The following is a 115,343-nucleotide window of genomic DNA, read 5'->3' as shown; positions in this document are numbered from 1 at the left end:
AAGCCGCCATCGACCGGGCCGAGGCCTATGTCGAAGCGGGCGCCGACGTTTTGTTCATCGAAGCACCGCGCACCGGCGACGAACTGGCCCGTGTGGCCAATCATTTCCGGGGCCGCATCCCGCTGCTGGCCAACATGGTCGAAGGCGGTGCGACGCCAATCAAATCGGCCGCCGACCTTGAACAATTGGGCTTCGACATCGTGATCTTCCCCGGCGGCATCGTGCGGGCGCTGGCCCGTTGCGCCACCGATTACTATGCCTCGCTGCGCGCCAACGGGTCGAACACGCCGTTCAAGGACCGGATGTTCGATTTCGACGGTCTGAACGAGGTGATCGGCACCCCCGAAATGCTGGCCATCGGCGCCGAACTGGACGGTAAGGACAAGTGAGCAAGGTTTCGACCCCGCCCGATCGCTTCGACCTCGAGGTCGGCACGCTGATCATCGGTGCGGGCGCCGGTGGTCTGGTGGCCGCCCTGGCCGCAACGGAACGCGGCGAGGACGTGCTGGTGATCGAGGCCGATGCGCTGCCTTCGGGGTCGACCGCGCTCAGCGCCGGGTTGATCCCGGCGGCGGGCACCAAGACGCAGGCCACGGCGGGGATCGAGGACAGCCCGGCGATTTTCGCCCGCGACATCCAAGCCAAGGCGCATGGCGAAAACGATCCCCGGCTGGTGGGCGCGATGGCGCGGGTGTCGGCGCGGGTGATCGACTGGCTGACCGACACCCATCACCTGCCCCTTTCCGTGGTCACGGACTTCGACTACCCGGGCCATTCGCGGCGGCGTATGCACGGGCTGCCCAGCCGGTCGGGCCGCGATCTGGTCGATGCGCTGCGCGTTGCGGCGGAAAATGCCGGGATCGACATCATCTGCGAACGCCGCGCGGTGGGGCTTTACGCCGAGGGGCAGACGATCCAAGGCGTCCGGGCCGAACGGCCCGATGGCGGGTCGGAAACGATTGCCTGCCAGCGGCTGATCCTGGCCTGCAACGGGTTTGGCGGCAATCGCGACATGGTGGCCGACCTGATCCCGGATATCCGCGACGCGTTGTGGTTCGGCCATGACGGCAACCGTGGCGAGGCGGTGCAATGGGGCGAGGAGCTGGGCGCGCAGACCGGGCATCTGGCCTCGTATCAGGGGCACGGCAACGTGGCCCAACCGCACGGCATCCTGATCACCTGGGCGGTGATCATGGAAGGCGGTATTCAGGTGAACCTGAAAGGTGAGAGGTTCTGGAACGAATCCCAGGGCTATTCCGAAGCCGCCCGCATGGTTCTGGCCCAGCCCGAGGGCGTGGCCTTCGCGATCTTCGACGCCCGCATCGCCGCGATCGCCCGCCAATTCGAGGATTTCAAACAGGCCGAGGCGCAGGGCGCGATCCGCTGGGCCGCCTCCCTGTCGAAACTGGCCGAGACGACGGGCCTGCCGGAGGACGCGCTGAGCCGCAGCATCACGGACATCCCGGCATCGGGCGAGGACGCGTTCGGCCGGTCATGGGATGGCCCGGCGCTGCAACCGCCCTTTGCCGCGGTCAAGGTGACCGGGGCGCTGTTTCATACCCAGGGCGGTCTGGTCGTCGATCCCGACAACGCGCGGGTTCTGCAGCGTTCAGGCGCGGCGTTCGACAACCTCTTTGCCGTCGGCGGCGCCGCTTGCGGCGTGTCCGGGTCGGGCGACAGCGGCTATCTGTCCGGCAACGGGCTGCTTTCGGCGGTCACGCTGGGCTGGCTGGCCGGACAGGCGGGCGGATCAAACCAGCCCCGTTGAGGCGCCCTGCCTTTGTGGATCTGCCCCTGACCTGTCCGCATGCCGCGTTCTTCGGCCGATCGACTGGGCCCGCTTCGAGCTGCAACCGGTCGTTTGCTGCGGCATGAACACCGGCGGCTTTGCGCACCAAGCCTCGGCAAAGACACCGTTCCATGTAGCCTGGCGATGGCTCGGATAAATCCGGCTCAACCGACCAGTTCCCGCGCTTGTTCGCGCATCAGGAATTTCTGGATCTTGCCTGTCGAGGTCCGGGGTATCGGCATGAAGACGAACCGGCCGGGCACCTTGTAGGGCGCCAGGTGCTCCCGGCACCACGCGCGCAGAACGGCATCATCCACAGGTTGCCCCTCGGCCGGTTCGATAAAGGCGCAGGGGGTTTCGCCCCATTTCTCATGCGGCATGGCGACAACGGCTGCGACGGAAACGGCAGGATGACGATAAAGCACCTCTTCGACTTCGATGGAGGAGATGTTTTCCCCGCCCGAGATGATGATGTCCTTGGACCGATCCTTGAGCTGGATATACCCATCCGGATGCACCACCCCCAGATCGCCGGAGTGGAACCAGCCCCCGACAAAGGCCTTGTCGGTGGCCGCCTTGTTGCGGAAATACCCCTTCATCACGACATTGCCGCGAAACATCACCTCGCCCAAGGTTTTGCCATCTCGCAACACCGGAGACATCGTGTCGGGGTCGAGCACGTCCAGCCCTTCCAGCGGCAGGTAGCGCACACCCTGCCGGGATTTGAGGATCGCCTGTTCCTCGGGCGGCAGGTCGGACCACGCCTGATGCCAGTCATTGACCACCGCGGGCCCGTAGGTTTCGGTTAACCCGTAGAGATGCGTCACCTCAAACCCTGCGGTTTTCATGTCGGCCAGCAGTTTTTCGGGCGGAGGCGCGGCCGCGGTGAAGAATTGTACGGTCGGATCGAGATCGCGCTTCACCGCCTCGGGCGCCGAGATCATCAGCGACATGACGATCGGCGCACCGCACAGATGCGTTACACGCTCCTCGGCCAGGGCTTCCCAAATCGGTTCGGCCCGCACCTGCCGCAGGCAAACATGCGTGCCGGCGATGGCCGACAGGGTCCACGGGAAACACCAGCCATTGCAGTGAAACATCGGCAGGGTCCAGAGATAAACCGCGTGTTTCTGCATCGAGGTTGTCAGCGCGTTGCCCTGCGCCAGCAGGTAGGCGCCACGGTGATGGGACACGACGCCCTTGGGATCGCCTGTCGTGCCGGAGGTGTAGTTGATCGAAATCGCGTCCCACTCATCCTCGGGCATTAGCCATGCGAATTCGGGATCCCCGCCCGCCACGAAGGCGTTGTAGTCAAGCGCCTCAACGGGGGTTGCCGGCGCGCTGAATTCCGGGTCGTCGTACTGGATCAGCAGGGGTTTGACCGTGGCAAGCGCCAGCGCCTCCTGCATCAGCGGCATGAATTCGCGGTCGGCTATCACGACCCGCGACATCGCGTGATCGAGCTGAAACGCGATGATCGCCGCATCGAGCCGGGTGTTGATCGAATGCAGAACCGCCCCGCACATCGGCACGCCGTAATGGCATTCCAGCATCGCGGGCGTGTTCGCAAGCATCGCAGACACGGTATCGCCACGTCCGATCCCCTCTTTCGCCAGGGCCGAGGCCAGCTGCCGGGACCGCGCATAGAACGTGGCATAGCTATACCGCAGGGCCCCATGCACGATCGCAGTGTGGTTGGGGAAGACCGAGGCGGCGCGTTCCAGGAAAGTGAGCGGCGTCAGGGGCTGGTAATTCGCCGGGTTGCGGTCCAGCCCATCGTTGTAGGGATTCGAGTGCATGGTTTCAGGCGTCCTGCCATTGGGGTTGACGTTTCTCGATGAAGGCGCCGATGCCTTCCTCGGCGTCGCGCGCCAGCATGTTCTCCACCATCACGGCAGAGGCGTAGGCGTATGCATCCGGCAGTGTCATTTCGCGCTGCGCGTAGAAACCGCGCTTACCGACGGCCAGCGTCATGCTTGATTTTGAGGCGATCTTGCGGGCCAGTTCCATGCAGGTGTCGGTCAGCGTACTTGGGGCGGTGACGCGGTTGACCAACCCGATTTCCTCGGCCCGTGCAGCCTCGACCATGTCACCGGTCAGCAGCATCTCCATCGCGTGCTTGCCGGTCACGCTGCGCGACAGGGCGACCATCGGCGTGGAACAGAACAGGCCGATATGCACGCCGGGCGTGCTGAACCGCGCCGTGTCCGCCGCTATGGCAAGATCGCAACTGGCCACCAGCTGACATCCCGCGGCGGTTGCGACCCCGGCAACCTCGGCGATCACCGGTTTGGGGCAATGGACGACGGACATCATGACGCCGGAACAAAGCCCCATCACCTTGGTGAAATAGGCGCTGCCACCATCGGCCCCGGCGCGGCCCGCCGTCATTTCCTTCAGATCGTGTCCTGCACAGAAGGCCGGCCCGTTCGCGGCCAGAACGATCACGCGCACCGAGGCATTGTTCCCCGCCTCGGCAATGGCGTCGCCCAGTTCGGTCAGCATCGCCTCAGACAAGGCATTTCGCCGCGCCACGTCATTCAGCGTCAGCCGCAGGATGCCGTCTGCGTCGAGATCGCGCAGCAGGATGTCGTTTCTCGGCACGGAACGCACTCCTTTCGTCTATCAGAGGATGTTGATCTCGACACTGTCGGCAAGCGAATTGGCGATGAAGCAGTAGCGATGCGCGCGATGCTGCATCTCGTCCAGCTTGGCCTCTTCGACGTCGAAGCCCGTATCGAAGCGCACCACCGGGTGCAGGTCGATCCGCGTCACCGACATCTGGCCTTTGTGGTTCTTTCCGAGATGGGCCACGGCGTAATCGTGATAGCTCGCCACCGGCCAGCCCGCCTTGGCACAGAGCGCCAGGAAGGTCATCATGTGGCAACTCGACAGCGCCGAGGCGAGCGCCTGTTCGGGGTTGGTGTTCCCCGGATCGCCGCCCCAGTCCGGGGCGGCGTCCACCTGGACGTCGAAGCTGTTATTGTAAAGTACCGTATGCGCGTTCGAATACTGGCCCGTTTGCAATACGGGAGTGGCGCGCTGCCAGTGCAGTTCGATGGAAAGATCGGACATGGTCTGAATCCCGAGTAATGTCGACGCGCTCACGCGGCCGCGATTTTCTTTTTCGGATCGAAGAACGGACGTTCGACGATCGTTGCTTCGGTCGGCCCGGAGCCGGTGACAACCTCCACGTCCAGCCCGAGTTGCGCATAGTCCGCCGAAACCATCGCAAGGGCGATATTGCGTTCCAGCCGCGGGGAATAGACCGCCGAGGTGACCTTGCCGATGGTTTCGCCATCCCTGTTGATGGTCCAGAAGGTGGTGTTCGGCCCCTTCAGTGGCGGCCCGTCGATGATCAGGCCCACCTGTTTGCGGCTGACACCTTCCGCCTTGATCCGGCGCAGGGCCGCCTTGCCGATGAAATCGGCCTCCATCTCGAGGTCGACCAGGCGGTCGAAGCCGAGCTCGAACGGGTTGGTGTTGATATCTGCATCGGCGTGATAGGACAGCATACCGCCTTCGATCCGGCGGATCGAAGAGGTGTGACCCGGCTTGAGGCCAAACGGCATCCCGGCAGCCATGATCATTTCCCACAGCATGTCGCCTTTGGATCCGTCGCGCAGGTAGATCTCGTAGCCCAGTTCGCTGGACCAGCCGGTGCGCGACACGATCAGCGGGATCCCGTCCAGCTCCACCTCGCGCAGCCAGTAATAGCGCAGGTCCATGATGCTCTCGCCGAAGAGCGCCGTCATCACCTCGCCCGACCTGGGACCTTGCAACTGCAGGGGAGACACGTCGGGTTCCGTGATCGTGACATCGAGGCCCGAGTTTACCGCGAGGCCCTGCGCCCAGAGCAGGATGTCGCTGTCGGCCAGGGAGATCCAGAAATGGTTTTCCGCCAGCCGCAGCAGGATCGGGTCATTCAGAATGCCGCCCTCGGCATTGGTGATGAGGATATATTTGCACTGGCCGATCGCCATGTTCGACAGGTTGCGCGGCGTCAGCATCTGGACAAAGCGCGCGGCATCGGGGCCGGTGATTTCGACCTGTCTCTCGACGGCCACGTCGCACAGGATGGCATCGTTGACGAGGTTCCAGAAGTTCTGTTCCGGGTCACCGAAGTCCCGCGGAATATACATATGATTATAAACAGAAAATCCCTTAGCGCCCCAACGAACGGTGGCGTCGAAATAGGGGGATTTTCGGATCTGGGTGCCAAACCCGAAGTCTTCCGATTGCGTCATGTCATTCGCCCTTTCTGGCCAACGGCACCTGCTGCCGTGGAATACCCTGAACAAGGCCAGATATAGCGCCGGGAATTTCAGCACCCGGTCTAAAAAACAGGCATCGTGAGGACTGATCGGGCTAAAATTCGTGGCAAAGCCAGACCACCCGGTCGCCGCAGTTTATCACGCCTGCCGCGCCAGCAGCTTGGCGAGATTCGGATGGCCCGTCTTCACCTGCCGCACGGCGATATAGGTCATGTAGCGATCCACCTCGACCTCGGCCGAAAAGAGCTTGTTCAGCAGTTCCTGAAAGGTCGTCAGGGTCGGGCTGATGACCTTCATGACGTAATCCATGCCCCCGCCGGTTGCCATGCACTCCACGATCTCATCGAGCGTGCGGACGTGGGATTCAAACCGGTCGAAATCGGCTTTGCGATGATGGGCCAGCGAGACGGTGACGATGACCGTCGTGAAATCGCACAGCTTGTTCAGCGCGATATCGGCCCGATACCCGGTGATGAACCCCGCCGCCTTCAGCCGGTTGAGCCGTTCCCAGCAGGGTGTCGGCGACAGGTTGACGATCTCCGCCAGCCGCGACTTGCTGATCTGGCCATGGCTCTGCACTGCGCTGAGTATGCGGATATCAGTCGCGTCAAGACCGGTTTTTTTCATATGATCGGGCCTTATATAAAGTGCGAACTCGGGGCGGCTTGGGCCGCGTGGAACGGTCGGGGCCACTTTACATGACCAGATATTCCACCTTCGGCATAAAAAAGGCAGTTGGCCAGCGACCAATTTTGCAACAAAGGCGGCGATTGGCTTTGTTTTCAACCGGGCGCACAAGAACCCGGACCGGCTTGAGGCCAAGCGGCACAGCAGCTTTGCGCAAGAAATGGCGGTCTCCAGAACCACGCGCCCGCCGGCATCCACGCGCGTCACGCCCTGTCCGGCAAGTATCTCAAGCAACCCGTCATCATGCGGGGTGTTCTTGCTTGCACCCGGTCTGAAAACGGCTCGGAGGGCGTGGCGCTTCAATCACCGCCACCGTGATGATCAAACCGGTTGTCCGGTTTCCTTTCGGGCGGTTCAGCGGCCTGTTGTCCACGGCGGCGCCTCGTTCGCCGCGCGTTTTTCAGGCGCACCCGGATCGGCGCCCCTCACCGGCACTGGACAAATCGCCCCACCGGGGAATGGACACTTGTTCCAGCGGGTGCCGCTGTCTACCTAATCTGTCATGATGTTGAAGAAACTGCCAATCCTGCTGGGGGCGCTGTTCTGCGTCCTGACGTTCGCCCTGGCGACGTCGGGTTTTGGGCATCGTTTCTCCACCGCGTCCGAAGCCGGGGCCGAAATCTACGCCGCGGCCTATGGGTTGAGCGCCTCCGATCTCTGCGGCGGGTCCGGGGAGCACGGCGCCGGGAAAGACTGCGACGCTTGCCGTCTGCTGACGACGTTCCATTTCCCCGACCGTGAAACCGGCCACGTCCGGCTGATCCCGGCGCCGACCGCGGCGACAGCCGTTGCTTTCGGGGGCCGCCTGTCATCCCTCACCAGAAACACCGCGCGGCCCGCACGGGCGCCACCGGTGGCCTGACACTCTTCCTCCGCCCGAAAGATTGTCCCGGCCATGACCGGCCGGATGCCACCGATGGACACCAGAAATGACGCTTTATCCCCGCGTCGCGGATTGCCGCACCGCATTGCCTGACCGGCCTGCCGCCGATCATGGCGGACGAGGCTGACGCGACCATGCGTTTCGCCCTCCTCCTTTCCCGGACGCTGCTTGTTCTGGCGCTCGTGCTGCTTGGGACGATCCCCGACGGCATGATGCGCCAGGCGGGGGCCGACGGCGTGCGACTGGTGCTTTGCACCAGCCACGGCCCGAAGGAAGTCTGGCTGAGAGAGGACGGCAGCACGATCCCGGCGGCCGATGAGGCGGGGCGCGAAAACGGGCGCGACGCCCCCCATTGCGTGCAGGTGTCTCTCGGTTCGCAGAACGCGTTGCCGACGCTGGCCGCGCCGGGTGTGCGCGCGTCGCTGTCCGACCAGCAGACGCTGACCGGCCACCAGATCCGCCACCGGCAGATCGCCGGTGACGCAGGGGGCGCGCGCGCCCCGCCTGTTCCCGTCTGAGCCCGCCGCCCCCCCGTGTCCGGCTTTCCCGAACAGACGTCGGAACAGGGACTCGCGTCACCGGTCGCCCCGGTCATCCCATAAAGCGCAGTCTCTCTCTGGCCGCATTCTGCCGCGCACTGCGGCAGCCCCCTCATGCGAAGGAGACGCGAGATGAACGCGATACCTCTCCCGTGGCAGTTCCCGGGCCACGCTGAACCGATCCACGCCGGCACCGCATTCCAAAGGCTGTTTCATGGCCTGACGGCGCGGCAGAAATCCAAGGCCCTGCAAGCCTTCAGCAAGGACGTCTACGGGGATGGCGATACCATCCCATGCACCGGCACCGGATCAGCCCATGCCGAAATTGTCCTGCGCGGCACCCTGCGCAAGGAGGTGACCGATGCCGACGGGGCCAGCCGCCTTTTCGGCTTGGCCTTCGCTGGGGAAATGCTCACCCCGCCCGGCCTTCGAACTGCCGGGATCCGGCGCACCGCCATGGGCGAAACGGTACTGCTATCCTGCGAGCCCGAGGCTTTCGCCGCGCTCATGGACGAAATCCCGGCGTTGCGAATGAACTACCTCAGGGAACTTCAGCAGCGCGTTGACGAGACACGCAAATGGCAGGTTGTGCTTGGGCGCAAGACGGCGATGGAACGCGTGGCCGCGTTGCTCCTGTCGTTCTGGGAACGGCAGGGGCGACCGTCCAAGATGGACCTGCGCCTGAGCCGCGTCGAGCTTGGTCAGATCCTGTGCCTCTCCTTCGAAACCGTTTCGCGCCAGATCAAGGCGCTGGAAAAGGCCGGAGCGGTGGCGCTCCCGCAGCCGTCCTGCGTGGCGGTGCGCGACCCGCAGAGGCTCTTTATCGCCGCCGGCGAAGCGGTGTCGCTGCGTCGCGCCGCCTGATCCGACCCCGGTCCGGTGCCCCGCGCGCCGGACCACCCTGCCGGGGAAATACCGGCGACAACGGCAGCCGCTTCGCATACGTCACAGAACATCGGCAGCGCGGATATCCTCGAGCGCGAAATCGATCAATGCGCGGATCTTTCGGGGCAACACGCGCCCTTCGAGATAGGCGGCGCTGATCGGGGCGGTTTCGCCTTTGAAATTTCCCATCACGGGCACAAGGCGGCCTGCCCGCAATGCGTCGCAAATCGCGAAGCGCGGAGCGTATGCAATCCCCAGCCCGGCGGCGGCCAGTTCGACCGCGGCCCGGGCCGAGTTCACGTGGAACCGCCCCTGCACGTTGGCCGGATGCTCTGCCCCTCCCCGGTAAAAGACCCACCTTCGCGGGTTTCGCCGGTTAGTATCGACGATGCAGCTGTGATCCTGAAGCTCTTCGGGTGTGTCGGGCGCGCCATGCGCGGCGATGTAGCCGGGGCTTGCCACCACGATCGAGCGGAACTCGCCCAGCTTGCGCGCCTTGACGGACAGCATTTCCGACCGCCCCATGCGAAACGCCAGGTCGATCCCCTCGCTCGCCAGATCGACAAAGCCGTCACTGAGCCGAAGGTCGAAGGTCAGTCCCGGATTCTGTTGCGCAAACCGGCCCAGCATCGCACCGATATAGATTTCCCCGAAGGTGACGGGCGCGGAAATGCGGATGACGCCGGTAAACCTGCGCGATCCCTCAGCGACCCCGGCCAGCATATCGTCCAGTTCGTCGAGCAGCGCCGGCGCGCGCGCCAACAGGTCCTCCCCAGCGGGGGTCAGGCCGACCTTGCGGGTGGTACGCTGAAACAGCCGCACCCCGAGCCGCGCTTCCAACGCGCCCACGTATTTCGACGTCAGCCGGTTGGAAACGCCAAGCTGGTCCGCTGCGGCGGTGAAGGAACCGGTCTGGGCGGTGGCCACGAATGCCTTGAGTTCATCAACGATATCCATCGGCAGACATTCAGAACATTAAGGGGATAGTCATTCTACAAAATCGTCATTTTGTTGATTAATTGCAAGTTCTAATTTGGCCGCAGGATAGCTGCCGCCACGGCGCGGCGAGAAAAAGGAAAGAAAGATGACCACGAACTATTCCAATGCCGACTACGCCGCGACCGCTCTGCGCGTGTCCAGCGGCGCCCTGTTCCTTGCCCACGGGCTGCTGAAGGTGAATGTCTTCACCATCGCGGGCACCGTCGGTTACTTCGAAAGCCTCGGCCTGCCGGCCCTGTTCGCTTACCTGACCATCCTGGCCGAACTGGCGGGGGGCGCGGCCCTTATCCTCGGCGTGGCGACCCGGCTCGTTTCGCTGGCGCTGATCCCGGTGCTGCTTGGCGCGACATGGGCCCATGCCGGCAATGGCTGGACATTCTCGAGCGAAGGCGGCGGTTGGGAATTCCCGCTGTTCTGGGTCGTTGTTCAGGCCGCCGTCGCCCTGCTCGGAAGCGGCGCCTGTGCGCTGCGCATCCCGGTCCTGCAAAAAGCACTCGGCCAATTCGCCTGACAAAACGGGCCGCCTTCGGGCGGCCCGTCCCTGCCCCAAGGAGTTTTCCAATGAGCACTGCCCGAGCCCTGCATGCCCTACGCGACCGGTTTTCGCCGACCGACCGCATGCCGCTGGTGTTCCTCGGTCATGGCAGCCCGATGAACGCGATCGAAGACACCGGGTTCAGCCGCGCCTGGGCCGATCTGGGTCGCAGCCTGCCGCGCCCGAAGGCGATCCTCGTCGTGTCGGCCCATTGGATGACCCGCGACACGACCCTTGTCGACGTGTCGGCGATGCCGCGCACGATCCACGATTTCTACGGCTTCCCCGAGGCACTCTATCGCGAGGACTACCCGGCGCCGGGCAACCCGGAACTGGCGCGCGAGGTGGTTTCGCTGCTGGCCAGCCATCACGCCGAAGAAGACAGCACCTGGGGCCTCGATCACGGCGCCTGGACGGTTCTCAAGTTCCTCTATCCGGGGGCGAACGTGCCGGTGTTCCAGATCTCGATCGACATGTCGCGCGGGCTCGGCTACCAGCTTGAAATCGGCGCGGCGCTTTCCGAACTGCGCGACCGGGGCGTCCTGATCCTCGGGTCGGGCAACGTGGTGCACAACCTGCGCGCCATGCGCCCCGGCGGCAAACCTCTTGATTTTGCGGTCGAATTCGACACGCTTTTTGCCGACAAGCTGACCGACCGCGACTTTACCGCGCTGTCGGACCGGGAAAATCTCGGCGCGCTGCTTCGGATGGCGCATCCGTCGGTGGATCACTACCTGCCCACGCTCACCATTGCCGGCGCGTCGGATGGGCGCGACGACCTGACCTTCATGACCGACGATATCGACCTGGGATCGGTATCAATGCGGTCCTTCGTGTTCCACCCGGCCTGAGGAGAAAGCGCAGTGCTCGTTAACGGCAAATGGGTGGAAAACTGGCAACCGGTGCAGGAAGCCGACGGGAAAGGGCGCTTCGTGCGCCAAGTGTCGAGTTTTCGCAACTGGATCACCCCCGATGGTAGCCCCGGCCCCACCGGCGAAGGCGGCTTCAAGGCGGAAGCGGGGCGCTACCGGCTTTATGTCGCGCTGATCTGCCCCTGGGCATCGCGCACGCTGATCGCGCGCAAGCTCAAGGGTCTGGACGCGCTGATCCCGGTGACGGTGGTAAATCCGGAGCTGACCGATCAGGGCTGGCAGTTCAGCGGCTACCCCGGTGCCGAAGAGGACCCGCTTTTTGGGGCCCGCTACATGCACGAAATCTATACCCGCGCAGATCGTGGTTTCACCGGCCGCGCCACGGTGCCGGTCCTGTGGGACACGCAGCGCGGCGTGATGGTGAACAACGAAAGCGCCGATATCATCCGCATGTTCGACACCGCCTTCGAACATCTGACGCCCTCAGATCTTCGCCTCTACCCCGACGATATCGGGGCGGATATCGACGCGCTGAACGCCCGCATTTACGATCAGCTGAACAACGGCGTCTACAAGGCAGGCTTCGCACTATCGCAGCAGGCCTATGACGAGGCGGTGGCGGGCGTCTTCGCGATGCTCGACGAACTGGAACAGCGGCTGACCAGCCGATACCTTTTCGGCGACCGTCTGACCGAAACCGATCTGCGGCTGTTCGTGACGCTGATCCGGTTCGATGCCGCCTATCACGGGCTGTTCAAGACCAATCTCCGGCAAATCGCGGATTACCCCCGGCTGTCGGCCTATCTGGAACGGTTCCTGACCCTGCCCGGCGTCGCCGAAACGGTGAACATGGATCACATCACGCGCGGCTATTATTCGATCAAGGCGTTGAACCCCACCGGCATCCGCCCTGTCGGCCCTGCGCATGTCACCGACCTGTTGAAATCAGCCAGTTGACGAAAACGGGAGCACGTCGCCCCAGACCGACATCGAGGCGGTGCGCCCGCGTCGCATCAGCCCAGATCCGGGAACACCGCGGTTTTCTTCACGGTGCCGTAAACGAAACTGGTATCGATTGACGCGATGCAGCCGATCGGATGGATGCGGTTGCGAATGAAGGTTTCGTAATCGTTGAGGTCGGCAACCACGACGCGCAGCTGGTAATCGGTCTGCCCGGTCATCACGTGGCATTCCAGCACCTCGTCCATCGCCCTGACGCGGCTTTCGAAATGCTGGACGTCCTTTTCGTTGTGGCTCTCCAGCCGGATGCGGACAAATACCGTGACCGGCAATCCGTAGAGTTCGGGATCGGCATTGGCGGAATAGCCCTGGATCGCGCCGCAGGCTTCAAGGTTGCGCACCCGGCGCAGACAGGGCGACGGCGACAGGTTCACCCGCGCGGCAAGATCCTGATTGGTGATGCGCCCGTCCTGCTGGAGCATGCGGATGATCTGGCGATCTTTTCTATCCATAATCACTCTCATTGGCATTTTCTTCCAATTTGTAAACCAATATTGGCATTATTCGCAACCTTTCGCCCCTTCCCCCGTGACAGCATGACGTCATCACCGGAAAGGGAAATCCATGAACGACACCTCAAAGGGCTTTGCCACACGGGCCATTCACCACGCCTATGATCCACTGCAGAACGAAGGCGCGCTGACGCCGCCGCTGCACCTGACTTCGACCTTCGCTTTTGAAACAGCCGAGGCGGGCGGCGAAATGTTCGCGGGCGATCGTCCGGGGCATATCTATTCGCGCATTTCCAATCCGACGCTCGATCTGCTGGAACGCCGCATTGCCGATCTCGAAGGCGCCGAGGCCGGGCTGGCGCTGTCCTCGGGGATGGGGGGCATTACCGCGACGCTGTGGACCCTGCTCAGCCCCGGCGACGAGGCGATCGTGGACGAAACGCTTTATGGCTGCACTTTCGCCTTCATGCAGCATGGATTGGCGAAATGGGGCGTCACCATCACCCATGTCGACCTAACCGACCCGGACAACCTGAGCCGCGCCATCAGCGCCAAAACCCGCGTGGTCTATTTCGAAACCCCGGCCAATCCGAACATGCGGCTGGTCGATATCCGCGCCGTCGCCGATATCGCCCATGCAAACGGCGCGCAGGTGCTGGTCGACAACACCTATGCGACGCCCTACCTGACCCGCCCGATCGAACTGGGCACGGATATCGTGCTGCATTCGGCGACCAAGTACCTTGGCGGCCATGGCGACCTGGTGGCGGGGCTTGTTGTCGGGCGGCAGGATCAGATCACCGATATCCGGCTGGTCGGCATGAAGGACATGACCGGCGCGGTGATGGCGCCGTTCAACGCCATGCTGCTGTTGCGCGGACTGAAGACGCTGGCGCTGCGAATGGACCGGCACTGCGCCACGGCGCAGACTGTCGCCGAATGGCTTGACGCGCATCCCGCGATCGGCCCCGTCCATTTCCCGGGACTGGCCGGTTTCGCCCAGCGCGACCTCGCCCAGCGCCAGATGGCCAAGCCCGGCGCGATGATCGCCTTTGAGCTCAGCGGCGGGATCGAGGCCGGCAAGGACATGATGAATCGCTTGAATATGATCGGGCGTGCGGTTTCTCTGGGAGATGCGGAAACGCTGATCCAGCACCCGGCCTCGATGACGCATTCGACCTATACGCCCGAGGAACGCGCCGCGCACGGGATCAGCGACGGATTGATCCGCCTGTCGGTCGGATTGGAAGACGCCGCCGACATCATTGCCGACCTGCAACAGGCCTTGCCGCGCAACATGCGCCACGCCGCCGAATAGGGGAAATGCCATGACCGCCGATCTCGAACACCTCAAGACCATCGAACAGCGCCTGCTGTGGCTGTCGCACTGGATGATCCACCACGCCAACCATATCCGGCCGAAGGTGGACGGCATCAAGATCGGCGGCCATCAGGCCAGTTCGGCCTCGATGGTGTCGATAATGACGGCGCTCTATTTTTCGGCGCTGCGCCCCGAGGACCGGGTGGCAGTAAAACCGCATGCCAGCCCGGTCTTCCACGCGATGCAATACCTGATGGGCAACCAGACGCGCGAGAACATGGAAAATTTCCGCGGCTTCGGCGGGGTGCAATCCTATCCCAGCCGCACCAAGGACATCGACGACGTGGATTTTTCCACCGGCTCTGTCGGGCTTGGCGTGGCGATCACCTCGTTTGCGTCGCTGGTACAGGATTATATCGCGGCAAAACCGTGGGGCGCGGACGCCCCGATGGGCCGGATGGTGGCGCTCGTCGGCGATGCCGAACTGGACGAAGGCAATATTTATGAAACCCTGCAGGAGGGCTGGAAGAACGACCTGCGCAATTGCTGGTGGGTCATCGACTATAACCGCCAGTCGCTGGACGGGATCGTGCGCGAGGGCCTGTTCGAACGGATCGAGAAGATATTTGACGCCTTCGGCTGGGACGTGGTGCGGGTGAAACACGGCGCGTTGCAGCGCGCGGCCTTTGCCGAACCGGGCGGCGACAAGCTGCGCGACTGGATCGACACCTGCCCGAACCAGGAATATTCGGCGCTGACCTTCATGGGCGGCGCGGTCTGGCGCAAGCGGTTGCTGGACGATCTGGGCGATCAGGGTGAAGTGACGGCGCTGATCGAGCGGCGCAGCGATGACGAACTGGCGGCGCTGATGGAAAACCTTGGCGGCAATTGCGTGGCAACGATGGCCGAGGCCTTCGCCGCGATCGACCATGACCGCCCGACCTGTTTCCTGGCCTACACGATCAAGGGCTGGGGCACGCCGATTGCCGGGCACAAGGACAATCACGGCGGACTGATGAACACGACGCAATTCGCCTCATGGCAGGCGCATATGGGCGTGCCCGAAGGAAAGGAATGGGATCCGTTCGCAACCGTTCCCGACCCGGCGACGCTGCGCGATTTCCTGTCTAAGGTGCCGTTCTTCGCTAAAGGGATCCGTCGCTATCACGACGACCGGATCGCGGTGCCCGATATCGACTTCGACACCAACCGCGAAGTATCGACCCAAACCGTTTTCGGCAAGATACTGGACGATATTGCCAAGGGCGACAGCACACTTGCCGACCGTATCATGACAACATCGCCCGATGTCACCGGCACCACCAGCCTTGGCCCCTGGGTCAATCGCCGCAAGCTGTTCGCCCGCACCGAACAGGCCGACGCGTTCATCGAACACCGCATCCCGTCGACCGCGAAATGGGAATTCGCCCCCGAGGGCCAGCATATCGAACTGGGCATCGCCGAGATGAACCTGATGCTGCTCTTGGGCGCGGCGGGCCTGTCGCACAGCCTGTTCGGCAAGCGCCTGATCCCCATCGGTACCGTCTATGACCCGTTCGTAGCCCGCGGCCTCGATGCGCTGAACTATGCCTGTTACCAGGACGCGCGTTTCCTGCTTGTCGGAACACCTTCGGGGGTGACGCTGGCGCCCGAAGGCGGTGCACACCAATCGCTCGGCACGCCGCTGATCGGGATGAGTCAGGATGGGCTGGCCGCGTTCGAACCGGCCTTTGCCGACGAACTGGCGGCAATCATGCAATGGGCGTTCGATTACCTGGAACGCGACGGCGCAGGTGACCCTGACGAACGCACATGGCTGCGCGACGAAACCGGCGGATCCGTCTACCTACGGCTGACCACCAACCCGATCGAACAGCCGGGCAAGCGCGCCGACGACACGTTCCGCCAGGGTACCATCGACGGCGGTTACTGGCTGCGCAAACCGGGGCCGAATTGCGAGGTGTTGATCGCCTATCAGGGGGCCGTCGCGCCCGAAGCGATCAAGGCCGCCGGCCTGCTTGCCGAGGACCGCAAGGATATCGGCGTGCTGGCGGTGACATCGGCCGACCGGCTGAATGCGGGTTGGACCGCGGCGCAACGCGCCCGGTCGCGCGGCAATGCCGGGGCCCGGTCCCATGCCGAACGGTTGATGCAGGACCTGCCACCGCATTGCCGGATCATCACCGTGATCGACGGCCATCCGGCGACCCTGTCCTGGCTTGGCGCCGTGGCGGGACACCGGACGATTCCACTGGGCGTCGAACATTTCGGCCAGACCGGCACGATCGGCGATCTCTACCACCACCACGGCATCGACGCGGCATCGATCATGGAAAAGGTGCATGGACTGACCGAAGGCAGCGCGGCGCAGGGTGGAATCGCTGCACTTCTGAACTGATATTTCGGCCTTGGGCGGCGCGAAACCGGAACCGTTTTGATGTCGCCCATGCGCCTGTCAAGCGCGCGAACCGATCCCGCAGACCGAGGTGGTCATCAACATCGCGGTCCTGTCGCCAAGGGCCGCAAAATGCGCGCGCCCAGCAACATCATGGTAAAGTTTACCTGCCGTAACCCCATATTGTTACATAATTGACAAGCGAATCTGACATCGTAATAGTTTGACTGATTGGACAACTTTAATTCACAAGTCCTTGTGACGGCTTATGGATTTGCATCGCGCAGATCATGACCGAAACAGGGAAACCACCTGGAGGTAATCATGCAATCCATCTACCAGAAGGCCGCGCGCCTGCTGTCGACGGTCAGTGTTGCCGCACTCGGCCTTGCGGGCGCCGCCCAAGCCGACACGCTGCGTCTGTTGACCTGGGGCGGTTATGCGCCTGAAGACGTCGTCGCCATGTTCGAGAAAGAAACCGGCCACACCGTCGAAGTAACCCTTTCCAACAACGAGGAAATGATTGCCAAGCTGCGCGCCACCCGTGGCGGCGGTTTCGACCTCGCCCAGCCCAGCCAGGACCGCATCGCCGGCCCGCAGGCGGAATTCGGCATCTACAAGCCGATCGACCTGAGCAAGATCGACGCCGGCCAGTTCATCGGATCGATGCTGGAAGCGACCAAGACCAATACCACCGTCGATGGCGAAGTTTACGGCGTGCCGCATGTCTGGGGCACCTCGGGCCTGGTCGTCGACACCGCCAAGGCCGGCAGCGTGAAGGACTATACCGACCTGTGTAACGCCGACGTCGCGGGCAAGGTGTCCTATCGCCTGAAGCGCCCGACCCTGATCGGGTTCGGCTATGCCATGGGGCTGGACCCGTTCGCCGCCTATGGTGACGAAGCGGCCTACAAGGAAGTCATCGATCAGGTCGAAGCCAAGCTGATCGACTGCAAGGCCAACGTCAAAACCTACTGGGGCGGCGGCGACGAACTGATGGGGCTGCTGCGCTCGGGCGAAGTCGTTGCCTCGATGGCGTGGGATACCGGCGGCTGGAAACTGAATGCCGACAATCCCGACATCACCTTCGTTGCGCCCGCCTCCGGCGCCCTGGGCTGGATCGACACCTTCGTCCTGCCCGCCAAGGGCAAAGCCGACGATGCGGCCTACGACTGGATCAACTTCGTGATGCGCCCGGAAATCGCCGCCAAGATCACCGACGCGGCGGGCAACTTCACCGCCTCGAAAGGCGCCGACGAATACGTTTCGGCCGACCTGAAAGCCCGCTATCAGGCGAGCTTCCCGCCCGAGGCCGTGGACAACATCAAGTGGTACCCGCCGGTTCCCGCCGGGCTTGAAATGATCGAAGGCGCCGCGCTTGACCGCGTGAAAGCCGCCAACTGACCCGTCAGTTTCCACGATAACCACCAACGATCACCCCCGGACCGCTGGTTCGGGGGTGACGAATTTGATCGAGCTTTGCATGACGCCCCAAGATCTTGAAATCCAGAACCTGACCAAAAAATTCGATGCCTTCACCGCGGTGGACGATGTATCATTCTCGGTTCCGGCCGGGTCCTTCTTTTCCATTCTCGGCCCCTCGGGTTGCGGCAAGACCACCATCATGCGGATGGTTGCGGGCTTCATCGACCCGACCTCGGGGGACATCCGGATCAAGGGACGTTCGGTGCTCGACACTCCGCCGAACAAGCGCCCGGTGAACATGGTGTTCCAGCATCTGGCGCTGTTCCCGATGATGAATATCGCCGAAAACATCGGCTATGGGCTGCGCCGCAAGGGCGTCGCGAAGGACGAAATCACCCGCAAGGTCGGCGAAGTTCTGGAACGGATCGGCCTGCCCGATATCGGACAGCGCAAGGTCGATGAATTGTCCGGCGGCCAGAAACAGCGCGTCGCGATCGCCCGCTGCATGGTTCTGGAACCCGATGTTCTGCTGCTGGACGAACCGCTGGGGGCGCTCGACCTGAAGCTGCGCGAGCATATGAAGGTCGAACTGAAGACGCTGCAGGCCGCCTTCGACACGACCTTCGTCTATATCACCCACGACCAGTCCGAAGCGCTGGTCATGTCCGACCAGATCGCGGTGATGAACCACGGCCGTTTCGAACAGGTCGGCACCGGGCAGGAATTGTACTATCGACCGCAAAGCGCCTTCGTCGCGGGATTCGTCGGCGACAGCAACCGGTGGCGGGGCAAAGTGACCCGCGCCAAGGCCGGGCAGCTTCAGATCATCACCGAGGCCGGGCTGACGATGACCGGCAACAACCATCGCCGCGACCTGTCGGTCGGCGACGCCGCCGATATCTATGTCCGGCCCGAAGCGATCCGCATCAGCCGGTCCGCCGACGACCTGGCGCAGTTCGAAAACAAGATGAGCGGGACGGTGGCGTCGCTGCTGTTCAACGGTGCCGCAAGCCGCCTGATCCTCAAGACCGAAAGCGGCGAGGAAATCGAGGTGACGCTGCCGCAATCCGGCGAATTCGCCGGTGTCGGGCGTGGCGACACGCTGCATTTCGGATGGTCGGGCGAACAGGCGAACAGCTTCGCCGCCTCGGAAGATTTCACACAGGTGTATCAGTAATGCGGGCGGGATCGAAACTGGGCTTCATCCTGCTGTTCACGCCGCTTGTCCTGTGGCTAGGGCTGCTGATCATCATCCCGCATATCGACATGTTCCTGATCTCGATCCGCGAACGCATCGGCGTGGGCAAATACGATACCAGCCTTGCCAACTACCTGACGTTTTTCGGCGAACCGCTTTACATGCTGACCTTCGCGCGCACCGCGCTGATGTCGGTTCTGGCCACCGCCCTGACGCTGGTGATCGGGTTCCCGGTCGCCTTCTACATCGCCAAGATCGCCAAGGGGCGGCTGCAATCGGCGCTGTTCCTGCTGTGCCTGGTGCCGTTCTGGGTGTCCGAACTGGTGCGGACCTTCGGCTGGATGATCCTGCTGCGGGAAACCGGCGTGTTTTCCAACCTGCTGCAATGGGTCGGCCTGGCCGATCAGCCGGTCGAGATGCTGTATAACGACGTCGCCATGATGGTCGGGCTCGTCTACACCTCGATGCTGTTCATGGTGGTGCCGCTGATCACCACGATGGAAAGCCTCGACGACAGCGTGATCGAGGCCGGTTACGACCTTGGCGGCAACGGCATGTCGGTGATGCGCGAAATCGTCATCCCCCACGCCATGCCGGGCATCGTGTCCGGGTCGATCGTGGTGTTCATGCTGTCGCTGGGCAACTACCTGACCCCGACCATGCTGGGCGGCAAGGACAGCCTGTGGTTCACCGAACTGATCTATTCGCAGTTCATCGTGCGCTTCAACTGGGAACTCGGGGCGGCCTTCGGTTTCATGCTGCTGTTGCTGTCCTCGATCATTGTCTGGGGCACGCTGAAACTGTCCGGTCAGACGCTTGAAAAGACGATGGGGTAACAGATGATCCCGACTATCCGCCAACCCCGCCTTGTCCGCTACAGCTATCGTGCCTACGTGGCGCTGTTCTTCCTCTATCTGGCGCTGCCGCTCGTGGTGGTGTCGGTCTTCGCCTTCAACAACAGCCAGTTTCCTTCCCTGCCCTGGGAAGGTGGCACGCTGGCCTGGTTCTTCGGCAGCGAACGCCCGATGATCGGCGTGTTCCACGAACGCCCCATTCTGCGCGCGCTCGGTAACTCGGCCTTCATCGCGTTCTTCGTGTCGCTGATGTCGGTGGTGCTGGGCGCGACCAACGCGTTCCTGTTCAACCGCTACGAATTCCGGCTGAAAAGCTTCTTCTACATGCTGATGCTGCTGCCGCTGGTGATCCCGGGCATCGTGCTTGGCATTTCGATCCTGGTTTTCTCCTCGACCGCCGCCAACGGGATCGAGGAAACCATCGGCTGGGACATCGAAGCCCTGCGCCCCGGCCTGCCGCTGGTCATCCTGGGCCAGTTTTCCTTCATCACCACCATCGTGACCCTGGTGGTGTCCGCCCGCCTGCACAAATTCGACCGCTCTTTGGAAGAAGCCGCGCTGAACCTCGGGGCAAGCCACCTGACCGCGGTGCGCACCATCACCCTGCCCTTCCTGCTGCCGGCGCTGATCGGCGGCTTCGTGGTCGCTTTCCTGATGAGCTTCGAGAACTTCAACACGACCTTGATGCTGGTCGGATCGGACGCGCCGCTGACCATTGCGATGTTCGACCGGATGAAAGAAGGATCGACGCCCTTGCTCAACGCGGTGTCGCTGTTGCTGATGATCGGATCGTCCACCTTGGCGCTGATGATGATCGCGCTGCAAAGGAAGGACTGAACCGCGCCCCTAAAGGGCTCGGGCTTCGCGTTCGCGCGGCGCCGAAGCGATCGGGGCAGCGTCGCCGGTATCGCCTATTTCAGCGCGTAATCGATGGGGACGCGAATCCTGAGCTGGCCATTTGCCCCCAATGCCGGCGGGGTCGGAAAAGGACCGGCGGCGTTGACCAGGTCGAGCGCCGCCTGGTCCAGCAGTTCGAACTCGGAACTGGACAGAACCGACACGTTCACCACGTTGCCCTTGGCCCCCAAGGCCAGCCGCAGGATCACCCGCCCCTCGGCACGGTCGCGGCGGGCGCTTTCGGGGTATTGCTTGTGCCGCTGCAAGGCCAGTTCGAGCGCATGCATCCATGCCGACACCGCCTGCGGATCGGGCTTGCGGGGCGCGACGGCCTGACGTTTGGCGCGGTTCACGACGTCCTGCGTTGCGGCGACCATGTGCGTGGTGCGGCTTTCGGAGATCTCGGGCCGGGCCGGTTGCCGTGGCGGGGCCGGACGATCGGGGCGGCGGTCGGGGACCGGATCGGGGCGTGCGATGTCTTCGGGCACCGGGTCCGGTTCGGGCGGCGGCGCCATCTCGGGCATTTCGGTCGTGGCCGCGACGGCTTGTTGCGCCTGCATGTCTTCGCCCAGGGACAGGTCGGGGGCCGAATCCGGCCGGGCCGTTTCGATCTCGGCCAGTTCGACCACGAAACCGCCATCGGGTGCAGGCGGGGTCGCTGGCGGCGCCTTGGGGGTCAGCACCAGCACGGTCGCCCCGTGCAGCGAAACCGCCAGTACCGCGCCGGCAAGCCAGTACCCCAACCCCGCTGCCCGGATCACGGCGTGCCCCCGGATTTTTCCAGCGCGACCAGCGCCACCTTGCGATACCCCGCGCCGCGCAGATCATCCATCACCGCCATCAACGCGCCGTACGGCACCGCGCTGTCGGCCCGCAGATAGAGCCGTGTTTCCGCGTCGCCCCCCGTGGTTTGCTCCAGCGCAGCCGCCAACCCGGCGGCAGGCACCGGGGCGTCGCCGAGCATCAGCACGTTTTCCGCCGTCAGCGTCAGGAACACCGGGGCTTCTTCGCGCGGGGAGGCAGGCGCGGTCTGACCGGGCAGATCGATCGGAATGTCCACCGTCGCCAGCGGCGCCGCCACCATGAAAACGATCAGCAAAACCAGCGTCACGTCGATGAAGGGCGTGACGTTGATTTCGGCCATTTCCTCGAGGCCATGATCCTCGTGCATCGGAAAACCCATCGCTCAGCCCCCTGTCCCGGCACGGTCCAGATCGCGCCCGGCAATCGCCAGAACCAGAACCCCGGCATCTGCGATGCGCGCCCGGTGCGCGGCGATCACCCGGCCAAGCCCGTTATAGATCACCACTGCCGGGATCGCCGCGCCCAGCCCCATCGCCGTCGCCAGAAGCGCCTCGGCAATGCCGGGGGCGACGACGGCAAGGCTGGTCGTCTGGCTTTGCGCGATCGAGATGAAGGAATTCATGATCCCCCAGACGGTGCCGAACAGGCCGACAAACGGGGCGATCGACCCGATCGTGGCCAGAATGCCGATGCCCCTGGCGATGCGGCGGGCCTCCGCCGCCTCGATCCGCGACAACCGCAGGGCCAGCCGGTCCTTGATACCGACCGGGGGCAGGTCCCGCCCGGACTGGGCCAGTTCCGTTTCGGTTTCGGCCAGCATCCGCGCCACCGGGCCGCGTGCCTCCTGCACCGCCTTCAGCGTCTCGGCACGGCGCAGCAGGCGCAGCCCGCGCCCGATCCCGATCCGCGCGGCAAAAAGTTCCGCCATCTTGGCAAACAGCACCGTCCAGCTGAGAACCGAGGCCGCCAACAGCCCCAGCATGATCCACTGCACCACCCAATCGGCGTTGCGATACATCCCCAGAGGCGACAGGTCGTGAAGCGCCAAATCGGTCATTGTCCGCCCCCCTGCCCGGTTTGCGGAACATAGACCATCGACCCGTCCTCCAGCCGGTAAGCGATGCCCGCCTTGGTGCCGGTGCCCGATCCGATCTGGCCGGTGGCGGCAAAGGTCGTCATCTCGCGCCCGTCCTTGACGGTGATTTCCATGTCGGGCTGGCCGGGGTTCTTGATCACCGTCACGCTTTCGGCGCTGAACGGGTTGATCGGATTTTCCATCACCGTGATCAACAGCACCGCGATGATGACCAGGAACACGTCGATGATATTGACCACCGACAGGATCGGATCGTCGCCATCGTCGTCGTCGAGAACACTCAGCCCGTGATGCCGGTACGAGGATTGATCAGCCATGCGCCGCGCCCTCCGTGGGGGCGCTCAGCAGCGCGTCCAGTTCTTCCAGCAGCCAGCGGCGCCGGACCGACAGAACGGTATAGGTGATCGCCGCCGCCAGTAGCGCGATGATGACCGCGGCAAAGGCGATCACAAGGTTTTCGGCAATACCGGCCGTGTCTCCCTGGCTGACCGCGACCAGCGCCGGCCCCATCGGGATCATCGTCGCCACAAGCCCCAGCATCGGCGCCACCCGCGACACCACCCGCAGCGGTTCCAACCGCCGCAATAGGTGCAGTTCCAGCGCGTCGCGACTGGCCGCCGGATTGGCGGCGCGGAACCGGAACAGCGGTCGGCTGCCCGCCCGGCCCGTCATACGCGCGGCCAGTTCGGCCAGAAAGGCCCCGAGGTAGAGCAGAGCCACCGTGAACATGATCGCAAGGATCACCAGAACGGGCATCAGGAACAGTTTCGAGACTTCGAACATAAGGGTTTCAAGAAAGGTCATGCGACATCTCCGGCTTTGGTGGGATCGCGGCCAAGGGCCAGCGCAGCCCCCTGCCAAAGGAAGCCGAACCCGATCAGGAGGAAGGGGATCAGCGCACGATATTGCGGCGGCGCCGGGGGCGCGGGCGGTTCGGCCTTCTGCTCCAGCTTCTGGCCCGTCACCGTTTCGGTCGGGGCCTCGGTCTGTTCCGGTTTGACCTCGGGCAGCGGTTCGGATTGCGCCGGTTGCTGCGGCGCGGCGGCGGCCATGTCGGGTGCCAGTGCCGCCAGCGTCAGGCCGAAGCCCGCCGCCTGTTCGGCCACGTAATCCGTGAAAACCCGGTTGTCGGACACCACGTCGTGCCGGGTGGCGACGTCCTGATAGACCTCGACCAGCTTGCGCAGCGTGTCTTCGTCGGCATCCCAGTAACCCTTGCGGATCGCCTCGATCATCCTTTCGGTGATCTGCGCCATCGCCTGCGGGTTGCTGTCCTCGAACCATTCCCGCACGCCCAGCTCATAGCGGTCCTCGACATAGACGGCCATGAATTCGCGCCACTGGTCGTCGCGGACGATATTGCGGTCCATCGCCTGCCAGCCCCAGAAGTTGTTCACCGTCTTCAGCAGCGCCAGCGTGCCGGCAAAGCCTTCGTCCTTCATTTCCGCGACCCAGCGGGGATGCTGGTAAACCGCGCGCAGTTCCGAAGCCATGAAGCGTTCGGCCGCCTGCAGCTTGGTGCGGTTCGGGTCGCGCATGTTCGAGATGTAGAGCTGCGGGCTTTCCCCGTCGATCGCCCGGATCGCCATCGACAAACCCCCGAGATATTCGAACGGGTGATCGGTATCGAGCAGGCCGCGCAGGTTGGACGACCGCGAAAACACCGCCGCGTCGGTGCCCGACAGCTGCATCGCATAGGCGTTGACGCTGCCGGGTTTGCCATCGCCCAGACGCTGGCTCCACAGCGATTTGTCCGGGCCGTAACCCCACGACATCCGCATCATGTAACCGTCGGCAAGCTGACCGTCATTTTCCTCCCAGTCGCCGCTCATCATCACCGCATCGGGCAGGCCGGTGCCGTAATTGCCGCTTTCGTTGCCGTAGATCCGGGTCAGGGCGAAGGATTCGGCCAGGCCGCCTTCGATCCCCTTGGCGCGCAGCGCGTCGGCGATGCGGGCGGTGTTGGCCCGCAGCGGGTTCTGCACCGCGTCCTCGTCCAGGGCATTGACCAAGACGATGCCTTCGTTCAGCCGCTCGATGACGGCGGGGAACTGATCGCGGTAAAGCCCAGTCAGCGAAATCACCGGGTCGATCCGTGGCCGCCCCAGTTCGGCGGCGGGGATCACCTCCATGCCGGTGACGCGGCCGCCCTTGTCCCAGACCGGACGCACGCCCATCGCCACCATGATCTGCGCCTCGAGCAGGCCCAGATGACGCATCGTTTCGGTGCTCCACATGGTGAAGGCCAGCTTCTTCGGCGCGGCCCCGTGGGTTTCTGCGTGGGTCGCGATCAGTTCGGCCATCGCCTTTTCGGCGGCGGCATAGGCGTTGCGGGTCGGGATCCGTGTGGGATCGAAGCCGTAGACGTTGCGCCCGGTCCTGAGCGCATCCGGGTTGCGGATCGGGTCGCCGCCATAGGAGGGATCGATCCAGCGCCCCGAAAGACCGGCCAGAACCGCGTCGATCTCGTGATGGCCTTCCAGCATCGCGTGATAGCGGCGCCCGTTTTTGACCCATTCGGCCATTGCCGGGTCTGCGGCCGCATCACCCAGCACGTGATCTGTGACGAAGCGCATCGGCAGCGTGTCGCCAAGCGTTTCGAAACTAGCCTTGAAGATTTCTCCGGGATCGACGCCCAACGCGTCGTAGAACGGCGCGCCCATCATTTGCATGATATTCGACGCCATCGCCAGATCGGTGTCCGGCCCGGTGCCGAACGTATGCAGGCCCAAGGGTTGCATCTGGCTGCCCAGATCCTCGATCAGGGTTTCCAGATCGCGGGCATGGGTTTCGAAATCGGCGGTCAGTTCGCCCGGCGCGAGACCGATATCCTTGTCGAAGCCGGTTTCCTCGGCCTTGGCGGTGATCTGCCTGCGCAGGTTTTCGCGGGCCGGACCTTCGACCACCGTATGATATTCGAGGAACAGATCGTTCAGCGCGGTCAGATCGGGCGACAGCCCCGCCGGCGCGAAGGCCGGCGTCTGATGGCTGACGATCACCCCCCGGCCGCGCCTTTTGACGTGGATCGCCTCGCCGATGTTGTCGACGATATAGGGATAGAGGATTGGAATGTCGCCGGCCAGAAGCTGCGGATCGTCGAACGCCCACAGCCCGCGTTCCTTGCCCGGCGTCCATTCCTGCGACCCGTGGGTGCCGAAATGGATCAGCGCGTCCTGTGTCTGCCGCAGCCACAGGTAGGTGGCCAGATAGGGATGGTTCACCGGCACCTTGTCGTCGTGGAACAGGTCGTGTTCCATGTCCTCCATCCCGGCCATGGCGATCATGCCGCGCGGCGGTTGCGGCAGGATGGTCAGGTTGCCCAGCCGCACCCGCGGAATGGCAAAGCCCAGCCGCCCATCGCGCTTGACCAGCCACTGGCTTTCCTCGGCGATGCCCCAGAAGCGGTCGATGCGGTCCTGCACTTCGGCGTGCAGCGTGGCGAACCATTCGCGATACGTGTCCACCGGAAGGAAGGCCCAGTCCTCGCCCTGCACCAACGCGCCCATCGCCTCTTCGCGATAGCGCGGTGCCTGCATCGCATGGGCGCGGGCGATGATTTCGTCCTCGCTGAAAGCGCTGACATCATACCCTTCGCCCCGCATCGCCGCCGCCATGTCCAGCATCGAAAGCGGCAGGTTCAGGTTCGACCCGCCCATGTTGGCTTCGCCCGCCGGCGTGTTCCAGTACACCATCGCCACGCGCTTTTCGGCGTTGGGCTTGTGGCGCAGCACGGCCAGGCGCATCGCCTTGTCCAGCAGGTGATCAAGCTGTTCCGGCATCGGCACGACCTCGCCGTCCTCGACCAGCGACAGCATCACCGGATCCTGCATACCGATATATTCGGAATTGGTCAGCGTGAAGGACAGCGAAAAGGTGTTCACCCCGGCGGTGTCGGCCAGATAGGCGGCCCGGTCGCCACCGCGATAGCGCATCAGGTGGATCACCGGGCGGTCCATCGATTGCAGCCACGCCTTGCGCCCGTCCGGATTGCCACCGATGAAGGTGTTGACCAGCAACACATCCGGAAGAATCCGACCGTTGATCGTGACCAGCGGTTCGTTGATCACGTCGCGGCGATAGGGGCGCGGGTTGGGGAATTCGGTCCCGATATCGGTTTCCGCCGCGCGGTTCGGCCTGCCGGAAGTCCCGGCTGGTTTGCCTGCGGACCGGGCTTGCCGCCCCGGTCCTTGGCAGCGGCCCCGTTGGCCGATGTCCGGTTGGCGGCGGAACTGCGTGCGATCCGGGTCGAGCGGTAGAAGGCCAGCGGCACCGCATCACGCGCTTCCATCTCGGCGATGATGTCATCCAGCATCCGGGTCTGCCCGTCCGAGATGTAGGACGACGAAAACTCCATCCCCAGCACCGGGCGCGCGCCGCGCGGGCCGTTACGGGCCTGCCACCACTCCAGGTAGCTTGACAGATCGGCGAAAATCTCAGCCGCGGCAGGATGATAGATGCCGCCATTGGGCAGGTCGCGCGGCGGCGCGACGGATGCCAGATCGCCGCCCCGCACCCAGGTCGCGATATAGCGTGCGAGGTTGCGATGGTTCTCTGCCGTGCCCGCCACCCAATAGGCGAAAAGCGTTTCCGCCATATCGCCCGGCGGCAGGCCAAGCGCCTGCATGCGCGACCCGCGGTTCATCACCGACACCCGCAAGCTCGGCAGCCCCGAGGCCCGGACCGCTTCGCCGGCGGCGGCTTCGACCTGCGCGATATCGGTGCTGCGCGGGGCGTCGATCAGCACCAGGTCGGCACCTTCAAGCGCCGCCTCCAGCGCGCCGGGCGCGGCGGTGTCGACATGCAGCCATTGCACGTCGACACCTTCGGCGCGCGCCGCTTCGGCGATCATCCGGAACTTGTTTTCCAGCACGAAAGCGGTCGATATCACCGCCAGCTTCGGCTTGCCCGCATCGGCGCGCTCGGGTGTGCCCGCCGCTGCCATACCGAGGATCGTCAACAGCAACAGGCCAAGGACCAACGGCGCGCATGTCACTGCGCGCCGGATTGCGGGAATGTTCGGCATCGTCATCCCCTCAGAACCTGGCCGTCAGGCCAAAGCGGAACGTGCGTTCCGAATAGCCTTCTGCGTAGCCGCGCACGGGATCTGGATCGTTGGTCGCCGATACCCGCTTGGCGTATTTCACGTCGAACAGGTTTTCGACCGATCCGAACAGCATGACCCGATCATCCACGTCATAGCGCGCGCGCAGGTTCCAAAGCACCGGGCGCTTGTAGCGGTCGGTATTGCTTTCGTTGGTGTAGTAAGCCGAGATCCAGTCGGCCTCCAACTCGATATCCAAGGCCTCTGTCGGGGCATAGGTCGCGCGCAGGTTGGCGTGATGCAGCGGGCTTGCCGGGGCGGTTTTGCCGGAAAAATCGCCGCCGTCGGTGACGAAATCGACATAGGTGTTGCGGGCATAGGTATGCGCCAGGTCGAACCGCCACTGGTCGCTGGCGCGCCAGTGCAGCGTCGTTTCGATCCCCTGATAGCGCACCTTGCCGGCGGCCACCGGATAATCCCCGTCCGGATTCCCCGGGCACAGGGTCGCGTCACCGCCACAGGACAGCGAAACCGCCTGATCGCGGATGGTCGAATGATACAGCCCGAGGTCATAACCGAAATCGCCGCCCATCAGTTCTCCACGCAGGCCGACCGAATAGGTCATCGAATGTTCCGGCGGCAGCGGACGCGCGTTGATGTCGGTCACCGTATCCCGGGTGGAGGGCACGAAGTAACCTTCGGCGACCGAGGCCCACAGGATGCTGTCGGGCGCATATTCCCAGCTCAGCCCACCCTTGGTGACCAATTCGGAATAGTGTTCGGCGCCGTCATTGTCGGTGTAGGGCGACCGGTCGTCGACCTCGAGATCGTAATTCTCATAGCGCGCGCCCAGTATCAGGCGCAGATCCTCGAGCGGTGAGAATTCGTATTGCGCAAAGGGCGCGACCGAGGTTTCGTCAAGCGTATAGGCGCTGCCAAGCCTTGTCGGGGTGAAGCTGTTGGTGCTGCGCCAATAGGTGTCGTCCTTCTTGGTGGATTGGAACGCATCCACCCCAAGGCTGAGCTTGCCATCCATCGCGGCGAAGTCCTGCTCGTAAAGCGCGCGCAGGTTATGGGTGCTGTGATCCACTTCGACATGCAGCAAGGAGGCGATGCGCGACGAACATCCCGCCGGGCAGGCATCGATGCCGGAAGTGTTGGAAAAGCCGTAGCTCAGTTCCACCCTGCGGTTGGCATCGAATTCATGCTTCAGCGATGCGGACAAGGTGGTGCTTTGCTTGTCCTCGTAGAGGTTGAAATACTGTGCCTGCTGCCAATCCTCGTCGAACTGTTCCTGTGTCAGCCGCCCGGGATGTTCCTCGTACATGTCCTGATACTCGGCACGGAATGTCAGTTCTGTCCGGTCGCTCGGCGCCCAGACCAGCTTGCCCGATACACCCAGCTTTTCGATCGCGGAACGGTCGCGCCAGCCGTCTGAATCCAGCTTGTTCAGGCTGAACGAATAGCCCAGTTCCTCCGAACTTCCGAGAGGCCCTGCCAAGTTGACACCGGCGCGCGTGAACCCGTTCGATCCCATTTCGGCGAAGGCTTCGGTTTCCTGGGTTTCCGGCGGGGTTCGGCTGATCACGTTGACCGTACCGCCCACCGCCTTCGAGGAATACAGAACCGATGCCGGCCCGCGGGTGATTTCCACGGCCTCGACATCCCACAGGTTCACATCGTCCAGAAATCCAAAGCTGCCCAAGGTCTGCGAACGCACCGAAAATCCGTCGATCAGGTTGTTGGTATAGCCCTTGCCGCCGGTCGGAATGCGGATATTGCGGATCATCGAAATGCCCGGAACCCGCAGCAACAGATCGGTTTCCGCCGAGGACGAACGCACGGTTTCCAGATCCTCGCGGCCAAGGGCGGTGCCGTTCAACGGCGTATCGACGCTGAGCCGGCCGATCTTCGTCCGCTCCTGCACCCGCGCGGGGCGGGCGGCAAAGCGGCTTTCGGGGTTGGCCGCCGGTGCGACAACCGCCGGCGCGGGGGCGGCAATCACCGGGGCCGGTGCCCGGCGCGGTGCCGGCGACGGGGCCGGTTCGGGAACGGGCGCCGCGGCCTCGACCGCGACGGTCGGCAGCACCAGGTCGGTCGTGTCATCCGCAACCGGAAGGGGCGTTTCGGCGGCTTGCGGCCCCTGCTCTGCGGCAGGCGGGCACTCGGCACCTTCACAGGGGGTCGGGTTTTCCTGGGCGACGGCCTGGTGCAGCGGAAGCAGGCTGAGCGCAGTGCTGGTCAGGGCATAGGCAAGGGCACGGGTCGGGCGGGCGGCACGGGCCCCCGGGATTTTCACTGTCATTTATCTTGGTCCGTTCACTGTCAGAAATCGCGCAAGCGCCCCGCGTCTCGTTCTCAGGGGACGAGCTTCGGATCAGGCGTTGCAGGTGGGAAATTCAGACAGTGAACGGGGGCGCCCGTGCGGCATTCGACGCGACAATCGCGATTCGCGTGCGCTGGTCTTCGGCGGCCCAGGATGGCAGGTTCCGTCCGATGGGTTGGAAATCCGGCTGCGGCTGCTCGACCGCAAGCAGCGCGGTCGCGGCCAAGGCAAACGGGCATGTTTCGCCCGGTTCCTGATCATGCTGGTCGGATTCGACGGGATTTCCCGCTTCATCGACAAACAGGGTTGCCATTCCGCCATCGGTACAGATCACGATTTCGAAGCCGGTCTCGGCATTCTGAGCAACCATGTACCCGTCCGGAACTGTCGCGCGGACCATGACGGCCACAAGCAGCAGGAGGGACAGAACAAGGCGCATCGAGAGTTCTCTTCGACATTTCAGGGCGGTAAGCTGGCGTTTAGAAAGAGAAATCCGCGGCGCGCTGTCAATCGGTTTAGGCCCGTCGTGACAAGTTGCCACATCACGCGGACGTGAACGCGGGACGGGAAACACCCGGCGCGGAAGAAGCCGCCGAACATTACCCTTTGCGCATCATTATCAATGAATTGCGCCAAGAAATTAAAGTTCAAAGCGAACAAGCGTTCCGGGTCTGATGCCGGTTTTCAGCCCGCAATGGTGTGAAATCAATTCGGAATTCGTGCGCGCAGCGCCCGCAGCGTTTGCGGCCCGAATGCCCCATCCAATGCGCCGGTATAGAGCCCGTCATTGCGCAAGATCAGCTGCACCGCCTTACGGGTATGCGGGGACAGCTGATTGGGATTCCCAAGCAAGATGTCCCGCGCTCTATCCGATCCCATTGCCAGCCCTGCCATCAGGTTGGCGGCCGCTTCGTCGGAATCGTAGGCCACTCCCTGCCCGTTGTCATAGAGAACGCCCAGGTTGGCCATCGCCTCCCCGTTGCCGTGATCGGCGGCGGCCTGATACCATTCAGCGGCCGCGCGGGCGTTGTAGGGCACGCCCTCGGCGTTCAGATGCATCGAGGCCGCGAAATGCATGGCCACGATGTTCCCGGCGAACCCTGCCTTTTCCAGCCATCGCAGGGCTTCTGCGGGACTTTTGGCAACGTGCTGGCCGGAACGGTACAGGGCACCGACGATGGCCATGGCTTGCCCGCTTCCCATCTCCGCCCCGATCATGGCAGCGTTATACGCATCCGCATACCTACCGGCCTTGTGATATCCTCTGGCGATCTGGGCGTAGAACCGGGCCGTGTCCGGCCATTGCGCGATGTCCGCGTTGCATTCGGCAATCACCACCGGCGGGTTCAGCTGCGCATAGGGAACGCCCAGATCCGGGTCCGGGCGGTCGGGGTCAAGCGGGGTTGCCGCAATCCTGTCACAATCCTGAACCACGTAGGTGACCCGTACCGTTGGCGCGTTTGCTTCCCCGCGCGTCGTCCCTGCCGCGTCCGGCATGGGCTGGACATCCGCATGCGTATCTCGATCACCCGCCCGTTCCAGCGCCGGTAAATAGCATTCCCACCAGCTCAGACAGCGCGGATCGCTCAGATAGTCGGGGCGCGGGGCGGTATTGCGCGCCGCGCTGGACCATCGTTCCGCAGCCCCCGCATCCCTGCCCAGATAGAAATCGGCAAGCTGCTCCATCGCCCCGACATGACCGGCATTGGCCGCCGCGAGCCGATACCGTTCGGCCTTGCCGATATCCGCGGCGATAATGCCGTCTTCGCCGTCCTCGTAGATTTCGCCCAGGATGTACATCGCTTCAAGATGGCCCGCGCGTGTCGCTTGCTCCAGCCATCGAACCATCTCCGTCATGCTGGCCTCGACGCCGATACCGTCCTCGTGCAGAAGCGCCAGGATGTACATCGCCTGTGCGTTGCCACCGGCTGCGGCCAGCCGGAACCGGGCCGCTGCCTGGCGTTCATCCACGGCAACGCCGCGCCCGGTCAGATATATCAGCCCAAGCCGCAGCATGGCCTCCGCATCGCCCAGTTTGGCGGCACGCCGATGCCAGTCCAGCGCGACCCGGTCGTCCCTGTCCATGCCACGCCCGAACCCATAAAGCGCGCCGAGCGCCGTCATCGCGCCACCGTGCTGCATGTCCGCGGCCTGACGATACAAGATCGCGGCGCGGCCATGATCCGCCGAATTGTCCGACAAGGACAGTTGCCGGGCGCGAAGATAGATCGACGTCACGTCCTGATTTTCCCCCGGTTGCGCTCCTCCCGTTTCCGGATCCGGCGCCGGATCGGCGACGACAGCGCTGCCAGCGACCGCGTCGGTTTCGATCCGCGCGGTATATCCGACCTGCGGCGCGCCGGTCGGCGGGCTTTGCGGTGTGGCCACCGCAACGCCATTGGCAAAGCTGTCCACCGTCCAGGGGGTCGCGATCGCGGTCAGGCCGAGGCCCGGGATGTCGGCCAGAATGGTGACGGGATCGCCCGGCGCAACCACGGTGCCATCCGGCACTGTGATCGAAACACTCGCCCCCGCGCTGACCTTGGACACGCGGCCTTCGACCTGATCCGCCAGCGCCTGTGTCGCCGGAGCGAAGTTCAGGACCCCGGTCATCGCCAGGGCCGGGATCGCCAGCCGCCATGTTCGCAGTGCTTTCATGTTCATTCTCCCACCCCGTGAAAAGGGTTTTGAAAAAGGTGCCGGGCCGTCGCGTATCGCGGTCCCGATTTCGATGCCACGGACAGGTGCCGGCCTGTTCCGGAGATGGCGACGATCGCTTGCGTCATTGCGATGCGTCGCCTTCGCGGATGCAGGTGAAAGCCAACGTCATGGGCCCTTTCTTGGGATCCGAGACGCTGACCGCGCACTGGTTGGCCTGCCGCGAAATTTCGAGCGTCTTGAGGATTTCCTTGAACATGAGAGCGATCTTGTTCACCTCGTTGCCGATCACGCCGCCACTGCCGGACGCGCTTCCTTCGCTTTCCATTTTCTTCAGCGTATCGGGATGCACGCGAAGAACATTGTCGGGACCGACGGCCACCGGCAATTCCATCACCTTCTTGAGCTTGCCGTCCTTTTCCGTCGACCACTTCAGGGTCAGCATTCCCTGCCGCGGGGCGATCTCCATCATGCCTCGGATATCGGTCACCTTGCCGCTGTCGCTGGTATGCTTTCCGGCAACCCGCCAACGGCCAATCCAGCTGTCATCCTCGCCCGCAGGGGCCTCGGGTGCGACGTCTCCCTCCTCCGCCGCGCTTTCGTCCTGAACCGGCATCACGACCAGCATATTCACCACCGTCCCCTTGGGCTGCGGTGATCCGATCGCGGGGACGGTAGATTGCACCATGCCCGGTTTCTCACCTTCCTTGGCGGGATTGCCGGGGGTGACGGAGCCCGCAACGAAGAAGCTGCCCTTCTCGATGATCGAGGCCGCCACCTGCGGCGGCTTGCCGTTCACCGGCGGAACGGGACGTTCTTCGGCCTCTTCCTCGCCATCGTCGCTTTCTTCGCTGGCATCTTCTTCAGCGGAGTCCTGGGCACGTAACCCATAGACCAGCGGCTGAACGGTGGTGAACATTTCCTGTTCGGAACCGGTTTCGGGCAGGCTGCCGTAAATTTCGCCGGGTTCCTTGCCCTCCGGCGCCGGATTTCCCGCCGCGGGGTTGCCGGGGACGAAACCGGCAGCGGTCAGGATGCCGCGCGCCTTCGTGATATCCGATCCCGCGATTTTCGGAACTTTGACCTTGGGGCGCGGGCCATATTTGATCATGACCACCTCGGTCAGTCGCGCAAGCTTGTCCCCCTCTTCGTGATTGGCGTGGTAAATATGGTCCGGTTCATACTCGATCTTGTTGGCGGCAAGGCCCCTTTTGACCACCGGCGTCAGCCCCGCAGCCGCAACCGCGTCCCTGGCCGCGGTTGCGGTCAGGCCCAGAACCTTGGGCATCTCGACCAGGTCTTCTTCGGGAAACCGGTCGACGACCGTCAGTCGCACGCCGGTCCACACCCGGGCCGTGCTACCCGGCCTGGGATCGCTTTCGATGACCACGCCCGGGGTCTGGCCTTCTTTCGGCTCGACCTTTTCGGGCTTGCCGGCGATCACCAGCTCTGCGTCATTGAGCATGTCGGCCGCCGACGACAGCGTCTCGCCCTCGATTTCGGGCACCGTGGTCTTGCGGCAATGCGGCAGCGGGGCGAACTTGTTCAACGCGCCCAACAAAAACGGCTGTTCGACGGGTTTGCAGCTTCCCTCGGTCACGGTCACGATCGGGTTCGCCCGAATCCTGCCTTTCAGCGCCTCGATCCGGCCAAATCCTTCGCTCTCCCGGCAGGCGTTGAACAGGGACCGTATTTCGCTCACCTCAGCCCACCATGCGGCCGATTTCCGGCTGGCAACCTGAAAAAGCTCCTGCTCAACGACTTCGGGCTGGGCATTCATCCCGGCCAGCCGCCCGCGGAAGAACGACGCCCGGCAGGCCCCGGTCTTGTCGCTCAGCAGGTTACGCAATTCGCCGATGGCATAGCAGGCTGCGGGGCTGCCCAGAGCCGCCCGCGTGCGTTCGAGTTGATGGCTGTAATCCTCCTGTTCCTTCTCGAAATTCCAGACGAGCCTTTCGAGCGTTTTGTTCTTCTTTTCCAAATCGTCGAAGTGTTTCACATACGCGCGCAGATCGGCCTTTGCCTCTGCGAGATCGACCTTCATTTCACGCTGTTTGTTGCGCAGGATCACCAAGGCCGGGCTGTCCCCGATCAGGTCCTGTTCCATTGCCGTCCAGGTGCGGTAGATGCTTGAAACGAGCTCCTGTTCGATAAGGCGATAATTGTGCCCCAACGCCCGGCATTCCCTGTCCGCCAGCTTGATGGCGCGATTCAGCGAGGACCGCGCGAACCCATACTGGCATTCCTTCACATACTGATCGTATTCCTCCAGCACGACCGGGAGTTCGCCGTAAAAATAGATGCTGACATCCCGCCAGCTTTGCCGCCCCGCGGCCTTCACCGCATCGACGAAGGAAACCGCCTCGGCCCGGCGCTCGTAATAGGCCAAGGAGATATCGACGAACGCCTGGGTCACCTTTTCCGCATCCGGATCGGCAAGTTCCGGAATGGCGGATATGAAACCATGCCAATCCTTGACCGCGAAGCCTCCGTCAATCCTGCCGTTCCAGGCGTCTTTTTCATCCCGTGACGGGCCATCCGAGGCCTCGACATATGCTTTCATTAGGCATTTCACGCCATCGGATTTCAGCTCCGAAATCGTGTAGGGCGCGACATACGCACCGGCCGGGCTGAGCGACCCGGCCCCAAGCGCCATGTATTTGAGCAACTGGGCCTGTGTCAGGTTGTCATTGACGCAGGTATCGAAAGCCTTGGCCCCCATCCGGACCCAGAACGGGTGAAGCTGGATCGAATAGGATGAGGGGAGACAATCATGCCCCTCTTCCTTCAACTTCTCCATCTGGTCTTCAAAATTATAATCCGGTTGATAGCCCACATGCTCGCCGAAAGCGGGAACCGCGACGAGCCAGACCAAAGCGGCGATTAAGGCAACAAGAAAGTCTCTGATCAGCACGCGGGAGGGCGAAATCAATTTCTCAAACGGGGCCATTACATATGCCTCATGGCCGCACCTGACCGATCGGCGGAATTTTTCGTCCGTCTCCAAAGTCCAAGTTCGGCGTTTAAATTAAACCTGACATTGAACTTGCTTCAGCCCCGAACCACCAGCCATGATCTAAGTCAACAAGTCGGATTTCGGACCGTGAAGCGACCAATTCATGCGGATCCGTTCAGGGGATCGAACAGGCGCTGGCCCGAAAGCGCCGCGCCCGTTCCACCGGCACGGATGATCCTCCGGCCGGTGAAACGGGTGTTACGACGCATTTTCAGGACACGCCGGAAATGGCGGCGGAACGGGCTTGCGTCTTCGCGATACGGATCAACCCGAGATCATGGAGGATGGCAAATACCGCCGGTGTCACGAACAGCGCCAGCAGCGTCGCCCCGGTCAGCCCGAAGGCGAGGCTTGCCACGATCGGCCGCAACAATTGGGCCTGGGTGCTTTGTTCGAACAGAAGCGGCGCGAGGCCGGCCACCGTGGTCAGCGAGGTAATGAAAATCGCGCGGAACCGGTCGCCCGCCGCGTCGCGCGCGGCGTCAAGCATATCGGCGCCCCCCTGCAAGCGGTCCTTGATGAACACCACCAGCAGTATTGAATCGTTCACCACAATCCCCGCCAGCGTCGCCAGCCCGACAAGGCTCGGAAGCGAGATCTGCAGCCCCAGTGCCATGTGGCCCCAGACCACCCCGACAGCGCCAAGCGGGATCACCGCCAGCACAGCGATGGGTTGCACGAAGCTGCGGAACTGGAACGACAGGATCAGGTATACGCCGATCAGCCCGATCGCCAGGTTGCGCAGCAGCGACCCGCCAGTCGTCGCCGTATCCTTGGTTTCGCCGATGATGGACACCGACACGCCCGGCCGCTTCTGCGCCAGCCCCGGCAGGTAATCGGCCTTCAGCGCCGCCATCAATTCGCGCGCATTCGCGACCGCCGGATTGATCGTGCCCTGCACCGATACCGTGCGCTGCCCGTCGATGCGCTGAATGCTGGCATAGCCGCGCGACGCGGTGATGTCGGCCACCACCGACAACGGCACCAGCGCACCGTCCTGACCGCGCAGCCGCAGCGCCGCGATATCCGAGGCGGCGGCGCGGTCGTCCGCGTCCAGCCGCGCAACGATGTCGATCGTGCCCTGCGCGTCGCGCAGTTCCAGCCCGGTATCGCCACGGAAGGCCGCGCGCAACATCGTCGCCACGTCCCGCGCGGAAATGCCAAGCGCGCTGGCCGCCTCGGGGCGCAGGGTGACGATATATTCCGGCTTGCCGGGCTTCAGGTCATAGCTGACATCGCGCACCCCGGCGAAATCGAGGAAGAAGCGCCGCATTTCGCGCGCCGTGGCCTCCAGTTCGGCAAGGTCGGCCCCCTGCAGCCGGATATCGATGGGCTTGCCGCCGACGCCGCGTTCCTTGTCGGTGAAGCGCAGCGCCGCCATGTCGGGCAGCGGCCCGGTGGCCTTCTTCCAGGCGTCGAGGATCGCCGTCACCTCGGTCGTGCGCACCCCGGCGGGCAGCAGCCGCGCGCTGATCGTCGCCATATGCGGCCCGGTTTCCGGCGTGTCGGCATTGACGCCGTAAGACACCGTGTAGCTTTGCACCAACGCCTGCCCGCCGGGCTGTTCCGGCGTCAACTTTTCGTTGATCTTCTCGAGCGCGACGACGGCTTTCCTCACCCGCTGCTCGGTGCGTTCGAACGGCGAACCCTGCACCAGCAGAAACCGCGCCTCGACGGTGTCGCTTTCAAGCTGCGGGAAGCTCTGGAACTTGATGAACTTGCCGGTATAGGGCGTGAGCGAAAACAGCAGCAGGAACCCCGCAAGCCCCAGCGTCAGGTAGCGAAACCGCAGGCTGAGCGCCGAGAGCGGGACAACGATACGATCCCGGATCCAGTCGAAGCCGCGATTGACGGCGGCGCTGACCCGGCCCGGCCCGTCATCCTTCAGGCTGTGGCTCAGGTGGTTGGGCAGGATCAGGAAGGCTTCGATCAGGCTGACGATCAGCACGATCATCAGGGTGATTGGGATGTATTTCAGCACCGCGCCGATATTGCCGCTCATGTAGGCCAAAGGCCCCACGATCATCGCCGTCGTCAGGAACGACGCCAGAACCCCCGGCGCCACCTGCGCGGCACCGTTCACGGCGGCGTCCAGCGCGCTTTCCCCGGCGCGGCGGCGGCGTTCGATATTTTCCGAAATCACGATCGCGTCGTCCATCAGCAACCCGATCGCCACCAGCAGCGCCACCATCGTCATCATGTTGATGGTCAGCCCGAAAACCTGCATCGCGAAAACCGCACCAAGGAAGGACACCGGCAATCCCATCGACACCCAGAACGACAAGCGCAAGCCGAAGAACAGCCACATGGTAACCAGCACGAGCGCAAGGCCCTGAATGCCGTTGGTACTGATGATCCGAAGCCGTTCGGTGATGTTGGAGGTGGTGTCCTGCGAAATCTCCAGCGTGATGTTTCCGGACGCCGCGGCCCGCGCCTCGGTCAGGCGGGCCTGCAGCACGGCCATGACGCGCAGCGCGTCCTGGCTTTCTGTCTTGGTCACGTTGATCAGCGCCGCCCGTTGCCCCTTGAAATAGGCTGCCTGCCAAGGATCCGCAAAGCGCGTGGTGATCGTGGCGACGTCGCCCAGCCGCACCTCGGCGCCGCCCGGCGACCCGGTCAGCGGGATCGAGGCCAGTTCCCCCGCACTGCGCCGTTCGCCCAGGAAGCGGATCAGCGCGTCGCCCTGATCGCCCTCCAGGGTGCCGGCGGGCATGTCGAGGCTGCTGTGGGTCAGCGCCGCGCCCAGATCGGCGATCGTCAGGCCGAACCGTTGCAACGCCGCGGATGACAGTTCAACCGCGATTTCGCGATCCGAAAAGCCCGAAACCGTCGCCCGCGTGATCTGCGGGTCCGCGGTCAGGCTTTCGGCCAGTTGGTCGGCATAGGCCAGCAGCACATGCGGATCTTCCGGCCCGGTCACCGCCACCGTGGCGACGCTGGCGATGCGTTCGACGATGCGGCCGACGGGGCGCTCGGACTGGTCCGGCAATCCGCTGACGCCGTCAACGGCCGCGGTCACGTCATCGTAAAAACGCTGCATGTCGGCGCCTTCGACGATCTCGGCGGTCAAAACGGCCTGGTTGTCCCGCGACAGGCAGGACAGTTCGGCCAGGTTGTCGACCGCACGGACCGGGTCTTCCACCGCTTCGCATATGCCGCGCTCCACCTCCGCCGGGGACGCGCCGGGATAGGCGATGCGCACTTCGACCTCCGAGGGCGCTACGACCGGGAACGTGTCGCGCTGCAGGGTCGGCAGCGCCACAAGGCCCAGCACGATCAGCGCCAGCATCAGGATGTTGGCGGCGGTGGGATGCGTCGCGAAAAGGCGGATCATTTGGCAGGCTCCGCTCCTAGGGCCAACCGCGCGATTTCGGCCTTGAGCGCCTTGTCCTCCATCGGTTTCACCGCCATGCCCGGCACCGCGACCGCCGGGTCGGTAACGACCAGCTGTTCGCCCGCCCCGACCCCGCCGGTAATCACCGCGATCGATCCGACGCTATAGGCGGTCTCAACCGCGCGCGGTTCCAGCTTGCCCTCGGCGTTCACCACCAGAGCGCGCCCATCGCGCACCGCGTCCAGCGGCGCGGCCAGCACGTCGCGCGGCGGCGCGCTCAGCTCGACCGATACGAAGGTGTTGCGGCGCAGCGGCGGGCGCTGCCCGGCGGCGGCCTGCCCCAGCGGATCGTCGATCCGCACGACAATGCCGGTGCTTTGGGTACGGGCATCGATCGCCTCGGCAACCCGCATGACCTGCGCATCCCAGGATGCCACGTGGCCCGGCGCCGGCAACCGCACCTTCGCCTTCAAATCCATCACGGTCCCGCCCGGCCCGAGCGCGCGGACAACCGGCCCCATGCGTCCGAGCGGGAACTGCGCGGCGACCTCCACCGCGTCGATCCCCTCGGCGGTCAGCAACGCCTGACCGCGGTTGACGACCTGGCCTTGCTCTGCCGCGACCGAGGTGATGCGCAGGTCATAGGGCGCCGTGATCGTCGTGAAATCGAGTGACCGCGCCGCGCTGGCCCGCTGGGCGACCAGAACATCCCGTTCGGCAGCATTCAGCGCCAACTGGTTGTTGATTTCGGCCACCTTGCCGCGCGCGGCGAGTTCCTGGCGCCGGGCCTGATCCAGCGCCGCCGCGCTGGCGACGCCGCGTTCGGCAAGGTCTTCCTGCCGGGTGACGTCGTTGCGGCTAAGCTCGAGGTCCTTTTCGACAAGGTCGAGGCTGACCGCGAGCGTTTCGTTCTTCACCTCCAGCGCCCGCATCTGCGCGTCGATCTGGGCCAGCGTCAGCTTGATATCGGCATCGTCGATCCGCAGCAGAACCGTGCCGCCCGGCGCGATCTCGCCACCGGCAAGCAGGTCCGAGGTCTCGACCACCTCGCCTTCGACCCGGGCGACGGCGCGCCATTCGCGCGCCGGCTGTATCTGCCCGTACCCCACCGTGCGCGGCGTCAGCATCACCGGCTCAAGCGTGATGACCCGCACCGGCGTCGGCGGACGCTGGCGTTCCTTCCCGGCCGGCGGCTGCGCCAGTTGATCCGAATACGCAATGGAAAGCGCTCCAAGCGCCAAAGGCACAGCCACGGCGAGAACCCGCGACAGCCCTGCAAGCCAAATCGTCATCTCCAGAATTCCCTGATGAAATCAGGCATCAGGCTACATCCAACGTCGTCAAATGCACAATTGAGAATATTAAGATGAAGTCAAAAAAGATGGCCCACCATCGTCGTGAAAGACGGCCTTTGACCGGCAACCATGGCGTTTGTGATCTTTCGGTGTCAGCATGAATAGGCCGGTCACGCGATGGCCCCGGGCCCCCGTCATCCCGACGTGCTTTTCCGCCTCTCGGGCGCTATCAAACTCGCAAGGCGCGATGGATCACCTCTCAAGCCCGGAGCACGACATCATCACCGGCGGGGCTTCAAATAGGAAAGGCAAGGTAATGTATGTTTTTGACGAAGATCTGTTCCTGAAAGGACTCGAGCAGCGTAAATCCACCCTCGGCGCAGACTATGTCGAGAAATCACTCGATGCTGCCGATGATTTCAATCGCCCCTTTCAGGAAGCGATGACCGCATGGTGCTGGGGCTTCGGCTGGGGCGACGATGTGATCGACGCCAAGACCCGGTCGATGATGAACCTCGCCATGATCGGGGCCTTGGGCAAGATGCATGAATGGGAACTTCACCTGCGCGGCGCGATCAACAACGGTGTCAGCAAGGAAGAAATCCGCGCCATCATCCATGTCATCGCGATCTATTGCGGCGTGCCGCAGGGGATCGAATGTTTCCGGTCGGCCCGCAAGGTGCTGGAGCCGGAGACCTAAAGCACCAATGCCACGATCAGCGGGGCGATCAGGCTGGTGAGGATCGCGTTCAGCGCCATGCCGATCCCGGCGAAGGTTCCGGCCAGTTCGTTGACCTGAAACGCCCGCGCGGTGCCGATGCCATGCGCCGCCACGCCCACCGCGAACCCGCGCGCGCGCCAGTCGGTGACCCCCATCGCGTTCATCAGCGGCGTCACGGTGATTGCGCCGATGATGCCGGTCAAGATCACCAGAACGGCCGTCAGCGTCGGCAATCCGCCAAGCGCCTCGGAAATGCCAAGCGCGACCGGCGCGGTGGTGGATTTCGGGCTCAGCGATACGATCACCTGATCGGGCAGACCGAAGGCCTTGGCCAACAGTACCGCCGACAGTGCCGCGACCACCGATCCGACCAGCAGCGCGGCGAGGATCGGTCCCGCCGTCCGGGTCACCGTGCGCAGGTTGGCGTGCAGCGGCACGGCCAAAGCGACGGTCGCCGGGCCAAGCAGGAAATGGATGAACTGCGCACCCTCGAAATAGGTTTCATAGGGCGTGTCCGACAGCCACAGGATCGGCGCGATGATGATGACGGAAAACAGCACAGGGTTGGCCAGCGCCCGCCGCCCCAGCCGCATAGCGACCGCTTCGGCGGCGACATAGACAACGATGGTGCAGGTCAGCCAAAGCAGCGGTTCGGTGGACAGGTAGCTCCAGATCCGGGCGACGTCAGTCATTGCCGCCTCGGGTCAGGCGGTGCACGGCAAGGAAGGTCGCGACACTGGCGATCATCGCGATCACCGTGCTGACCACCAGAACGACGGCGATCGGCAGCCAGTTGCGCGACAACAGGTCCAGGTTGCCGACCACGCCGACACCGGCAGGCACGAACAGCAGCGACAAATGCGCAAGGATGCCCCGCGCAGTCCCTCCAATGCTTTCGGCCAGCGACGGACGCAGCCAGAGCAGTGTGAACAGCAGGACGAAGCCCAGAACCGGCCCCGGCACCGGCAGCGACAGCCCCCGCGCAGCCGCTTCGCCCGCAAGCTGGCAGGACAGGATGACGGCGATGGCGTTGATCATGTGTTGCTGCTCCCCCTGTTCAGACACCTAGGCCCCTGAAAATTCACGATAACCAAGAGGGTGTTTCGAGGCGAGGGTTTTATCGGTAACCCCTGCCCCGGCGCAAAAGAAAACGGCGCGCCACAAGGCGCGCCGTTGTCGGATCAGTTTGCGTTGCGGGTCAGTTGACCAGCGTCGCCGCCGCGGCCTCGGCAATGCCTTCGATGCCGAACATGTTGAAGATGCCCAGAACCATTACCGCCGCGGATGCCATCAGGAAGCCCCACAGGACCGGCGAACGGGTCTTGTCCAGCGGTTCGGCCTCGCTACCGAAATACATGTAGTAGACGATGCGCAGGTAGTAGAACGCACCGATCACCGAGGCGATCACGCCCAGCACCGCCAGCCATGCCAGACCGGCATCATAGGCGGCCTTGACCACGTAGAACTTGCCGAAGAAGCCCAGCATCGGCGGCACACCGGCCAGCGAGAACAGCAACACAAGCATCGCCAGCGCCTTGCCCGGCTCGGACTTGGAATACATGTTCAGCGCGTTGAGGTCGGTCACCGGCGCGCCGTCCTTTTCCATCGACAGGATGAAGGCGAAGGTGCCGACGTTCATCGTCACGTAGATCACCATGTAGATCAGCAGCGCCTGCACCCCGAAGGCGGTCCCTGCGGCCAGCCCCATCAGCGCATAACCCATGTGAGCAATCGACGAATAGGCCATCAGCCGCTTGATATCACGCTGCCCGATCGCCGCCACGGCGCCGACGAACATCGACAGCACCGACAATAGCGCGATCACCTGGCTCCAGTCCGCGGTCACGCCACCGAAGGCATCATGCAGCACCCGCGCGAACAGCCCCATCGCGGCCATTTTCGGCGCGGTGGCGAAGAAAGCGGTGACCGGGGTGGGAGACCCTTCGTAGACGTCCGGGGTCCACATGTGGAACGGCACGGCGGAAACCTTGAAGGCCAGGCCGGAGATCACGAAGACCAGGCCGAACAGCAGGCCCAGCGAGGCATGACCGCCCGAGGCCGCTTCGATGATACCGGAAAACAGCGTGGTGCCGGCATAGCCATAAACCAGCGACGCACCGTAGAGCAGCAGACCCGAGCTGAGCGCGCCCAGCACGAAGTATTTCAGCCCCGCCTCGGTCGACTTCACACTGTCGCGGCGGATCGCGGCGACCACGTAAAGCGCCAGCGACTGCAGTTCCAGCCCCATGTAAAGCGACATCAGGTCTCCGGCGGACACCATCATCATCATGCCGACGGCGGCCAGCGACAACAGTACCGGGTATTCGAAGCGCAGCATGTTCTTGCGCGACATGTAGTCCTGGCTCATCACCAGCACGGCGGCGGCGGAAAGCAGGATGGTCACCTTGGCGAACCGCGCGAAGGCGTCGTCATGGAACATGCCGCCGAAGGCCACGTTGGTGCCCTGCCCGCTGAGCCCGATCAGCGCGGCCAGCAGCACCATCACCACGGCGGTGGTCCAGGTCAGCAGCCCGGCCAGCTTGTCCTTGCCGGTATAGACGGCGGCAAGCAGACCCAGCATCGCGTAAACCGCAAGCAGGATTTCGGGAAGGATAATGTTCAGATCGGCCTGGATCATCTCTCAGGGCTCCCGTTAGTGCGATGCGGCGACTTGGGTCGCGCCGGGCGCGTCCGCAAGAGCCATGTCATAATTGTGGACCAGCGCCTCTACCGAGGGGCCGATGATGTCGGTGACCAGCGACGGGTAGACGCCCAGCAGCAGGGTCATCGCAACCAGCGGCGCGAAGATGCCCTTTTCACGCGGGGTCATGTCCCGGATCGTCTTCAGGCTTTCCTTGATCAGGTCGCCGAACACCACCCGGCGATAGAGCCAGAGCGCGTAGGACGCCGACAGGATCACGCCCGAGGTCGCCACCAGAGCCACCCAGGTATTGACCTGGAACACGCCCATCAGGGTCAGGAATTCACCGATGAAGCCCGACGTGCCCGGCAGGCCGACATTGGCCATGGTGAAGAACATGAAGATCAGCGCATAGGCCGGCATCCGGTTCACCAGACCGCCATAGGCGTCGATTTCGCGGGTATGCATCCGGTCATAGATCACCCCGACGCACAGGAACAGTGCGCCCGAGATGAAGCCGTGGCTCAGCATCTGGAAGATTGCGCCGTCGATCCCCTGCTGGTTGGCGGCGAAGATGCCCATCGTGACATAGCCCATATGGGCGACCGACGAATAGGCGATCAGCTTCTTCATGTCCTCCTGCACCAGCGCGACGAGCGAGGTGTAGACGATGGCGATGGCCGACATCCAGAACACCAGCGGCGTCAGGATATCCGCGCCCACCGGGAACATCGGCAGCGAGAAGCGCAGGAAGCCGTAGCCGCCCATTTTCAGCAGGATCGCGGCCAGAACCACCGACCCGGCGGTCGGCGCCTGCACGTGCGCATCGGGCAGCCAGGTATGGACCGGCCACATCGGCATCTTCACCGCGAAGGAGGCGAAGAAGGCCAGGAACAGCAGCGTCTGCATCCCGCCCACGACATGGATGCCGAGGATCGAGAAGCTTTCCGATCCGAACTGGTGGTTCAGCAGCGTCGGGATGTCGGTGGTACCGGCATCGGCATACATCGCGATCATCGCCACCAGCATCAGCACCGAGCCGAGGAAGGTGTAGAGGAAGAACTTGAACGAGGCGTAGATCCGGTTCTTGCCGCCCCAGATCCCGATGATCAGGAACATCGGAATGAGGCCCGCTTCGAAGAACAGGTAGAACAGCACCAGGTCCAGCGCCATGAACACGCCCAGCATCAGCGTTTCCAGCAGCAGGAAGGCGATCATGTATTCCTTGACCCGCTTTTCCACGCCCCAGCTGGCCCAGATGGTCAGCGGCATCATGAAGGTCGTTAGCAGCACGAAGAGAACCGAAATGCCGTCGACGCCCATCTTGTATTTCATGCCCAGCAGCCATTCGTGTTCTTCCACGAACTGGAACCCGGTATTGGAGGGATCGAATTCCGCCAGGATGAACAGCGACACCAGGAAGGTCACCACGGTGGCGATCATCGCAAGCCATTTGGCGTTGCGTTGCGCGGCCGCATCTTCGCCGCGCAGGAACAGGGCGAGGATCGCCGCCGCCAGCGCGGGAATGAATGTGACCAGAGAGAGCAGACTGTCGTTCATTAGTGCGCTCCTCCGCTGAGCGTCATCCAGGAGATCAGGACCACGATGCCGATCACCATGGCAAAGGCATAAGTGAAGATGTAACCGGATTGCGCCCGGCCAGCGAGGCGGGTGAAGAAGGGAATGATCCCCATCGCCACGCCGTTGATGGTGCCGTCGATGACGTTGCCGTCACCGCGTTTCCAGAAGAAGCGGCCGATCGCCTTGGCCGGCTGAACGAAGACGAAGTCGTAGATTTCGTCGAAATACCACTTGTTCAGCAGGAACAGGTAGAGCGGGCGATTGACCTCGGCCACCTTGGCCGGCAGCGCCGGATTCCAGATGTAGAACCAAAGCGCGACCACGAACCCCAGAGCCATCGCGATGAACGGGCTCAGCTTGACCCAGGTCGGCGCATGGTGCGCGTCATCCATCACGTGATTGTCGGGATGCATGAAGATCGCACCCTGCGGCGCCATGCCGTGATCTGCCGCGGCGTGCTCCTCCGACGCTGCCGGGGCAGCTTCGCCATGGCCGGTGTCGGCGGCGGCGAGGGTGTCGGCTGCGGCTTGTTCCTCGCCATGCCCCGCAGCTTCGCCTTCTGCCGCGGCTTCATGATGAACCGGGATGCCGAAGAAAGCGTTGACCTTGTTGTGATCGCCGAAGAACGATCCGTACCAGATCATACCGGCGAACACCGAACCAAGCGCCAGAACGCCCAGCGGAACCAGCATGACTTTCGGGCTTTCATGCGCGTGTTCATGGGTGTGCTTGTTGCCGCGTGCCTCGCCGTAGAAGGTCAGGAACATCAGCCGCCAGCTGTAGAAGCTGGTGAACAGGGCCGCGATGACCAGCATCCAGAAGGCATAGCCGCCGTTCGTGCCGGCCCAAGCGCTTTCGATGATCGCGTCCTTGGACACGAAGCCGGCAAAGCCGATCCAGCCGGACAGCGGAATGCCGACACCGGTGATAGCCAGCGTACCGATCATCATCGCCCAGAACGTATAGGGCAGTTTCTTGCGCAGGTTGCCGTAATTCCGCATGTCCTGTTCGTGATGCATGCCGTGGATCACCGAACCGGCGCCGAGGAACAGCATCGCCTTGAAGAAGGCGTGGGTCAGCAGGTGGAACATGGCGACCGAATACACCCCGACGCCCGCGGCCACGAACATGTAGCCGAGCTGCGACATCGTCGAATAGGCGATCACGCGTTTGATGTCGTTCTGCACCAACCCGATGGTCGCCGCGACAAAGGCCGTGGTGGCGCCAAGGAAGGTGATGAAGGCGGTCGCTTCCGGCGCGTATTCCATCAGCGGCGACATCCGGCAGACCAGGAACACACCGGCGGTCACCATGGTCGCGGCGTGGATCAGGGCTGACACCGGGGTCGGGCCTTCCATCGCGTCCGGCAGCCAGGTGTGCAGGAACAACTGCGCCGATTTGCCCATCGCGCCAACGAACAGCAGGAAGGCCAGCAGGTTCGCCGCATTCCAATCGGTCCACAGGAAGGTCAGCTGGGTTTCCGCCAGTTGCGGCGCCGAGGCGAAGATGTCGTCGAAGCGGATGCTGTCGGTCAGGAAGAACAGCCCGAGGATCCCCAGCAGGAAACCGAAATCGCCAACCCGGTTGACCACGAAGGCCTTGATCGCGGCGGCATTGGCCGAAGGTTTCTTGTAATAGAAGCCGATCAGCAGGTAGGACGCAACGCCCACGCCTTCCCAGCCGAAGAACATCTGCACCAGGTTGTCGGCGGTCACCAGCATCAGCATGGCGAAGGTGAAGAACGAAAGATAGGCGAAGAAGCGCGCCTTGTAGCTTTCGCCCTCTTTCCAGTTCTCGTCATGCGCCATGTAGCCGAGGCTGTAAAGGTGCACCAGCGCTGATACGGAGGTCACGACGATCAGCATGATCGAGGTCAGCCGGTCGAGCCGGATCGACCATTCCGCCGACAGCGTGCCGGACTGGATATAATCGAGGATATGGATGTGCTTCACATGCGACGGGTCATGGGTCAGGAACACGACCCAGGACAGCAGGCAGGCCAGGAACAACAGGCCCGTGGTAAGATATTGCGCGCCCTTCTCGGAGACGACGCGCCAGCCGAAACCGGCGATCAGCGAGCCGACGAGCGGTGCGAAAAGAATGATCGTTTCCATCGGGCTCAGCCTTTCATCACGTTGACGTCTTCGACGTCGATGGTGCCGCGGTTACGGAAGAAGCAGACCAGGATCGCGAGGCCGATGGCGGCCTCGGCGGCGGCCACGGTCAGCACGAACAGCGTGAAGACCTGGCCCACCAGATCACCGAGATAGCTGGAGAAGGCGACGAGGTTGATATTCACCGCCAGCAGCATCAGTTCGATCGACATCAAGAGGATGATGACGTTCTTCCGGTTCAGGAAGAGACCGAAAATGCCGATGACGAACAGCGCGCCGGCCACCGTCAGGTAATGTTCAAGTCCTATCATGTCTGTCCCTCCGGGCCCTGGCCCGTCTTCTGTCTGGAGCGCGAAGCCCCGTTTATTCCGTTTCACCCTGGCGGCGTCTCCGCCACCAGCGCAGCGCGACCCAACCGAGCCCCGCCTTTACAATCCAGATCGCGGCGATCCCCGCCGCCCCGACCGTCCCGATGACCACCTTGGCCTGGACGATCAGATCAATCATGCCGCGGCCCCGGGGGCCTTGGCTGGGACCGGGGTCAAAGCCCCTGCCCCGGTTTCACGTCCTTCAGTTCCATCGCCTTGGCCGGGTCGCGCCACATCTGGGCCAGCACGTTCTGGCGCTTAATGTTCTGGCGATGGCGCAGGGTCAGCACGATCGCGCCGATCATCGCGACCAGCAGGATCAGCCCGGCCAGCTGGAACAGCAGGAAATACTTGTCGTACAGCAGCATGCCGAGCGCGGCGGTGTTTTCCACGCCCTCGGGCATCACCGCGGCGCGCGCGTCCTGTGCGTGTTCGGCGTAATCCCAGACGCCATAGGCCAGGCCGAACTGCATCAGGATGACCACCCCGATCAGCAGCGCCAGCGGCATGTATTTCGCCATTTCCGCCTTCAGCTCGGCGAAATCGATATCCAGCATCATCACCACGAACAGGAACAGCACCGCGACCGCCCCCACATAGACGATGACCAGAAGCATCGCGACGAATTCCGCCCCCAGAAGAACGAACAGCCCCGCCGAGGACAGGAAGGCCAGGATCAGCCACAGCACCGAATGCACCGGGTTGCGGCTGATCACGGTGAACAGCCCCCCGGCGATGGCGCAGATCGCGAACAGATAGAATGCCAGCGCTGCAATCGTCATGTTTCTTTATCCTCTTTGTCGTCCATGACCTCACGGGCCAGTTCCATGCCCTTGGTCATGGCGGGAATGCCGGCAAACATCGACATCTGCGCGATGGTTTCGGCGATTTCATCCTTGCTGGCCCCGGCTTCGAGCGCATGTCGCACCGTCATCCGGAACCCGGTTTCGTTCTGCGCGCCCTGCATGGTCAGCCCGGCGAGCGTCAGCAAAAGCCGCGTCTTGGCGTCCAGCCCGTCCTTGCTGATGCCCTTGCCGAAGGCCATTTCCATCATGTCCTTGGGCATGGTGGGCCACAGCGCCTCGAACCCTTTCGGAGAAAAGGATTCCAGCGCCGGGTTGACGGCTTTCGCCATCGCCTGGGCCTGCTGCATCATCAGCTCGAAAGGGTTGGTGGGGTCGCTCATCGGTAGGGGGCGTCCAGTTCCAGGTTACGGGCAATTTCGGCTTCCCAGCGGTCGCCGTTCTCCAGCAGCTTTGCCTTGTCGTAGAACAGTTCTTCGCGGGTTTCCGTGGCGAATTCGAAATTCGGACCTTCTACGATGGCATCCACCGGGCAGGCTTCCTGGCAGAAGCCGCAATAGATGCACTTGGTCATGTCGATGTCATAGCGCGTGGTGCGGCGGGATCCGTCGTCGCGCGGTTCGGCGTCGATGGTGATCGCCTGCGCTGGGCAGATCGCTTCGCACAGCTTGCAGGCGATGCAGCGCTCTTCCCCGTTGGGATAGCGGCGCAGCGCGTGTTCGCCGCGGAAACGCGGGCTAAGCGGGCCCTTTTCATGCGGGTAGTTCAGGGTGGCCTTGGGGGCGAAGAAGTATTTCAGCCCCAGCTTGAACCCTTTCACGAAATCCGCGAGCAGGAAGTATTTGGCCGCGCGGCCGTAATCGATCTGAGTCATATCAGCCCCCAATCGCCCAGCGGGCATAAGCACCGCCGAAGGCTTCGAATTTTGCAAGGAAGGCCACGATCACCACCCAGCCAAGCGACAGCGGCAGGAACACTTTCCAACCGATCCGCATCAGCTGATCGTAGCGGTAACGCGGGGTGATCGCCTTGACCATCGAGAAGATGAAGAAGACGAAAAGCATCTTGCCCACCATCCACAGGATACCGTCGGGCAGGCCCGGGATCGGCGACAGCCAGCCGCCGAAGAACAGCAGCGAGGTCAGCGCGCACATCAGCACCACGGCCACCAGTTCGCCGATCATGAACAGCAGGAACGGGGTCGAGCTGTATTCGACCTGGTAGCCGGCCACCAGTTCCGATTCCGCTTCCGGCAGGTCGAACGGCGGACGGTTGGTTTCGGCCAGCGCCGAGATGAAGAACAGGAACAGCATCGGGAAATGCGGCACCCAGTACCAGCTGAACAGGCCGTAGTTGCCGTCCTGCGCCCGTACGATGTCACCGAAGTTCATCGAGCCCGAGGAAATGATAACGCCGACGATGATCAGCCCGATCGATACCTCGTAGGAAATCATCTGCGCGGCAGAGCGCAGCGAGCCCAGGAACGGGTATTTCGAGTTCGAGGCCCACCCGCCCATGATCACGCCGTAGACTTCCAGCGAGGAGACGGCGAAGACATACAGGATCGCGACGTTGATATCCGACAGCACCCAGTCGTCGTTGAACGGGATCACCGCCCAGGCGATCAATGCCATCACGAGGCTGATCATCGGGGCGAGAAGGAACACCACCTTGTCGGCCCCGGCGGGGAACACCACCTCTTTGACGATGTATTTCAGGAAGTCCGCAAAACTCTGCAGCAGGCCGAAGACGCCCACCACGTTGGGCCCGCGGCGCATCTGCACGGCGGCCCAGATTTTCCGGTCGGCATACATCAGGAAGGCCAGCGCCACCAGAAGCGGAATGACGATCAGGAAGACCTGCCCGATGATCACCAGCGCCATGCCTAGATATGTGTTCGCAAAGAAATCTGCCATTTGGTCCTCACACCATCGGTATTCCGTTTTCCGCGCAATGCGCGGCGACGACTTCGGCGTCGATCGTCCGCGATCCACGGGGCAGCGCCGGCGAGATGGTGTAAACCGCATCCGCCCGCCACAGGCCGCCTTGTTCATCGACATTCGTGCGCAGGTGGCGCGCGAAGCCATATCCCCGGATCAGCGTGTATTGCGCTGCCGCGCATTCCGCGTAATCCGCCACATCCTCGCCCGTGCGGGCACCGGTCATTTCCACGATGAAATTGACCAGATCGCCGTCCAGCAGCCGCGTCTCCACACCCCGATAGTCGGGACGGTATGCCATTTCCTCCGGCTGCGCCTCGACGCAACCGGCGATCGGCATCGCCGCCAGAAGGGATATGATCACGGCGCGCCGCATCACTCGGCCGCCACCGGCGCTTGTTGCCGTGCCTTGGCGTTGGCGGACAGTTCCGCCATCAGCTGGCTGGCCCGCGCGATCGGGTTGGTCAGGTAGAAATCCCTGACCGCGTATACGAAGCTGGCCTTGCCGAGCTTGTCCTGTTCCAGCGGCTGCCATTCGTTTTCGACGACTTCGTCGATCTTCGCCAGATGCGGGACCTCGGCCACCAGCGCCTGACGCAGCTGTGCAAGGTTGTCCCAAGCCTGTGCGTTACCGAGTTCCGCCGACAGTGCCCGCAGGATGGCCCAGTTTTCCTTTGCCTCGCCCGGGGCGAACCCGGCGCGGAGCGCCAGTTGCGGCCGGCCTTCGGTGTTCACGAACAGCCCGTTTTCTTCGGTGTAGGCGGCGCCCGGCAGGATCAGGTCGGCGCGGTGTGCGCCAAGATCGCCATGCGACCCCTGATAGATCACGAAAGCGCCTGCGCCGATTTCCACCTCGTCGGCGCCGAGGTTGTAGATCACCTCTGCCCCTTCGGTGGCCGCTTCGACACCGCCTTCGGTCACGGCGCCCACATCCATCGCACCGACGCGCGACGCGGCGGTGTGCAGAACCATCAGCTTGGAACCGGTGTCCTCGGCCAGTTTCTGAGCCGCGGCCAGAACGGCTAGGCCGTCGGCTTCGCGCAACGCGCCCTGCCCCACGATCACCACGCTCAGCGCGTCCTTGACGGCACCGTGGTCGCGGCCCAGCAGGCTTTCCAGCGCGGCGCGGTCGTTGCCGACATGGGCATAGTCATAGGTCAGATCAGCGGCTTCGCCGACTAGGCCGACCTCTGCGCCATTCAGCCAGGACTTGCGGATACGGGCATTCAGAACCGGCGCTTCATCGCGCGGGTTGGTGCCGATCAGCTGGATGAACTTGGCAGAGTCGATATCTTCGATGCTGGCGGTGCCGACATAGGCCGAACGGTTGCCGATCGGCAGACGCGCCTTGTCGGTCCGGCACTCGACCTTGCCACCCAGACCCTCGATAAGGTTCTTCAGGGCAAAGGCGGCCTCGACCGGGACCAGATCGCCGATCAGACCGGCGACCTTCTTGCCCTTCATCGCGGCGGCGGCGGCGGCAAGCGCCTCGCTCCAGCTGGCTTTGCGCAGCTTGCCGTTTTCACGGATGTAGGGCGTGTCCAGGCGCTGGCGGCGCAACCCGTCCCAGACGAAGCGGGTCTTGTCGGAAATCCATTCCTCGTTCACGCCGTCGTGGTTGCGCGGCAGGATCCGCATCACTTCGCGGCCCTTGGTATCGACCCGGATGTTCGATCCCAGGGCATCCATCACGTCGATGGTTTCGGTCTTGGTCAGTTCCCACGGACGGGCGGTGAAGGCATAGGGCTTCGACACCAAGGCGCCCACCGGACACAGGTCGATGATGTTGCCCTGCATGTTGCTGTCGAGCGTTTCGCCCAGATACGAGGTGATCTCGCTATCCTCGCCGCGGCCGGTCTGGCCCATCTGGGTAATGCCCGCGACCTCGGTGGTGAAGCGCACGCAGCGGGTGCAGCTGATGCAGCGGGTCATGTGGGTTTCGACCAGCGGACCGAGGTTCAGGTCGTCCGCCGCCCGCTTCGGTTCGCGGTAGCGCGAAAAATCGACGCCGTAGGCCATCGCCTGATCCTGCAGGTCGCATTCGCCGCCCTGGTCGCAGATCGGGCAATCCAGCGGGTGGTTGATCAGCAGGAATTCCATCACGCCTTCGCGCGCTTTCTTCACCATCGGCGAATTGGTCTTCACCACCGGCGGCTGGCCTTCCGGCCCCGGGCGCAGGTCGCGCACCTGCATCGCGCAGCTCGCTGCGGGCTTGGGCGGGCCACCGACCACTTCGACAAGACACATCCGGCAGTTGCCCGCGATCGACAGGCGTTCGTGATAACAAAAGCGCGGGATTTCCACCCCGGCCTGTTCACAGGCCTGAATCAGGGTCATTGCCCCTTCGACTTCGACCTCCTGGTCATCGATGACGATCTTGCGTAGGTCCGACATCTGGCCTCACTTTGCTTTCAACAGGACACCGATCTGGCTGTTGCGCGCGATCTCGGCATGGCCGAGAGTGCACAGATCGCCGGTATCGGCGGGGTTCAACCCCTTGGATTTCACATAGGCTTCGCCGCGCACGCGCATGCGGGCCTTTTCTTCATCGCTTTTGACGTAGGCGCGGATTTCCTCGTCGCTGTACCCCATCGACTTGGCTTCGTTCTTCAGAGAATTGAGAAACAAAAGCCCCTTCAGGGTGCGCGGCTTGATTTCGTCGCACTTGTCGCTGATCTCGATGGCGATCGCCACCCACAGCATGTTGTCGTCGATCTGCGGCACGTCGCGCAGCGCCGCCTTGGCGCTGACCGCATAGGTCAGGCCCAGCGTCAGGGCGGCGGCGGTCATCAGGGTCGAAATCATACGCATGTCACATCTCCTTGGTTCACAGCGGTACGCTGTGAAGAGATGCGGATACGATCGGCTGTTATGCAATAACATCCGGCGCAACGCGCTGATATGACAGGAATAATTCTCATCCGCGGCACCGTCCGGCCAAGCTGAGAGTGTCGTTTGCGAGGCTCAAGTTTTCCGCCGGCGCATCGGGGCCGGCGGTCCAGTCGACATCGGAATTGCCGAAATTGGTAACGCAGTACTTGGTCGCCTCGAAGCGGCCCGCCTCGCGCGCCGCCTCAAGGTTCTGCGAAGCCCCGGCAACAGCGATGGCGAAGGCCATCTTGTCATCCTTTTCGGCGGTCAGGCGGGATTTGAAATAGATCCCGTCAAAGGCCACGCGGTTATTGTCGCCCCGGATCTTGTCCCGAACGCCACAACCGGCCAGAAGCCCCGCCGCCAGAAGTAGGATGACCGCACCACGCATCATTCGTTACTCCGCCGCCATCGCGCCCATGCGGCCCGTTTTCTGAGCCTTGATGCGATCTTCGATTTCCTCGCGGAAATTGCGGATCAGGCCCTGGATCGGCCAGGCCGCCGCGTCGCCGAGGGCGCAGATGGTGTGACCTTCGACCTGCTTGGTCACGTCCCACAGCATGTCGATCTCTTCCGGTTCGGCCTCGCCCTTCACCAGGCGGTCCATCACGCGCATCATCCAGCCGGTGCCTTCGCGGCAAGGCGTGCACTGACCGCAGCTTTCGTGCTTGTAGAATTTCGACAGCCGCCAGATCGCTTTGACGATGTCGGTCGACTTGTCCATCACGATCACGGCTGCGGTGCCCAGGCCCGAGCCCAGTTCGCCGCGCAGGTAATCGAAATCCATGATCGCGTCGCGCATGTTTTCACCGCGCACGCAGGGAACCGACGACCCGCCGGGGATCACCGCCAGCAGGTTGTCCCAGCCGCCGCGAATGCCGCCGCAATGTTTCTCGATCAGTTCCTCGAAGGAGATCGACATCGCTTCCTCGACCACGCAGGGATTGTTGACGTGGCCGGAGATCGCGAACAGCTTGGTGCCCGCGTTGTTGGGGCGGCCGAAACCGGCGAACCATTCCGGGCCGCGGCGCAGGATGGTCGGCACGACGGCGATCGATTCCACGTTGTTCACCGTGGTCGGGCAACCGTAGAGGCCCGCACCCGCCGGGAACGGCGGCTTCATCCGGGGCATGCCCTTCTTGCCTTCGAGGCTTTCGATCAGCGCGGTTTCCTCGCCGCAGATATAGGCCCCTGCCCCGTGATGCAGGTAAAGGTCGAAATCCCAGCCCGATCCGGCGGCGTTCTTGCCCAGCAGACCGGCGTCGTAGGCTTCGTCAATCGCGCGCTGCAGCGCTTCGCGTTCGCGGATGTATTCGCCACGAATGTAGATGTAGCAGGCATGCGCGCCCATCGCGAAGCTGGCGATCAGGCAGCCTTCGATCAGCGTATGCGGATCGTGGCGCATGATTTCGCGGTCCTTGCAGGTGCCCGGTTCGGATTCGTCGGCGTTGACCACCAGATAGGCCGGGCGCCCGTCGCTTTCCTTCGGCATGAAGGACCATTTCAGACCGGTCGGAAACCCCGCGCCGCCGCGACCACGCAGACCGCTGGCCTTCATCTGCTCCACGATCCAGTCGCGGCCCTTTTCGATGATGCCGGCAGTGCCGTCCCAATGTCCCCGGGCCTTTGCCCCCGCCAGAGTGCGGTCATGCATGCCGTAGATATTGGTAAAGATACGGTCTTGGTCCTTCAGCATCCCGTTTTACCCTTTGCTATTCTGGCGCGCGCGCCAGATTTGAAAAATCATCACCAGGGCCAGGACGAACCCGGCCAAGGCGATCAGGTCGAAAAGCGCGCGCGTGCGCTGGCTCAGCTCAAGCTGAGCGCCGGCGAAAGTCGCCACGATCCAGAACACGGCTGTTCCGGCGATCACCAGGGCGGTGATACGTCCCTTGCGGGCCAGGGCGATATCGCGCTCTTCACTCACTCAGATCATCCTCAGTACACGTCGCCCTTGTCGACGCGCTTGGAAAATTCGGTATCTTCGCCGGCGGCCAGGGTCTTGGCCTGTTCGATCCAGCCGTCGCGGGTGATCCGACCCTTGAACTTCAACCGGTTGTCGACCCAAGCGATTTCCGCCTCGGTCCACGCCGCGATCTGGTCGAAATGGTAGAAGCCCAGCTCGTTCAGCGTCTGTTCCAGCTTCGGTCCGACGCCCTTGAGCTTCTTCAGATCGTCGGCGCCGCCTTCGCGGGGGGCGGTCAGGAGTGCCGGTTCGGCTTCGGCCACCTCGGCCGCTGGCTCCGGCTTGGCGGTTGCCTTGGCCGGCGCCGCCTGCTTGGACACGCCGGTTTCGTCCGCCGGGCGCCCCTTGGAGCGGTCAGCCGTATCGCTTGCCGAGCCCTTCTTTGCTTTCGGTGCGGACGGCTTGCCCTTGCCCAGCCACGGGGTCAGGATCGGCACTTCGGTGCCGTCGATCCGCTTCACCGTGTCGCCCAGATCCACAGCCAACTGGACGCTGGCGTTATACTGGGTCTTGCCGCTGTCGAATTCCTTCAACGAGGTCAGGCCCGACTTGGGTTCGGACGCGAAACGGCCGTTCTGCGGCCCCGGCACCGGCACCTTGCCGGCGCAGAGTTCGTCAAGGATCTCGGCGAAGCGTTCGGCGGTCAGGTCCTCAAAGTAATCCTTGCCGATCTGCACCATCGGCGCGTTGGCGCAGGCGCCCAGGCATTCCACCTCTTCCCAGGTGAACTTGCCGTCTTCCGACAGGGTGAAGGGCTTGTCCGCGATCTTGTCCTTGCAGACCTCGATCAGCTTCTCGGCGCCGCAGATCATGCACGACGTGGTGCCGCAGACCTGCACATGCGCCACCGACCCAGTCGGGGTCAGCTGGAACATGAAGTAGAACGAGGCAACCTCGAACGCGCGGATGTTGGCCATGCCCAGCATGTCGGCGACATATTCGATCGCCGGACGGGTCAGCCATCCTTCCTGTTCCTGCGCCCGCCACAGAAGCGGGATGACGGCCGATTGCGCCCGGCCTTCGGGATATTTGGTGATCTGCGCCTCGGCCCATTTCTGGTTCTCGGGCGTGAAAGCGAAGCTTTCGGGCTGATCGTGATAGAGACGGCGTAGCATCAGGCACAAGCTCCGATAGTCAGTTCAATTCCACACATCACCGGTCGATCTCCCCGAACACGACATCCATGGTGCCGATGATGGCGGCGACGTCGGCCAACTGGTGGCCGGTGGCGACGTGATCCATCGCCTGCAGGTGCAGGAAGCCCGGCGCGCGCAGCTTGGCTCGGTAGGGTTTGTTGGTCCCGTCCGATTTCATGTAGACGCCGAATTCGCCCTTGGGCGCCTCGACGGCGGCATAAACTTCGCCCTCGGGCACGTGGAAGCCTTCGGTGTAAAGCTTGAAGTGATGGATCAACGCTTCCATAGACTGCTTCATGTCCGACCGCTTAGGCGGGGTCAGCTTGCCACGGGCCAACACGTCGCCGGGGCAATCGCGCAGCTTGGCGACGGCCTGGCGGATGATGCTGGTCGACTGGCGCATCTCTTCCATCCGGACGAGGTAGCGGTCGTAGCAGTCGCCGTTCTTGCCGACGGGGATCTGGAAGTCGAATTCATCGTAGCATTCATAGGGCTGCGCGCGGCGCAGGTCCCAGGCCAGGCCCGACCCGCGCACCATCACGCCCGAGAAGCCCCAGTTCAGGATGTCTTCCTCGCTCACCACGCCGATATCGACGTTGCGCTGCTTGAAGATGCGGTTTTCGGTCAGCAGCCCGTCGATATCGTCCAGAACGACGGGGAATTCGACCGCCCATTCCTCGATATCGTCGATCAGTTCGTCGGTCAGGTCCTGGTGCACCCCACCCGGGCGGAAGTAGTTCGCGTGCAGACGCGCGCCACAGGCCCGTTCGTAGAAGATCATCAGCTTCTCGCGTTCCTCGAAGCCCCAGAGCGGCGGGGTCAGCGCGCCGACATCCATCGCCTGCGTGGTCACGTTCAGCAGGTGGTTCAGCACCCGGCCGATTTCGCTGAACAGCACCCGGATCAGCGACGCGCGGCGCGGCACTTCGGTGCCGGTCAGCTTTTCGATCGCCATGCACCATGCATGTTCCTGGTTCATCGGCGCCACGTAGTCGAGGCGGTCGAGATAGGGCAGGTTCTGCAGATAGGTGCGCGATTCCATCAGCTTCTCGGTGCCGCGATGCAGCAGGCCGATATGCGGATCGCAGCGTTCGACGATTTCGCCGTCCAGTTCCAGCACAAGGCGCAGCACGCCGTGCGCCGCCGGGTGCTGCGGGCCGAAGTTGATATTGAAATTGCGGATTTTCTGTTCGCCCTGCAGCGCGTCCACGCTGCCGTCGTCAAACTTGGAGCCGTCCATCATTTCGCCTCCCCTTTCTCATCGCCGGGCAGGATGTAATTGGCACCTTCCCAAGGGCTCATGAAATCGAACTGGCGGTATTCCTGAACCAGCTTCACCGGTTCATAGACCACGCGCTTGAGTTCCTCGTCGTAGCGCACCTCGGTGTAACCGGTGGTCGGGAAATCCTTGCGCAGCGGGTGGCCACGGAAGCCATAGTCGGTCAGCAGCCGGCGCAGGTCCGGATGGCCCGAGAAGATGATACCGAACATGTCGAAGACTTCGCGCTCGAACCAGTTGGCCGAAGGGTGCACATCAACGATCGAGGGCACCATTTCGTCTTCACGCACCGACACCCGCAGGCGGATGCGGTGGTTCTGGTACATCGACAGGAAGTGATAGACCACGTCGAACCGCTTGGCCCGCTCGGGGTAATCGACGGCGGTGATATCCACCAGCGAGGAAAACTTGCAGGTCTGGTCGGCTTTCAGGAAATCGACGAAATCAACGATATTGGCCGGGGCCACGTCGATGTTCAGTTCGTCATAGACGATGTCCCATCCGATCACGCAATCGGGCCGCTTGAGCTCGATATGGGTGGCCAGTTCGGTCAAGGCTTCGGTCATTGTCTGTCCCCTTCCGCGATCAGCGCACGATGGTGCCGGTGCGGCGGATTTTGCGTTGCAGCTGCATGATGCCATACATCAGCGCCTCGGCGGTCGGCGGGCAGCCGGGCACGTAGACGTCGACCGGTACGACGCGGTCACAGCCGCGCACCACCGAGTAGCTGTAATGGTAATAGCCGCCACCGTTGGCGCAGGATCCCATCGAGATCACGTAGCGCGGCTCCGGCATCTGGTCGTAGACCTTGCGCAGCGCCGGGGCCATCTTGTTGGTCAGGGTGCCGGCGACGATCATCAGGTCGGACTGGCGCGGCGAGGCGCGCGGCGCGGTGCCGTAGCGTTCCAGGTCGTAGCGCGGCATCGAGGTGTGCATCATCTCGACCGCGCAGCAGGCCAGACCGAAGGTCATCCAGTGCAGCGACCCGGTGCGGCCCCAGTTCACAATGTCTTCGACCGTGGTCAGCAGAAAACCCTTGTCCTGCAGTTCGCGGTTCAGTTCCTGCGTCGCGACTTCGCGGTCGAAGCCGGCGGTGTTAGACCCCGTCATCACTCCCATTCCAGGGCCCCTTTCTTCCACTCATAGGCAAAGCCTGCGGTCAGCACGCCGAGGAAAACCATCATCGACCAGAATCCAACCATGGAAAGGTCCTTGAAGGCCACCGCCCAGGGGAACAGCATCGCGATCTCCAGATCGAAGATGATGAACAGGATCGACACCAGATAGAACCGGACATCGAATTTCATTCGCGCGTCGTCGAAAGCGTTGAAACCGCATTCGTAGGCAGACACCTTTTCAGGGTCCGGATTACGAACGGCAAGAACGACGGCGGCGAGGATCAGAACAAGGCCAAGAACGATTGCAATGGCCAGAAAGACGAGGATGGGAAGGTATTCCCTCAGCATCTCTTCCACGGTGGCTCCTTTCATGCGCAAAAGGCGCAGTCAGTAGGCTGCTATAGCTAGGCAGGGTTTACTCTTGCCCCTTGTCAGGGTCAACCGAGCCAAAACATATTCACATTATTGAAGAAGTTCGGAAAAATCCATGTATACAAAAGCACACTGGAACCGCCTTTGCTGTGCCGCAGCACGGAGGTGAATTTTTTTTTCCGTGCGGGGCAGCTTTCCCGGGGGAACGGGCCGAAGACAGGGCCTCGGACAGGTCATGTTCGCATGGGCGATTCTGTTGAAAGACGCAAGCGACATACATCTATAGATGAACAAACGGCGCCCCCGGAGGGAGCGCCGCCAAGTGTCTGATCAACCTGCAATCGGGATCGGGCCGCCGTCACCCCTGCCAAGCGGGTTGGCGCTTTTCGAAAAAGGCGCCGATGCCCTCGGGCGCCTCGTCGCCTTCCCAACAGGCGGCAAGCTCGGCCGCGGTGTGCTGAATCACTTCTTCGTCGATGCGCGGCCCCAACGTGCGCAGCAGCGCCTTGGCCCGTGCCACCGCCCCCGGCGCGCAGTCCAGATAGGGGTCGATTTCGGCCTCGACAGCAGCATCCAGATCCTCGGCGGGAACGGATTTGGCCAACAGCCCCAGTTCCACCGCTTCCGGCCCCTTGAAACGTCGCCCCGACATGAATACCCGGCGCGCCCGCGCCTCGCCCATGCGGGCACAGACGTAAGGCCCGATGGTGGCCGGGATCAGCCCGAGCCGGGTTTCGGTCAGCGCCATCGTCACCTGATCGCTGCCGATTGCGATATCGCAGACGCTGGCCATTCCGACGCCGCCGCCAAACGCATTGCCATGCACCTTGCCGATCAGCGGCTTCGGCAGGGTGTTGAGCGCCTGCAGCATGCGGGCGAGTTTCGTCGCCTCGGCCATGCGGGTATCACGGTCGGCTTCGAATTGGCTCCGCATCCAGCCCAGGTCGCCGCCTGCGCAGAAGGTTTTGCCCTTCGCGGCCAGCACAACGACGCGCACCGTATCATCCGCCGCCAGCGCATCGGCTGCGTCGTGAATGTCGGTGATCATCTGCGCCGACATCGCGTTATGCTTTTCCGCCCGGTCCAGCCACAAGGTGGCAACGCCGCGCCCGTCCCGTTCTATGCTGACTGTTTCGCTCATCCCGCTTCTCCTCCGCTTGGCGGATGCCCCGCCCTCTTCCTGCCTTATCCGATGCGCATCGCGCGCGCCATTTCCGCCGCCTGATCCAGCACGACGGGATCGAGCCCGGTTTCGTAGCCAAGCTCGGTCAGCCGCGCCTGCACCGCCTCGGTCGCCACGTTGCCCGCAGCCCCGGGCGCATAAGGGCAACCGCCCAGACCACCCACGGCAGCATCGAATACGCGCACGCCCCTTTCCAGCGACGCTTCGATATTGGCCAACGCCCGCCCGGCGGTGTCGTGGTAATGCCCGGCCAGTCGTTCTGCCGGGGTCACCTGCAAAACGGCATCGAGCATCGCCGCGATGGTTTCCGGTTTGCCCTGCCCGATCGTGTCGCCAAGGCTGATTTCATAACATCCCATCTCATTCAACGCCTCGGCCACCCGTGCAACCTGCGCCGGGTCGGTCGCACCGTCATACGGGCAATCGGTGACGCAGGAAATATAGCCGCGCACCCGGATCCCGGCCTCTTGCGCCGCCCGGGCAACCGGTGCGAACTGATCCAGGCTTTCGGCGATGGTGGCGTTGATGTTGGCCTTGGAAAACCCTTCCGAGGCCGATCCGAAAATCGCCACCTCGTCGGCCTTCGCTGCCAAGGCCCGCTCCAGCCCCTTCATGTTCGGGGTCAGCGCGGCGTAGGACACGCCCGGCTTGCGGGTGATGCCGGCCAGAACCTCGGCGCTGTCGGCCATTTGCGGCACCCATTTGGGGCTGACGAAACTGGCCACTTCGATGCGCTTGAACCCGGCCTCGGACAGGCAATCGACCAGCGCGATCTTTTCCGTCGTCGGGATCAGCCGCTTTTCGTTCTGCAGCCCGTCACGCGGCCCCATTTCGAAGATTTCGACGTATTCGGTCATCGGTCACACCTCGGGCAGATCATAGAAATCACGGTCATAGAATTGCTGCGCGCCCTCGGCCGCGAGCGCGGAGCGGTAGGCCGGCCGCGCCGCGATCCGGTCGCGATAGGCCGCGACAGCGGGGAAACGGTCGAAGCGGACGTAGCGCGACGCGCTTTCCAGTGTGAACCCCATCATGATGTCGGCGGCGGAAAATCCGGACGGCAGCAGGTAATCGCCGTCTTGCAGCGCCCGTTCGATCCCCTTCAGCGCGATCGCCAGACGCTTGGTTTCAAGTTCCATCACGGTAGCGGACCGCGTCGCCGGATCGGGCAGGAACAGGTGCTGCATGTTCAAGTTCTGAATATGGCAGGCCAGCGTTTCGGCGTAGTGCAGCCACATCAGCCAATCGGCCCGTTCCGGATCTTCCGGGGCGGGCATCAACCCGTGACCGGACCGGGTTTCGCACAGGTATTGGACGATCGCGCCGCTTTCGAACAGCACCCGACCGTCGATTTCAAGCGCCGGCACCCGGCGCGCCGGCGAAATCGCCTTGAAATCCTCGGTATGCAGCGACCCGTCGGTGATCGCGTAGCGGACCACCTCGACCTCTTCGTTCAGTTCGAACAATAGCCACAAGACCCTGAAGGAACGGCTGCCCGCGATGGAATGCAGCCGGGCGGTCATCCCTCTTCCTCCTCCAGCCGGATCAGCGCAGCGCCCGCTTCGACCTGGGCGCCGGGTTCGGCCAGAACCTCGGCCACCACCCCGTCGCGCGCCGCTAGCAGCGAATGTTCCATCTTCATCGCCTCGAGGATCGCCAGCCGGTCGCCTTCCTGCACCGCCTGCCCGGCCTCGGCGAAAACCGCCTTGACCAGCCCCGGCATCGGCGCCTCGATCACGTTGCCCGCAGCACCACCGCTAGCGGCGACGTCGAGCGGATCGATGCGGGTGAAGCCCAGCCCGGAATCGGCGAAGACGGTGATCAGGTCGCCGGCCACCGCAAGTTCGGGCGCCGGGGTGCCGTCGAGCGCCCAGCGGGTGCCGGTGCGGATCGCCTCCACGACCTCCTCGCCGATGGTGACGCTGTGGCGATCCGGGCCATGGCTGCGGACATCCGCGTCGAACGCCTCGCCGTCGAAGTCCAGCGCCACGTGATGGGCCAGCGGTTCCCACAGGGCAAAGCCGGTTTCATCACCGCCATCGAGCAGGCCAAGCGCCGCCAGCGCCGCCAGCGCACGGTGCTGCACGGTGGGAACCGGCGCGCCGGTCAGATCGTCGATGTCGCGGCCGATCAGCCCGGTATCGACCTCGCCCGCCGCGAAGCCCGGATGGGCACAAAGCGCAGAGAGGAAGCGCAGGTTGGTCACCGTCCCCGCCACCTGACAGCCGTCCAGCGCCGATTTCATCCGGCTGAGCGCGATGTCGCGGGTAGGGCCGAAGGTGATGATCTTGGCGATCATCGGGTCGTAGAACGGGCTGATCGTGTCGCCCGTGCGCACGCCGCTATCGGCGCGGGCGCTTGCGGGGAATTGCAGGTGCGCCAACGTGCCGGTGGCGGGGAGGAAGCCCTTGGGCACGTCCTCGGCATAAAGCCGTGATTCGAAGCTGTGACCGGTCAGGGTCAGTTCGTCCTGTCCGAGCGGCAGATCCTCGCCCGCGGCGACCCGCAACTGCCATTCGACAAGGTCGATGCCGGTAACGGCCTCGGTGACGGGATGTTCCACCTGCAGGCGGGTGTTCATTTCCATGAACCAGAACCCGTCGGGCCGCAGCCCCTTGGAGCCGTCGACGATAAACTCGATGGTGCCTGCGCCCTTGTAACCGATCGCCTCGGCCGCGCGCACCGCCGCCTGCCCCATCGCTGCGCGCATTTCCTCGGTCATGCCGGGCGCCGGGGCTTCCTCGATCACCTTCTGGTGGCGGCGCTGCAGCGAACAGTCGCGTTCATAAAGATGCACCGCCGTTTCGCCGTCGCCGAAAACCTGCACCTCGATATGGCGCGGTTTCTGGATGTATTTCTCGATCAGGACATCGGGGTTGCCGAAGGCGGTCTGCGCCTCGCTGCGCGCGCTGTCCAGCGCCGCCATGAAATCCGCGGGCGCCTCGACCAGCCGCATCCCCTTGCCGCCACCGCCCGCGACCGCCTTGATCAGCACCGGATAGCCGATGGTGTCGGCAGCACCCGACAGGTGTTCGGGGGCCTGATTGGCGCCGTGATAGCCGGGAACGACCGGCACACCGGCTTCCTCCATCAGCGCCTTGGCGGCGTCCTTCAGCCCCATCTTGCGGATCGCATCGGCCGAGGGGCCGATGAAGGTCAGGCCTGCCGCCTCTACCGCGTCGACGAAATCGGGGTTTTCCGACAGGAAGCCATAGCCGGGATGGATCGCCTGCGCGCCGGTCTTGAGCGCAGCCTCGATGATCCGCTCGCCCTTGAGGTAGCTTTCCGCCGGGGCCGAGCCGCCGATATGGACGGCTTCGTCGGCGGCGGCGACATGGGCGGCGGAGGCATCGGCGTCGGAATAGACGGCAACCACCTTGACGCCCATGGCACGGGCGGTGCGCGCCACCCGGCAGGCGATTTCCCCGCGATTGGCGATCAGAATCTTATCAAACATCAGAAGCCTCCAAATCCTTCTACGCACCAACTCTGGCGCTGCCCTCCGTCATACCTGCGCGCTAGCCCCGTACCGATCATACGTTCGGAGACGTCCGAGCCATCCACGCTTAGCTTCGTCAATACGCGGCCGTATCGGTCCTTACCCACGGTCTGGGTTGAAATCTTAGAACTTTTCCAGAGCATCCAACGCAGATGTTGCGTGGCGCGTAATGCATCGATGAATTCGCTCAGACATCGCGCCTTTTTCTCAGGAGTATCATAACCGAGCACGCGTCCTGATATGACGCCACTACGCGAGCAAAGGAGCCGTACAGTATCCCCGTCTATGATACCGACGACGCGACAGCCGTCCGTAGGTTTCACCATTCCATTTACGGCATCGCCGACCGGGGGCAACACCACGGCACCCAATGTCAGAACGGCAACGCCAAGACCAAACCTACTGCGCCAGTTATGAAGAGGATGCCTTGGTCGACCAGGCGGCCTGCCCAAAGCCCATTTCGGGTGGCGCCGTGCGCCACGCCGAAATGGCAGTACTTTGCCCCGCTGACTATTCCTAGGCCTGGTCATTTATCATCACATCCTAAACACGCCAAATCGGGTGTCTTCGATCGGCGCATTGAGCGAGGCGCTGAGGCTCAGGGCCAGCACGTCGCGGGTCTTGCGCGGGTCGATGATACCGTCGTCCCACAGACGCGCGGAGGCGTAGAGCGGGTGGGATTGTTCCTCGAACATCTCGATGGTAGGGCGCTTGAAGTCTGCCTCTTCCTCGGCCGACCATGTGCCGCCCTGCCGTTCGATGCCGTCGCGCTTGACGGTGGCCAGAACCCCCGCCGCCTGTTCGCCGCCCATCACCGAGATGCGCGAGTTGGGCCAGGTCCACAGGAAGCGGGGCGAATAGGCCCGTCCCGCCATGCCGTAATTGCCCGCCCCGAAGGAGCCGCCCACCAGCATGGTGATCTTCGGCACCTTGGTGGAAGCCACTGCCGTGACCATCTTGGCGCCATGGCGCGCGATGCCTTCGTTTTCGTATTTGCGCCCGACCATGAAGCCGGTGATGTTCTGTAGGAACACCAGCGGGATCTTGCGCTGGCTGCACAGCTCGACGAAATGCGCGCCCTTCTGGGCGGCCTCGCTGAAAAGCACGCCGTTATTGGCGACGATGCCGACGGGGCAGCCTTTGACATGGGCGAAGCCCGTCACCAGGGTTTCGCCGAACCGCGGCTTGAATTCGTCGAAGCGCGATCCGTCGACGGTGCGCGCAATCACCTCGCGGATGTCGTAGGGGGTGCGCAGGTCGGCGGGCACCACGCCGAGGATTTCGTCGGGGTCGTAGGCCGGGTCCTCGGGGCTTTGCCATTGTACCGTCTGCGGCTTGGCGCGGTTCAGGTGGCTGACGGCGCGGCGCGCCAGCGCCAGCGCGTGGGCGTCGTCCTCGGCCAGATAATCCGCCACGCCCGAGAGCCGCGTATGCACATCGCCGCCGCCCAAGTCCTCGGCGCTGACCACCTCGCCCGTCGCGGCCTTCACCAGCGGCGGACCGGCGAGGAAAATGGTGCCCTGTTCCTTGACGATGATGGTGACGTCGGACATCGCCGGCACGTAAGCGCCGCCGGCGGTACAGGATCCCATGACGACGGCGATCTGCGGGATGCCCTTGGCCGACATGTTGGCCTGATTGTAGAAGATGCGGCCGAAATGATCGCGGTCCGGGAACACCTCGTCCTGCTGCGGCAGGTTGGCGCCGCCACTGTCGACCAGGTAGATGCAGGGCAGATGGTTCTGTTCCGCGATCTCCTGCGCGCGCAGGTGTTTCTTGACGGTCATCGGGTAATAGGTGCCGCCCTTCACCGTGGCGTCGTTGCACACCACCATGACCTCCTGCCCGTGCACCCGGCCGATCCCGGCGATGACACCGGCAGCGGGGGCGGCATTGCCGTACATGTCGTGTGCCGCGGTGGCGCCGATTTCGAGGAAGGGCGAACCGGGGTCGAGCAGGTTCGCCACCCGGCGGCGCGGCAGCATCTTGCCGCGCGCTTCATGGCGCTGACGGGACCGTTCACCGCCGCCCAGACGGGCGGCCTCGGCGGCCTTGCTCACGGTTTCGAGTGCCTCGAGATGGCCCTTCAGATTGGCCTGGAAGGCCTCCGAGGAGGGAAGAGCGTTGGATTTCAGTTTCATCTCTCATCCTTCTTGGCGTCTAGATTAAATTTGAATTTCTGGCGCTTCACTTTGTTACCTATCTCAATGTTTATAGGTACTTGTATGTCGTCCAGTTGTTTGCCGTCCAAATACGCCAAACGTACTTGGCATATGGAATCCATTAACAAAGACGTCGCAAATATTCGCTTTTTATCACTTTCAGGATCTAGTTCCTCAGTGCCGAAAGCGATTGAAAGGTGTTCTGCTGGCTTCTCGTACCAATCGATCCAATTCAAACCTAACAATGGTAAGCTGACCGGTACATACTCCCCATCCTCACCTTTCATTTGAAGTCTAATACCTTCTCCATAGCTTACAGGCTTCCCGTGCTTATAGGCGTTGATTGCACCACGTTCAGACAGTAGCTCGGCCTCTTCTCTGACAAGGTCAATAATTTCTCCCGAACCCTGTTCAGTGGACAGCAAATCCACGTTGCTAAACAGCTTGAACGAAACCCATTCATTAAATCCAATCGGGACCCCCTTCCTTGAAAGCGAAAAACTGTCGGGGACATTACCGGACGCAATAGATCGTATTGGTTCTAGCAACCTGTCCCCCCGAAGCACTGACGCCGTGCGCGGGAATGGATTTGACTTAGGAGCACTGAGAAGCAATAGCATCAGCGTTTCCGAAGAGAAGTATCTCAATGCCCTGACGGTGTAAGACGCATACTTGTCATAGTTCGCAATCGCCCTTTCAAGGCGATCATTGAGAGGATGATCCGAAATTACTTCCCGGTTTTCATCATGAACCTGCAGCTTCGCAGGGGAAGCGGTATGTACACGATCAGCCATGATCCAAAAATAGAAGGGATCGAAATCGGCGTAGAAATTTCGTTCGATCTTTTCGATCATTTCGAAGAAGGCAGCGTTCGGATGCTGATCGTCAATCATGGGCAATCTCCTCAGCCGCCCGCCGCTTCAGCTCCTTGCGGATCACCTTGCCCGTCACCGTCATCGGCAGAGCGTCGAGAAAGGCGATTTCCCTTGGATAGGAATGCTTCGCCACCCGTGCCTTGGCGAAATCCTGCAATTCCTTCGCCAGCGCCTCGCTGGGCTCATATCCCGGCTTCAGAACCACGTAGGCCTTGACGATCTCGGTGCGCAGCGGGTCGGGCTTGCCCACCACGCCGACGGTGGCGACGGCGGGGTGTTTCAGCAGACCGTCCTCAATCTCGCTCGGCCCGATGCGGTATCCGGCCGAGGTGATCACGTCGTCCTCGCGCCCGACGAAGCGCAGGAAATCACCGTCCCAGGTGCCCCGGTCGCCGGTCAGCATCCAGTCGCCGACGAATTTCTCCGCCGTCGCTTCGGGCCGGTTCCAGTATTCCAGCATCATGCTGGCGGCACCCTTGCGGATGGCGATATCGCCCTCGCCGTCGAAGGGGTTTCCGTCGCCGTCCAGCACCGCGATCTCGAACCCCGGCGCGGGTTTGCCGAGGCAACCCGGTTTCGGGCTGAACAGCGCGCCGCAGGAAGACGCCACCATGTTGCATTCGGTCTGGCCGTAGAATTCGTTGATCCGCAAACCGAAGGCGCGACGCCCCCAGTCGAGCATTTCCGCCCCCAGAGGTTCGCCGCCCGAGGCGACCGAGCGCAGGCCCGAAATGGCGGCATCCTCGGCCTTCAGCATCCGCAAAGCCGTGGGCGGGAAGAACACGTTGCGCACCCCCGCCACGTCGACGATGCGCCGGCATTCGGCGACGGTGAACTTGTCCATCCTTGCGGCCACCACCGGCACACCCAGCGCCAGACCGGGCATCAGCACGTCAAAGAGCCCGCCGATCCAGGCCCAGTCGGCCGGCGTCCACAGGCAATCACCCTGCTGGCCGAGGAAATCGTGGCTGACCTCGACCCCCGGCAGGTGGCCGGTCAGCACCCGGTGGCCGTGCAGCGCGCCCTTGGGCGCCCCGGTCGTTCCGCTGGTATAGATCAGAACGGCAGGGTCCTCAGAGCCGGTATCGGCGGTCTCGAACCGGGCATCGGAAAGATCGCAGGTTTCCGGAACCAGCGCCTGCCGCCCTGCCCCCTTCAGCCATTCGGTCAACCCTTCGGTCCCGTCCGGATCGGCGACGACCAATTCGACGCCGGCATCTTCCAGCCGCGTGATCAGAGCCTCGACCCCGAACAGCTTGAACAGCGGGATCGAAATCGCGCCGAGCTTCCAGCATGCGATATGCGCCGCCGCCGTCCAGGGCGATTGCGACCGCAACACGCCGACCCGGTCACCACGCTTCACCCCGCTTGCCACCAGCTCATGCGCCAGCCCGTCGGCCATCTGCCGCGACCGGCCATAGCTGACGGTGCGGCGCTCGGCCCCGGTCATGTCGATGATCGCCACCCGGTCGGGCGCGCGCGCGGCCCAGTCGTCGCAAACCTGCGCCGCCATGTTCAGCCGCGCCGGGATGTCCCAGCGGAAATCCCGGATCAATTCGCCATAGGTTTCAGCACGCGGCAGCATGGCTCAGCGCATCGCCGCCATCAATTCGCGGCCCACCAGCATGCGGCGGATCTCGGAAGTGCCTGCGCCGATTTCCATCAGCTTGGCATCGCGGAAAATCCGGCTGACCGGCGCTTCCGACAGGAAGCCTGCCCCGCCCATCGCCTGCACCGCCTGATGCGACACTTTCATCGCTTCTTCGCTGGCGTAAAGCACGCAGGCGGCTGCGTCCTGGCGGGTCACCTCGCCCCGGTCGCAGGACTTGGCGACTTCGTAGACATAGGCGCGGGTGGAATTCATCGCCGTGTACATGTCGGCGATCTTGCCCTGCATCAGCTGGAAATCCCCGATCGACTGACCGAACTGCTTGCGCTCGACCATGTAGGGCATGACCTCGTCCATGCAGGCGGCCATGATACCGGTGCCGATCCCGGACAGAACCACGCGTTCGTAATCCAGCCCCGACATCAGCACGCGAACGCCCTTGCCCTCCTCACCAAGGACGTTTTCGAACGGCACCTCGACGTTTTCGAAAACCAGCTCGGCGGTGTTCGATCCGCGCATGCCGAGCTTGTCGAAATGGTTCGAGGTGGAAAACCCGGTCATCGACTTTTCGATGATGAAGGCGGTGATGCCCTTCGACCCGGCGTCCGGGTCGGTCTTGGCGTAGACCACCAGCGTGTCGGCATCCGGGCCGTTGGTGATCCAGTACTTGTTGCCGTTCAGAACATAATAGCCGTTGCGCTTTTCCGCCTTGAGCTTCATCGACACCACGTCGGACCCGGCTGAGGGCTCCGACATCGCCAGCGCGCCGACATGTTCGCCGGAAATCAGCTTGGGCAGGTATTTCCGCTTCTGTTCCTCGTTGCCGTTCAGCTTGATCTGGTTGACGCAAAGGTTCGAATGCGCGCCATAGCTCAGCGAAACGCTGGCCGAGGCGCGGGCGATTTCCTCGACCGCGATCACATGCGCCAGGTAGGACATGCCGGCACCGCCGTATTCCTCCGGCGTGGTGATGCCCAGAAGGCCCAGCTCGCCCATTTCCTGCCACAGCTCGTTGGGGAAGGCGTTTGAGCGGTCGATCTCGGCCGCCATCGGCTTCACCCGTTCCTGCGCCCAGCGATGCACCATCTCGCGCAGCGCATTCACATCTTCGCCCAGGTCGAAATTCATCACGGCGTTGAACATGGTCCGGCTCCTCCTTCCGGGTTAATGAACACTTGTTCAATAAATGTCACAGCGCCCGAGTCGCGTCAAGCGTGCTGTTCACCAAAGCGCCAAACGCCCACGCGCCCCGCCCGGACAGGGTACGGCGATCCTCTTCTTCTTTTCGGAAATATCCCGGGGTGAATTGGCCGTCGGCCAAGAGGGGCAGCGCCCCTTATCCCGCCTGCCAGACCGCGCCGACTTCGGCCTTGATGATCCGAGCCAGCAGCGCGCAATCCTCCAGGCTGAAGGTCAGCGGTAGCCGCATGTCGACGATCCCCTTGAGCACCCAATCGGTGCGCGGCATCGCCTCGCTCGGCACGTACCGCCAACTGTCGTAGCGGCTGGTAAAGCCGGAAGGCTCGGCGCCGCCGAACCACTTCAATTCAACCCCGCGCTCAAGACACCGCCGCAGAACCTCGGCGATCCTGTCCTCGGACCAGTCCAGCAGCAGGAACTGGATCGACGATCCGACATAGTCTTCCTGTTCGGGACGCTCGATCACCGTCAGGCCCGGCGTGCCGCGCAACCCATCCTCGACCACCCGGTAACGCTCGTTCCAGCGGTCGCATTGCCGGTCGAGATCGCGCAACTGGACCCGCAGGATCGCGGCGCGCAGATGATCCATCCGGCCCGACACGTTGGGCGTGTAGTATTTGACCGCCTCGAACACCTCCGGATCAGGCGCCGCCAGGTGACGGTCATACAGCATGTAGGATCCCGACAACATCACCGCGCGGGCCATGACCTCGTCATCGTCGCAGATCAGGAAACCGCCCTCGCCCGAATTCAGATGCTTGTAGGTCTGGGTCGAATAGCAGCCGATGATCCCGTCGGTTCCCGACAGCCGGCCGCGCCAGCGCGCGCCCATGGTATGGGCGCAATCCTCGATCACCCGAATGCCCGCCGCGTTGCAGATACCCATCAACCGGTCCATGTCGCACAGATGCCCGCGCATGTGCGACAGCATCAGCACTTCGCCCTGCCCCGCCTTGGCGGCCAGATCATCAAGGTCGATCACCAGTTCCTCGGTCACGCCGACGAAGACCGGCACCGCGCCGACGCTGGCGATTGCACCGGGCACCGGAGCCAGCGTGAAGGCGTTGGTCAGAACCCTGTCGCCGGGCCCCACCCCGACGGCGCGCAGGGCACAGGCCAGCGCGTAGCCCCCCGAAGCCACGGCCAGCGCGTATTTCGCCCCCATCGCCGCGGCGAATTCTCGTTCCAGCAGCGCGACCTCGCCTGCCTCGCCCGGCGCCACGTTGTAGCGGTGCAGACGGCCGGTTTTCATCACCGCGACGGCGGCCTCGATCGCTTCGTCCGGGATCGGTTCCTGCTGGGTGAAATTGCCGGTAAATTTCTCGCTCATGGGGTATTTCTGAGCCTTTGCGCCTAGTCCGTCAACGCGGGCACGCCGATCAGCCGCCGCACCTCGCCCGGCAGGGCGTCGAAGTGATCGATCATCCCCTCGGGGTCGAGATCCGCAACCGCCCGGCCGTCCGGCCCGAACGTGACCAGGATGCAGGGCACGCCGAGGGCCTTGGCGGTCTGCCGGTCAGTGATCGTGTCGCCGACGATCAGGGATCGCGCCGGATCGCCGCCCGCGCGCAGCGCCGCTTCGCGCAACGGCGCCGGATCGGGCTTGCGCGTGGGCAAGGTATCGGCCCCGATCAGCGAGGCGAACGCATTGCGTATGCCGAGCCGCGCCAGCAGGGTCTCGGCCAGCTTTTCGGGCTTGTTGGTGCAGATGCCGACCTTGTAGCCGGTTGCGCTCAGTACGCCCACCGCCTCCATCGCGCCGGGATAAATCTTGGTGTAGCGGTCGATATCGGCCTCGTAGGCACTCAGCAGATGCGGATACCACTGCTCCACCTGCGCTGCCACATCGCCATGCGCGATCCGTTCCAGCCCCAGCGTCAGCATCGCCCGCCCACCATGGAACGCGGTCGCGGCATCCACCAAAGGATCCAGAACGTCGCCGCGCCCCATCGCCCGGAAACAGGCATTCGCCGCCGCGATCAGATCGCCGCTGGTATCTGCAAGAGTTCCGTCCAGATCGAAGATCACAGTTTGCATGCCTGCCCATCCTACTTGCTTGGCGCTTTTTCGCCAGTCACTGTTGCACCCCGCAATCACAAGTGATGCAACGCGGCCTTGCGCCCTTGTGCCAAGCAGATAAAACGGGCGCAACGCAAATACGAAGAGAAGCAGCATGAGCACGGCACTTGTCATCCTCGCCGCAGGCATGGGGACGCGGATGAATTCGGACCTGCCGAAGGTCCTCCACAAAATCGCGGGCGCCCCCTTGCTGGTCCATGCGATGAAGTCTGGCGCGGCGATCGATCCGGAAAAGTTGGTGATCGTGGCCGGCCACGGCGCCGACGAGGTGGCCAGCGCTGCGCGCGACTGGGATGACCGGGCCGAGACGGCGCTGCAAGAAGAACAGCTGGGCACCGGTCACGCCGTGCTGCAGGCGCGCGAGGCGCTGGCTGATTTCGACGGCGACGTGATCGTGCTCTATGGCGACACACCTTTCATCCAGCCCGAAACCATCGAAAAGATCGTCGCGGCACGGGCGTTGAACGACGTTGTCGTGCTGGGATTTGATGCCGCCGACCCGGGCCGGTACGGCCGGTTGGTGATGGCGGGAGACACGCTGGAACGGATCGTCGAATTCAAGGATGCATCCGATGAGGAACGCGCGATAACTCTTTGCAATTCCGGCATTGTCGCAGCAAACGCCGCCACCCTGTTCCGGCTTCTGGACAAGGTCGGCAACGACAATGCGGCGGCGGAATATTACCTGACCGACATCGTCGCGCTGGCCCGCGCCGAAGGCCTGTCGGCCACCGCCGTCACCTGTGACGAAAGCGAAACGCTGGGCGTCAATTCCCGCGCCGAACTGGCCGCGGCCGAAGCCGCCTTTCAGGCCCGCGCCCGTGCCGAGGCGATGGAAAACGGTGTCACGCTGACCGCGCCCGACACCGTGCATTTCGCCCATGACACCGTCATCGGACGCGATGCGGTCGTCGAACCCAACGTGGTGTTCGGCCCCGGCGTCACGGTGGAATCCGGCGCCCTGATCCGCGCCTTTTCGCACCTGGAAGGCTGCCACGTGTCGCGCGGTGCCACCGTCGGCCCCTATGCCCGTCTGCGCCCCGGTGCGGAACTGGCCGAGGACGTGCACGTGGGCAACTTTGTTGAAATCAAGAACGCGGTGCTGGACGAAGGCGCCAAGGCCAACCACCTGAGCTATATCGGCGACGCCCATGTCGGCGAGAAAGCCAATATCGGCGCCGGCACCATCACCTGCAATTACGACGGGGTGATGAAGCACAAGACCGAAATCGGTGCGAATGCCTTCATCGGGTCGAACACCATGCTGGTCGCCCCCGTCCGGGTCGGCAACCGCGCCATGACCGGCAGCGGATCGGTGATCACCCAGGACATCGAAGACGACGCGCTGGCGATTGCGCGCGCGACGCAGGTCAACAAACCGGGGCTGGCGACGAAGCTGCGCGAAATATTGCAAGCCAAAAAGGCGAAACGGGACAAAGGGGCAGGATAATGTGCGGAATTGTCGGGGTCCTGGGCGAACACGAAGCAGCGCCGATCCTTGTGGACGCGCTGAAACGGCTGGAATATCGCGGTTATGACAGCGCCGGGATCGCCACCGTGAACAATGGCCACCTGTCCCGCCGCCGCGCGGTGGGCAAGCTGGTCAATCTCAGCGACCTTCTGGTTCACGACCCGTTGCCGGGCAAGGCCGGGATCGGTCATACCCGCTGGGCCACCCATGGCGCGCCCAGCGTGATCAACGCCCATCCGCACCAGGCTGGTCAGGTGGCGGTGGTGCATAACGGGATCATCGAAAATTTCCGTGAACTGCGTGCCGAACTGGCGGCGAAAGGCATCCATTTCGCCACAGAAACCGATACGGAAACCGTCGCCCTGATGGCCCAGTTCTATATGGAACAGGGCGACGATCCCGTCGCGGCCGCCTACAAAACCCTGGCACGGCTGAACGGCGCCTTCGCGCTGGCCTTCCTGTTCGAGGGCCAAGACGACCTGCTGGTCGCCGCGCGCAAGGGCAGCCCGCTGGCCGTGGGCCACGGCGAGGGCGAGATGTACGTAGGCTCCGACGCCATCGCGCTGGCGCCGATGACCGACAGGATCACCTATCTGGAAGAAGGCGATTTCGCGGTGATCACCCGCAACAGCCTTGAAATCCGGGATGCCAATGGCGAACTGGCCAATCGCGAAATGCGCACCATCCACATGGACGATGCCCGCATCGACAAGGGCGGGCACAAGCATTTCATGGCCAAGGAAATCGCCGAGCAGCCGATGGTGATCGGCGAAGCGGTGCGCCATTACCTGTCCGCCGACGGCAATTCGGTTGAACTGCCCGAGGATTTCGATTTCGCCGGGATCGACCGTCTGACCATGGTTGCCTGCGGCACCGCCTTCTATGCCTGTCTGACCGCGAAGTACTGGTTCGAACAGTTGGCGCAATTGCCGGTCGAGGTCGATATCGCCAGCGAATTCCGCTATCGCGAACCGCCCATCGCGCCCCGCACCGTGGCCCTGTTCGTCAGCCAGTCGGGCGAAACCGCCGATACGCTGGCGGCGCTGCGCTATTGCGACGGCAAGGCCGACAAGATCCTGTCGGTGGTCAACGTGCCTGAAAGCTCGATCGCGCGGGAAAGCGACCTGGCGCTGCCGATCCTTGCCGGGGTCGAAGTCGGCGTCGCCTCGACCAAGGCCTTCACCTGCCAGCTGACGGTTCTCCTGATGCTGGCGCTGAAAGCCGCCGAACAGCGGGGCACGCTGACGGCCGATGAAATCGCCGACAAGCTCAGCGCGCTGCGCGCGGTCCCCGCCACGCTGAACACCGCGCTGGAACAGGAAGGCGCCATCGCCGCCGCCGCGCGGAAGCTTTCCGAGGCCTCCGACGTGCTGTTCCTGGGCCGGGGACTGATGTATCCCCTGGCCCTTGAAGGCGCGTTGAAGCTGAAAGAAATCAGCTACATACATGCCGAAGCCTATGCATCCGGGGAATTGAAGCACGGCCCCATCGCGTTGATCGACAAGACAATGCCGGTGGTGGTGATGGCACCCTATGACGCGCTTTACGGCAAGACCGTTTCGAACATGCAGGAAGTGCTGGCGCGCGGCGGCAAGGTGGTTCTGATCACCGATGCGGCCGGGGCGGCCGAGACCGAAGACAGCGCGTGGCAGACCATCGTCATGCCCGAAATCGATCCGGTCCTGACCCCGGTGCTTTACGCGGTGCCGGCGCAGCTTCTGGCCTATCACACGGCGGTTGCCAAGGGCACGGACGTCGACCAACCCCGCAACCTTGCCAAATCGGTGACAGTAGAATGACCCTGAATGATGCACTCGAAGCGCTGAAGGCGCATGCCGAACCGGGCCGGGCCGAGGGATCCGCCGACTATCACAAGGTTCCGCGCGCCTATCTGGGGGTGCCCAATCCGGCGATCAACGACCTGACCAAGGCGTGGCGGCAGCAGTTGACGGTAGAGGACCGCGTCACGCTGGCGCGGGATCTTTGGAACACGGACATTTTCGAGGCGCGACTGGCGGCGGCGAAATTGCTGACCCAGGCGCGGATCAAACCCGATCAGGCGGCTTGGGACCTGATCAAGAGCTGGGTGCCGGATTTCGACAGCTGGGCGATTGCCGACCACGCGATGATGGCGGGGCAGAAACGGCTGCAAGCCGACCCGTCCCGCATCGACGAGGTCGAGGAATGGACTCGCTCGGACAGTCACTGGACCCGGCGCGCGGCGATGGTGATCACCCTGCCCTGGACCAAGCAGAACCACCCCAAGCCGCAGGATGTCGAGATCCGCGAGCGGGTGCTCGGCTGGGCCGGGGCCTACGTGAACGATCCCGAATGGTTCATCCAGAAATCGGTGGCCTGGTGGCTGCGCGATCTGTCGAAACACGATCCCGACCGGGTGATCCAGTTCCTGCGTGAACATGGCAAGGCGATGAAACCCTTCTCCCGCAAGGAAGCGTCGAAATACCTGCCGCCAAGGGTTTAGCGCGTTATTTCACGGCACGGGGGCTGCGGCGAAACCCGCATCGGATTCGCCGCCCCCAATCAGTCAAGATAGACCTCGACCTCGGGCAATCCCTTCACCGGCGCATCAAGCAGGCGCATCGCGCCGAGCGACAGGCGGCTACCGGCAGTGACCGGACCCGCGATCGGAATCAGGTCGACCTTGACCACGCGCCCGTTCGCCGGGTAGCGCACCCGCCCCCGGCCCGGCGCCGACACGAGCGGCGTCTCGATCCAGAACCCATCGCGGGACGGATCGCCCAGCGACGCGACGGTCGTCCCCAATATCCCCGATGTAGCGGGCTGCGCCGCCGACGCAGTGTCCTCCAGCGGCGTGACCTCGACCGCCTCGGGGGCGGGCATGGTGTCAGCATCGGCCGGTCGCGCCACCCCTGCGGGCGCGCGTTGCCAAGGCGGAGTGCCGAGAAGCGGAACGTCGGTACACGCCGACAGGGCGAAAGCGGGGAGAAGGATCAGGGCAACGTGTTTCATGGGCTCAGGCTACGACCTTTCGCCACGGCGATCAATCATATCCACCCTTGCCGCGGCGGGTTTCCGCCCCTAGTTTCACCCCTATGAAAACGCCCCTGATAGATCCGTTCCAGCGCGCCATCACGTATTTGCGCATCTCCGTCACCGACCGGTGTGATTTCCGCTGCGTTTACTGCATGTCGGAAAACATGACCTTCTTGCCGAAGAAGGAACTGCTGACGTTGGAAGAACTGGACCGGATGTGTTCCACCTTCATCGGACTCGGCGTCGAAAAACTGCGCATCACCGGCGGCGAACCGCTGGTGCGGCGCGGGATCATGACCTTTTTCGACGCCATGTCGCGGCACCTGGACAGCGGCGCGTTGAAGGAACTGACGCTGACCACCAACGGATCGCAGCTCGAAAAATACGCCGGTGACCTATGGGCGGCGGGCGTGCGGCGGGTCAACATCTCGCTCGACACGTTGGACGATCAGAAATTCGCCGACATCACCCGCTGGGGACGGCTGCCGCAGGTCATCCGCGGCATTGACGCCGCCCAGAAGGCCGGGATGCGGGTCAAGATCAACACCGTGGCGCTGAAGGGCTTCAACGACGTGGAACTGTTCGACCTCGTCGAGTGGTGCAAATCGCGCGACATGGACCTGACCTTCATCGAGGTGATGCCGATGGGCGACATCGGCAACGAGGACCGCTTGGATCAATACTGGCCGCTCAGCGACCTGCGGGCGCAACTGGCCGAACGCTTCACCCTGACCGATCTGGCCGAACGTTCGGGCGGACCGGCGCGTTACGTGCGGCTGGAAGAAACCGGTCAGAAAATCGGCTTCATCACGCCGCTGACCCACAATTTCTGCGAAAGCTGCAACCGGGTCCGGCTGACCTGCACCGGCGAGATCTACACCTGCCTGGGTCAGGAAGGCATGCAGGACCTGCGCCCTGCCCTGCGCGATCACCCGGATGACGACGCGCCGCTGGAAGCGGCGATCCGCGCCGCCATCGGGATGAAACCCAAGGGCCATGATTTCGACTATTCGCGGCAGGAAGTGACGGGCAAGATGTCCCGCCACATGAGCCACACCGGCGGATGACCCAACCGACAGCAAAGCGCTGGCCGCTTTCTTATCACCTGTATCGTTTCGTGACTTTCTGCGCGGCGCCGCTGCTGCACCGTTTCGCAGGCAAGCGGCATCGCGCAATGGGCTGCGCGGCGGACCGGCTGGGCGAACGCTTCGGCCATGCCAGCTTGCCGCGTCCGCAAGGTTCGCTGGTCTGGATCAATGCAGCGTCGATGGGGGAACTGCGCGCAACGATTGCGGTGGCGACCGCGATGCCCGATGCACAACTTCTGATTACCACCACGTCGCAGAGCGGTGCCGAAATGGTATCGCGGCAATTTCCGCCAAACTGCATGCACCAGTTCGCACCGCTGGACACCGGCGCGGCGGCGGCGCGCTTCCTCGACTATTGGCGTCCAGATCTGGCGTTGTTCGTGGAAAGCGACCTGCCGCTGCGGGTCATTGACAGACTGGCGCGCGCGGGCGTGCGCATGGGGATCCTGAACGCGCGACCGTCGCGCACCCGCAACCGCTTTCCCGGGCTTTCCGCAGCAGTCCTGTCGCGCATGGCGCTGGCGACCTCGCAGGATCAGGACACCGCGGCGCAGTTGATCGGGCTGGGCCTGCCGGAACAGCGGCATGTCATGGTCACGGACCTCAAAACCCTCGCCCCTCCGCCCAGGCCGGATCCGCAGGCCGTGGCGGCGCTGCGAAACCAGATTTCCGGTCGCCCCGTCTGGCTGGCGATGTCCGCCCACCCCGAAGAGGCCGAACAGCTGCTTGCAGCCCATCGCCGGCTGCTGCGTGACCGGCCGGACCTGTTGTTGTTGCTGGCACCGCGCCATCCCGATGCAATGCCGCGTTTCGAGGGCGTTCTGAACGGGCTCACCGCCCGCAGGCGCAGCCGGGGCGAAGAAATCGGCGACGCGCAGGTCTATTTCGCCGACACTCTGGGCGAGGCGGGCACGCTTTTCGCGGTCGCGCCCTTTGCGGTGATCTGCGGCACCTTCGCCGATCTCGGCGGCCATTCCCCCGCAGAGGCGCTGGCCGCCGGCCTGCCAGTGCTGCGCGGCCCCCATGTGGGCAACCACGCCGCCGCATTCGAGAGGGCAGAAAAATGCGGTGCAGCGCGCGTAGCGTCCGATACGCAGGCCCTTGCCAGCGCCGTGGCCGATTGGCTAAGTGGCGACGCTCTCGAAACGGCGGCCAGCGCGGCGCGAACAGCCGGAGCACGGAACGACACCCAGATCACCGCACTGGTGAGCAGAATTGAACAGCTGATGCCATGACCCGAAACGCTGTGATCCTCAACGACACCTCGACGCGGTATCACCACGGCTGCGCAAGGGTGGTTCGGCTGTTGCTGGACGGGCTGCGGCGCGAGGACGTGACTGTGCTGGCCCGCAGCGCGGCGCGAAACGACTGGGAACGGGACGCGGATTTCCTTTCCGCCCTGGAACGTGCCGACCTCGTTGTCATCAATGGCGAAGGGACTTTGCATCACGGCGCGGCGGCGGGCGAAAGGTTGTTGAAGATCGCGGACTTTGTCCCGGCGCAGGGCAAAAAGCTCGCCCTGATCAACGCGATGTATGATCAGAACCCGCCGCAATGGGCAGAACTTCTCAACCGTTTCGACATCCTTTCGGCGCGCGACAGCGACAGTGCGGCCCAGATGAGCGCCGCCGTCGGGCGACCGGTGGACTGGCTACCGGACCTGTCGCTGTCGGCACCGGCCGAAATCTCCGCCCAGCCCCGCAGCGGCGTCATCATCGGGGATTCCGTGCGCATTGAACGACGCCGGGCGCTCGCCCGGGCTGCGCACCGATTTTCCGGAGCGACCTATATCCCGACCAAGACCCTGCGCCACCCCGTCTGGCATCTTCCCGTGCTTGGCAGCGTACTGAAATCGGCGCTCTACGCGCTTTACAATGGCTATCCGACGCTACGGCGGCCGCGCTTCGAGATGCCACGCGACGAAGCGGAATACCTCAGGCTGATCGCGGGGGCTGAGCTGCATATCACCGGCCGTTTTCACGCCGTCTGCCTGTCCTTGCTGACCAGAACTCCGTTTCTCGCCGTCACCTCGACCTCGGGCAAGATCGAGAAGTTGCTGACCGATCTGGGCCTCGGCACCCAGCGGGTCATATCCGACACGGATCTCCTGCGGATGGATTCCGACCCCGCCGCCCACGCCTTTTCGCCGCAGGAACTGGCGCAGATCGACAGCGCACTGGCGGATGCGACGCAGCGGGCCGCGGCACTGATACGGGAACTGGCCTCGTGAATTGGCTGCGTTTCCATATCGCCCGCCTGCGCCGCGACGAAACCGCGTTGCAGAAACTTTCGACCCCGGTCGCTCCGCTTCTTGCCGGAAAATCGGTGGCGCTGGTCGGCAATGCCCGGTCTCTCAGCCAATCGACATACGGGGCGCAGATCGACGATGCCGATCTGGTGATCCGCATCAATTCGGCGCCGATCCCCGATCCGCACTCCCACGGCAATCGCACCGACTGGATCGCGATGTCGACGCCCCCCGCGCGCGATCTGATTGCCGGACGAGCGCCGTCGCGGCTGTTGTGGATGACCCGCAAGCGCAAGCGCCTGCCCTATTGGCTGGCGCATGACAGCCGGTTTTTCCTCAATCCGGCAGAGGCCGTGGCACGGCTGCGCGAGGATATGGGGTCGGCCCCCACCACCGGCGCGATGATGATCGACCTGTTGCTGCGATCCGAGGCCGCGTCGATCGACCTTTACGGTTTCGACTTTTTTAGTTCCTTGTCGCTGTCGGGCCGCCGCACCGCCGAACAGGTGCCGCATGACTTCAACGCCGAACAGCAATGGGTCGAGCGACAGATGTCACTCGACCCGCGTTTGATCCTGCACCGCGTTTAAGCCGCCGGCATCCGCTTCTCGACGACTTCCGCCCACCAGCTGCAACCGGCCGGGATCGCGTCGTCGTTGAAGTTGTATTCGGGGTGGTGCACCATCGCAGTGTCGCCGTTGCCGACAAGGATATAGGCACCGGGGCGTTCTTCCAGCATGAAGGCGAAATCCTCGCCGCCCATCACCAATGGTGCCTCGTCGCACTGACCGCTGATCGACTGTGCTACCTCGGCGGCGAAGTCGGTCTGCTCCTCTGTATTCACCATCACCGGATAATTGCGGTGATAATCCAGCTTCGCGGTGCCGCCGAAGGTCGCCGCCACGCCGTTGCAGATCTCGCCGATCCGCTTTTCCGCCAGATCGCGCATCTCGGCGCTCATCGTGCGTACGGTGCCCTTGAGCGTCACCCGCTGCGGGATCACGTTGAAGGCTTTCGACGAGGTCTCAAAAGAGGTCACCGACACCACCACCTGATCGACCGGGTCGGCGTTGCGGCTGGCGATGGTCTGCAGCGACAGAACCGCCTGCGACGCCATCACAGTAGTATCGACGGTTTCATGCGGTTTCGCGGCGTGACCGCCGAGGCCTTCGAATTCGATGTCGAACACATCCGTTGCAGCGAAGAACGCGCCGGGACGGATGGCGAAGCTGCCCACCGGGCGACCTGGCCAGTTGTGCATGCCGTAAACTTCCTGAATGCCCCAGCGGTCCATCAGCCCGTCGTCGCACATCGCCTTGCCGCCAGCGCCACCTTCTTCGGCGGGCTGGAAGATGACCACCACGGTGCCGTCGAAATTGCGCGTTTCGGACAGGTACTTGGCCGCGCCCAGCAGCATCGCGGTATGGCCGTCATGGCCGCAGGCATGCATCGCGTTGGGGGTTTTCGAGGCATATTCCAACCCGGTCTGTTCGTGGATCGGCAGCGCGTCCATGTCGGCACGCAGCCCGATCACCTTGCCCGATCCGGTCGCCTTGCCTTTGATCACGCCCACGACACCGGTCTGGCCGATGCCCTCGACCACCTCGTCGCAGCCGAATTCCTTCAGCTTCTCGGCCACGATGGCGCTGGTCCGGTGGGTGTCATAGAGGATTTCCGGATGTTCGTGCAGATCACGGCGCCAGACGGTGATTTCATCCTGCAATTCTGCAAATCGGTTCTTAACGGGCATATTTCTGGTCCTTCTTTCTTCAGGCGCGCGGCAGGCGGCGTTCGATCAGTTCGGCGAAGAAGCTGCATCCGAGCGGGATCGCGGCATCGTCGAAATCATAAGCGGGGTGGTGGCACATCGGCGTGTCACCATTGCCAAGGAAGATATAGGCGCCGGGGCGTGCTTCCAGCATGTAGGAAAAATCCTCGGCCGGCATGATCGGCGGGGTGTTTGCATCGACCTTGCCGCTGACCGCCTCGGCCGCCTCGATCGCGTAGCGGGTCTGCTCGTCGGTATTAACCGTCGGCGGGTAGCCGCGGTGGTAGTTGACCTCGGCCGTCGCGCCATAGGCTTCGGCGGTGATCTTGGCGACGGCGGTCAGACGTTCCTCGATCAGATCGCGCATGTCGGCATCGAAACAGCGCACCGTACCGCGCAGCTTGGCGGTCTGCGGGATCACGTTCTGGGTGTCGCTTTCGGTCAGGAAGGTCGCCACGGTCAGCACCGCGTGTTTCACCGGGTCGACATTGCGCGACACGATGGAATTCAGCGCCACCACCACGTGGCTGGCCGCCAGCGTGGTGTCCACCGCTTCATGCGGCATGGCGGCATGGCCGCCCTTGCCGGTCACCTTGATTTCGAATTCATCGGCCGAGGCCATCATCGGCCCGGGCCGGATGGCGAATTCGCCCACCGGCACGCCCGGCATGTTGTGCAGACCGTAGACTTCCTGCACGTTCCAGCGGTCCATCGCGCCGTCTTCGACCATCTTCAGCCCGCCACCTCCGCCTTCTTCGGCAGGCTGGAACAGCAGCACCACGGTGCCGTCGAAATTGCGCGTCTCGGCCAGGTATTTGGCCGCGCCCAACAGCATCGCGGTATGGCCGTCATGGCCGCAGGCATGCATCGCCCCCGGCGTCTTGGAGGCATAGTCGAGCCCGGTGATTTCATCCATCGGCAGCGCGTCCATGTCGGCGCGCAGCCCGATCACCCGGTCTGAATTCCCCGCCTTGATGACCCCGACGACGCCGGTGATGCCGATGCCCTCGACCACCTCGTCGCAGCCGAATTCGCGCAGCTTGTCGGCCACCACGCCGGCAGTGCGGTGCACGTCGAATAGGATTTCGGGGTGTTCATGGAAATCATGCCGCCAGGCGGTGATTTCACCATGCATTTCGGCGAAGCGGTTCTTGATCGGCATAGCGTCCCCCTAGAGCCTGTCGAGCAGGCGCTTCATGAAATCGTGCCCGGCGTTGAACTGGGCCACAGTGATGTATTCGTCGGGCTGGTGCGCCTGTTCGATATTGCCCGGCCCGCAGACCACGGCGGAATAGCCCGCGGTCTGGAAATGCCCCGCCTCGGTGCCATAGCTGACCACGTGGTTGCCGTTGTCGCCGGTGATCGCGCGGGCAATCGCCTCGGCCTCGCCCTGCTGTTCCGGGGCAAGACCCGGCAGGCCGAATTTCTCGATGATCTCGATCCGGGTTTCGGGCACCACCGCCTGCATCTCGGCCTCGACCTCGGCAACCTTGGCGAGGAACAATTCGCGCCACATCTCCGGATCTTCATCCGGCAGGATGCGGAAATCGACGCCGAATTCGCAATCTTTTGCGGTGATGTTATGGGCGGTGCCGCCGGAAATCTGGCCGACATGCACCGTGGTCCAGGGCGGTTCGAACAGGGCGGCGACATCCGATGGCGTCCGCGCCATGTTTTCGGCGTTTATCGTGTTGGCCCATTCGATCAGCTTGGCGCCATACATGATCGCGTTGACGCCGGTATGCATGAGCGAACTGTGCACCTCGAATCCATGCATATGCACCCAGAAGGCGCGCCCGCCCTTGTGGGCAGTTACCGCCGTCATCATCGAAGGCTCTCCGACGAGTACCGTCTTGGCCTTGGGCAGAACCTCCTGCATCCGTTCGATCATCGGCGGCGCGCCGGTGCAGCCGATTTCCTCGTCATAGCTCAGCGCCAGCTGCAGTGGGCGGGTTACACCGCGATACTGAGCTTCGACCAGGGCCCATATCGACAGCGCGTCGAAGCCTTTCATGTCGCAGCAGCCGCGACCGTAATATTTGCCATCCCGTTCCACCACGGTGAACGGGTCCGAGGCCCAGGGCTGCCCGTCCACGGGCACCACGTCGGTATGGCCGGACAGGACGATGCCCCCCTCTTCCTCGGGTCCGACATGGGCGAAGATCGCGGCCTTTTCGTTGTCTTCGTTGTAATGGCGGTGGGCGGTGATACCGTGGCTTTTCAGGTAATCCTCGACCCAGTCCACCAGGGGCAGGTTGGTGTCGCGGCTGACGGTTGGAAAAGCGACAAGCCGTTCCATGATCTCATAGGGCGATAATCGCGCGGGCATATTTGGGCCTCAGTATTCACTATCCGTGGTCAGAACGAAGTGACCAGGGCTGACTTCATTATATTCCGAGGCAGTGGCCTCGTATCCGATGGGATGGATCGGCGACGGAATTGGTTTGAAATTCAGGTCGCGTTCGGATTTCCGGTTGCGCGGATCGGCGATCGGCACCGCCTTCATCAGCGCCTGCGTATAGGGGTGCTGCGGATCCTCGAACACCGCCTGGCGCGGCCCCAATTCGACGATCCGGCCCAGATACATCACGCCGACATCGTGACTGACCCGTTCGACCACCGCCATGTCATGGCTGATGAACAGGAAGCTGAGCCCCAGTTCCGCCTGCAATTCCATCATCAGGTTCAGCACCTGCGCCTGCACCGACACGTCGAGCGCCGAAACCGCTTCGTCCGCGATGATCAGTTTCGGGTTCAGCGCCAGGGCGCGCGCAATCGCCACCCGCTGACGCTGCCCGCCCGACAATTCATGCGGATAACGGCGCATGAAGCTGCGTGGCAGTTCCACCCGGTCGAATAGCATCGCGACGCGGTCTTCGCGTTCGCTGCCCGAATGGGTGCCGAAGTTCTTCATCGGTTCGGCCACCGCCGCGCCCAACTGCATCTGCGGATTGAGAGATGCGAAGGGATCCTGAAAAATCATCTGCATGTCGCGCCGCGCATCGCGCAGCCCGGCATGATCCAGCGCCATGATATCGGTGCCGTCCAGATCGATCTGCCCCGACAAAGGTTCGACCAGCCGCAGGATCGAGCGGCCGGCGGTGGATTTCCCGCAGCCGGATTCGCCGACCAGCGACAGGGTGCGGCCCTTGTTGAGGGTAAACGACACATCCTCGACCGCGTGCACATTGGCGATGGTGCGGCGGAAAAACCCGCCCTTGACCGGGAAACGGGTGATCAGGTTCTTGACCGTCAGCAGCGGCTCGTCGGTGCCGGCGATCGGCTTGATTTCGCCCTGTTCACGGCCCAGCAGCTTCATCGGCTCGGGCAGCGGCTTGCCGGTCATTTCGCCCAGCTTGGGCACGGCCGCCAGCAGCGCCTTGGTATAGTCGTGCTGCGGATTTTCGAAGATCTGTTCGACCGGGCCTTCCTCGACCTTGTTGCCGCGGAACATGACCACGACGCGGTCGGCCATCTGCGCCACCACCGCCATGTCATGGGTGATGAACATCACCGCGGTACCGGTTTCACGCTTCAGCCGGTCCATCAGTGCCAGGATTTCCGCCTGGATCGTCACATCCAGCGCCGTGGTCGGTTCATCGGCGATCAGCAGCCGCGGTTCACAGGCCAGCGCCATCGCGATCACCACCCGCTGGCGCATGCCGCCCGACAATTCGTGCGGATATTGCTTCAGCCGCCGTTCCGGTTCCGGGATACGCACCTGTTTCAGAAGCTCCAGCGCGCGCGCCTCGGCCTCGTCCCGGGTCATGCCCATGTGCAGGCGCAGCCCTTCGGTCAATTGCCGGCCGACGGTGAAGACCGGGTTCAGCGCGGTCATCGGTTCCTGGAAGATCATGCCGATTTCGTTGCCGCGGATGGTGCGCATCAGGTTCTGGTCGGTTTTCGCCAGATCGAGTTCTTCACCATCTTTTCGGTCAAAAATCAGCCGACCGCCCGCAATTTCACCACCGCCGAATTCCACCAGCCGCATCAGCGACAGGCTCGATACCGATTTTCCGGAACCGGATTCACCCACGATGCACACGGTTTCACCGGGATTCACGTCGAACGAGACATCCTCCACCCCGACAACCGGGCCGTCCTTGGTCTGAAATTCGACCCGCAAATTCTCGATCCTGGCGATCGGTTGGTCCAGCATCGCGCCCATCCCGTCAATTTTTGATCATTACTCAAGTGACGCTACAGACAGGTCAGTCCCGCTGTCAAACCGGTAGCATCGCTGCCCTAGGGTCAGCGGCCCTCCCCCTTGCATTTTTTGACCAATAAGTTTGAACTGCATCCAGTCGTGGAACAGACGGGCGCGATGCCACTTTAAATTTTGGCGCAAATCGCATTCCCGTCCTTAAGCCGCAGACAGAATCAAAACTAACGCCGGGCAGTCAAAGCGGCCGTACCGGTGAAAAAAGCGGGGAATAACCCCGTGTCCAACAAGGAGAAGACGATGAAAATTAAATCCCTATTGCTAGGCGCCGTCGCTGCGACAGCCCTGGCCCCTGCCGCATTCGCCGAGCGCGGAGCGGACGGCCATGTCAACATCATCTATTGGCAGGCCCCCTCGATCCTGAACCCCTATCTGTCGAGCGGCACCAAGGATATCGAATCCTCGTCGCTGGTGATCGAACCACTGGGCCGCTACGACCCCACCGGCGCGCTGGTGCCCTATCTGGCCGAAGAAATCCCGACCGTTGAAAACGGCGGCGTGTCGGAGGACCTGACCTCGATCACCTGGAAACTGAAGGAAGGCCTGAAGTGGTCGGACGGGTCCGCCGTGACCGCGGCCGACGTGAAATTCACCGCCGACTACTGCATGCATCCCGAAGGCGGCTGTGCCCAGCTGGCCAAGTTCGAAGGCATCAGCAGCGTCGACGTGATCGACGACCTGACCGTCAAGGTTTCCTTCGCGGAACCGAAACCGAATCCCTATGGGCCGTTCATGGGCGGCCAGTCGCCGATCCTGCAAAAAGCGCAGTTCGAAAACTGCATGGGCGCGAAGGCCCCGGAATGCACCGAGGCCAACTTCGGCCCGATCGGCACCGGTCCGTTCGTGGTCACCGATTTCCGTCCCAATGACGTGATTTCGATGGAAGCCAACCCGAATTACCGCGATCCGGCCAAGCCGGCCTTCGCCACCCTGACCTTCAAGGGCGGCGGCGATGCCACCGCGGCGGCGCGTTCGGTGCTGGAAACCGGTGAATTCGACTATGCCTGGAACCTGCAGCTGGCCCCCGACGTCATCGCCAAGATGGAAGAAGGCGGCAAGGGCAAGGTCGTTGCGGCCTTCGGTTCGCTGGTGGAACGGATCGAAATGAACATGACCGATCCGTCGCCGTCGTTGCCCGAGGGTGAACGGTCGACCGCCAAGCATCCGCATCCGGCGCTGTCCGAACTGGCCGTCCGCAAGGCGCTGTCGATGGCGATCGACCGCGAACTGCTGGTGGAAATCGGCTACGGCAAGGCCGGTCGCGCGACCTGTAATCTGGTCCCCGCTCCGGCGATGTATGCTTCGGATAACACCGACTGCCTGACCCAGGATATCGAAGGCGCCAAGGCGCTGCTGGAGGAAGCGGGCTGGAAAGTCGGCGCCGGCGGCATCCGTGAAAAGAACGGCGTCAAGCTGAGCCTGCTGTACCAGACCTCGACCAATGCCGTGCGCCAGGACTTCCAAGCGCTGATCAAGCAGTGGTGGAGCGAAATCGGCGTCGAAACCGAGCTGCGCAACATCTCGGCATCGGTGTTCTTCGGCGGCGACCCGGGATCGCCCGACACCTTCCAGCGCTTTTATGCCGACGTGGAAATGTACGCCAACAACTTCGACGGCACCGATCCGGAAAGCTATCTGGCACAGCATACCTGCGAAAAGGCCCCGCGTCCGGAAACCCAGTGGCAGGGCGAGAACATCAACCGTTTCTGCGATCCGGAGTATGACAAGCTGGTCGCCGAACTGGGCAAGACGGGCATCCTGTCCGAACGTGGCGCAATCGCCAAGAAGCTGAACGAAATGCTGACCAAGGACAGCTATGTCGTGGTGCCGCTGGTCGACCGTGGCCGGGTGTCGGGACATTCCAACACCCTGGGCGGCGTTCAGCTGAATACCTGGGACTCCGAGCTGTGGAATGCAGCTGACTGGTACCGGATCAAGTAATTCGGTCCTTTTTTCCCCGGCCTTTCCAAGGCCGGGGTTTTTCTGGCCCGATTTTCGGTGTTAACCTCGGGCAGACAACGAGACCAAGCCGCAAAGGCCTCCGTATATGCTGACCTTTACCGTCCGACGACTGGTGCTGGCCGTCCCGGCCCTGCTGTTCATCAGCCTGGTCATCTTCCTGCTTCTCGAACTCGCCCCTGGCGACCCGATGGCACAGGTTCCCCTCACCGTTCCCCCTGAAGTCAAAGAAAAAATGCGCGAAGCGCTTGGACTCGGCCAGCCCGTGCATATCCGTTTCGTGAAATGGCTGGTGCAGTTCTTCTGGATCGAACCGCAGGTCCTGATTGACAACCTCTTCGGCACCGGATTTGCCGAAGGCAAGCTGCGCGTGCTCAGCTGGCAGACCCGCAGCCCGGTGATGGATATCGTGGTCCAGCGTATGCCTCAAACCCTGTGGGTGGTGGGCATGTCCTATATCGTCGGGGTGCTGATCGCGCTGCCGATCGGGATCTATTCCGCCTATCGGCAATATTCGATCTTCGACCAGGTCGGCACCTTCATTTCGATGATCGGGTTCTCGGTGCCGACCTTCTTCACCGGGGTTCTGCTGATCGTAATATTCTCGGTCAACCTGGGTTGGTTCCCGTCGATCTACGACACCACGCACAAGGTGACCGACTGGGCCAGCCTCGTGCAGCAGCTCCGGCAGATGGCGATGCCGGTCTTCGTTCTGGCGCTCTATAACGCGGCGCAGATCAGCCGGTTCATGCGCGCCTCGATGCTGGACAACCTGAACCAGGACTACGTCCGCACCGCCCGCGCCAAGGGGCTGGGCGAAAAGGCCGTGGTGCTGGTGCACGTGCTACGCAATTCGATGATCCCGGTCGTCACTGTGATCGCGCTCGGCGCGCCGCAGGTGTTCGGCGGCGCGATCATCACCGAACAGGTGTTCAAGGTGAACGGCCTGGGTCAGCTGCTGATCGGCGCGATCGAAGCCAACGACCTGCCGATGGTGCAGACGCTGACCTTCATCTTTGCGCTGCTGATCGTGCTGTTCAACATTATCGCGGATGTCCTTTACGGCATCCTGGACCCGAGGATCCGCTATGACTGAGGCTCCTGAAAAAGTCACCCCGGCCGCAGGCGGCGCCACCCCGGCCGGTGCGCTGATCGATCCGATCCCCGTCGCCCCGCCGCGCAGCCAGTGGCGCGCGGTCTGGCAGCAGTTCAAGACCCATCGCGGCGCGCTGCTGGGCGGGATCATATTTCTGCTGATCGTGCTGGCGGTCTTCGTCGGCCCGATGGTCTGGCCTTATGACGCCACCTATATCGACATCCGCGCCCGCAACCAGGGCCCCAGCTTCAGCCACCCGCTGGGCACCGATCAGCTGGGGCGCGACACACTGGCCCGGATGATGGCGGGCGGCCAGACCTCGGTTGCGGTCGGCATCACGGCGATGCTGCTGGCGCTGTTTCTGGGCAGCCTCGTCGGCGTCGTCGCTGGGTATTTCAAACGGCTGGACGGGCCGCTGATGCGGTTGACCGACCTGTTCCTTGCCCTGCCGCTGCTGCCGCTGCTGCTGGTGATGGTGCTGCTGTTCCGCGATACGCTGAACGCTGCCTTCGGGCCGGAAACCGGCATCTTCATCCTGATCGTCTGCGCCATCGGCGTGACCAGCTGGATGCCCACCGCGCGCATCGTGCGCGGCGACGTGTTGGCGCTGAAGGAACGCGAATTCGTGCTGGCGGCGCGCTCGATCGGCACCCGCAACACGATGATGATCCTGCGCCATGTGCTGCCCAACGTTCTGAGCCCGATCATGGTCTCGGCCACGCTGGGCATCGCCAACGCGATCATCACCGAAAGCGCCTTATCTTTTCTCGGGCTCGGTTTCCCGCCGGATTTCCCGACTTGGGGGCGGCTGCTGTTCGACGCCACCGATTACCTGCAGCAATACCCCGAGCGGGTGTTCTGGCCCGGCCTGGCGATTTCGCTGACGGTGCTGAGCGTGAACTACCTCGGTGACGGTTTGCGCGATGCGCTTGACCCGCGAATTCGGGGACGGTGATCCGACCGACGATCAAGCCGAAATAAGAACAACAACAAGGCCCGCAGGACAACCTGCGGGCCTTTGTCATGCCAGTGACCGCATCTGGAGACACTGTTCCGCCGCGCTCACTCCAAGAAGAACAAAGTCCTTCTGAGATGCCTCATTATCGCCGGTTGAAAGATTGATTTCCCAAAACCATTCCGACAACAGTGCCTTCGTTCCAAATTCATGGGGGGCACCATGTTCGAATCTCTCGGTTTTGAAAACCTGACCGCGCCCGAGGCCGCCGCTTACGCTGGCCTGATCCTGGGCGCGCTGTTCGGCGCACTGGCACAGATCACCCGTTTCTGTTTCCGGCGCGCCATCGTCGGCGATGACCGCCGTCAGGCCGCCGGCGTCTGGCTGGCGGCGCTGGCGCTGGCGATCCTCGGCACCCAGTTCATGGTGATCAACGGGCTGATCGGGTTTGACGATCACCGCTTCATGGTCACCGAACTGCCGGTCGCGGCGATTGCCGCTGGCGGGCTGCTGTTCGGGGCTGGCATGGTCCTGACCCGGGGTTGCGTATCGCGACTGAGCGTTCTGACCGGATCCGGCAACCTGAGGGCGCTTCTGGTGCTGGCGGTCTTTGCCACCACCGCACATGCTACGCTGAAGGGGGTTCTTGCACCGCTGCGCACCGCGCTTGGCAGCTACACCGTGGCATTGGAAAGCGCCGCCCTGCCCGGCGCCGGTCCGATTCTGGCCGTGGTTCTGGCAACCGTTCTGCTGGCCTATGCCACCCGGTCGGGTGCCCGCGCCACGCATCTGGTGCTGGCCGGGCTGATCGGCCTGATCGCGGCATCGGGATGGGCCGTCACCGGTTACGTGCTCTACGACGATTTCGATCCGATCGCGCTGGAAAGCCTCAGCTTCACCTCCCCCGCCGCCGAAACCCTGTTCTGGGGTATCGCGTCAAGCTCGATCGCGCCCACGTTCGGGGCGGGATTGCTGGGCGGCGTGATCGCCGGGGCGGCGGTGTCGGCCCTGATCCGTGGCGAATTCCAATGGCAGAGCTTCGAAACCCCGCGCCAGACCGGCCGTTACATGACCGGCGCTGTCCTGATGGGCGTCGGCGGCGTTCTGGCCGGCGGCTGCACCGTGGGGGCCGGGTTGTCGGGCGTGCCGACCTTGTCCATCGCCGCCGTGCTGGCGCTCCTGTCGATCGCGGCGGGCGGCTGGATCACCGGGCGGCTGCTCAGTGCATCTGCTTCTGAAGCCGGCGGATCAACCACCACACCACCGCTACAACCGGCAGAGTGAGCGCCGCGGTCAATTCCCCCTTGCTGAGGCCGATGACCGAAGCAAGGGGATAGGCCGCATAGGCCACCAGAGACACCGCGTAGTAACTGATCGCCACCACCGACAGCCCCTCGACCGTCTTCTGCAGCTTCAGCTGCAGGTCGGCGCGGCGGTTCATGCTTTCCAGCAGCTTCTGGTTCTGCGCCGAGCGTTCCACGTCGACGCTGGTCCGCAGCAGTTCCCCGGCCCGGATCGCCCGGTCGGCCAGCGACGCCAGCCGCCCTTGCGTCGATTTCACCGTGCGCATCGCCGGATCATAGCGGCGCATCATGAATTCCTTGAAGGTCTGGCGCCCGTCGAAGCGCTGTTCGCGCATCACCGCGATCCGCTGATGCACAATCGCCTCGTAGGCCTCGGTGGCCCCGAAACGGAACGCGTTGCGCGCCACCATGTGTTCCAGTTCGGCCGAGGTCGACAACAGCCCGGCCAGCGTGTGATCGGCCTTGGAACTTTCCTCGCCCATTTCATCCATCAACCCGGTCAGCTGATTGTCGAGCTCGCCCATCCGGCCCGACATCTGCTTGACCCGGGCAAAGCCCAGCATCGACAGGCTCTTGTAGGTTTCGATCTCGCACAGCCGTTGCACCACCCGGCCGACCCGGCGGCTGCCGGTGCCTGGATTGACGAAGACGGCGAAACGCATATGCCCCGCCGGATCGATCCGGAAGTCACCGGCGATCACCGCCGCGTCGTCCAGCACCCGCGACGCGGCAAGACTTTCGGGCACGAACCACTGGCCGATCATGTCGCGCATGTCATCCACGTCCGGCCGCTCTAGTACCCGGATCAGCGCCGAACTGACCCGCGCGCCCGGTGCGGTATCCAGCCACTCGGCCGGGAACACCTCGAAATCGGTCGGATCATAGGCCCGGTCGCTCAGCGTGTTGGAAAACGCCGTATAGGTCACGAATTCGGTGTGGCTTTCCCACTTCAACAAGTGCCGCCCGATCTGGCCCGAATAATGCGTCGCGCCCGGCTTGGGATGCGGCGCGCCGTAGCGGTCGAGCAGCGCCAGCAGGTGGTCAAAATCGGCCTGCCGATCGCGCCCGACGGCATCGTCGGTGCGCTTGATCGCCAGATAAACGGCGGTGCAAGGAACGTTGAGCGACGGGAAAGGCCGGGCATGAAGCTCGTTGGCCAGTTCGTAACGAAGCGGATGATCTTCAAGCATTGCACGGCCTTCTTAACACGTATTGTCATGTTTCTGACACAGGACGCGCAAAAAACCAATCATTTTCAATGTGTTGACCGCATACCTTCGCATACCCACTCTGCCCCGCCCGGCGCCGGTTTAATTTTAAGCTGCCCTGCCCTGCCAGGTTGTGCTTTGGTGAGGCAGGAACGGGGGTTTAGACATGTTGGCATTCTTCCTTGGCGCAATCGCCCTGCTGCTGATCGGATTGATCCTGATAAGCTGGTTCATGCCGCGCTGGCTGGGGGTTGAGGGCAAAACCCTTTGGGACTGGGTATCGCTGCTGCTGGTGCCGAGCATGGTGGGTTTCGGCACCGCGCTAATCAGCTTCACCCAATACCAGAGCGAACAGGAACGCGCCCGCGAAGTCGCGGTGCAGCAGTTCATCGACCGGGTCAGTCAATGGACGATCGCCCCCCCGGCAGATGCCCCGGCGGAAAAGGTCGGCACCGTTCTCAGGGCGCAGACGATGACGATCCTGCGGATGGTGGAGGGCAAGCGCGCCGGGCAGGTCGTCGGTTTCCTGGCCGAACTGAACCTGCTGCAGCAACTGGATCTCGAATTCGAAGCACTGGAACTTGCCGGGGCGGACCTGAAGGCACTGGACCTGCGCGGAATCGATTTCGAGGAAAGCTCCCTGCGCGGTGCCGAATTAGAACGAAGCGACCTCGGCGGTGCCGACCTGTCGCGCTCGGATCTGTCCGGGGCAGACCTGAAAGCTGCCAATCTGAACGGCGCCAGCCTGGAGGCTGCGGAACTCAAGGACGCCGAGCTGGACCACGCCGATCTGCGTGGCGCCGACCTGCGCGGGGCACGGGGGCTGACGGACAAGCAGCTCAGCCTTGCCTGCCTTGACCAGTCAAGCCGCCTGCCAAATGGTTTCGACCTCGCATCGCTCGCCCCGACGGGATGCCACGGCGAACCGCTGGACGATTAGGCCGAAGCCGGAACAGCCACTCCAACCTGAACGGGCGAGCGGCCAACAGCCCCCCTATTGTCGCCATTTCCCGAAACGAAAAAGGGCGCCCCGGAGGGCGCCCTTTCCAATCCGCTTGGACCGGGATCAGTCGATCTTGGTCAGCAGTTCGTCCAGCGACTTCTTCGCGTCGCCATAGAACATGCGGGTGTTTTCCTTGTAGAATAGCGGGTTCTCGATGCCCGAATAGCCGGTACCCTGACCACGCTTGGACACGATGACCTGCTTGGCCTTCCAGCATTCCAGAACCGGCATGCCGGCGATGGGCGAGTTCGGATCTTCCTGTGCCGCCGGGTTCACGATGTCGTTCGAGCCGATCACGATCGCCACGTCGGTTTCCGGGAAGTCGTCGTTGATCTCGTCCATTTCCAGCACGATGTCATAAGGCACCTTGGCTTCGGCCAGCAGCACGTTCATGTGCCCCGGCAGACGGCCCGCCACGGGGTGGATCGCAAAACGCACTTCCTTGCCCTTGGCGCGCAGGCGCTTGGTCAGTTCCGACACCGACTGCTGAGCCTGAGCCACCGCCATACCGTAACCCGGAATGATGATGACGCTGTCGGCTTCGTCCAGGGCCTGCGCAACGCCGTCGGAATCGATCGCGACCTGTTCGCCCTCGACTTCCATCGCCGGACCGGTTGTGCCGCCGAAGCCGCCCAGGATCACGCTGATGAAGGACCGGTTCATCGCCTTACACATGATGTAGGACAGGATCGCACCCGAAGACCCGACCAGCGCGCCGGTCACGATCAGCAGGTCGTTGCCCAGCGAGAAGCCGATCGCCGACGCGGCCCAGCCCGAATAGGAGTTCAGCATCGACACAACCACCGGCATGTCGGCACCGCCGATGCCCATGATCAGGTGATAGCCGATGAAGAAGGCCAGAAGGGTCATCACCAGCAGCGGCCACAGCGCGCCGGTGCTGAAGTAGATCACCAGCAGCACGAACGATGCCAGTGCCGCGCCAGCGTTCAGCATATGACCGCCGGGCAGCTTCTTGGCCTTGCCGTCCACCTTTCCGGCCAGCTTGCCGAACGCGATGACCGACCCGGTGAAGGTCACGGCACCGATGAACACGCCAAGGAAAACCTCGACCTTCAGGATGTTCAACTCGACCGCGGTCTTGTGTGCCACCTTGCCTGCGAAACCGTCGATACCCTGGTCATGCAGCCACGACAGCAGCCCGGTTTCGTTCAGCGAGGTCGGGGCGCTTGCCATGATCTCGGCCACGCGGGTCATTTCGAACTGCGCGTTGAAGCCGATGAACACGGCGGCCAGACCGACGAAGCTGTGCAGCGCCGCCACCAGCTGGGGCATTTCGGTCATTTCGACCTTCTTCGCCACCAGTTGACCGGCGAAGGCACCGGCCGCGACCATGACCAGCACGATCAGGTAGTTGCCCATGCCGGGACCGAACACGGTCGCGATGACCGCCAGGGCCATGCCGAAAATGCCGTACCAGACAGCGCGCTTGGCGCTTTCCTGACCGGACAGACCGCCCAGCGACAGGATGAAGAGAACAGTTGCCGCGATGTAAGCGGCGGAGACGATACCAATGCTCATTTATCCGCTCCCTTCCCTTAAGATTTCTGGAACATCGCCAACATGCGGCGGGTGACCATGAAGCCACCGACGATGTTGATCGTCGCGATGAGGATCGAGATGGCCGACAGGACCACCACCAGCCAGTTACCGGATCCGACCTGCAACAGCGCACCGAGGATCACGATGCCCGAAATTGCGTTGGTCACGGCCATCAGCGGCGTGTGCAGCGAATGCGAAACGCCCCAGATCACCTGGAATCCCACGAAGCAGGCCAGCGCGAACACGATGAAGTGCGACATGAAGCTGGCAGGTGCGAAGGCACCGACAATCAGCATCAGAACCGCGCCGACGGTCAGAAGGGTGACCTGGAATTTGGTCTGTGCCTTGAACGCGGCAACTTCCTGGGCGCGCTTTTCTTCGGCGGTCAGTTCCTTCGGCGCTTCCTTCTTCTGGGCCGCGATGGCCTGAACTTTCGGCGGCGGCGGCGGGAAGGTGATGTCGCCCTCGAAGGTCACGGTGGCGCCGCGGATCACGTCGTCTTCCATGTTGTGATTGATCTTACCGTCCTTTTCAGGGGTCAGGTCAGCCATCATGTGACGAATGTTGGTGGCGTAAAGCGTCGAAGACTGTGCCGCCATCCGCGAGGGGAAGTCGGTGTAGCCGATGATGGTCACGCCGTTGTCGGTGACGATCTTTTCATCCGCGACGGTCAGCTTGCAGTTGCCGCCTTTTTCCGCCGCGAGGTCGACGATCACGGAGCCGGGTTTCATGGATTTCACCATGTCTTCGGTCCACAGTTCCGGCGCTTCGCGGTTCGGGATCAGCGCGGTGGTGATCACGATATCCATCTCGGGCGCCAGTTCGCGGAACTTGGCCAGCTGCGCTTCGCGGAATTCGGGGCTGGAAACAGAGGCATACCCGCCGGTGGCAGCACCGTCCTGCTGTTCTTCCTCGAAGTCCAGATAGACAAATTCGGCGCCCATCGATTCAACCTGCTCGGCCACTTCGGGCCGCACGTCGAACGCATAGGTGATCGCGCCGAGCGAGGTGGAGGTCCCGATGGCAGCCAGACCGGCCACACCCGCGCCCACCACCAGAACCTTGGCCGGGGGCACCTTGCCCGCCGCCGTGATCTGGCCGGTGAAGAAGCGGCCGAAGTTGTTGCCGGCCTCGATCACCGCGCGATAGCCGGCGATATTGGCCATCGAGCTCAGCGCGTCCATCTTCTGCGCGCGGCTGATCCGCGGCACCATTTCCATGGCGATGACATTGGCTTTCTTCGACTTAGCCAACTCCATCCCCTCTTCATTCCCGGCGGGATTGAAGAAGCTGATCAGTGTCTTGTCCTTGGTCAGGCGCTTCAGCTCGGTTTCGTTGGGCTGGCGGACCTTTGCGATAATGTCCGCGCTTTTCCACAGTTGGGCGGCGGTCTTAATGACCTCTACGCCCGCTGCTTCATAAGCCTCGTCCGAGAAACCGGCATTGGAACCTGCCCCGCTCTCGATTGCGCATTCGTAACCCAGCTTCTGCAGCTGCAGAGCCGAGTCGGGAGTCATCGCAACGCGATTTTCCCCTTCGAACACTTCTTTTGGCGTTCCGATTTTCAACTTACACGTCCCCCTTCAGAACATTGTTGAACCCGCTCCGACATAACGGAGCTATATAGCTTCGATTGGCGCAATAATATTGCGCAGAATAACGCACCCCAGATGCACGTTAAGTGCGCTACTGTCAAATCCAACGGCGCGTCCTTTCACAGTATCTGGCAAAATCCGCACGATATTTTAACCTTAAACTATTTTCTTCGGGTATGACGAAACGTTTTTCGATCACCCAAAGAAATATCGGAATCAGTGGCAGCGCCAACACAGCATCGAAGCGCAGAATCAGTCCGGCAAGGACCAGCAGGTCGCCCAGATAGATCGGATTTCGCGACCGGCTGTAGATACCGCTTTGCACCATTGCGCTGGCTTCCTTGTGCGGGATGATGGTGGTGCGGTGCTTGCGCATCTCGACAACGGCCAGCGCCATCAGCACCAACCCGCCGCCGACAAGGATGCCGCCGAGGAAATCCGCGACCGCCCCGCCGAAGCTCAGCCCCATCGGATAGTAAGCCGACTGAAACCAGGCCAGGACGACGGCGCCAAGCAACCATACCGGCGGGATATCAAGCCATTTCAACATAGCTGCTTCGCCTCCTTTTTCGCAGTCTTCGCCGCGCCGCGGGAATCCTATCACGAAACCATCCGGTATCGTGGCCAATCATTTCCCTATCTCGTGGCTACCCCCGGAACATCATTCCGGTTTCCAGGCGGCCTCCTCCTGCCATCCGGTGAAACCGGTTTGCAGCACCAGCACGTTCTCGCGCCCCATCAGCCGCGCCGCGAAGGTCGCCTGCGCCGACAGGCTGCCGGTATTGCAATACAGGATCACCATGCCGTCTTCGGGCAGTTCGTCGATCCGGCCCGGGATTTCGCGCCATTCGATATGCGTCGCGCCGGGAATATGACCGGCCTCGTACTGGTCGGCATCGCGGGTGTCGACGAACGTCGCCGCCTCGAACACCGCCCTGTCGATCTGCTGCGGCAGGATGATCCCGGATTCATAGGTGGCGAAATCCATGTAGTCGACGATGGCTTCGGCCACGGCATCATCCTGCGCCAGCGCCGGACCGGTGAACCCGATCAGCGCGGCGGCAACAATCGTTGTCAGCTTTGTCATTCCCACTCCATTTCCTCGAAGACCCGGCCCGCGTTCTTGGTGGCCAGTTCATCGAACGTGTCGAGATTGCGCCAACGCTCCTGATCGACGTAATAGGCTTCGGCCAGGTCGCCGCCATTGTCGATATGTTCCCCGATCTTGGTCCGCAGGTCGACAAGATAATCGTGAGTATAGCGCCGCACCTGCGCCAGGTTGGTCATGTGACCATGGCCCGGGATCACATAGGTCGGGTTCAGCGGTTCCAGCTTGGTTTCCCAGGTTTCGATCCAGCAGCTGGTGCAGGTGCCTTCGAAGATCGGCAGCATCCGTTCGTGGAACGCGATATCACCGGCGATCAGCATGCCCCATTGCGGCAGCCAGACCTGAGTGTCGCCCGGATCATGCGCCGGTCCCAAGTGCATCACATGGATATCGACCCCGCCGAGGGTCAGGTTGTATTCGTCCTCGAAACTCAGGTTCGGGGTGACGATCCGGGTGCCTTCGGCCTTGTCCTTGTTATAGCCTTCCATCCCCTGCAGGATGAAATCGGCCTCTTCGGTGAAGGCTTCGATCGCGTCGACATGGGCCAGGATATCGACCCCTTGGTCGACCCAATAGGCATTGCCCAGCATCGCGTGCCCTTGACCGTTTTCGTTGATCACCAGCTTGACCGGTTGATCGGTGACGGCCTTGATTTCGTCATGCAGCGCCTTGGCCAGCCGGACCGAAGCCCCGCCATTGATCACCACGACGCCTTCGTCGGTGACGATGAAGCTGAGGTTGTTGTTGTGGCCGCTGTTTTCATAGCTCGGCGGCGCGGTGGCGCCGGTGGCGGTGAAAACATGCGGGATCACCTCGACAGGCTTCGAGTAGAGTTCGGATTGCGGGTACTGATCCGCGATATCTTCGCTCGCCTGTGCGGCAACGGCAGCGAGAGCCAGCGCACCGGCAACAACAAACGTTTTCATGGAAATCCTCCAAGTGCATTTTCGACAATGAAATTCACAGATACGAATTTGATTGTAAAGGGCCGACACTGCCGTGACGCTACGCTGGGCTTGCGGCACCGTGGCTGACGGATACGCTGCAGAAAACATTCAGGGAGGAACATGACATGGATTTGACGGGCAAACACGCATTGGTCACCGGCGGCGGCACCGGGATCGGTCTGGCCATCGCCAAGGCGCTGGCCGAGGCCGGGGCGCTGGTGACGATCACCGGGCGGCGGCTCAACGTGTTGGAGGAAGTGGCCGAGGCCAACATGTTTCCCGCCGCGATGGATGTGACCGACGAGGCGCAGGTGGTGAAAGTGATTGAAGATGCGGTTGCCGCACGCGGCCCGATCCAGATCTGCGTCGCCAACGCAGGCATCGCCGTCGGGAAGAAACTGCACAAGACCGACACCGCCTTCTGGCGCCAGGTAATGGCCACCAATCTCGATGGCGTTTTCTTCACCATCCGCGAATCGATGCGTTCGATGCTGACCACGGATTGGGGCCGGGTGATCGCGGTGTCCTCGATCGCCGGTGTGCGCGGGCTGCCGGGCGGCGGCGCCTATTCGGCCTCAAAACACGGGGTAATCGGCATGATCCGCTCGATTTCCGAAGATTTCATGGGCCAGCCCTATACCTTCAATTCGCTCTGCCCGGGCTATGTCGACACCGACGTCATCACCCGCAACATCGAATCGATCAGCCAGCGCTCGGGAATGAACGAAGACGAGGCCCGTGACGTTATGGTCCAGGCCAACCGCCACAAGCGCCTGATCGCCGCCGAAGAGGTCGCGGCGGCCGCGATGTGGCTCTGCGATCCCAATTCCGGCAGCGTCAACGGCCAGGAAATCCAGATCGCCGGCGGCAAGGTCTGATCGTCCCGACCGCCTTTTCGAACCAAACGGCTTGCCCGGGCTCTCCGGGCCAGCCGCTCCCCGCGATTGTGACGACATCCGGGCAGCGCGCCACATCCCTGCCCAGTTTCCACGTATCCGTCCAATAGTTTCCCCAATTCCCGCCTATTTCAGTCTCGCCACGATTGTACTGATTTCGGAAACGGTCGGTCGGCTGCCCCGCTTTGCATCGCCTTTGCGGAAACAGCCAACCCGGCGCACGATCTGGAATTGGTAGCTGGTAAATGGCAAATATGAAGTCAGGGCTGGGCGGACCGGCCGGTTACGGTGAAAACGTTTTCTCCCTCGCTCCGAAGACGGTCGGCGACAGCGATGACGGATCGGTCGAAATCGATGCAAGCGCGCTCTTCGGCACGGAGGGGATCGATTTCTTCGGCACCAACTACAACTCGGTGTTCTTGAATTCGAACGGCACCATCAGCTTCGGCGCGGCCCAGACCGCCTACGCGCCCGACCTTGCCGGGACCGGCACCCCCACCATCGCCGCATTCTGGAGCGACATCGACATCACCGAGGGCGGCGAAATCTACTGGGATATCGATCCCGATGCCGGCACGATGACCTTCACGTGGGCCGATGTCGCGCCCTATTCCGGCCCGGGCGACAATTCCTTCCAACTGGTCCTGACCGCGACCGGCGACGGCGACTTCACCACCGAGTTCATCTATGGCGACATCCGCTGGACCAATGGCGGCAGCGGCACGGCGCAGACGGGTTTCACCGATGGCGGCGACAACGTGCTGCCACTGGAGGGATCGGGCAGCCGCTGGGCGCTGCGCGGGTATGAAAACAACGATTTCGGTTCGGGCGATCCGTCAGGCCACTACGTCCAGGGTTTCATCGACGGCGCCCCCGCCGACCCCGACGGGGTTGTCGATGGCAGCACCGGGGCGGATGCGATCGACAACACCTATTCCGATGCGGATGGCGACCAGATCGACCACGGCACCGACACCGCCGATTCCGTGGTGGCGGGTGCAGGCGACGACACGGTGCTTTCCGGCGCGGGCAACGACACCGTGTCGGGTGGCGCCGGCGCCGATACCGTCGATGGCGGCGATGGCGACGACGTGATCTACGGTGACGACCAAACCGATCCCTCCCCGACCGCCCAGGTCCTGGACTGGACGGCGCAGGGCAGCGACGGCACCGACCTCGGCGCCGGCTTCACTCAGGATACCGGCGACATAACGGTAAGCGTCGGCTTCGGCGATGATGGCAACAACAATCCGACCTACGAAATCGACACCACCGGGCAATATGTCGGCACCGGCGAAGACTTCGACCCCAATTCCGGGCTGCGGCTTTACGGCAAAGGCGATGGCGCGACCTCGACCACGACGCTGAGCTTCACCGGCAATCCCGGCAGCAGCGTCGAGGACACGGTTCAGAACGTTTCCTTCCGGCTCTACGATATCGACTGGGGTTCGGGCAACCATACCGACATCGTCAGCATCAACGCCTATGATGCCGACGGCAATCCGGTCGCCGTGACGATCACGCTGGGGGGCGGCGACACGGTGAGTGGCAACACGATCAACGCCGAAACGGTGGCGGAAAGCGCCAGCGATCAGGGCGGTTCGGCGCTGATCGAAATCGCCGGGCCGGTCGGCAGAGTCGAGATCATCTATGGCAATGGCCAGAGCGGCACCCAGGCGATCTGGATGAGCGACATGCATTTCGACACCATCCCGGCGATCGCGGATGGCAATGACGTCTTGTCTGGCGGCACCGGCAATGATGCGATCTACGGCCAGGGCGGCGACGACAGCCTCGGCGGCGGCGACGGCAACGACACGCTGAGCGGCGGCACCGGAAACGACACGCTGCAGGGCGGCGCGGGCGGCGACAGCCTGTCGGGCGGCGCCGGGATGGATTTCATCGATTACTCCGGCTCCGACGCGGGGGTTGCCATCGATCTCGGGGCGAACACCGCTGCGGGCGGCCATGCGGCGGGCGACACGCTGGCTGGCGGGCTCGACGGGATCATCGGGTCCGACTGGGACGACACGCTCACCGGCTATGACGCCGAAGGGCCGGACTGGACAAACGCCTTTTATGGCGGGGCCGGCAACGACCTGATCGATGGCGCGGGCGGCAATGACAGGCTTTACGGCGAAGACGGGGCCGACACCATCCTGGGCGGCGCCGGTGCCGACCTGATCGACGGTGGCGCGGGTGACGACGTGATCCATGCCGGTTCGGGCGACAGCGCCACCGGCGGCGCGGGCGACGACCTGTTCGTGATCGACGAAACCGCGCTTGGCGGCGGCACGATCAGAATCGATGGCGGTGAAGGCGACGAACCGGTTGGCGACACGCTCGATTTCGGCGGCCTGATCGATTGGGATGACATCTCCTATACCAGCACCGATCCCGACGCGCTGGCCGGCTCCGCCACGCTGTCGGACGGAACGCTGGTGGAGTTTTCCAATATCGAGGACGTGATCATCTGCTTCACCGGCGGCACCCTGATCCAAACCGCGCAGGGCGCCCGCCCGGTCGAAGACCTGCGCCCCGGTGACCTGATCCTGACCCGCGATCACGGCATGCAGCCGCTGCGCTGGACCGGATCGCGCAGCGTCACCGGCACCGACAGTTTCGCCCCGATCCGCATCGCTCCCGGAACGCTGGGAAACGACCGGGCGCTGCTGGTTTCGCCACAGCACCGGATGCTGCACAAATCATGTTCGGCAACACTCTATTTCAACGCTCCCGAGGTCCTCATCCCGGCCAAACACATGATCGACGGCAGCTCGATCCAGCAGATCGACCAGCTGAAGGTGGACTACTATCACCTCATGTTCGACCAGCATGAAATCGTCTTCGCCGAAGGCGTCGCTTCGGAAAGCTTCCACCCCGGCCAGATGGGGCTGAGCGCACTGTCGCAGCCTTCGCGCGAAGAGTTGTTTGCGCTGTTCCCGGAACTGCGCAGTGATCCCAACGGCTTCGGCGACACCGCCCGGCTGTGCCTGAAAGCGAATGAAGCCCGGGTGCTGATGGCCGCCTGAGGCGGAAGAAGGGGCTCTGCCCCTCTTGGCCCAAGGGCCAATTCACCCCGGGATATTTTCAAAAAGAAGAAGCCCCGGAGCCCCAATCCTTCTTCTTTTCCCAAATATCCCCGCCGGAGGCAGATCCGAAAGAAAAAGCCGGAGGCATTTTCTTGAGATATCAAGCGCGCCCGGAACGGGCGCACAATCCGGTCACGCCATCTGTTTCAGCGCGACCCGATTCTTGCCCTCGACCCAGTCATACGCGGCGCGCCCGAACGCCTCGAACAGGGGGCGCGACACCGGGTCATTGGCGGCATCGAATTCCGGGTGCCATTGGACCGACAAGGTGAAGCCCGGCGCATCCTTGACATAGATCGCCTCGGGCGTGCCGTCGGGCGCGTAGCCGTCGATGACGATACGGGCCCCGGGCTGCTTGATCCCCTGCCCGTGCAGCGTGTTGGTCATCACCTCCGGCGCGCCCATCAAACGGTGAAACGGGCCGTTTTCGGTAAATTTGACCGTGTGACGAAGGGCGAATTTCTCCTCGAGCGTGCCATCGGGCGGCATCCGGTGGTTCATCCTTCCCGGCAGGTCGCGAATTTCGGGGTAGAGCGATCCGCCCATCGCCACGTTCACTTCCTGGAAACCGCGGCAGATGCCCAGGAACGGTTGCCCGCGCTCGACGCATGCCCGCACCAACGGCAGGGTGATCGCGTCGCGGCAGCGGTCGAAATCGCCATGCGCCTCGGTCGGGTCTTCGCCGTATTCTTCGGGATGCACGTTTGGGCGCCCGCCGGTCAGCACGAAACCGTCGCATGTTTCCAACAGTTCATCGACGCTCACGAAACGCGGGTCGGAGGGGATCAGGACGGGCAAGCAATCCGAAACGCCGGACACCGCTTCGGTATTCATCAGCCCCCCGGCATGAACCGGGTATGAATCATTGAGAAGATATTGATTGCCGATGATACCGACGACCGGACGTGCCATCCTGAACCTCTGATAACCTTGCATGTCCTGAATAATATGATCAGACAGCGAATGGAATAGCATATAGCCGAGACTTCACCCTGCACCAGTGCACATGCCGCATCAATGATCATTCCGATGCGTGCGGCGCATCACCGCCATCGCGCTGCGGGGATCATCGCCCGCGTTGCGATAGCTGTGTTCGAAACTCGGATCGCGCTGGACCGAACCCCCGGTCACCAGCAGTCCGGCACAACCGATGCGGCCTTTGCCGCGCTGCCCGCCGACACGGTCGGAGACCCGACCATCAGGCTCGGCGGTGCGGTGATGATCGACAAGGCTCTGTTGCCCTGAAATCGTGGCTTCGCCTGCTCATCGAACCAACCGGTTGCCAGCCTGATAGCAGGCCCGGTGGCGGGTTGGATGACCCGCCGCCGCACCCCTTTCATCCGCTATTGCAGCCCCCTGCCCCTGCGCCTAACGTCGGCGGCAACGCAAGAACAGGAGATCCCCCGGATGAAAGACGCTGCCCCTCAGACCATTTACCTGAAGGATTACACCCCGCCGGCCTACCTGGTGGACAGCGTGCATCTGACCTTCCGGCTCAGCCCGGAACATACCCGCGTGATCAGCCGGATCGAATTCCGCCCCAACCCGGAAGCCGCCGATAAGGAATTCTTCCTGCACGGCGAAAACCTGCGGCTGTTCTGGGCCAGGATCGACGGCCAGGAGGTGATGCCGGAACTGACGCTGGAGGGCCTGACCTGCGACGTGCTCGACGCGCCATTCACCTGGGAAGCCGAGGTGGAAATCAGCCCCATAAGCAACACCGCGCTGGAGGGGCTTTACATCTCCAACGGCATGTACTCCACCCAGTGCGAGGCCGAGGGCTTCCGCAAGATCACCTATTATCCCGACCGGCCCGACGTGATGGGCGTGTTCACGGTGCGGATCGAAAACGACCTGCCGGTGCTGCTGTCCAACGGCAACCCGGTGGCGCGGGGCGAAGGGTTTGCCGAATGGCACGATCCCTGGCCGAAACCGGCCTACCTGTTCGCGCTGGTGGCGGGCGACCTGGTCAACCACCCCGACAGGTTCACCACCAGGTCGGGCAAGGATGTCGAACTGAACATCTGGGTCCGCCCCGGCGACGAGGATAAATGCGCCTTCGGGATGGAGGCGCTGAAGAAATCGATGAAATGGGACGAGGATGTCTACGGGCGCGAATACGACCTCGATATCTTCAACATCGTCGCGGTCGACGATTTCAACATGGGGGCGATGGAAAACAAGGGGTTGAACATCTTCAACAGCTCCTGCGTCCTGGCCTCCCCGGAAACCAGCACGGACGCCAATTTCGAACGGATCGAGGCGATCATCGCGCATGAGTATTTCCACAACTGGACCGGCAACCGGATCACCTGCCGCGACTGGTTCCAGCTGTGCCTGAAGGAGGGTCTGACGGTTTACCGCGATTCACAGTTCACTTCCGACATGCGGTCCGCCCCGGTCAAGCGGATCGAGGACGTGATCGCCTTGCGTGGCCGCCAATTCCGCGAAGACAACGGTCCGCTGGCCCACCCGGTGCGGCCCGAAAGCTTTGTCGAGATCAACAACTTCTACACCTCCACCGTCTATGAAAAGGGCGCCGAACTGATCGGGATGCTGAAGACGCTGGTCGGCGACGATTCCTATGCCAAGGCGCTGGACCTGTATTTCGAACGGCACGACGGCGATGCGGCGACGATCGAGGACTGGCTGCAGGTGTTCGAGGACGCCACCGGCCGCGACCTTTCACAGTTTAAGCGCTGGTACGAACAGGCCGGCACGCCGCGCCTGTCGGTTTCCGACACGTTCGAGGACGGCACCTACACGCTGAACTTCAAGCAGGACACGCCGCCGACCCCGGGACAGGATCACAAGGACCCGCGGGTGATCCCGATCGCGGTGGGGCTTCTCAATCCCAACGGCGACGAGGTGGTGCCGACTACCGTTCTGGAAATGACCGAAGGAGAACAGAGCTTCCGCTTCGAGGGACTGGCGGCCAAACCGGTGCCGTCGATCCTGCGCGGATTTTCCGCGCCGGTGATCCTGCAACGCGAAACCAGCGACAGCGAACGCGCCTTCCTGCTGGCCCACGACACCGACCCGTTCAACAAGTGGGAAGCGGGCCGCGCGCTGGCGCGCTCGGGGCTGATCGCGATGATCCGCGACGGCGCTTCGCCCGATACCGGGTATCTCAATGCGCTGCAGGCGGTGGTGCGCGACGACACGCTGGACCCGGCCTTCCGGGCGCTGGCGATGAGCCTGCCCAGCCAGGACGACCTGGCGCAGACGCTGGTTGACCTGGGCGAGGTCCCCGATCCCAAGGCGATCTGGCAGGCCGTCGAGGTGCTGAAATTGGCGATGGCGCAGCACATGCAGGACCTTTTGCCGCGGATTTACGCGCAATATCAGGTCGATGGCGCCTATCGCCCCGATGCCGACCAGTCCGGATCGCGGGCGTTGGCCAATGCCGCGCTGGCGCTGATTTCGCGGCTGGATGGCGGCGCGCAGGCGCAGGCGCAGTATGACAGCGCCGACAACATGACCCAGCAACTGGCCGCCCTTGGCTGCCTGATCGCCGCCGGCGAGGGCGACAGGGCAGTGCAGGCCTTCTACGAACAATGGAAACACGATCGGCTGGTGATCGACAAATGGTTCAGCCTGCAGATCATTCAGGCCGATCCCGACCGCGCCGTGGGCACCGCCCGTGCGCTGACCCAACACGCAGATTTCACCATGAAGAACCCCAACCGGTTCCGCGCCACGCTGGGGGCGCTGGCCGGGCATCCGGCCGGGTTCCACCATGCAAGCGGCGCCGGCTACGCATTGCTGACCGACTGGCTGCTGAAGCTCGACCCAGTCAATCCGCAGACCACCGCGCGCATGTGTTCGGCGTTCGAAACATGGAAACGCTACGACAAGGACCGGCAAGGCAAGATCCTGGCCCAACTGGACCGGATTCTGGCCCAGGACGGGCTGAGCCGCGACACCACGGAAATGGTCACCCGCATCCGGAACGCGTGATCCACACGCAACCCGAAGACCGCTACCCGTTGGGATAGATTCCCAACGGGATACTAAACTTTGCCCCATTTTCGGCGTAATATTCGAATAGGGTATAAGCATGTTGCGTATTGAAGAATATCATTTTGACGGGCTGGATCCGTTGCAATGGGCCAAGATGGCGGCGCTGAGCCTGCTGTGGATCCTGCTGTTCGTCACCGCGCGATATCTGTCGGTTCCGGAAGGCATCGCCATGGTGTCCTGCACGTCTTTCTTCACCGCGCTGGTCTGGCGCGGAATCGTCAGCAGCACCCGGTCGGGATGCTGGCTGACCAGCAGCCATTTCCAAGTCTATTACGGTGACAAGCACTGGGCGTTCCCGCTGTCGGGAATCGTATCGATCAGTGGCCGCGGCGGACCGTTTTCGGTCGCCTCGCCCAGCCTTGAACTGACCGGTGGCCGCAAGGTGCGCTTGCCGGTCACTGCCCTGCCCCCGGCGCGGCAGTTGCGACTCTGGTTCGCCCACAGTGCGATCCGGGTTGACGCCCTGCGCAACGCCACCTGATACTTCCGCCCGACAACAAGGGCGGAACAGATGAACCTTTCCCGAACCATCCTGATCACCGGCGGCAGCGCTGGTATCGGCGCGGCCTGCGCCCGACTTGCGGCGGCGTATGGCGCCGATGTGATCCTGACCTACAACTCGGATCGTGCCGGGGCCGAAGCGGTCGCGGCGGATGTCCGTGCCGCCGGGCGCGAGGCGCAGATCGTTCAATGCGATGTTTCAGACCCGGCCCAGATCGACGCGTTGTTCGACGCCATCCCGCCCAACACTGCCATCGACTTGATCAACAACGCGGGGATCGTCGCCCCCGCCGCCCCGGTCACCGACATGACGCCCGAGCGGCTGACCCGAATGTTCGGCGTCAACGTGATCGGTGCCTTCCTTGTCGCCAAGCAGGCCGTGCTGCACATGCGTCGCGCCGGCAAGCCGGGCAATATCGTCAACGTCTCCTCGACCGCCGCGCGGCTGGGATCGGCCAACCAATATGTCGACTATGCCGCCAGCAAGGCCGCAATCGACACTTTCACCCTCGGCCTCGCGGACGAGGTCGCTGCCGAAGGCATCCGGGTGAACGCGGTCCGGCCCGGGCTGATCGAAACCGAAATTCACGCCAAGGGCGGCGAACCCGACCGGCTTGAACGGTTGGTCCACATGGTGCCGATGAAACGCGCTGGTCATCCCGAAGAGGTGGCGGAGGCGATTCTGTGGCTGCTGTCGGACAAGGCATCTTATGTCACCCGGAGCATCCTCGATGTGTCGGCGGGCCGTTGACGATCGTCGGCCTGCCGACGATATCCGACTGATCCGGAAACAATCGAGATACCGCGCCGGGGTTTGTTCCTAAATCCCGAATTCATCAGAATATTCGGGACAGATTTGATCCCTCTATCACCGCGTCTGCGCCATTTTTCGGCCTGAAATCGCCGTCATTCTTCAAGGAACGACGACGACAACCAAGCTGAAACAGAGACGCGATGCCCCTGAAAACCCCGATATCCCAACAGATCAGAAACCTGTCGAAAATCTCCGGTCGGGCGCTGGCCCTGTCGCGTCGGCTGTCATCCGCGTCGCGGGGCCTGAAACGCACAGGCACTGAAGCCTCTTCCCACGTCGCCAAGCCGCTGCGAACAGACGCGTTGGATATTCCCGTCAGCGACATCAGCCTCGAAGAAGCCGAACGCCGGGCACTGGAACAGCGCGGTCAGTTCCTGGCCCGGCAGGACATGTGGGAAATACTGGGCCGGGAAATCCGTGACCTCGACCGGGAACGCGCGGTGACCGCCGGCGGCATGTCCAAGGCCGACCTGCTGGCGCTTGGTGCCCGCAGTGATGTCACGGCCCCGGTGCTGGCCGCCTTTGCCGATCCCGGGCTGATGCCCCAGCACGCCCCGCGCCACGGGCTGCGCGACCTCGAAGGCGTTCTTGACGACCACCCGCACGATTACGGTGTCGCGCTGGTGGTGATCAACGCCTATATCGACATCGCCTGGGCCTGGCGCGGCGACGGCGGGATTGCCGACATTCCCGCCGACCGGCGCCGCGAATTCGAAACCAAGATGGCCCGGGCCGCCGATATCCTCGACCGTTTCAGCCCGTTCGAACATGACAGCCCGGCGCTCGCCGCGACGCGCTGCGCATTGCTGGCCGCCCAGGCCGGTGCCGATCAGCGCATCGTCGACGATTACGAGGACCTGATCGAACTCGACCCGGCCAATCCCCGCCACATGCGCGCTTTCGGCAATCACCTGCTGCCGCGCTGGTTCGGGAGCTACCAGCAACTGGAAATCGGCGCCCGCCGCAGCGCGGTCCTGACCCGGGACATCTGGGGCATGGGCGGTTATGCCTGGACCTACCTGGATGCGCTGGCGGTGGACCCGACGGCAATCGAAATGCTGGACGTCGACTTCTTCCTCGACGCGATGCGCGACATCCTTCAGCGCCGGCCCGATCAGCACATCGTCAACACCTTCGCCGCCTTCTGCGCGGTGACGCTGCAGCAGGACAGGTTCCCGTCGTCGCAGGCCACGCAACTGGCCCGCGCCTTCGACTGGATTCTGCGCGATCACCTGCGCGAAGTGCACCCGGTGATCTGGGCGATGGCGCACGAAGACCCGACGCGGGCCTCCGGCCCCGCGGCCCTGGACAGCATCGCCCGCGACGGCGAAAAACGCGCCCTGCGCCGCATCGCCAGCCATTTCGCCGCCGAAATCCGCCAAGGCGCCCGCATCGTGTTCGACGAAAGCGGCCCGATGGTGATTTCGCCGCGCTAAACGCATCCGGCAGGCGCGAAACCCGCCTGCCCCCTTGCCCCCTCCGCGCCCCTGTCCTAGAAGGCGGTTCTAACCCCGTGACAAAGGACGGACGCGATGTTGGACCTGACCTATGAGACCCCCAAGCCCAAGGTGATCGCCGGGGCGAAACATGACTGGGAACTTGTGATCGGCATGGAGGTCCATGCCCAGGTCAGCTCAAACGCGAAGCTGTTCTCCGGCGCCTCGACCAAATTCGGCGCCGAGCCCAATTCCAACGTGTCCTTCGTCGACGCCGCGATGCCCGGCATGCTGCCGGTGATCAACGAATTCTGCGTCGAACAGGCGGTGCGCACCGGCTTGGGGCTGAAGGCCGAAATTCACCTGTGGTCCGCCTTCGACCGGAAAAACTATTTCTATCCCGACCTGCCGCAGGGTTATCAGATCAGCCAGCTCTACCACCCGATCGTGGGCGAAGGTGAAATCCTCGTCGACATGGGTCCGGGCGTGGCGCGCAAGGTGCGCATCGAACGCATCCACCTGGAACAGGATGCCGGCAAGTCGATCCACGACATGGACCCGAACATGTCCTTCGTCGACCTCAACCGCACCGGCGTGGCGCTGATGGAAATCGTCAGCCGCCCCGATATCCGCGGCCCCGAGGAAGCCGCCGCCTATGTCACCAAGATGCGCCAGATCCTGCGCTACCTGGGCACCTGCGACGGCAACATGCAGAACGGCAACCTGCGCGCCGACGTGAACGTATCGATCTGCCGCCCCGGCGCTTACGAAAAATACATGGAAACCCAAGATTTCTCGCATCTCGGCACCCGCTGCGAAATCAAGAACATGAACTCGATGCGCTTCATCCAGGCCGCGATCGAGGTCGAGGCGCGGCGCCAGATCGCCATTGTCGAAGCCGGCGGCGAGGTCGAACAGGAAACCCGGCTCTACGATCCGGACAAGAACGAAACCCGTTCGATGCGGTCGAAGGAGGAAGCGCACGATTATCGCTACTTCCCCTGCCCCGACCTGCTGCCGCTGGAAATCGAACAGGGCTGGGTCGATGATATCGCCAAGTCGCTGCCCGAACTGCCGGACGAGAAAAAGGCCCGTTTCGTCACCGATTTCGGCCTCAGCGAATACGACGCCAGCGTTCTGACCGCCGAGGTGGAAGCCGCCGATTACTTCGAAAAGGTGGCCGCGGGCCGCGACGGCAAGATGGCCGCGAACTGGGTGATCAACGAACTCTTCGGCCGGCTGAAGAAGGACGACAGGGACATCACCGACAGCCCGGTCAGCCCCGAACAACTGGGCGAGATCATCGGGCTGATCAGCTCGGACGCGATTTCCGGCAAGATCGCCAAGGACCTGTTTGAAATCGTCTATACCGAGGGCGGCGATCCGGAAAAGATCGTCGAAGACCGCGGCATGAAACAGGTCACCGACACCGGCGCGATCGAGGCCGCGGTGGACGAGGTGATCGCCACCAACCCCGATCAGGTCGAAAAAGCTAAGCAAAACCCGAAACTTGCGGGCTGGTTCGTCGGTCAGGTGATGAAGGCCACCGGAGGCAAGGCCAATCCGAAGGCAGTCAACCAGTTGGTGGCGCAGAAACTCGGCCTCTGATCAATCTGATCAAGCGGTGCGCCCTTTCAGGGCGCGCAGGGTGAGCTTTGCCCACGGGCAAAGCGGTGCGGGGGCGCTGCCCCCCGTCGCCGCAAGCGGCGACACCCCCCGGGATATTTTTCAAAAGGAGAAGACCTGTTAGTTTCAAGTCCTCTCCTGTTTTCAAGTGTCCCCGCCGGAGGCATTTTCTTGAGATATGAAGCGCGACCGGAACGGGCGCACAATCGAAACGGGCTTTCCCTTTGCGCAGCAGGCCGGAATGGGGCTAGGGTCGGCGGCGGAAATGCACGACCGAAGGATAGCGCCCGATGACGACCGCCACCCCGTTCATGTCCTCCCTGCAGGAGGTTCTGCCCGAATGGATCGATTATAATGGCCACCTGAACATGGCCTATTACAACGTGTTGTTCGACCGCGGAGCCGACGAGGCTTTCGCGCAGATGGGGTTCGGTCCCGAGTATGCGGCCGAGCGCAAGATGACGACCTATTCGGCGGAATTCCATGTCCGCTACCTGCGCGAGTTGCATGAAGGTGACAAGGTTCGGGTCGCGTTTCAGTTGCTTGATGCCGACGACAAGAGGTTCCATTTCTGCCAGTGGCTCTATCACGAAGATGGCTGGCTGTCGGCCACCGGCGAGGGGCTGGGGCTGCATATCGACATGTCGGGCCCGCGCGTCGCCCCCTACCCGCAAGACGTGGCAGACAAGGTCGCGGCGCTGAAAGAAGCGCATGCAGGGCTTCCCATACCCGACTTCGTTGGCAAGCCGATCGGAATCCGGCGAAAATCCGGCTGACCCCGCGCGAGCCCGGATCAGGGCAGTTTGAAGCGGGACCGATGCACTGCTAGTCTGGGCGCGATTTCAAGAACGGATTTCGCGATGACCATCTATGATTACAAAGTCGTGCCCGCGCCCACCAAGGGCGCAAGGGCGCGCGGCCTCAAAGGGCCGGGCGCCCGGCTGGGCCACAGTTTCGAAACGCTGCTGAACGACATGGCCGGCGATGGCTGGGAATTCCAGCGTGCCGAAACCCTGCCGAGCGAGGAACGCCAGGGCCTGACCCATTCCAGCACCACCTTCCGCACCTTCCTGGTGTTCCGGCGCCCCCGGCGCGGGGATATCGACGCTTTTGCACCGCGTCCGCCGGAAGGCGCCGAGATGGCCCCGGACGCGCGCCAGAACCTGTCCGACCCGGCCGCTTCGCGGGAGGAAGAAGGCGCTGCAAGTCAATCCGGGGAAACCTAGGCGGCAGAGGCCCCGGCCGCGCGTTGAACCCGCGGTACGGAGCGGCTGACACCACAGTCCGCGACCCCATGCGCCCCGACGGGGCTTGCGGATGGCCCGGCGGCTTCCTACCTATGGTTCGACCTCGAGCGCCAAGGCGTGGATCTGACTGATCAGGTCCGCGCCCAGAACCCGGTGAATGGCCCGGTGCCGGTCGATCCGTGACAAGTCCGCAAGTGCCGCCGCGCGGATTTTGACCCGGAAATGGCTTTCGCCGCCGGGTCCATATCCGGCGTGACCGCGATGCATTTCGCTTTCGTCGGTCACGGCCAGAAAGTCGGGAGAGAACGCCGCGCTCAAACGCGACTCGATCTGCGATTTTCTGCTCATTTTCAATCATTGCCCCTTCAATCTGGTGGCAGATGGTCTAAACTCCACGGTCCGAGTCGAAAAGGTGATCCAGAATGGTAAAGTCAGACCCCTTTGGGTTCGATATGTCGATCAAGTCGGCCAAGAAGAAGAATCCCCGTGGCCGCCGCAGCATGTCCGGCGCCACCGAGACATCCACCCGCGTCTGCGAGCATGAAGGATGCGAGGAGGCCGGCAAGTACCGCGCCCCCAAGGCGCCCGACGTGCTGGATGAATTCCGCTGGTTCTGCAAGGATCACGTGCGCGAATATAACCAGAAATGGAGCTTCTTCGAAGGCAAGACCGAAGCGGAGATGAACGCGCAGCATTCCAAGGACAAGGTCTGGGAACGGCAAACCAAACGGATGGACGATCCCGAGGCGCGCGCTTGGGCCCGGCTGGGCATCGAGGACCCGCATCAGGTGCTGGGTGAAAACGCGACCCAGAACCCGGGCAAGTCAAACGGCGGCGGCCGCCGCCTGCCGCCGACCGAAAAGCGCGCGATCGAGATCCTCGAAGCCGAGGTTCACTGGGAAAAGGCGGCGATTCGCAAGGCCTACAAGAAGCTGATCAAGGTGCTGCACCCGGACATGAACGGCGGCGACCGCAGCCAGGAAGAACAGCTGCAGGAAGTCATGTGGGCTTGGGACCAGATCAAGGACAGCCGCAACTTCAAGTGAGCGGTTCTCGGGGCCGGCCCGCCCGCCACCGGGATCACCGCAATGAGAAAAGGCGCCCCGCGGGGCGCCTTTGCTGTTCCTGCATCCGGAACATGGCTCAGGCCGCGGCCACCGCCCGTTTGGTCAGCGTCTTGATCAGGTTGGCGCGGTATTCCGGCGTGCCGTGCAGGTCGCTGATCAACCCGTCGGCAGAGGCGCTGAGGCCGTCCACCGCTTCGGGCGCGAAATTGGCCGACAGGGCCTCTTCCGCCTCGGTCCAGCGGAACACGCCTTCTTCCGAGGCACCGGTCACCGCGACGCGTACGCCGTCGGCGGTCTTGGCCACGAACACCCCGGTCAGCGCGAACCGCGATGCGGGCTGTTCGAACTTCTGGTAATTGGCCTTTTCCGGGATCGGGAATTTCACCGCGGTGACGATTTCGCCTTCCTCCAGCGCGGTGGTGAACACCCCGTCGAAGAAGTCATCCGCCGCGATTTCGCGCGCGTTGGTCACGATGGTCGCGCCCGATCCCAGCACCGCCGCCGGATAGCAGGCCGACGGGTCGTTGTTGGCCAGCGACCCGCCGATGGTGCCGCGATTGCGCACCGCCGGATCGCCAATGCCGCCCGCCAGCGCCGCCAGCGCCGGATAGGCCGAAGCCTCGGCCGCCACGGTGGCATGGGTGGTCGCGGCACCGATGGTCAAGGCACCGCCCGCCGCCGACACGCCCTTGAGCGCCTCGATCGCGGTCAGGCTGACCAGCTTCGACGGCGCGTTCAGCCGCTGTTTCATCGACGGGATCAGGGTCTGACCGCCGCTCAGCGGCAATGCGTCCTCGTCCTTGAGCGCCGCCACGGCCGCGTCAACGCTGGCCGGTTGTTCGAAATCGAAATTATACATCCTTGTTCCTCCCCTGAGGGTGCGGGGGAATACCCCGCCCCGAGGTTGATATCACTTCGCCGACTGGATCGCGTTCCAGACCCGCGACGGGCTGAGCGGCATGTCGATATGTTCGACAGGGTAACCACCACGATGCAGCGCGTCGATCACCGCGTTGACCAGCGCCGGCGGCGACCCGATGGCCCCGGCCTCGCCGCAACCCTTCACCCCAAGCGGGTTGTGGGTGCACGGTGTCTGGCAGGAATGGTCGACGCTGAAGCTCGGCAGGTCCGCGGCCCGCGGCATCGCGTAGTCCATGTAGGACCCGGTGAGCAGCTGACCGTTTTCATCATAGGCCGCGTTTTCCAGCATCGCCTGTCCGATGCCCTGTGCCACGCCGCCATGAACCTGACCTTCGACGATCATCGGGTTGATCACGTTGCCGAAATCGTCCGCCGCGCTGAACGACAGGATATCGATCGAACCGGTATCGGGATCCACTTCCACTTCGCAGAAATAGGCGCCCGAGGGATAGGTGAAGTTCGACGGGTCGTAGAAGGCGGTTTCCTCAAGCCCCGGCTCAAGGTCTTCCAGCGGGTAGTTGTGCGGCACGTAGGCGGCCAGGCAAACATCACCCCAGGCGACCGACTTGTCGGTGCCCGCGACGCTGAACTGACCGTCGGCCAGTTCGATATCTGCCTCCGAGGCCTCCATCAGGTGGGCGGCGATCTTCTTCGCCTTGTTGATCACCTTTTCCGCCGCCTTGAACATGGCCGACCCGCCGACCGCGATCGACCGCGACCCGTAGGTGCCCATGCCCATCGGCGTTTTCGACGTGTCGCCATGAACGATATCGACCTGGCTTTCGTCGATCCCGATCATTTCGGCGATCACCTGCGGGAAGGTGGTTTCATGCCCCTGCCCATGGCTGTGTGACCCTGTCATCACGCTGATCGATCCGGTGGCGTTGACCCGCACCGTGGCGCTTTCGTAAAGGCCGGCACGTGCACCCAGTTGCCCCACCAGGTTCGACGGCGCGATGCCGCAGGCCTCGATGTAGTGGGCAATCCCGAAACCACGCAGCTTGCCGCGCGCCTTGCTCTCTGCCGCGCGCTGGTCGAAATTGGCGTAGTCGGTCATCTCC

General features: G+C 63.2%; 106 protein-coding genes (2 of these 106 cut by a window edge). 38 read left to right on the top strand and 68 right to left on the bottom strand.

Going from position 1 to position 115,343, the window contains the following annotated elements; genetic code table 11:
• A protein-coding gene (locus IT775_RS09350) for an isocitrate lyase/PEP mutase family protein (RefSeq protein WP_212700836.1) crosses the window boundary here: on the top strand, positions 1-389 show its final stretch. The gene continues 478 nt to the left of window position 1, outside the view; only the last 389 of its 867 coding nucleotides appear in the window; its start codon lies beyond the left edge, outside the window; its stop codon occupies positions 387-389.
• Positions 386-1,768, top strand: coding sequence for an FAD-dependent oxidoreductase (locus IT775_RS09345; protein ID WP_212700835.1), 1,383 nt, complete (start codon positions 386-388; stop codon positions 1,766-1,768). The genes IT775_RS09350 and IT775_RS09345 overlap by 4 nt, the downstream gene beginning before the upstream one ends.
• 185 nt (positions 1,769-1,953) lie before the next feature.
• Here IT775_RS09345 and IT775_RS09340 read toward each other — a convergent pair whose 3' ends face one another.
• The 5 genes from IT775_RS09340 to IT775_RS09320 form a co-directional block, all read right to left on the bottom strand.
• Entirely contained in the window at positions 1,954-3,588 is a 1,635-nt protein-coding gene (locus IT775_RS09340) for an acyl-CoA synthetase (RefSeq protein ID WP_212700834.1), read from the bottom strand.
• A 4-nt stretch (positions 3,589-3,592) separates the two neighbouring features.
• On the bottom strand, positions 3,593-4,393 hold the full coding sequence (locus IT775_RS09335) for an enoyl-CoA hydratase (RefSeq protein WP_212700833.1): 801 nt from the start codon (positions 4,391-4,393) through the stop codon (positions 3,593-3,595).
• Between the two features lie 21 nt (positions 4,394-4,414).
• Entirely contained in the window at positions 4,415-4,864 is a 450-nt protein-coding gene (locus tag IT775_RS09330) for an OsmC family protein (protein WP_212700832.1), read from the bottom strand.
• Positions 4,865-4,893: 29 nt separating this feature from the next.
• Positions 4,894-6,036, bottom strand: a complete 1,143-nt coding sequence (locus IT775_RS09325) for a glycine cleavage T C-terminal barrel domain-containing protein (protein WP_212700831.1) — start codon at positions 6,034-6,036, stop codon at positions 4,894-4,896.
• 165 nt (positions 6,037-6,201) lie between these two features.
• Positions 6,202-6,690 (bottom strand): Lrp/AsnC family transcriptional regulator, encoded by a 489-nt coding sequence (locus tag IT775_RS09320; RefSeq protein ID WP_212700830.1) that lies wholly within the window; start codon positions 6,688-6,690, stop codon positions 6,202-6,204.
• A 565-nt stretch (positions 6,691-7,255) separates the two neighbouring features.
• Here IT775_RS09320 and IT775_RS09315 point away from each other — a divergent pair.
• The 3 genes from IT775_RS09315 to IT775_RS09305 all read left to right on the top strand — a co-directional run bounded on the left by IT775_RS09315 (position 7,256) and on the right by IT775_RS09305 (position 9,036).
• Positions 7,256-7,612, top strand: coding sequence for a polyketide synthase (locus IT775_RS09315; protein ID WP_212700829.1), 357 nt, complete (start codon positions 7,256-7,258; stop codon positions 7,610-7,612).
• Positions 7,613-7,743: 131 nt separating this feature from the next.
• Positions 7,744-8,151: a hypothetical protein gene (locus tag IT775_RS09310; RefSeq protein WP_212700828.1), complete on the top strand. Its 408-nt coding sequence runs from the start codon at positions 7,744-7,746 to the stop codon at positions 8,149-8,151.
• A gap of 153 nt (positions 8,152-8,304) precedes the next feature.
• A complete protein-coding gene (locus IT775_RS09305; RefSeq protein WP_212700827.1) occupies positions 8,305-9,036 on the top strand; it encodes a Crp/Fnr family transcriptional regulator in 732 nt (243 codons plus the stop codon).
• A gap of 81 nt (positions 9,037-9,117) precedes the next feature.
• Here IT775_RS09305 and IT775_RS09300 read toward each other — a convergent pair whose 3' ends face one another.
• The gene (locus tag IT775_RS09300) at positions 9,118-10,014 is read right to left on the bottom strand and encodes a LysR family transcriptional regulator (protein WP_212700826.1); all 897 of its coding nucleotides are present in this window, start codon (positions 10,012-10,014) and stop codon (positions 9,118-9,120) included.
• 127 nt (positions 10,015-10,141) lie between these two features.
• On the opposite strand from IT775_RS09300, the gene IT775_RS09295 reads away from it, so the two are divergent.
• From IT775_RS09295 to IT775_RS09285, 3 genes are read left to right on the top strand one after another with little or no spacing between them, the layout of a single operon-like run.
• Positions 10,142-10,567: a DoxX family protein gene (locus tag IT775_RS09295; RefSeq protein WP_212700825.1), complete on the top strand. Its 426-nt coding sequence runs from the start codon at positions 10,142-10,144 to the stop codon at positions 10,565-10,567.
• A gap of 50 nt (positions 10,568-10,617) precedes the next feature.
• Complete coding sequence (ygiD, locus tag IT775_RS09290; RefSeq protein WP_212700824.1) at positions 10,618-11,442, top strand: 4,5-DOPA-extradiol-dioxygenase; 825 nt, start codon at positions 10,618-10,620, stop codon at positions 11,440-11,442.
• 12 nt (positions 11,443-11,454) lie between these two features.
• The gene (locus IT775_RS09285) at positions 11,455-12,420 is read left to right on the top strand and encodes a glutathione S-transferase family protein (protein ID WP_212700823.1); all 966 of its coding nucleotides are present in this window, start codon (positions 11,455-11,457) and stop codon (positions 12,418-12,420) included.
• A gap of 56 nt (positions 12,421-12,476) precedes the next feature.
• Here IT775_RS09285 and IT775_RS09280 read toward each other — a convergent pair whose 3' ends face one another.
• Positions 12,477-12,935, bottom strand: coding sequence for an Lrp/AsnC family transcriptional regulator (locus tag IT775_RS09280; protein ID WP_212700822.1), 459 nt, complete (start codon positions 12,933-12,935; stop codon positions 12,477-12,479).
• A 112-nt stretch (positions 12,936-13,047) separates the two neighbouring features.
• Here IT775_RS09280 and IT775_RS09275 point away from each other — a divergent pair, with 112 nt between their 5' ends.
• The 6 genes from IT775_RS09275 to IT775_RS09250 all read left to right on the top strand — a co-directional run bounded on the left by IT775_RS09275 (position 13,048) and on the right by IT775_RS09250 (position 20,965).
• Positions 13,048-14,253, top strand: a complete 1,206-nt coding sequence (locus IT775_RS09275; protein WP_212700821.1) for a methionine gamma-lyase — start codon at positions 13,048-13,050, stop codon at positions 14,251-14,253.
• A gap of 10 nt (positions 14,254-14,263) precedes the next feature.
• On the top strand, positions 14,264-16,654 hold the full coding sequence (locus IT775_RS09270; protein ID WP_212700820.1) for a transketolase: 2,391 nt from the start codon (positions 14,264-14,266) through the stop codon (positions 16,652-16,654).
• Between the two features lie 321 nt (positions 16,655-16,975).
• Entirely contained in the window at positions 16,976-18,055 is a 1,080-nt protein-coding gene (locus IT775_RS09265) for an extracellular solute-binding protein (protein WP_212700819.1), read from the top strand.
• A 79-nt stretch (positions 18,056-18,134) separates the two neighbouring features.
• The gene (locus tag IT775_RS09260) at positions 18,135-19,253 is read left to right on the top strand and encodes an ABC transporter ATP-binding protein (protein ID WP_212700818.1); all 1,119 of its coding nucleotides are present in this window, start codon (positions 18,135-18,137) and stop codon (positions 19,251-19,253) included.
• Positions 19,253-20,110, top strand: coding sequence for an ABC transporter permease (locus IT775_RS09255; protein ID WP_212700817.1), 858 nt, complete (start codon positions 19,253-19,255; stop codon positions 20,108-20,110). Before IT775_RS09260 ends, IT775_RS09255 begins: the two co-directional genes overlap by 1 nt.
• A 3-nt stretch (positions 20,111-20,113) precedes the next feature.
• Positions 20,114-20,965: an ABC transporter permease gene (locus IT775_RS09250; protein ID WP_212700816.1), complete on the top strand. Its 852-nt coding sequence runs from the start codon at positions 20,114-20,116 to the stop codon at positions 20,963-20,965.
• 74 nt (positions 20,966-21,039) lie between these two features.
• Here the strand turns inward: IT775_RS09250 and IT775_RS21570 are convergent, their stop codons facing one another.
• From IT775_RS21570 to IT775_RS09185, 13 genes are all read right to left on the bottom strand, one after another.
• Positions 21,040-21,786, bottom strand: coding sequence for a TonB family protein (locus tag IT775_RS21570; protein WP_212700815.1), 747 nt, complete (start codon positions 21,784-21,786; stop codon positions 21,040-21,042).
• Positions 21,783-22,208 carry a TonB system transport protein ExbD gene (gene exbD / locus IT775_RS09240; RefSeq protein ID WP_246525430.1) on the bottom strand — a complete coding sequence of 142 codons (426 nt, stop codon included), beginning with the start codon at positions 22,206-22,208 and terminating at the stop codon, positions 21,783-21,785. The genes IT775_RS21570 and exbD overlap by 4 nt, the downstream gene beginning before the upstream one ends.
• Positions 22,209-22,211: 3 nt before the next feature.
• Positions 22,212-22,886, bottom strand: a complete 675-nt coding sequence (exbB, locus tag IT775_RS09235) for a tonB-system energizer ExbB (RefSeq protein ID WP_212700814.1) — start codon at positions 22,884-22,886, stop codon at positions 22,212-22,214.
• Entirely contained in the window at positions 22,883-23,242 is a 360-nt protein-coding gene (locus IT775_RS09230; RefSeq protein WP_212700813.1) for a DUF2149 domain-containing protein, read from the bottom strand. Before IT775_RS09230 ends, exbB begins: the two co-directional genes overlap by 4 nt.
• Positions 23,235-23,729, bottom strand: coding sequence for a MotA/TolQ/ExbB proton channel family protein (locus IT775_RS09225; protein ID WP_212700812.1), 495 nt, complete (start codon positions 23,727-23,729; stop codon positions 23,235-23,237). The genes IT775_RS09230 and IT775_RS09225 overlap by 8 nt, the downstream gene beginning before the upstream one ends.
• On the bottom strand, positions 23,726-26,992 hold the full coding sequence (gene cobN, locus IT775_RS09220) for a cobaltochelatase subunit CobN (protein ID WP_212700811.1): 3,267 nt from the start codon (positions 26,990-26,992) through the stop codon (positions 23,726-23,728). The genes IT775_RS09225 and cobN overlap by 4 nt, the downstream gene beginning before the upstream one ends.
• On the bottom strand, positions 26,989-27,948 hold the full coding sequence (locus tag IT775_RS09215; protein WP_212700810.1) for a cobaltochelatase subunit CobN: 960 nt from the start codon (positions 27,946-27,948) through the stop codon (positions 26,989-26,991). Before IT775_RS09215 ends, cobN begins: the two co-directional genes overlap by 4 nt.
• 10 nt (positions 27,949-27,958) lie before the next feature.
• Positions 27,959-30,271, bottom strand: a complete 2,313-nt coding sequence (locus IT775_RS09210) for a TonB-dependent receptor (protein ID WP_212700809.1) — start codon at positions 30,269-30,271, stop codon at positions 27,959-27,961.
• Between the two features lie 94 nt (positions 30,272-30,365).
• Complete coding sequence (locus IT775_RS09205; RefSeq protein WP_212700808.1) at positions 30,366-30,731, bottom strand: DUF2946 family protein; 366 nt, start codon at positions 30,729-30,731, stop codon at positions 30,366-30,368.
• A 266-nt stretch (positions 30,732-30,997) separates the two neighbouring features.
• Entirely contained in the window at positions 30,998-32,950 is a 1,953-nt protein-coding gene (locus IT775_RS09200; RefSeq protein ID WP_212700807.1) for a tetratricopeptide repeat protein, read from the bottom strand.
• A gap of 124 nt (positions 32,951-33,074) precedes the next feature.
• A complete protein-coding gene (locus tag IT775_RS09195; protein WP_212700806.1) occupies positions 33,075-35,750 on the bottom strand; it encodes a Stk1 family PASTA domain-containing Ser/Thr kinase in 2,676 nt (891 codons plus the stop codon).
• Positions 35,751-36,177: 427 nt separating this feature from the next.
• The gene (locus IT775_RS09190) at positions 36,178-39,300 is read right to left on the bottom strand and encodes an efflux RND transporter permease subunit (protein WP_212700805.1); all 3,123 of its coding nucleotides are present in this window, start codon (positions 39,298-39,300) and stop codon (positions 36,178-36,180) included.
• Positions 39,297-40,592 (bottom strand): efflux RND transporter periplasmic adaptor subunit, encoded by a 1,296-nt coding sequence (locus IT775_RS09185; protein WP_212700804.1) that lies wholly within the window; start codon positions 40,590-40,592, stop codon positions 39,297-39,299. The genes IT775_RS09190 and IT775_RS09185 overlap by 4 nt, the downstream gene beginning before the upstream one ends.
• A 319-nt stretch (positions 40,593-40,911) precedes the next feature.
• Here IT775_RS09185 and IT775_RS09180 point away from each other — a divergent pair, with 319 nt between their 5' ends.
• Positions 40,912-41,295: a carboxymuconolactone decarboxylase family protein gene (locus IT775_RS09180; RefSeq protein ID WP_212700803.1), complete on the top strand. Its 384-nt coding sequence runs from the start codon at positions 40,912-40,914 to the stop codon at positions 41,293-41,295.
• On the opposite strand, the gene IT775_RS09175 is transcribed toward IT775_RS09180, so the two are convergent.
• The 33 genes from IT775_RS09175 to IT775_RS09015 form a co-directional block, all read right to left on the bottom strand.
• Positions 41,292-42,008 carry an LrgB family protein gene (locus tag IT775_RS09175; protein ID WP_212700802.1) on the bottom strand — a complete coding sequence of 239 codons (717 nt, stop codon included), beginning with the start codon at positions 42,006-42,008 and terminating at the stop codon, positions 41,292-41,294. The genes IT775_RS09180 and IT775_RS09175 overlap by 4 nt on opposite strands.
• Positions 42,001-42,381 (bottom strand): CidA/LrgA family protein, encoded by a 381-nt coding sequence (locus IT775_RS09170; protein WP_343231123.1) that lies wholly within the window; start codon positions 42,379-42,381, stop codon positions 42,001-42,003. Before IT775_RS09170 ends, IT775_RS09175 begins: the two co-directional genes overlap by 8 nt.
• Positions 42,382-42,514: 133 nt before the next feature.
• Positions 42,515-43,954: an NADH-quinone oxidoreductase subunit NuoN gene (nuoN, locus tag IT775_RS09165; RefSeq protein WP_212700801.1), complete on the bottom strand. Its 1,440-nt coding sequence runs from the start codon at positions 43,952-43,954 to the stop codon at positions 42,515-42,517.
• A 15-nt stretch (positions 43,955-43,969) separates the two neighbouring features.
• A complete protein-coding gene (locus IT775_RS09160) occupies positions 43,970-45,517 on the bottom strand; it encodes an NADH-quinone oxidoreductase subunit M (RefSeq protein ID WP_212700800.1) in 1,548 nt (515 codons plus the stop codon).
• A complete protein-coding gene (gene nuoL, locus IT775_RS09155) occupies positions 45,517-47,652 on the bottom strand; it encodes an NADH-quinone oxidoreductase subunit L (RefSeq protein ID WP_212700799.1) in 2,136 nt (711 codons plus the stop codon). Before nuoL ends, IT775_RS09160 begins: the two co-directional genes overlap by 1 nt.
• Before the next feature lie 5 nt (positions 47,653-47,657).
• Positions 47,658-47,963, bottom strand: coding sequence for an NADH-quinone oxidoreductase subunit NuoK (gene nuoK, locus IT775_RS09150; protein ID WP_212700798.1), 306 nt, complete (start codon positions 47,961-47,963; stop codon positions 47,658-47,660).
• A 52-nt stretch (positions 47,964-48,015) separates the two neighbouring features.
• Complete coding sequence (locus IT775_RS09145; RefSeq protein WP_212700797.1) at positions 48,016-48,159, bottom strand: hypothetical protein; 144 nt, start codon at positions 48,157-48,159, stop codon at positions 48,016-48,018.
• Positions 48,160-48,193: 34 nt separating this feature from the next.
• Positions 48,194-48,802, bottom strand: coding sequence for an NADH-quinone oxidoreductase subunit J (locus IT775_RS09140; protein ID WP_212700796.1), 609 nt, complete (start codon positions 48,800-48,802; stop codon positions 48,194-48,196).
• On the bottom strand, positions 48,799-49,206 hold the full coding sequence (locus tag IT775_RS09135; RefSeq protein ID WP_212700795.1) for a carboxymuconolactone decarboxylase family protein: 408 nt from the start codon (positions 49,204-49,206) through the stop codon (positions 48,799-48,801). Before IT775_RS09135 ends, IT775_RS09140 begins: the two co-directional genes overlap by 4 nt.
• Entirely contained in the window at positions 49,203-49,697 is a 495-nt protein-coding gene (gene nuoI / locus IT775_RS09130) for an NADH-quinone oxidoreductase subunit NuoI (RefSeq protein ID WP_212700794.1), read from the bottom strand. The genes IT775_RS09135 and nuoI overlap by 4 nt, the downstream gene beginning before the upstream one ends.
• Before the next feature lies 1 nt (position 49,698).
• Positions 49,699-50,739, bottom strand: a complete 1,041-nt coding sequence (gene nuoH / locus IT775_RS09125; protein ID WP_212700793.1) for an NADH-quinone oxidoreductase subunit NuoH — start codon at positions 50,737-50,739, stop codon at positions 49,699-49,701.
• 7 nt (positions 50,740-50,746) lie between these two features.
• On the bottom strand, positions 50,747-51,139 hold the full coding sequence (locus IT775_RS09120) for a hypothetical protein (RefSeq protein ID WP_212700792.1): 393 nt from the start codon (positions 51,137-51,139) through the stop codon (positions 50,747-50,749).
• Positions 51,139-53,157 (bottom strand): NADH-quinone oxidoreductase subunit NuoG, encoded by a 2,019-nt coding sequence (gene nuoG, locus IT775_RS09115; RefSeq protein ID WP_212700791.1) that lies wholly within the window; start codon positions 53,155-53,157, stop codon positions 51,139-51,141. The genes IT775_RS09120 and nuoG overlap by 1 nt, the downstream gene beginning before the upstream one ends.
• A gap of 6 nt (positions 53,158-53,163) precedes the next feature.
• On the bottom strand, positions 53,164-53,574 hold the full coding sequence (locus tag IT775_RS09110; protein ID WP_212700790.1) for a DUF5333 domain-containing protein: 411 nt from the start codon (positions 53,572-53,574) through the stop codon (positions 53,164-53,166).
• A 106-nt stretch (positions 53,575-53,680) separates the two neighbouring features.
• Positions 53,681-54,028: a hypothetical protein gene (locus tag IT775_RS09105; protein WP_212700789.1), complete on the bottom strand. Its 348-nt coding sequence runs from the start codon at positions 54,026-54,028 to the stop codon at positions 53,681-53,683.
• Between the two features lie 3 nt (positions 54,029-54,031).
• Positions 54,032-55,330, bottom strand: coding sequence for an NADH-quinone oxidoreductase subunit NuoF (gene nuoF, locus IT775_RS09100; RefSeq protein ID WP_212700788.1), 1,299 nt, complete (start codon positions 55,328-55,330; stop codon positions 54,032-54,034).
• Positions 55,331-55,336: 6 nt separating this feature from the next.
• Positions 55,337-55,561: a DUF5337 domain-containing protein gene (locus IT775_RS09095; protein WP_212700787.1), complete on the bottom strand. Its 225-nt coding sequence runs from the start codon at positions 55,559-55,561 to the stop codon at positions 55,337-55,339.
• A gap of 11 nt (positions 55,562-55,572) precedes the next feature.
• Positions 55,573-56,715, bottom strand: a complete 1,143-nt coding sequence (locus IT775_RS09090) for an NADH-quinone oxidoreductase subunit E (RefSeq protein WP_212700786.1) — start codon at positions 56,713-56,715, stop codon at positions 55,573-55,575.
• A gap of 37 nt (positions 56,716-56,752) precedes the next feature.
• Complete coding sequence (locus tag IT775_RS09085) at positions 56,753-57,976, bottom strand: NADH-quinone oxidoreductase subunit D (protein WP_212700785.1); 1,224 nt, start codon at positions 57,974-57,976, stop codon at positions 56,753-56,755.
• Entirely contained in the window at positions 57,976-58,581 is a 606-nt protein-coding gene (locus IT775_RS09080) for an NADH-quinone oxidoreductase subunit C (RefSeq protein WP_212700784.1), read from the bottom strand. The genes IT775_RS09085 and IT775_RS09080 overlap by 1 nt, the downstream gene beginning before the upstream one ends.
• A 19-nt stretch (positions 58,582-58,600) precedes the next feature.
• On the bottom strand, positions 58,601-59,134 hold the full coding sequence (locus IT775_RS09075) for a NuoB/complex I 20 kDa subunit family protein (RefSeq protein ID WP_212700783.1): 534 nt from the start codon (positions 59,132-59,134) through the stop codon (positions 58,601-58,603).
• Positions 59,125-59,490, bottom strand: coding sequence for an NADH-quinone oxidoreductase subunit A (locus tag IT775_RS09070; RefSeq protein ID WP_212700879.1), 366 nt, complete (start codon positions 59,488-59,490; stop codon positions 59,125-59,127). Before IT775_RS09070 ends, IT775_RS09075 begins: the two co-directional genes overlap by 10 nt.
• A 373-nt stretch (positions 59,491-59,863) precedes the next feature.
• The gene (locus IT775_RS09065) at positions 59,864-60,646 is read right to left on the bottom strand and encodes a crotonase/enoyl-CoA hydratase family protein (RefSeq protein WP_212700782.1); all 783 of its coding nucleotides are present in this window, start codon (positions 60,644-60,646) and stop codon (positions 59,864-59,866) included.
• A 44-nt stretch (positions 60,647-60,690) separates the two neighbouring features.
• Positions 60,691-61,545: a hydroxymethylglutaryl-CoA lyase gene (locus IT775_RS09060; protein ID WP_212700781.1), complete on the bottom strand. Its 855-nt coding sequence runs from the start codon at positions 61,543-61,545 to the stop codon at positions 60,691-60,693.
• Between the two features lie 3 nt (positions 61,546-61,548).
• Positions 61,549-62,211: a glutathione S-transferase family protein gene (locus tag IT775_RS09055; protein ID WP_212700780.1), complete on the bottom strand. Its 663-nt coding sequence runs from the start codon at positions 62,209-62,211 to the stop codon at positions 61,549-61,551.
• Positions 62,208-64,145, bottom strand: coding sequence for an ATP-binding protein (locus IT775_RS09050; RefSeq protein WP_212700779.1), 1,938 nt, complete (start codon positions 64,143-64,145; stop codon positions 62,208-62,210). Before IT775_RS09050 ends, IT775_RS09055 begins: the two co-directional genes overlap by 4 nt.
• Positions 64,145-64,513, bottom strand: a complete 369-nt coding sequence (locus IT775_RS21655; RefSeq protein WP_373049874.1) for a thermonuclease family protein — start codon at positions 64,511-64,513, stop codon at positions 64,145-64,147. The genes IT775_RS09050 and IT775_RS21655 overlap by 1 nt, the downstream gene beginning before the upstream one ends.
• A gap of 210 nt (positions 64,514-64,723) precedes the next feature.
• A complete protein-coding gene (locus IT775_RS09040; RefSeq protein WP_212700777.1) occupies positions 64,724-66,328 on the bottom strand; it encodes a carboxyl transferase domain-containing protein in 1,605 nt (534 codons plus the stop codon).
• Positions 66,325-67,242 (bottom strand): hypothetical protein, encoded by a 918-nt coding sequence (locus tag IT775_RS09035; RefSeq protein ID WP_212700776.1) that lies wholly within the window; start codon positions 67,240-67,242, stop codon positions 66,325-66,327. The genes IT775_RS09040 and IT775_RS09035 overlap by 4 nt, the downstream gene beginning before the upstream one ends.
• On the bottom strand, positions 67,235-68,809 hold the full coding sequence (locus IT775_RS09030) for an AMP-binding protein (RefSeq protein ID WP_212700775.1): 1,575 nt from the start codon (positions 68,807-68,809) through the stop codon (positions 67,235-67,237). Before IT775_RS09030 ends, IT775_RS09035 begins: the two co-directional genes overlap by 8 nt.
• 3 nt (positions 68,810-68,812) lie before the next feature.
• Complete coding sequence (locus IT775_RS09025) at positions 68,813-69,976, bottom strand: isovaleryl-CoA dehydrogenase (RefSeq protein WP_212700774.1); 1,164 nt, start codon at positions 69,974-69,976, stop codon at positions 68,813-68,815.
• Between the two features lie 193 nt (positions 69,977-70,169).
• Positions 70,170-71,363, bottom strand: coding sequence for a DegT/DnrJ/EryC1/StrS family aminotransferase (locus IT775_RS09020; RefSeq protein ID WP_212700773.1), 1,194 nt, complete (start codon positions 71,361-71,363; stop codon positions 70,170-70,172).
• A 23-nt stretch (positions 71,364-71,386) separates the two neighbouring features.
• Positions 71,387-72,070, bottom strand: a complete 684-nt coding sequence (locus tag IT775_RS09015) for an HAD-IA family hydrolase (protein ID WP_212700772.1) — start codon at positions 72,068-72,070, stop codon at positions 71,387-71,389.
• Between the two features lie 136 nt (positions 72,071-72,206).
• Here IT775_RS09015 and glmU point away from each other — a divergent pair, with 136 nt between their 5' ends.
• From glmU to IT775_RS09000, 3 genes are read left to right on the top strand one after another with little or no spacing between them, the layout of a single operon-like run.
• Positions 72,207-73,562: a bifunctional UDP-N-acetylglucosamine diphosphorylase/glucosamine-1-phosphate N-acetyltransferase GlmU gene (glmU, locus tag IT775_RS09010; protein ID WP_212700771.1), complete on the top strand. Its 1,356-nt coding sequence runs from the start codon at positions 72,207-72,209 to the stop codon at positions 73,560-73,562.
• Positions 73,562-75,382 (top strand): glutamine--fructose-6-phosphate transaminase (isomerizing), encoded by a 1,821-nt coding sequence (gene glmS / locus IT775_RS09005; RefSeq protein WP_212700770.1) that lies wholly within the window; start codon positions 73,562-73,564, stop codon positions 75,380-75,382. The genes glmU and glmS overlap by 1 nt, the downstream gene beginning before the upstream one ends.
• Entirely contained in the window at positions 75,379-76,065 is a 687-nt protein-coding gene (locus IT775_RS09000) for a DNA alkylation repair protein (RefSeq protein WP_212700769.1), read from the top strand. Before glmS ends, IT775_RS09000 begins: the two co-directional genes overlap by 4 nt.
• Positions 76,066-76,124: 59 nt before the next feature.
• On the opposite strand, the gene IT775_RS08995 is transcribed toward IT775_RS09000, so the two are convergent.
• Positions 76,125-76,574 (bottom strand): hypothetical protein, encoded by a 450-nt coding sequence (locus IT775_RS08995; protein ID WP_212700768.1) that lies wholly within the window; start codon positions 76,572-76,574, stop codon positions 76,125-76,127.
• Between the two features lie 83 nt (positions 76,575-76,657).
• Here IT775_RS08995 and moaA point away from each other — a divergent pair, with 83 nt between their 5' ends.
• From moaA to IT775_RS08975, 4 genes are read left to right on the top strand one after another with little or no spacing between them, the layout of a single operon-like run.
• A complete protein-coding gene (moaA, locus tag IT775_RS08990) occupies positions 76,658-77,665 on the top strand; it encodes a GTP 3',8-cyclase MoaA (protein ID WP_212700767.1) in 1,008 nt (335 codons plus the stop codon).
• Positions 77,662-78,921, top strand: coding sequence for a 3-deoxy-D-manno-octulosonic acid transferase (locus IT775_RS08985; RefSeq protein ID WP_212700766.1), 1,260 nt, complete (start codon positions 77,662-77,664; stop codon positions 78,919-78,921). Before moaA ends, IT775_RS08985 begins: the two co-directional genes overlap by 4 nt.
• Complete coding sequence (locus IT775_RS08980; RefSeq protein ID WP_212700765.1) at positions 78,918-79,916, top strand: polysaccharide pyruvyl transferase family protein; 999 nt, start codon at positions 78,918-78,920, stop codon at positions 79,914-79,916. The genes IT775_RS08985 and IT775_RS08980 overlap by 4 nt, the downstream gene beginning before the upstream one ends.
• A complete protein-coding gene (locus tag IT775_RS08975) occupies positions 79,913-80,524 on the top strand; it encodes a glycosyltransferase family 29 protein (RefSeq protein WP_212700764.1) in 612 nt (203 codons plus the stop codon). Before IT775_RS08980 ends, IT775_RS08975 begins: the two co-directional genes overlap by 4 nt.
• Here IT775_RS08975 and IT775_RS08970 read toward each other — a convergent pair.
• The 4 genes from IT775_RS08970 to IT775_RS08955 are packed head-to-tail and all read right to left on the bottom strand — an operon-like array spanning position 80,521 to position 85,861.
• Positions 80,521-81,684 carry a M20 aminoacylase family protein gene (locus IT775_RS08970; RefSeq protein WP_212700763.1) on the bottom strand — a complete coding sequence of 388 codons (1,164 nt, stop codon included), beginning with the start codon at positions 81,682-81,684 and terminating at the stop codon, positions 80,521-80,523. The two genes, IT775_RS08975 and IT775_RS08970, sit on opposite strands and share 4 nt — an antisense overlap.
• 19 nt (positions 81,685-81,703) lie before the next feature.
• Complete coding sequence (locus IT775_RS08965; protein ID WP_212700762.1) at positions 81,704-82,864, bottom strand: M20 aminoacylase family protein; 1,161 nt, start codon at positions 82,862-82,864, stop codon at positions 81,704-81,706.
• 9 nt (positions 82,865-82,873) lie between these two features.
• Positions 82,874-84,031 (bottom strand): acetylornithine deacetylase, encoded by a 1,158-nt coding sequence (argE, locus tag IT775_RS08960; protein ID WP_212700761.1) that lies wholly within the window; start codon positions 84,029-84,031, stop codon positions 82,874-82,876.
• 9 nt (positions 84,032-84,040) lie between these two features.
• A complete protein-coding gene (locus IT775_RS08955; RefSeq protein WP_212700760.1) occupies positions 84,041-85,861 on the bottom strand; it encodes an ABC transporter ATP-binding protein in 1,821 nt (606 codons plus the stop codon).
• Between the two features lie 303 nt (positions 85,862-86,164).
• Between IT775_RS08955 and IT775_RS08950 the strand changes: the two genes are divergently transcribed.
• The 4 genes from IT775_RS08950 (at position 86,165) to IT775_RS08935 (ending at position 91,218) form a co-directional block, all read left to right on the top strand.
• Positions 86,165-87,865 (top strand): peptide ABC transporter substrate-binding protein, encoded by a 1,701-nt coding sequence (locus IT775_RS08950; RefSeq protein WP_212700759.1) that lies wholly within the window; start codon positions 86,165-86,167, stop codon positions 87,863-87,865.
• Between the two features lie 106 nt (positions 87,866-87,971).
• Positions 87,972-88,979: an ABC transporter permease gene (locus IT775_RS08945; protein ID WP_212700758.1), complete on the top strand. Its 1,008-nt coding sequence runs from the start codon at positions 87,972-87,974 to the stop codon at positions 88,977-88,979.
• Entirely contained in the window at positions 88,972-89,934 is a 963-nt protein-coding gene (locus tag IT775_RS08940) for an ABC transporter permease (RefSeq protein ID WP_212700757.1), read from the top strand. Before IT775_RS08945 ends, IT775_RS08940 begins: the two co-directional genes overlap by 8 nt.
• Before the next feature lie 222 nt (positions 89,935-90,156).
• On the top strand, positions 90,157-91,218 hold the full coding sequence (locus IT775_RS08935) for a YeeE/YedE family protein (protein ID WP_212700756.1): 1,062 nt from the start codon (positions 90,157-90,159) through the stop codon (positions 91,216-91,218).
• Here the strand turns inward: IT775_RS08935 and IT775_RS08930 are convergent.
• A complete protein-coding gene (locus tag IT775_RS08930) occupies positions 91,154-92,428 on the bottom strand; it encodes a DUF3422 family protein (RefSeq protein ID WP_212700755.1) in 1,275 nt (424 codons plus the stop codon). The genes IT775_RS08935 and IT775_RS08930 overlap by 65 nt on opposite strands.
• A 184-nt stretch (positions 92,429-92,612) precedes the next feature.
• On the opposite strand from IT775_RS08930, the gene IT775_RS08925 reads away from it, so the two are divergent.
• Entirely contained in the window at positions 92,613-93,386 is a 774-nt protein-coding gene (locus IT775_RS08925) for a pentapeptide repeat-containing protein (protein ID WP_212700754.1), read from the top strand.
• Between the two features lie 126 nt (positions 93,387-93,512).
• Here the strand turns inward: IT775_RS08925 and IT775_RS08920 are convergent, their stop codons facing one another.
• The 5 genes from IT775_RS08920 to IT775_RS08900 form a co-directional block, all read right to left on the bottom strand.
• Positions 93,513-94,988: an NAD(P)(+) transhydrogenase (Re/Si-specific) subunit beta gene (locus IT775_RS08920; protein WP_212700753.1), complete on the bottom strand. Its 1,476-nt coding sequence runs from the start codon at positions 94,986-94,988 to the stop codon at positions 93,513-93,515.
• A gap of 17 nt (positions 94,989-95,005) precedes the next feature.
• Entirely contained in the window at positions 95,006-96,577 is a 1,572-nt protein-coding gene (locus IT775_RS08915; protein ID WP_212700752.1) for a Re/Si-specific NAD(P)(+) transhydrogenase subunit alpha, read from the bottom strand.
• 124 nt (positions 96,578-96,701) lie between these two features.
• A complete protein-coding gene (locus IT775_RS08910) occupies positions 96,702-97,154 on the bottom strand; it encodes a methyltransferase family protein (RefSeq protein WP_212700751.1) in 453 nt (150 codons plus the stop codon).
• 111 nt (positions 97,155-97,265) lie between these two features.
• Complete coding sequence (locus IT775_RS08905; RefSeq protein ID WP_212700750.1) at positions 97,266-97,691, bottom strand: rhodanese-like domain-containing protein; 426 nt, start codon at positions 97,689-97,691, stop codon at positions 97,266-97,268.
• On the bottom strand, positions 97,688-98,638 hold the full coding sequence (locus tag IT775_RS08900) for an MBL fold metallo-hydrolase (protein ID WP_212700749.1): 951 nt from the start codon (positions 98,636-98,638) through the stop codon (positions 97,688-97,690). Before IT775_RS08900 ends, IT775_RS08905 begins: the two co-directional genes overlap by 4 nt.
• 146 nt (positions 98,639-98,784) lie before the next feature.
• On the opposite strand from IT775_RS08900, the gene IT775_RS08895 reads away from it, so the two are divergent.
• Together IT775_RS08895 and IT775_RS08890 are read left to right on the top strand one after the other, a co-directional pair.
• Positions 98,785-99,537: an SDR family NAD(P)-dependent oxidoreductase gene (locus IT775_RS08895; RefSeq protein WP_212700748.1), complete on the top strand. Its 753-nt coding sequence runs from the start codon at positions 98,785-98,787 to the stop codon at positions 99,535-99,537.
• Between the two features lie 263 nt (positions 99,538-99,800).
• Positions 99,801-102,587: a Hint domain-containing protein gene (locus tag IT775_RS08890; RefSeq protein WP_212700747.1), complete on the top strand. Its 2,787-nt coding sequence runs from the start codon at positions 99,801-99,803 to the stop codon at positions 102,585-102,587.
• A 192-nt stretch (positions 102,588-102,779) separates the two neighbouring features.
• Here IT775_RS08890 and IT775_RS08885 read toward each other — a convergent pair whose 3' ends face one another.
• Positions 102,780-103,559 (bottom strand): gamma-glutamyl-gamma-aminobutyrate hydrolase family protein, encoded by a 780-nt coding sequence (locus tag IT775_RS08885; RefSeq protein ID WP_212700746.1) that lies wholly within the window; start codon positions 103,557-103,559, stop codon positions 102,780-102,782.
• Positions 103,560-103,664: 105 nt separating this feature from the next.
• Here IT775_RS08885 and IT775_RS08880 point away from each other — a divergent pair, with 105 nt between their 5' ends.
• The 8 genes from IT775_RS08880 (at position 103,665) to IT775_RS08845 (ending at position 112,273) form a co-directional block, all read left to right on the top strand.
• A complete protein-coding gene (locus IT775_RS08880; protein WP_212700745.1) occupies positions 103,665-103,892 on the top strand; it encodes a hypothetical protein in 228 nt (75 codons plus the stop codon).
• A gap of 162 nt (positions 103,893-104,054) precedes the next feature.
• Entirely contained in the window at positions 104,055-106,607 is a 2,553-nt protein-coding gene (pepN, locus tag IT775_RS08875) for an aminopeptidase N (RefSeq protein ID WP_212700744.1), read from the top strand.
• 100 nt (positions 106,608-106,707) lie between these two features.
• Positions 106,708-107,151 (top strand): hypothetical protein, encoded by a 444-nt coding sequence (locus tag IT775_RS08870; protein WP_212700743.1) that lies wholly within the window; start codon positions 106,708-106,710, stop codon positions 107,149-107,151.
• Between the two features lie 30 nt (positions 107,152-107,181).
• Complete coding sequence (locus tag IT775_RS08865) at positions 107,182-107,922, top strand: SDR family oxidoreductase (protein WP_212700742.1); 741 nt, start codon at positions 107,182-107,184, stop codon at positions 107,920-107,922.
• 203 nt (positions 107,923-108,125) lie between these two features.
• Positions 108,126-109,421, top strand: coding sequence for a hypothetical protein (locus IT775_RS08860; protein ID WP_212700741.1), 1,296 nt, complete (start codon positions 108,126-108,128; stop codon positions 109,419-109,421).
• Positions 109,422-109,517: 96 nt separating this feature from the next.
• On the top strand, positions 109,518-111,029 hold the full coding sequence (gene gatB, locus IT775_RS08855; RefSeq protein WP_212700740.1) for an Asp-tRNA(Asn)/Glu-tRNA(Gln) amidotransferase subunit GatB: 1,512 nt from the start codon (positions 109,518-109,520) through the stop codon (positions 111,027-111,029).
• Between the two features lie 308 nt (positions 111,030-111,337).
• Entirely contained in the window at positions 111,338-111,823 is a 486-nt protein-coding gene (locus IT775_RS08850) for a thioesterase family protein (protein WP_212700739.1), read from the top strand.
• A gap of 84 nt (positions 111,824-111,907) precedes the next feature.
• Entirely contained in the window at positions 111,908-112,273 is a 366-nt protein-coding gene (locus IT775_RS08845) for a DUF4177 domain-containing protein (protein WP_212700738.1), read from the top strand.
• A gap of 111 nt (positions 112,274-112,384) precedes the next feature.
• Here IT775_RS08845 and IT775_RS08840 read toward each other — a convergent pair whose 3' ends face one another.
• Entirely contained in the window at positions 112,385-112,642 is a 258-nt protein-coding gene (locus IT775_RS08840; RefSeq protein WP_212700737.1) for a BolA family protein, read from the bottom strand.
• A 74-nt stretch (positions 112,643-112,716) separates the two neighbouring features.
• Here IT775_RS08840 and IT775_RS08835 point away from each other — a divergent pair, with 74 nt between their 5' ends.
• Entirely contained in the window at positions 112,717-113,340 is a 624-nt protein-coding gene (locus IT775_RS08835) for a J domain-containing protein (protein WP_212700736.1), read from the top strand.
• A gap of 97 nt (positions 113,341-113,437) precedes the next feature.
• On the opposite strand, the gene IT775_RS08830 is transcribed toward IT775_RS08835, so the two are convergent.
• Positions 113,438-114,220, bottom strand: a complete 783-nt coding sequence (locus IT775_RS08830; protein WP_212700735.1) for an FAD binding domain-containing protein — start codon at positions 114,218-114,220, stop codon at positions 113,438-113,440.
• Positions 114,221-114,271: 51 nt separating this feature from the next.
• Positions 114,272-115,343, bottom strand: partial view of a xanthine dehydrogenase family protein molybdopterin-binding subunit gene (locus IT775_RS08825; protein ID WP_212700734.1) — the 3' portion only. It continues 1,304 nt past the right edge of the window; 1,072 of the gene's 2,376 nt are visible here — the last part of the coding sequence; the start codon falls outside the window, past its right edge; it ends in the stop codon at positions 114,272-114,274.

Origin of the sequence: Thalassovita aquimarina, assembly GCF_018219815.1 — a bacterium.
GTDB lineage: Bacteria > Pseudomonadota > Alphaproteobacteria > Rhodobacterales > Rhodobacteraceae > Thalassobius > Thalassobius aquimarinus.
Note: the sequence above shows the minus strand (reverse complement) of the source record. Positions and strands in the feature narration are given on the sequence as shown.

Bases quoted from the DNA above. Each gene is read 5' to 3' on its own strand.
- IT775_RS09340 (WP_212700834.1), bottom strand. From the start codon at position 3,588: ATGCACTCGAATCCCTACAACGATGGGCTGGACCGCAACCCGGCGAAT.
- IT775_RS09330 (WP_212700832.1), bottom strand. From the start codon at position 4,864: ATGTCCGATCTTTCCATCGAACTGCACTGGCAGCGCGCCACTCCCGTA.
- IT775_RS09325 (WP_212700831.1), bottom strand. From the start codon at position 6,036: ATGACGCAATCGGAAGACTTCGGGTTTGGCACCCAGATCCGAAAATCC.
- IT775_RS09320 (WP_212700830.1), bottom strand. From the start codon at position 6,690: ATGAAAAAAACCGGTCTTGACGCGACTGATATCCGCATACTCAGCGCA.
- IT775_RS09315 (WP_212700829.1), top strand. From the start codon at position 7,256: ATGTTGAAGAAACTGCCAATCCTGCTGGGGGCGCTGTTCTGCGTCCTG.
- IT775_RS09310 (WP_212700828.1), top strand. From the start codon at position 7,744: ATGGCGGACGAGGCTGACGCGACCATGCGTTTCGCCCTCCTCCTTTCC.
- IT775_RS09305 (WP_212700827.1), top strand. From the start codon at position 8,305: ATGAACGCGATACCTCTCCCGTGGCAGTTCCCGGGCCACGCTGAACCG.
- IT775_RS09300 (WP_212700826.1), bottom strand. From the start codon at position 10,014: ATGGATATCGTTGATGAACTCAAGGCATTCGTGGCCACCGCCCAGACC.
- IT775_RS09295 (WP_212700825.1), top strand. From the start codon at position 10,142: ATGACCACGAACTATTCCAATGCCGACTACGCCGCGACCGCTCTGCGC.
- ygiD (WP_212700824.1), top strand. From the start codon at position 10,618: ATGAGCACTGCCCGAGCCCTGCATGCCCTACGCGACCGGTTTTCGCCG.
- IT775_RS09280 (WP_212700822.1), bottom strand. From the start codon at position 12,935: ATGGATAGAAAAGATCGCCAGATCATCCGCATGCTCCAGCAGGACGGG.
- IT775_RS09275 (WP_212700821.1), top strand. From the start codon at position 13,048: ATGAACGACACCTCAAAGGGCTTTGCCACACGGGCCATTCACCACGCC.
- IT775_RS09270 (WP_212700820.1), top strand. From the start codon at position 14,264: ATGACCGCCGATCTCGAACACCTCAAGACCATCGAACAGCGCCTGCTG.
- IT775_RS09265 (WP_212700819.1), top strand. From the start codon at position 16,976: ATGCAATCCATCTACCAGAAGGCCGCGCGCCTGCTGTCGACGGTCAGT.
- IT775_RS09260 (WP_212700818.1), top strand. From the start codon at position 18,135: ATGACGCCCCAAGATCTTGAAATCCAGAACCTGACCAAAAAATTCGAT.
- IT775_RS09255 (WP_212700817.1), top strand. From the start codon at position 19,253: ATGCGGGCGGGATCGAAACTGGGCTTCATCCTGCTGTTCACGCCGCTT.
- IT775_RS09250 (WP_212700816.1), top strand. From the start codon at position 20,114: ATGATCCCGACTATCCGCCAACCCCGCCTTGTCCGCTACAGCTATCGT.
- exbD (WP_246525430.1), bottom strand. From the start codon at position 22,208: ATGGGTTTTCCGATGCACGAGGATCATGGCCTCGAGGAAATGGCCGAA.
- exbB (WP_212700814.1), bottom strand. From the start codon at position 22,886: ATGACCGATTTGGCGCTTCACGACCTGTCGCCTCTGGGGATGTATCGC.
- IT775_RS09230 (WP_212700813.1), bottom strand. From the start codon at position 23,242: ATGGCTGATCAATCCTCGTACCGGCATCACGGGCTGAGTGTTCTCGAC.
- IT775_RS09225 (WP_212700812.1), bottom strand. From the start codon at position 23,729: ATGACCTTTCTTGAAACCCTTATGTTCGAAGTCTCGAAACTGTTCCTG.
- IT775_RS09215 (WP_212700810.1), bottom strand. From the start codon at position 27,948: ATGCCGAACATTCCCGCAATCCGGCGCGCAGTGACATGCGCGCCGTTG.
- IT775_RS09210 (WP_212700809.1), bottom strand. From the start codon at position 30,271: ATGACAGTGAAAATCCCGGGGGCCCGTGCCGCCCGCCCGACCCGTGCC.
- IT775_RS09205 (WP_212700808.1), bottom strand. From the start codon at position 30,731: ATGCGCCTTGTTCTGTCCCTCCTGCTGCTTGTGGCCGTCATGGTCCGC.
- IT775_RS09200 (WP_212700807.1), bottom strand. From the start codon at position 32,950: ATGAAAGCACTGCGAACATGGCGGCTGGCGATCCCGGCCCTGGCGATG.
- IT775_RS09195 (WP_212700806.1), bottom strand. From the start codon at position 35,750: ATGGAGAAGTTGAAGGAAGAGGGGCATGATTGTCTCCCCTCATCCTAT.
- IT775_RS09190 (WP_212700805.1), bottom strand. From the start codon at position 39,300: ATGATCCGCCTTTTCGCGACGCATCCCACCGCCGCCAACATCCTGATG.
- IT775_RS09185 (WP_212700804.1), bottom strand. From the start codon at position 40,592: ATGACGATTTGGCTTGCAGGGCTGTCGCGGGTTCTCGCCGTGGCTGTG.
- IT775_RS09180 (WP_212700803.1), top strand. From the start codon at position 40,912: ATGTATGTTTTTGACGAAGATCTGTTCCTGAAAGGACTCGAGCAGCGT.
- IT775_RS09175 (WP_212700802.1), bottom strand. From the start codon at position 42,008: ATGACTGACGTCGCCCGGATCTGGAGCTACCTGTCCACCGAACCGCTG.
- nuoN (WP_212700801.1), bottom strand. From the start codon at position 43,954: ATGATCCAGGCCGATCTGAACATTATCCTTCCCGAAATCCTGCTTGCG.
- IT775_RS09160 (WP_212700800.1), bottom strand. From the start codon at position 45,517: ATGAACGACAGTCTGCTCTCTCTGGTCACATTCATTCCCGCGCTGGCG.
- nuoL (WP_212700799.1), bottom strand. From the start codon at position 47,652: ATGGAAACGATCATTCTTTTCGCACCGCTCGTCGGCTCGCTGATCGCC.
- nuoK (WP_212700798.1), bottom strand. From the start codon at position 47,963: ATGATAGGACTTGAACATTACCTGACGGTGGCCGGCGCGCTGTTCGTC.
- IT775_RS09145 (WP_212700797.1), bottom strand. From the start codon at position 48,159: ATGATTGATCTGATCGTCCAGGCCAAGGTGGTCATCGGGACGGTCGGG.
- IT775_RS09140 (WP_212700796.1), bottom strand. From the start codon at position 48,802: ATGACGATTGCAGCGCTGGCATTCTATCTGTTCGCGATCTGCGCCATC.
- IT775_RS09135 (WP_212700795.1), bottom strand. From the start codon at position 49,206: ATGAGCGACCCCACCAACCCTTTCGAGCTGATGATGCAGCAGGCCCAG.
- nuoI (WP_212700794.1), bottom strand. From the start codon at position 49,697: ATGACTCAGATCGATTACGGCCGCGCGGCCAAATACTTCCTGCTCGCG.
- nuoH (WP_212700793.1), bottom strand. From the start codon at position 50,739: ATGGCAGATTTCTTTGCGAACACATATCTAGGCATGGCGCTGGTGATC.
- IT775_RS09120 (WP_212700792.1), bottom strand. From the start codon at position 51,139: ATGCGGCGCGCCGTGATCATATCCCTTCTGGCGGCGATGCCGATCGCC.
- nuoG (WP_212700791.1), bottom strand. From the start codon at position 53,157: ATGTCGGACCTACGCAAGATCGTCATCGATGACCAGGAGGTCGAAGTC.
- IT775_RS09110 (WP_212700790.1), bottom strand. From the start codon at position 53,574: ATGCGTATGATTTCGACCCTGATGACCGCCGCCGCCCTGACGCTGGGC.
- IT775_RS09105 (WP_212700789.1), bottom strand. From the start codon at position 54,028: ATGATGCGTGGTGCGGTCATCCTACTTCTGGCGGCGGGGCTTCTGGCC.
- nuoF (WP_212700788.1), bottom strand. From the start codon at position 55,330: ATGCTGAAGGACCAAGACCGTATCTTTACCAATATCTACGGCATGCAT.
- IT775_RS09090 (WP_212700786.1), bottom strand. From the start codon at position 56,715: ATGCTACGCCGTCTCTATCACGATCAGCCCGAAAGCTTCGCTTTCACG.
- IT775_RS09085 (WP_212700785.1), bottom strand. From the start codon at position 57,976: ATGGACGGCTCCAAGTTTGACGACGGCAGCGTGGACGCGCTGCAGGGC.
- IT775_RS09080 (WP_212700784.1), bottom strand. From the start codon at position 58,581: ATGACCGAAGCCTTGACCGAACTGGCCACCCATATCGAGCTCAAGCGG.
- IT775_RS09075 (WP_212700783.1), bottom strand. From the start codon at position 59,134: ATGGGAGTGATGACGGGGTCTAACACCGCCGGCTTCGACCGCGAAGTC.
- IT775_RS09065 (WP_212700782.1), bottom strand. From the start codon at position 60,646: ATGAGCGAAACAGTCAGCATAGAACGGGACGGGCGCGGCGTTGCCACC.
- IT775_RS09060 (WP_212700781.1), bottom strand. From the start codon at position 61,545: ATGACCGAATACGTCGAAATCTTCGAAATGGGGCCGCGTGACGGGCTG.
- IT775_RS09055 (WP_212700780.1), bottom strand. From the start codon at position 62,211: ATGACCGCCCGGCTGCATTCCATCGCGGGCAGCCGTTCCTTCAGGGTC.
- IT775_RS09050 (WP_212700779.1), bottom strand. From the start codon at position 64,145: ATGTTTGATAAGATTCTGATCGCCAATCGCGGGGAAATCGCCTGCCGG.
- IT775_RS21655 (WP_373049874.1), bottom strand. From the start codon at position 64,513: ATGGTGAAACCTACGGACGGCTGTCGCGTCGTCGGTATCATAGACGGG.
- IT775_RS09040 (WP_212700777.1), bottom strand. From the start codon at position 66,328: ATGAAACTGAAATCCAACGCTCTTCCCTCCTCGGAGGCCTTCCAGGCC.
- IT775_RS09035 (WP_212700776.1), bottom strand. From the start codon at position 67,242: ATGATTGACGATCAGCATCCGAACGCTGCCTTCTTCGAAATGATCGAA.
- IT775_RS09030 (WP_212700775.1), bottom strand. From the start codon at position 68,809: ATGCTGCCGCGTGCTGAAACCTATGGCGAATTGATCCGGGATTTCCGC.
- IT775_RS09025 (WP_212700774.1), bottom strand. From the start codon at position 69,976: ATGTTCAACGCCGTGATGAATTTCGACCTGGGCGAAGATGTGAATGCG.
- IT775_RS09020 (WP_212700773.1), bottom strand. From the start codon at position 71,363: ATGAGCGAGAAATTTACCGGCAATTTCACCCAGCAGGAACCGATCCCG.
- IT775_RS09015 (WP_212700772.1), bottom strand. From the start codon at position 72,070: ATGCAAACTGTGATCTTCGATCTGGACGGAACTCTTGCAGATACCAGC.
- glmU (WP_212700771.1), top strand. From the start codon at position 72,207: ATGAGCACGGCACTTGTCATCCTCGCCGCAGGCATGGGGACGCGGATG.
- glmS (WP_212700770.1), top strand. From the start codon at position 73,562: ATGTGCGGAATTGTCGGGGTCCTGGGCGAACACGAAGCAGCGCCGATC.
- IT775_RS09000 (WP_212700769.1), top strand. From the start codon at position 75,379: ATGACCCTGAATGATGCACTCGAAGCGCTGAAGGCGCATGCCGAACCG.
- IT775_RS08995 (WP_212700768.1), bottom strand. From the start codon at position 76,574: ATGAAACACGTTGCCCTGATCCTTCTCCCCGCTTTCGCCCTGTCGGCG.
- moaA (WP_212700767.1), top strand. From the start codon at position 76,658: ATGAAAACGCCCCTGATAGATCCGTTCCAGCGCGCCATCACGTATTTG.
- IT775_RS08985 (WP_212700766.1), top strand. From the start codon at position 77,662: ATGACCCAACCGACAGCAAAGCGCTGGCCGCTTTCTTATCACCTGTAT.
- IT775_RS08980 (WP_212700765.1), top strand. From the start codon at position 78,918: ATGACCCGAAACGCTGTGATCCTCAACGACACCTCGACGCGGTATCAC.
- IT775_RS08970 (WP_212700763.1), bottom strand. From the start codon at position 81,684: ATGCCCGTTAAGAACCGATTTGCAGAATTGCAGGATGAAATCACCGTC.
- IT775_RS08965 (WP_212700762.1), bottom strand. From the start codon at position 82,864: ATGCCGATCAAGAACCGCTTCGCCGAAATGCATGGTGAAATCACCGCC.
- argE (WP_212700761.1), bottom strand. From the start codon at position 84,031: ATGCCCGCGCGATTATCGCCCTATGAGATCATGGAACGGCTTGTCGCT.
- IT775_RS08955 (WP_212700760.1), bottom strand. From the start codon at position 85,861: ATGCTGGACCAACCGATCGCCAGGATCGAGAATTTGCGGGTCGAATTT.
- IT775_RS08950 (WP_212700759.1), top strand. From the start codon at position 86,165: ATGAAAATTAAATCCCTATTGCTAGGCGCCGTCGCTGCGACAGCCCTG.
- IT775_RS08945 (WP_212700758.1), top strand. From the start codon at position 87,972: ATGCTGACCTTTACCGTCCGACGACTGGTGCTGGCCGTCCCGGCCCTG.
- IT775_RS08940 (WP_212700757.1), top strand. From the start codon at position 88,972: ATGACTGAGGCTCCTGAAAAAGTCACCCCGGCCGCAGGCGGCGCCACC.
- IT775_RS08935 (WP_212700756.1), top strand. From the start codon at position 90,157: ATGTTCGAATCTCTCGGTTTTGAAAACCTGACCGCGCCCGAGGCCGCC.
- IT775_RS08930 (WP_212700755.1), bottom strand. From the start codon at position 92,428: ATGCTTGAAGATCATCCGCTTCGTTACGAACTGGCCAACGAGCTTCAT.
- IT775_RS08925 (WP_212700754.1), top strand. From the start codon at position 92,613: ATGTTGGCATTCTTCCTTGGCGCAATCGCCCTGCTGCTGATCGGATTG.
- IT775_RS08920 (WP_212700753.1), bottom strand. From the start codon at position 94,988: ATGAGCATTGGTATCGTCTCCGCCGCTTACATCGCGGCAACTGTTCTC.
- IT775_RS08910 (WP_212700751.1), bottom strand. From the start codon at position 97,154: ATGTTGAAATGGCTTGATATCCCGCCGGTATGGTTGCTTGGCGCCGTC.
- IT775_RS08905 (WP_212700750.1), bottom strand. From the start codon at position 97,691: ATGACAAAGCTGACAACGATTGTTGCCGCCGCGCTGATCGGGTTCACC.
- IT775_RS08900 (WP_212700749.1), bottom strand. From the start codon at position 98,638: ATGAAAACGTTTGTTGTTGCCGGTGCGCTGGCTCTCGCTGCCGTTGCC.
- IT775_RS08895 (WP_212700748.1), top strand. From the start codon at position 98,785: ATGGATTTGACGGGCAAACACGCATTGGTCACCGGCGGCGGCACCGGG.
- IT775_RS08890 (WP_212700747.1), top strand. From the start codon at position 99,801: ATGGCAAATATGAAGTCAGGGCTGGGCGGACCGGCCGGTTACGGTGAA.
- IT775_RS08885 (WP_212700746.1), bottom strand. From the start codon at position 103,559: ATGGCACGTCCGGTCGTCGGTATCATCGGCAATCAATATCTTCTCAAT.
- IT775_RS08880 (WP_212700745.1), top strand. From the start codon at position 103,665: ATGATCATTCCGATGCGTGCGGCGCATCACCGCCATCGCGCTGCGGGG.
- pepN (WP_212700744.1), top strand. From the start codon at position 104,055: ATGAAAGACGCTGCCCCTCAGACCATTTACCTGAAGGATTACACCCCG.
- IT775_RS08870 (WP_212700743.1), top strand. From the start codon at position 106,708: ATGTTGCGTATTGAAGAATATCATTTTGACGGGCTGGATCCGTTGCAA.
- IT775_RS08865 (WP_212700742.1), top strand. From the start codon at position 107,182: ATGAACCTTTCCCGAACCATCCTGATCACCGGCGGCAGCGCTGGTATC.
- IT775_RS08860 (WP_212700741.1), top strand. From the start codon at position 108,126: ATGCCCCTGAAAACCCCGATATCCCAACAGATCAGAAACCTGTCGAAA.
- gatB (WP_212700740.1), top strand. From the start codon at position 109,518: ATGTTGGACCTGACCTATGAGACCCCCAAGCCCAAGGTGATCGCCGGG.
- IT775_RS08850 (WP_212700739.1), top strand. From the start codon at position 111,338: ATGACGACCGCCACCCCGTTCATGTCCTCCCTGCAGGAGGTTCTGCCC.
- IT775_RS08845 (WP_212700738.1), top strand. From the start codon at position 111,908: ATGACCATCTATGATTACAAAGTCGTGCCCGCGCCCACCAAGGGCGCA.
- IT775_RS08840 (WP_212700737.1), bottom strand. From the start codon at position 112,642: ATGAGCAGAAAATCGCAGATCGAGTCGCGTTTGAGCGCGGCGTTCTCT.
- IT775_RS08835 (WP_212700736.1), top strand. From the start codon at position 112,717: ATGGTAAAGTCAGACCCCTTTGGGTTCGATATGTCGATCAAGTCGGCC.
- IT775_RS08830 (WP_212700735.1), bottom strand. From the start codon at position 114,220: ATGTATAATTTCGATTTCGAACAACCGGCCAGCGTTGACGCGGCCGTG.